Origin of the sequence: Streptomyces sp. BHT-5-2 (assembly GCF_019774615.1) — a bacterium.
GTDB lineage: Bacteria > Actinomycetota > Actinomycetes > Streptomycetales > Streptomycetaceae > Streptomyces.
This window is the reverse complement of the sequence record NZ_CP081496.1, coordinates 5,781,328-5,896,670: the sequence shown is the minus strand read 5'-3', so window position 1 is coordinate 5,896,670 and position 115,343 is coordinate 5,781,328. Positions and strand designations below refer to the sequence as shown.

Below are 115,343 nucleotides of genomic sequence, written 5' to 3'. Positions count from 1 at the left end.
GCGCCCGCCCGCTCATGCCGATCGCCCGTTTCGCCCGCTCATGCCGAGTCCCCGCTTCCTCCTGGGCCGCCGTCCCCGCCGCGATCCGGTGCCGCCCCGGCCGTGGCGGCCGGTGCCGCCCCCGCCCGGTCCGCGGCCTGCCACAGATCGGCCAGCGCGGCGCCGGGCGCCACCGGCAGCGCCGTCCAGCCGGCCTCGCGCAGCATCCGCACCCGCTCGCCGACCGGCGCCCCGCCGCGGGAGAGGCGGATCCCGCCGGGCCCCCGGGACCAGGCGTCGCCGTCCAGCACGAAGGCGACCGCGGTGGCGCTGCGCCGGCGGATCCGGCCGGCCAGCGCGGCCTGTTCCTCGTCCAGGTCGCCGAAGAAGGCGACCAGCAGTCCTTCCGGGCCGCCGCGCAGCGCGTCGTACACCGCGGCCAGGCCCTCCTCGGCGGAGTGCTCCACGACGGCGAGGGCGTCCAGCAGCAGGCCCCCGGCGTCGGCGGCCTCGCCGGCGCCCGCGAAACCGCCGCCCTCCGGACCGGGCACCGCGCGGCCGGTGTCCGTCAGCAGCCGCACCGAGAAGCCCCGCTCCAGCAGGTGCAGGGCGACCGACGCGGCGCCGGCCACCGCCCACTCGAAGCCCGAGTCGGGCCCCGCGCCCTCGTGGGCGACGGCCCGGGTGTCGAGCAGGACGGTGCAGCGCGCCTTCCGCGGCTGCTCCTCGCGACGGACCATCAGTTCGCCGTGGCGTGCGGTGGAGCGCCAGTGGACCCGGCGCAGATCGTCGCCGTGGCGGTAGCCGCGCGGGATGATGTCGTCCTCGCCGGCCAGCGCGAGCGAACGCCGGTGGCCGTCGCCGTACCCGGCGGCCTCGCCGGCCAGCCGGACCGGCGGCAGCGGCTCGACGCGGGGCACCACCGTCAGGGTGTCGAACGTGCTGAAGGACCGGGTCAGTTCGCACATCCCGAACGGGTCGGAGAGGCGCAGCTGCAACGGCCCCAGCGGATAGCGTCCGCGCAGGTCGGAGCGGACGCGGTAGGACACCTCGCGGTGCCCGCCGGGCTCGACGCGGTCCAGCACGAAGCGCGGCCGGGGCCCGAGGACGTAGGGGACCCGGTCCTGGAGCATCAGCACGCCGGTGGGCAGCCGGGCCACGTTCTCCACCCGGAGCCGGACCCGGGCCTCGGCCGCGGCCGGCACCCGGGCGGGCGAAAGCGTGCGGCTGCCCGCGACGCGGTAGCGGGTGCGGTACAGGACCAGGACGCAGACCAGCGGCAGCGCCGCCAGCAGCAGGCCGACCCGCAGCAGATCGGCCTGCCCCAGGAGATACGCGCAGGCCGCGGCGGCCACCCCGGCCGCCAGGAACGACCGGCCGCGCGTCGTCAGCCCCGCGAGCGCGGCGCGCGGCCCGCCCGGCTCGGGCGCCCCGGTGCTCCCCCCGCCGGACATCACAACCCCCGGGCGCCGGGCGGCTGCTGGCCGCGGGCGGGCTGCCGCCACTGCGGGGCGGACGGGTCGGGCACCGGTGTGCGCTGCACGATCTCCAGCACCACCTGCTCGGCCGTGCGGCGGTTCAACTGGGCCTGCGCGGTGGGCAGCAGACGGTGCGCGAGCACCGCCACCGCCAGCGACTGGACGTCGTCCGGGAGCGCGAACTCCCGCCCGGCCATGGCCGCCGCGGCCTTCGCCGCCCGCAGCAGATGCAGGGTGGCCCGGGGCGAGGCGCCGAGCCGCAGGTCGGGGTGGCTGCGGGTGGCCGCGACGAGGTCGACGGCGTACCGGCGGACGGCCTCGGCGACATGGACGGTGCGCACCGCCTCGGTCAGCCGCACGATCTCGTGGGCGTGCGCCACCGGGCGCAGGTCGTCCAACGGGGAGGTGCCGCCGTGCACGTCGAGCATCCGCAGCTCGGCCGCCGGGCTGGGGTAGCCGATCGACACCCGGGCCATGAAGCGGTCCCGCTGCGCCTCGGGGAGCGGGTAGGTGCCCTCCATCTCGACCGGGTTCTGCGTCGCGACGACCATGAAGGGGCGGGGGAGGTCGTAGGTCTGGCCGTCCATGGTGACCTGGTGCTCCTCCATGGACTCCAGCAGCGCGGACTGGGTCTTGGGGGAGGCGCGGTTGATCTCGTCGCCGATCACGATCTGGGCGAAGATCGCGCCGGGCTTGAACTCGAAGTCCTGGCGCTGCTGGTCGTAGACACTGACGCCGGTGATGTCGGACGGCAGCAGGTCGGGGGTGAACTGGATGCGCCGCACCGAGCAGTCGACGGAGCGGGCCAGCGCCTTGGCGAGCATCGTCTTGCCGACGCCGGGCACGTCCTCGATGAGCAGGTGTCCCTCTGCCAGCAGGACGGTGAGTGCGAGCCGTACGACCTCCGGCTTGCCCTCGATCACGCCCTCCACGGACCGGTGCACCCGCCCGGCGGTGGTGGTCAGATCGGCAAGGCTCGCTCGTTCGTCATACGTCGTCACTCGGCCCTCCTCGGCCCGTCACCGGGTGGCCGACGCCCCTTCGATGGACCCGGTCCTCCCCGCGCGCATCCCACCCGGCTCGGGCCGGGGCGATGTCACGTACGCATTCTGGCCGCCCGCGCGGCCTCGCGTCATGGCCTGTGGACAACTCACACCCTTCGAGTCCGGCCAATGGGACAAGCCCGGCGAACCGGGCGAGGGGGAGGAGAGGCGAACGGGACCCGCCGCCCTTCGCGACAGGTCCCGTCCCAGGTCAGTGCTGCGGGTCGATCTCCCGCAGCAGGCCCGTCGTCACGTCGAAGACAAAGCCACGGACGTCGTCGGTGTGCGGCAGGAACGGCGAGGTGCGCACCCGCTGCATGGACTGCCGGACGTCCTCGTCGAGGTCCTTGAACGCCTCGACCGCCCAGGTGGGCCGCTGGCCGACCTCGGCCGCCAGCTCGTGCCGGAAGTCCTCGGTCAGACCGAGCAGACCGCAACCGGTGTGGTGGATGAGGACCACCGACCGGGTGCCCAGGGCGCGCTGGCTGATCGTCAGGGAGCGGATGATGTCGTCGGTCACCACACCGCCGGCGTTGCGGATGGTGTGGCAGTCACCGAGCTGCAGCCCCAGCGCGGCGTGCAGGTCGATCCGGGCGTCCATGCAGGCCACGACGGCGACCTTGCGGACCGGCCGGGCGTCCATGCCCGGGTCGGTGAAGGCGGCGGCGTAGCGTCGGTTCGCCTCGACGAGCTGGTCGGTGACCGTGCCGTCGGAGGCCTCGGGCGTGCTGTCGGCGGACGGGGGCAGCGGCTGCGACGCAGGTATGGACATGGCTTCACGGTAAACGTTCAGGACTTTTTCGGCCCCTCCGGAAAGCAGGGCGTAGGGGGCAACATCACCGCTTGTGAGGTAATCCACAGGGACGGACGTCCCCATCCAAAGCCACCCGAAAACCTTCGGGCACACCCTGCGGGGGACGCGCGGAACCGGTTGATTGACCGGGACGGCAGGTGGACTAAAGTGGCGCGAAGTGGGAGGCGTGACGCTCTCCTTGGAACCCGGATCCCTCGCGTGCGTGACCGTACGTACGGTTCGGCCTCCTCCCGCTCCACCGGTCATCCGACGTCACTTCCCCGTCGCCGGAGGGCCACTTCCCCTTCAGAGCGGGCGGGGACCAAGCGGTACGTGCGGCATCCCCCAGCCAACGGCCGGGGACCCACCTGCCGCCCACCATCGGAAGGCGCATGAGCAGCAACACTCGCCACGTACCGGTCATGCTCCAGCGGTGTCTGGACATGCTCGCCCCCGCGCTCGCAGAGCCCGGCGCGGTCGTCGTCGACTGCACCCTCGGCCTCGGCGGGCACAGCGAGGCGCTGCTCGAGCGGTTCCCGGAGGCCCGGCTCGTCGCCCTCGACCGCGACCCGTCCGCGCTCCGGCTCGCCGGTGAGCGGCTGGCCCCCTACGGCGACCGCGCCACCCTGGTGCACGCGGTCTACGACGAGCTTCCCCAGGTGCTCGACCGGCTCGGGCTGCCCCGCGTCCAGGCCGTCCTGTTCGACCTTGGGGTCTCCTCCATGCAGCTCGACGAGGCCGACCGCGGCTTCGCCTACGCCCAGGACGCCCCGCTCGACATGCGGATGGACCAGACGACCGGCATCAGCGCCGCCGAGGTCCTCAACACCTACCCGCCCGGGGAGCTGGTCCGGATCCTGCGCTCCTACGGGGAGGAGAAGCAGGCCAAGCGGATCGTCGCGGCGGTGGTCCGGGAGCGGGAGAAAGAGCCGTTCAGCAACAGCGCCCGGCTGGTCGAGCTGATCCGCGACGCGCTGCCGCAGGCCGCCAAGCGCACCGGCGGCAATCCGGCCAAGCGCACCTTCCAGGCGCTGCGCATCGAGGTCAACGGCGAGCTGTCCTGCGTCGAGCGCGCGATCCCGGCCGCCGTCAAGGCGCTCGCGGTGGGCGGCCGGATCGCCGTGCTCTCCTACCACTCGCTGGAGGACCGGCTGGTCAAGCAGGTCTTCGCGGCCGGCGCGAGCAACACCGCGCCGCCCGGCCTGCCGGTCGTCCCCGAGCGCTACCAGCCGCGCCTGAAGCTGCTCACCCGGGGCGCCGAGCTGCCCACCGAGGACGAGGTCGCCGAGAACCGGCGGGCGGCCCCCGCCCGGCTGCGCGGTGCCGAGCGCATCCGCGAGGACATCGCGTGACAGGGCAGGGGAGCCGCCCGCGCGGCCGGCAGCGGCTGGCCGCGCTGCTGCCCTCCCCGCCCCGCGGCGGCACCGCCGCGCGCACCCCCTTCGTCCTGCTCGTCGTGGTGCTCCTGGGCTCCGGGCTGATCACCCTGCTGCTGCTCAACTCCGCGCTCAACCAAGGCTCGTTCGAGCTGAGCCGGCTGGAGCGGAAGACCGGCGAGCTGACGGACGAGCAGCAGGAGCTCCAGCAGGAGGTCAACGGCTACTCCGCGCCCGACGAGCTGGCGCGGCGGGCCCACAGACTGGGCATGGTGCCGGGCGGCAACCCGGCCTTCCTGATGCCGGACGGCACCATCCGCGGCGCGCCGGGCCCGGTCTCGTCCTCCGGCAGCCCGTCGGCCGCGTCCGACGCGGCGCTGCCGCTCGGCCCGGTCCTGCGGCCGACGCCCCAGGGGGCCCCGCCGGCGTCCGTCCTCCCGCCGCCGGCCCCGGCCGTCCGCGCCGCCTTCGGGCCGCTCGCCGCCAGCACCCCCGGCGTCCTGCCGTCCCCGGGCCCGCTGGCAGCCCCCGCGGCCCCGGCCTCCGTCCTCACGCCCGACGAGCCCACCCCGGCCGCCGCCCGCCTGTCCGAGCCGCCGGCCGAGTCCCCGGCCGGGTCGACCCCGTCGGCCTCCGGCAGGTGACCGCGTGACGCCCGCCGCCCGCCGCTGCCGCGGTCCCGCCGCCCCGGCCCCCGGGGCGCAGGGCGCCGCGCCGCTCCCCGCCACCCCCGTGCCCGACCCGGAGACCGCGGTATGACCGAGCCCAGGGACCCCCGTCGCGTTCCGCGCCCCGCCCGGACCGGCGGCCGCCCGTCCGCCGGCCGCTCCGGCGGGCCCCGGACGCCCGCCGCCCGCCGCCCCGCCGCGGGCCGCCCACGGCCGGCCGCCGGCCCGCTGCGGCCGGTCAGCCCGCGCCCCCGGCTGCGGCTGGTGGCCCTGGCCCTGACGCTGGTGATGCTGGCGTTCGTCTTCCGGCTCGTGCAGGTGCAGGCCGTGGACGCCGCGGCCTACGCCGCCAAGGCCAACGAGAACCGCTACGTCCCGGTCAAACTGGCCGCCGAGCGCGGCGCGATCACCGACCGCAACGGCGTGCCGCTGGCCACCACCGTGGACGCGTACGACATCACCGCCGACCCGAGCCTGCTGGCGCCCGCCAAGATCAAGGTCAAGGACGCCCCGCGGCAGGCCGCCGCGCTGCTCGCGCCGATCCTCGGCGAGTCCGAGAAGACCCTCGCCGCCAAGCTCGACCAGCCCGCCTCCCGCTACGTCCTGCTCGCCCGCCAGCGCACCCCCCAGGTCTGGAAGCGGATCAAGGACCTCCGCAAGGAGCTGGACGCCAGGGCGGCCGCGGCCCCCAAGCGCGCCCCCCGTCCCAACGTCCTGGTCGGCATCTTCGCCGACAAGCACAGCAAGCGGGTCTACCCGGGCGGCGACCTCGCGGCCGGCCTCCTGGGCTTCGTCAACGGCACGGGCAAGGGCGCCGGCGGCCTGGAGGCCCAGCTCGACAAGGAACTGGCCGGCAAGGACGGCAAGCTGGTCTACGCCCAGTCCGGCGGCCGCCGGGTGCCCACCGCCGACACCCAGGAGCACCCCGCCGTCCCCGGCACCGACGTCCAGCTGACGATCGACCGGGACATCCAGTGGGCGGCCCAGCAGGCCATCTCGCGGCAGGTGGAGAAGTCCGACGCCGACCGCGGCTACGTCGTCGTCCAGGACACCCGCACCGGCCAGATCCTGGCCCTCGCCAACGCCCCCGGCTTCGACCCCAACGACCTCTCCAAGGCCGGCCCCGACACGCTCGGCAACCCCGCTCTCACCGACGCCTACGAGCCCGGCTCCACCAGCAAGCTGATGTCGATGGCGGCCGTCCTGGAGGAGGGCGCCGCGACCCCGTACACCCGGGTCACCGTGCCCAACCGGCTGCACCGCGGCGACCGGCTCTTCTCCGACGACGTCGACCACGCCACCTGGAACCTGACGCTCAACGGCGTGCTCGCCAAGTCCAGCAACATCGGCACCATCCTGGCCACCGGCCAGCTCGGTGCCACCCAGCCCCAGGCCAACCAGGTCCTCTACTCCTACCTGCGGAAATTCGGCATCGGCCGGCCGACCGGCCTCGGCTTCCCGGGCGAGACCGACGGCATCCTGGCCAGGCCGCAGGACTGGAACACCTCGCAGCAGTACACCATCCCGTTCGGCCAGGGCCTCTCCCTCAACGCCGTCCAGGCCGCCTCCGTCTACTCCACCATCGCCAACGGCGGCGAGCGGATCGCCCCCACCCTCGTCCGCGGCACCACCGGGCCGGACGGCCGGTACGCCCCGATCCCCGCGCCCGCCCGGAGCCGGGTGGTCAGCCCGAAGACCGCCACCACCCTCTCCACGATGCTGGAGTCGGTGGTCGACGACGAGGAGGGCACCGGGGCGAAGGCGAAGATCGACGGGTACCGGGTCGGCGGCAAGACCGGCACGTCCAACCGGGTGGACCCGAAGACCGGCCGCTACCACGGCTACACCGCCTCCTTCGCCGGTTTCGCACCCGCCGACAAGCCCCGCCTCACCGTCTACTGCGCCGTACAGAACCCCAAGCGGGGCAGCTATTTCGGAGGCCAGGTCTGCGGCCCGATCTTCCAGCAGGTCATGGCGTTCGCACTGAAGACCCTCCAGGTCCCCCCGACCGGCGCGCAGCCGCCGCGGCTTCCGGTCACCTTCAAGCCAGGCGAATGAAATCGAGGCACAACCGCCGTGACGACGATCACCCCCGACGGCCCGCAGCTGCCCGGCGACGGCCCCCCGGAGAAGCCCTCACTTCGCCCCGGGCCCGTTCTGCCCGGTACGCTCACCGCCGTGTCACAAGCTGATCAGTCCCCGAAACCCCAGCACGCGGAGAAGGGCGGCCCCGGCAGATATCCGGGTGCGCCGCGCCCCGACGAGGTCCGCCCCACCCCCTTGGCCGACCTCGCCCAGCAGCTGGCGATCCCGCTCCCGGACGGAGCCCCCGGTGCGGGCACCGGCTCCACCGGAGCGGCTGACGCCGCGCAGCCCGTCGTGGTCACCGGCATCACCCACGACTCCCGGGCGGTGCGGCCCGGTGACGTCTACGCCGCGCTGCCCGGTGCCCGTCTGCACGGCGCCGACTTCGTCGCCCAGGCCGCCGACCTCGGCGCCGCCGCGATCCTGACCGACCCGTCGGGCGCCGAGCGGGCCGCCGCGACCGGCCTGCCGGTCCTCACCGTCGACGACCCGCGCGCCCGGATGGGCGCCCTGGCCGTCTCGATCTACGGGGCACCGGGCGACGACCTCCTCCAGATCGGCATCACCGGCACCTCCGGCAAGACCACCACCGCGTACCTCATCGAGGGCGGTCTGCGGGCCGCGGCCGCCAAGGAGAGCGAGGCCGGCGGGCGACGGGTGGGCGGACTGACCGGACTGATCGGCACGGTCGAGTCGCGGATCGGCGACGAGCGCCTGAAGTCCGAGCGGACCACCCCCGAGGCCACCGACCTTCAGGCGCTGTTCGCGGTGATGCGCGAGCGCGGCGTCGGCTCGGTCGCCATGGAGGTCTCCAGCCACGCGCTGGTCCTCGGCCGGGTCGACGGCTGCGTCTTCGACGTCGCGGTCTTCAACAACCTCAGCCCGGAGCACATGGAGTTCCACTCCGGCATGGAGGACTACTTCCAGGCCAAGGCGCAGCTGTTCACCAAGGCGCGCAGCCGGGCCGGCGTGGTCAACCTCGACGACGAGTACGGCCGCCGGCTGGCCGCCGGCGAGTCCGAGGTCCCGGTCACCACGTTCTCCGCCGAGGGCCACCCGGACGCGGACTGGCGCGCCGCCGACGTCGAGGTCGGCGCGCTCGGCTCGACCTTCACCGTGCACGGCCCCGGAGGCGTGACGCTGCGCGCCGCCTCACCGATCGCCGGCCCGTTCAACGTCTCCAACGCACTCGCCGCCATCACGGCCCTGGCCGTCGCGGGCGTGGACCCGCAGACCGCGGCCGACGGCGTCGCCGCGATCCCCGGCGTCCCCGGCCGCCTGGAGCGCGTGGACGCCGGCCAGCCCTATCTGGCGGTCGTCGACTACGCCCACAAGACCGACGCCGTCGAATCGGTTCTGCGCGCCCTGCGCAAGGTCACCACCGGCAAGGTGCACGCCGTCCTCGGGTGCGGCGGCGACCGGGACCGGCAGAAGCGGATGCCGATGGGCGCCGCGGTCGCCCGGCTGGCCGACACCGCCGTGCTGACCTCCGACAACCCCCGCTCCGAGGACCCGCTCGCGATCCTCGCCACCATGCTCGCGGGCGCCGCCGAGGTGCCCGTCCACGAGCGCGGCACCGTCCTGGTCGAGGAGGACCGGGCCGCCGCCATCGCCGCCGCCGTCGCCCGCGCCGAGCCCGGGGACACCGTGATCGTCGCGGGCAAGGGCCACGAACAGGGTCAGGACATCGCCGGAGTGGTACGCCCCTTCGACGACCGTCAGGTGCTGCGCGCCGCGATCGAGTCCGCCATGGCATCGCAGCCGTCGCAGCAGTCACAGCAGCCGAACCACCAGGGATGACACACCGCCATGCGCGCACAATCCTCTTGTTGGCACCTCCTGCACGGCCCCGGGGGTGACCTGTGATCTCCCTGTCCCTCGCCGAGATCGCGAGCATCGTCGGCGGGCAGCAGCACGACATACCGGACCCGGGCCGTGAGGTCGCCGGGCCGGTCGTCACGGACTCCCGGGCGGTCCGCCCGGGTGGCCTGTTCGTTGCGTTCGCCGGTGAGCGGGTGGACGGGCACGACTTCGCGGTCGGCGCCGTGGAAGCCGGCGCGGTGGCCGTCCTCGCGTCCCGCCCGGTCGGCGTCCCGGCGATCGTCGTCGACGACGTCGTCGCAGCTCTGGGCGCCCTCGCCCGGGCCGTCGTGGAGAAGCTGGGCGCCACCGTCGTCGGGCTGACCGGCTCGGCCGGCAAGACCAGCACCAAGGACCTGATCGCCCAGCTGCTCCAGCGGCACGGTCCGACGGTGTGGCCGGAAGGCAACCTCAACAACGAGATCGGCCTGCCGCTCACCGCGCTGCGCGCCGACGCCACCACCCGCCACCTCGTGCTGGAGATGGGTGCCCGCGGCGTCGGCCACATCCGCTACCTCGCCGGGCTGACCCCGCCCCGGATCGGGGTGGTCCTCAACGTCGGCACCGCGCACCTCGGCGAGTTCGGCGGCCGCGAGCAGATCGCCCGGGCCAAGGGCGAGCTGGTCGAGGCGCTGCCCGCGGCCGAGGACGGAGGGGTGGCGGTGCTCAACGCCGACGACCCGTACGTCCGGGCCATGGCGTCCCGCACGAAGGCTCGTACGATCCTCTACGGCGAGTCCGCGGAGGCCGCGGTGCGTGCCGAGAATGTCCGGCTCAACGGTCTCGGACAGCCCGCTTTCACGCTTCACACACCCTCCGGGTGCAGTGATGTGACCATGCGGCTGTACGGTGAGCACCACGTGTCGAACGCGCTCGCCGCGGCCGCCGTCGCCCATGAGTTGGGCATGCCCGTAGACGAGATCGCCGCCGCGCTCTCCGAAGCCGGCACGCTCTCCCGCTGGCGCATGGAGGTCACCGAGCGCGCGGACGGCGTGACGGTCGTCAACGACGCCTACAACGCGAACCCCGAGTCCATGCGAGCGGCGCTGCGTGCGCTGGTCGCCATGGGCACCGCCGCCAGGGCGAAGGGGGGCCGGACGTGGGCGGTGCTCGGTGAGATGGCCGAGCTGGGCGAGGAGTCGCTCGCCGAACACGACGCGGTCGGGCGGCTGGTCGTCCGGCTCAACGTCAGCAAGCTCGTGGCGGTCGGCGGCAGGGAAGCGGCCTGGCTCGACATGGGCGCCAAGAACGAGGGTTCGTGGGGTGAGGAGTCGGTGCACGTGTCCGACACGCGGGCGGCGGTGGACCTGTTGCGCAGCGAGCTGCGACCGGGAGACGTCGTACTGGTGAAGGCGTCCCGGTCGGTGGGCCTGGAGCGGGTGGCCGCGGCATTGCTGGACGACGAGGGCGTGTCCGGCGCTGAGGGCGGAGCCGCGTCCCGATGAACTCCATGAAGCAGATCCTCTTCTCCGGGACGATCGGGCTCTTCCTGACCCTGATCGGCACCCCCCTGCTGATCAAGCTGCTGGCCAAGAAGGGCTACGGGCAGTTCATCCGCGATGACGGCCCCCGCACCCACGGCAGCAAGAAGGGCACGCCCACCATGGGCGGCATCTCCTTCATCCTGGCCACGATCATCGCCTACGCCCTGACGAAGGTGATCACCTCCAGCGACCCGACCTTCTCGGGCGTGCTGGTGCTCTTCCTCTTCGCGGGCATGGGCCTGGTCGGCTTCCTCGACGACTACATCAAGATCGTCAAGCAGCGGTCGCTGGGCCTGCGGGCCAAGGCGAAGATGGCCGGCCAGCTGATCGTCGGCATCGCCTTCGCGGTGCTCTCGCTACAGTTCGCCGACCTGCGGGGCGCCACGCCGGCCTCCGACCGGCTCTCCTTCACCCAGGACTTCGGCTGGCAGATCGGCCCGGTGCTCTTCGTCCTCTGGGCGCTGTTCATGATCCTGGCGATGTCCAACGGCGTGAACCTCACCGACGGCCTCGACGGCCTGGCCACCGGCGCCTCGGTGATGGTCTTCGGTGCATACACCTTCATCGGCATCTGGCAGCACCAGGAGTCCTGCGCCAACCTGATCACCGCCGGACCCGGCTGCTACGAGGTCCGCGACCCGCTCGACCTGGCGGTGGTGGCCTCGGCCCTGATGGGCGCGTGCTTCGGCTTCCTTTGGTGGAACACCTCGCCCGCCAAGATCTTCATGGGCGACACCGGCTCACTGGCGCTGGGCGGCGCGCTCGCCGGCCTGGCGATCTGCTCCCGCACGGAGATGCTGCTGGCGGTCCTGGGCGGTCTGTTCGTCCTGATCACCATGTCCGTGGTCATCCAGGTCGGCTCGTTCCGGATGACCGGCAAGCGGGTCTTCCGGATGGCGCCACTACAGCACCACTTCGAACTCAAGGGGTGGTCCGAGGTCCTTGTGGTGGTCCGGTTCTGGATCATCCAGGGCATGTGCGTGATCGTCGGTCTGGGCATCTTCTACGGCGGCTGGCAGGCGGCGAAGTGACCGTGTACGACCCGAAGGCTCCCGAGGACTTCGCCGGCAGCCACGTCACCGTGGCCGGCCTCGGCGTGAGCGGCGTCCCCGCCGCCCGTGCCCTGGCCGGCCTCGGCGCCCGCGTCACCGTCGTCAACGGCAGCGACGGCGAACGCGAACGGGCCCAGGCGGCCGAACTGGAGAAGCTCGGGATCACCGTCCGGCTCGGCGACGGCGAGACCCTCCCCGAGGGCACCGAGGTGGTGGTGACCTCCCCCGGGTGGAAGCCCACCAGCCCGCTCTTCCTGGCGGCCGAGAAGGCCGGCGTCCCGGTCTGGGGCGACGTCGAGCTGGCCTGGCGGCTGCGTGGTCCCGACGCGGCGCCCTGGCTGGCGGTCACCGGCACCAACGGCAAGACCACCACCGTCCGGATGCTCGCCTCGATCCTCGCCGCGGCCGGTCTGCGCACCGCCGCGGTGGGCAACATCGGCGTCCCGCTGGTGGACGTGGTGCTCGGCGAGGGCCGCACCGACGAGACGGCCTACGACGTCCTGGCCGTCGAGCTCTCCAGCTACCAGCTGCACTGGGCGCCGTCGGTGCGGGCGCACTCCGCCGCCGTCCTCAACCTCGCCCCGGACCACCTCGACTGGCACGGCTCCATGGCCGCATACGCCGCCGACAAGGGCCGGATCTACGAGGGCAACACCGTCGCCTGCGTCTACAACGCCGCCGACCCCGCGACCGAGGAACTGGTCCGCGAGGCCGACGTGGTCGAGGGCTGCCGGGCCATCGGCTTCACCCTCGGCACCCCCGGCCCCTCCCAACTCGGCGTCGTCGACGGCATCCTCGTCGACCGCGCTTTCGTGGAGAACCGGCAGAAGCAGGCCCAGGAGCTCGCCGAGATCGCGGACATCGCCCCCGCCTCCGGCAAGGCCGCCCCGCACAACATCGCCAACGCGCTGGCCGCCGCGGCACTGGCCCGCGCCTTCGGCGTCCCGGCCACCGCGGTCCGCGACGGACTGCGGGCCTTCCACCCGGACGCCCACCGCATCCAGCACATCGCGGACGTCGCCGGGGTCTCCTACATCGACGACTCCAAGGCCACCAACACCCACGCCGCCGAGGCGTCGTTGGCGGCGTACGGGCACATCGTCTGGATCGCCGGCGGACTGGCGAAGGGCGCCACCTTCGACGACCTGGTGCGTACGGCCGCCGGGCGGCTGCGCGGGGTGGTCCTGATCGGTGCCGACCGGGCGCTGATCCGTGAAGCGCTGGCGCGACACGCCCCGGATGTCCCGGTTGTCGACCTCGACCGGACCGACACTGGGGCGATGTCCGAGGCGGTCCGGGAGGCGGCCCGGCTGGCCGAGCCGGGCGACACCGTGCTGCTGGCCCCGGCCTGTGCCTCGATGGACATGTTCGTCAATTACAACAAGCGGGGCGAGGCGTTCGCCGACGCGGTGGGCGAGCTGGCCGCCGCGAGTCACTAGCCCGGTTCTCCCCGCTGCCGTCGTCGCCGGCGGCGAGCGCACCCGTGGAGGGGACGAGGATGACCGCCCGATCGGCGAAGCCGGCGCCGCAGCGCCCGGCCCGCCGGACCCCCGCCAAGGTGCGCCCGCCGCGGGTCGTCCGGACGCCGCCCGGCCCGCGCGGGCTCTACCACCGGGCCCGGCGCGCCTGGGACCGTCCGCTCACGGCGTACTACCTCATCCTCGGTGCCCCCCTGCTGATCACCGTGCTGGGCCTGGTGATGGTCTACTCGGCCTCCCAGATCAAGGCCCTGCAGTCCGGTCTGGCGCCGTCGTACTTCTTCCGCAAGCAACTGCTGGCCGCCGCCATCGGCGGCGGGCTGCTGCTGCTCGCCTCCCGGATGCCGGTGCGCCGGCACCGGTCGCTGGCCTACCCGCTGCTCGCCGGCTCGGTCTTCCTGCTCGGCATGGTGCAGATCCCGGGCATCGGCGTCTCGGTCAACGGCAACCAGAACTGGCTCAGCCTGGGCGGCCCTTTCCAGGTGCAACCGAGCGAGTTCGCCAAGCTCGCGCTCGTCCTGTGGGCCGCCGACCTGCTGGCCCGCAAGGAGGAGAAGAGACTTCTGACGCAGTGGAAGCAGCTGCTGGTTCCACTGACGCCGGTGACATTTCTCGTACTCGGGCTGATCATGCTCGGCGGCGACATGGGCACCACGATCATCCTCACCGCGATCCTCTTCGGCCTGCTGTGGCTGGCCGGCGCCCCGACCCGGCTGTTCGCCGGGGTGCTGGGCGCCGCGACCGTGCTCGGCCTGCTGCTGATCAAGACCAGCGCCCACCGGATGTCCCGCCTCGCCTGCATCGGCGCGACCGATCCGGGCCCCGGCGACCAGTGCTGGCAGGCCGTGCACGGCATCTACGCGCTGGCCTCCGGCGGCCTCTTCGGTTCCGGCCTCGGGGCGAGTATGGAAAAATGGGGGGAACTCCCCGAACCGCACACCGACTTCATCTTCGCCATCACCGGGGAGGAACTGGGCCTGGCGGGGACGCTGTCGGTGCTCGCCCTCTTCGCGGCTCTAGGCTATGCGGGTATCCGCGTGGCCGGACGCACGGAGGACCCCTTCGTACGGTACGCAGCGGGTGGTGTGACCACCTGGATCATGGCCCAGGCCGTGATCAACATCGGTGCGGTGCTCGGCCTCCTGCCGATCGCCGGTGTCCCGCTCCCGCTGTTCTCCTACGGGGGCTCCGCCCTGCTGCCGACGATGTTCGCCGTCGGGCTGCTGATCGCCTTCGCGCGTGACGAGCCCGCCGCACGGGCGGCGTTGACGGCCCGGTCGGCGCGGAAGCCTGCTCCCGGCAGGAAATCGGCTGGGGTGAGATGGAAGACGATGAGACGGCGCGTTAAGAGGCGGCCGTCCGGAGAGCGGTGAATTTCGGTGCATGTCGTACTCGCCGGTGGGGGGACCGCCGGCCACATCGAGCCCGCGCTCGCCCTCGCGGACGCCCTGCGCAGGCAGGACCCGACCGTGGGGATCACGGCACTCGGCACGGAGCGCGGCCTGGAGACCCGGCTGGTCCCCGAGCGCGGCTACGAGCTGGGCCTGATCCCGGCGGTACCGCTGCCCCGCAAGCCCACCCCCGAACTCATCACCGTCCCCGGGCGGCTGCGCGGCACGATCAAGGCCGCCGAGCAGATCCTGGAGCGCACCAAGGCGGACTGCGTCGTCGGCTTCGGCGGCTATGTGGCGCTGCCCGGCTACCTGGCCGCCAAGCGACTCGGCGTGCCGATCGTCGTCCACGAGGCCAACGCCCGCCCCGGTCTGGCCAACAAGATCGGTTCGCGCTACGCCACGTACGTCGCCGTCAGCACCCCGGACAGCAAGCTGCGCGGCGCCCGCTATGTGGGCATTCCGCTGCGCCGCTCCATCGCCACCCTGGACCGCGCCGCGATGCGCCCCGAGGCGCGCGCCGCGTTCGGCCTCGACCCCAATCTGCCGACCCTGCTGGTGTCCGGCGGTTCCCAGGGCGCCCGCCGCCTGAACGAGGTCGTCCAGGCCGCGGTCCCGGCGTTGCAGCGCTCCGGCATCCAGGTGCTGCACGCGGTCGGCCCGAAGAACGAACTGCCGCACGTGGACAACATGCCGGGAATGCCCCCCTATGTCCCGGTACCGTACGTGGACCGGATGGATCTTGCGTACGCCGCGGCCGACATGATGCTCTGCCGCGCGGGCGCGATGACCGTCGCCGAGTTGTCCGCCGTCGGGCTCCCGGCCGCCTTCGTCCCGCTGCCGATCGGCAACGGCGAGCAGCGGCTCAACGCCCAGCCGCTGGTCAACGCCGGCGGTGGCCTGCTGGTCGACGACGCCCAGCTGACCCCGGACTGGGTGCAGGACAACGTGCTCCCGGTCCTGGGCGATCCGCACCGGCTGTACGAGATGTCCCGCGCGGCCGCCGAGTTCGGCCGCCGGGACGCCGACGAGCTGCTGGTCGGCATGGTCTACGACGCGATCGAGCAGCACCGCAAGTAGCGGACGAGAGAAGGCGGAGAGCGTGGCCGGACCGACCACCGCCAGGCGCGGAGCGAAGAAGTCGCGGTCCGGCCCGCGCCCTTCACCACGGCCCGGCGGCCCCCGCCTCCGGCTGCCGCGCCCGCGGCTCCGCCGTCCGGGCCGCCGCGGTGTGATCATCGCCGTGGTTCTCGCGGCGCTGCTGGGCGGGTTCGGCGCCTGGGCGCTCTACGGCTCGGACTGGCTCCGGCTGGAGGGCGTCCGGGTCACCGGCACCGACGTCCTCACGCCGGAGCAGGTGGTCGCCGCCGCGTCCGCCCCGACGGGCGCGCCGCTCGCCTCCGTGGACACCGACGCGGTGCGCCGCCGGCTGCTGGCCCGGCTCCCGCGCCTCAAGAGTGTTGACATCACCCGTTCCTGGCCGCACACCCTCGGACTGGAAGTGACCGAAAGGACGCCGGAACTGCTGCTGCGGGCGAACGGGAAGTTCGTGGAAGTGGACGGCGAGGGCGTCCGTTTCGCCACGGTGAGCCACGCGCCCCGCGGCATCCCGCTTCTGGAATTGACCGTTTCCGACTCCCCGAGCCTGCACCGTTTTGGAACCAGCCGCTTGCTGCGCGCCGCGGTCACCGTCGCCCGGGACCTCCCGGAGGCCGTCCGGAAGGACATCCGCACCCTCCGGATGCGCTCCTACGATTCCGTCACCCTCGAACTCCCAGGTGGCCGCACGGTGATGTGGGGCAGCAGCGAGCAGGGCGCCGAAAAGGCGAAGGTACTGGCCGAGCTGATGAAGGCCGCCCGTGACGCGCAGCACCTCGACATCTCGGTGCCCAGCGCGCCCGCGGTGTCCGGGAGTTGACGTACCGCGGCGCAGGCCAGCACCCTGGATGGCTACGACTATGGGTGATCACATAGGGTGAAAAGAAAAACGGGAGGTTCGGCGTGTTCGTTGAACGCGCGCACCTTGTCGACTTAGTGTCTCGTTCCAAAGGGACCGTGGAACCAGGAACACAGGCACAGTAACCCTAAACTTCAGCGTTAGGGTTCGGGTCGGCAGAGCGGACCATCCCTTCGGCATCAGTCGGCGTCCACACGCAATGTGCGGCGACGACACGTAAATCGAGGCGAGAGGCCTTCGACGTGGCAGCACCGCAGAACTACCTCGCAGTCATCAAGGTCGTCGGCATCGGCGGCGGTGGCGTGAACGCCATCAACCGGATGATCGAGGTCGGGCTCAAGGGCGTCGAGTTCATCGCGATCAACACCGATGCGCAGGCGTTGCTGATGAGCGACGCCGACGTCAAGCTCGACGTCGGCCGTGAGATGACCCGTGGCCTGGGCGCCGGCGCCAACCCGGACGTGGGCCGCAAGGCGGCCGAGGACCACCGCGAGGAGATCGAGGAGGTCCTCAAGGGGGCCGACATGGTCTTCGTGACCGCGGGTGAGGGCGGCGGGACGGGCACCGGCGGTGCACCGGTCGTCGCCAACATCGCCCGCTCGCTGGGGGCCCTGACGATCGGTGTGGTCACCCGGCCGTTCACCTTCGAGGGCCGGCGCCGCGCCAACCAGGCCGAGGACGGCATCGCGAGCCTTCGCGAAGAGGTCGACACCCTCATCGTGATCCCCAACGACCGTCTGCTGTCCATCTCGGACCGCCAGGTGAGCGTGCTCGACGCGTTCAAGTCCGCGGACCAGGTGCTGCTGTCGGGTGTCCAGGGCATCACCGACCTCATCACCACCCCGGGTCTGATCAACCTCGACTTCGCCGACGTCAAGTCCGTGATGTCCGAGGCCGGCTCGGCGCTCATGGGCATCGGTTCGGCGCGCGGTGACGACCGCGCGGTCGCCGCCGCGGAGATGGCGATCTCGTCGCCGCTCCTGGAGGCGTCGATCGACGGTGCCCGCGGGGTGCTGCTCTCCATCTCCGGCGGCTCCGACCTCGGCCTCTTCGAGATCAACGAGGCCGCGCAGCTGGTCAGCGAGGCCGCGCACCCCGAGGCCAACATCATCTTCGGTGCGGTCATCGACGACGCGCTGGGCGACGAGGTCCGCGTCACCGTCATCGCCGCGGGCTTCGACGGCGGTCAGCCGCCGGCCCGCCGCGATGCCCAGCAGGCCGGTATGCCCTCCCCGAAGCGCGACGAGCCCGTTCCGGCGCCGGTCCGCCCGACCGCGCCCCCGGTCGAGCCGCCCCGCCCCGCCCCGTCGTTCGGCGGCCTGGGCGCGGTCCCGCCGGTCCGGGACGAGGCCCCGGTGTCGTCCGAGTCCACGTCCCTGGGCGAGGTGTCCACCCCGCCGGCCGGAGGCCCCTCGGTTCCCCCGGCCCGTCCGTACTCGGACTCCGCGGCCGAGGAACTGGACGTTCCCGACTTCCTGAAGTGACGTAAACACCGACGTGATAGGGCAACAGCACCACGTGAGCGGCGCGCACTTCGCCTTCACCGACAGGTGGGGCGGGGTGAGCGCCGCTCCGTATGAGCAGCTCAACCTGGGCGGCGCGGTGGGCGACGACCCCGCCGCCGTCCGCACCAACCGCGACCTGGTGGCCCGGGACCTGGGCCTGGACCCGGCCGCGGTGGTCTGGATGAACCAGGTCCACGGCCGGGACGTGGCCGTGGTCGACGGCCCCTGGAGGGAGGGCGGGATCCCGTCCGTGGACGCGGTGGTGACCGCCCGTCGGGGCCTGGCGCTGGCCGTGCTCACCGCCGACTGCACCCCGGTCCTGCTCGCCGACCCGGTCGCCGGGGTGGCGGGTGCCGCGCACGCCGGGCGGCCGGGGCTGGTCGCCGGGGTCGTCCCGGCGGTCCTCGCCGCCATGGCCGAGCTGGGCGCGGAGCCGTCCCGGATCCTCGCGTACACCGGGCCCGCGGTCTGCGGACGCTGCTACGAGGTGCCCGAGGAGATGCGTGCCGAGGTCGCCACGGTGGTGCCGGAATCCTGGGCGACCACCTCCTGGGGCACCCCGTCGGTGGACGTCACCGCGGGGGTGCGCGCCCAACTCGCCGCGAAGGGTGTGCAGTTGCGGGAGCAATCGCCGATCTGCACCCGGGAGTCGGCGGACCACTACTCGTACCGGCGCGACCGCACGACCGGGCGGCTCGCGAGTTACGTATGGCTCGGGGGCGGCCCCGGAGAGGCTGAGCTGTGACCGACGACCGCAGAACGCAACTGGCCGACAACCTGGCGCGGGTGGAGGATCGTATCTCCACGGCCTGCGCCAAGGCCGGCCGGTCACGGGACGAGGTCACGCTGATCGTCGTCACCAAGACCTACCCTGCGAGCGATGTCCGGCTGCTCGCGGAGCTGGGGGTGCGCCAGGTCGCGGAGAACCGCGATCAGGAAGCGGCGCCCAAAGCGGCTGAATGTGCCGATTTGCCGCTGACTTGGCACTTCGTCGGTCAATTGCAGACCAACAAGGTGCGGTCGGTGGCCGACTACGCCGGGATCGTCCAGTCGGTCGACCGGCCCCGGCTCGTCACCGCGCTCTCCAAGGAGGCGGTCCGCGCCGGACGGGAGCTGGGCTGTCTGATCCAGGTGGCATTTGATGTCGAGTCAGGGCAGAACGGACGTATGACAGGGGATCGCGGCGGCGTGGCGCCCGAGGGCGTCGCGGAACTCGCCGCGGCGATCGCCGCCGCACAGGGGTTGCGCCTGGACGGTCTGATGACGGTCGCGCCGCTGGCCGGACCGTACGCCGGACGTCAACGGGCCGCTTTCGAGCGGCTCGTGGAAATCTCATCCGACCTGCGCGCGACCCATCCTGCTGCCACCATGGTGTCGGCAGGCATGAGTGCGGACCTCGAAGACGCGGTGGCGGCCGGGGCGACACATGTGCGCATCGGTACCGCGGTACTCGGAGTCCGACCACGGCTCGGGTAACGTCGCCAAGCAAGTCGGACCACAGCACAAAATATGGTCATTCCCGCAGGAGGCGGGCAGGCCGAGTGGATCCAAGGGCCCCGGTGACGGAGCCGATCCACCACAGAGCGGAGGACGCAGAGAATGGCCGGCGCGATGCGCAAGATGGCGGTCTACCTCGGCCTCGTGGAGGACGATGGGTACGACGGCCGGGGGTTCGACCCCGACGACGAGTTCGAGCCCGAGCTGGACCCGGAGCCCGATCGGGGACGGCGGCAACAGCACCAAGTCCCGGCCGAAACACGCCCGGAACGGGAGGAACCGGTCCGTGCCGTGACGCCTCCCGCGCCGCGTGAACCCGCCCCGCTCGCCGCGGAAAGCGGACGACCCGCGCGTATCGCCCCCGTGGCATCCATCACACCCGAACGCCCGAACCTAGAGAAGAACGCACCGGTGATCATGCCCAAAGTTGTGTCCGAGCGGGAGCCTTACCGCATCACCACACTGCACCCCCGGACCTACAACGAAGCCCGTACCATCGGGGAACACTTCCGTGAGGGCACTCCGGTGATCATGAATCTCACGGAGATGGACGACACCGACGCGAAGCGACTTGTCGACTTTGCGGCCGGTCTGGTCTTCGGACTGCACGGGAGCATTGAGCGGGTGACGCAGAAGGTGTTCCTGTTGTCGCCTGCTAACGTCGATGTCACGGCGGAGGACAAGGCCCGTATCGCAGAGGGCGGATTCTTCAACCAGAGCTGAGACGCAACACCGGGCACACCAGGGCCGTAAGGTCGGCACAGGAACAAGGGGAGAGGGAAGCGCGAGATGAGTGTCGCTGGTCAGGTGATCTACATCGCGCTGTACTGCTTCCTGATCCTGCTGATCTTCCGCCTGGTGATGGACTATGTCTTCCAGTTCGCCCGTTCATGGCAACCCGGCAAGGCGATGGTGGTGATTCTTGAGGCCACCTACACTGTCACCGATCCGCCACTCAAGCTTCTGCGGCGGGTCATCCCGCCGCTGCGTCTCGGGGGCGTGGCGCTCGACCTGTCCTTCTTCGTATTGATGATCATCGTCTACATCCTGATCACCGTCGTGAGGTCGGTGTTGTTGGTGTGAACGATACGGTCTTGCCGATTGCCGACGACTACGTTGAGGTGAAGTAGAGATGCCGTTGACCCCCGAGGATGTGCGGAACAAGCAGTTCACGACCGTCCGCCTCCGAGAAGGCTATGACGAGGACGAGGTCGATGCCTTTCTCGACGAGGTCGAGGCCGAACTGACCCGCCTGCTCCGGGAGAACGAGGACCTGCGCGCCAAGCTGGCCGCCGCCACTCGTGCCGCCGCGCAGAACCAGCAGCAGGGTCTGCGCAAGGGTCCCGACCAGCAGCAGGAGCAGCAGCAGCGGCCGGGGGCTCCGGTGCCCGCCGCCATATCCGGTCCGCAGCCGGTTCCGCCGCAGCAGCAGGGGATGGGTGGCCCGCCCCAACTGCCCGGTGGTGCACCGCAGCTGCCTCCCGGTCCCGGTGGCCACGGTCCCGGTCCGCAGGGCCCGCACGGTCCCGGCCCGATGGGCCAGGGCGGCCCGCTGGGCGGTCCGATGGGCGGTCCCGGACAGCAACTGCCGCAGCCGGCCCAGCAGCAGGGCGGCCCCGGCGGTGACAGCGCGGCCCGCGTGCTGTCGCTGGCACAGCAGACCGCCGACCAGGCGATCGCGGAGGCCCGTTCCGAGGCCAACAAGATCGTCGGCGAGGCGCGCAGCCGTGCCGAGGGCCTGGAGCGGGACGCCCGCGCCAAGGCCGACGCGCTGGAGCGGGACGCGCAGGAGAAGCACCGCGTGGCGATGGGCTCGCTGGAGTCGGCCCGCGCGACGCTGGAGCGCAAGGTCGAGGACCTGCGCGGCTTCGAGCGCGAGTACCGCACCCGTCTGAAGTCGTACCTGGAGAGCCAGCTGCGTCAGCTGGAGAACCAGTCCGACGACTCGCTGGCCCCGCCGCGAACCCCGGCTGCCGCCTCGCTGCCGCCGTCGCCGTCGATGGCGTCGGCCGGTGCGGGCACCATGGGCGGCAACCACACCATGGGTGGCGGCCAGTCGATGGGCGGCAACCACTCCATGAGCAGCCCGTCCAGCGGTGGTCCGTCCTACGGCGGCCAGCAGCAGATGTCGCCGGCGATGACCCAGCCGATGGCACCGGTGCGGCCGCAGGGTCCGTCGCCGATGCAGCAGACGCCGTCGCCGATGCGCGGCTTCCTCATCGACGAGGACGACAACTGAGGGACGGCTGACGCCGGTACGGCGCGCAGAGTCGGCAATCAGGGCCGGGCCCCGAGGGAGATCCCTCGGGGCCCGGCCCTGTTCGTGCCGCGGTGCGGGTGCCGGCTGCCCGTGTCGTCCGCGCGGGGGGCGCGGCGGTGGTACACGGGGGCGGACAAGAGCGAGGGCCCCGGCGCGCGATGCGCCGGGGCCCGGTCGTGCTCTGCCGTGCTTCCGCGCTCCGTTACGCCTTGCGGAGGTGGAAGGTCAGGGACAGTGCCTCGTCGGTGAAGGCCGGGCCGTAGGAACCGTCCGGCTCACCGGCGGCGAAGTCGGTGGCCAGCACCTCGTCGGCGATCAGCGTGGCGTGGTCGGCCAGCGCCGTGCGCACCTCGTCGTCGGCGGCGGCCCAGCGGAGGGCGATCCGGTCGGCGACGTCCAGGCCGCTGTTCTTGCGGGCCTCCTGGATCAGCCGGATCGCGTCGCGGGCGAGACCTGCGCGGCGCAGCTCCGGGGTGATCTCCAGGTCGAGGGCGACCGTCGCGCCCTGGTCGGAGGCGACCGACCAGCCCTCGCGCGGGGTTTCGGTGATGATGACCTCTTCGGGGGTGAGGGCGACCGTCTCGCCGTCCACCTCGACGCTCGCCGTGCCCTCGCGCAGTGCGAGCGAGAGCGCGGCGGCGTCCGCGCCGGCGACCGCCTTGGCGACCGCCTGGACGCCCTTGCCGAACCGCTTGCCCAGGGCCCGGAAGTTGGCCTTGGCGGTGGTGTCGACCAGCGAGCCGCCCACCTCGGACAGGGAGGCCAGCGAGCTGACGTTCAGCTCCTCGGCGATCTGGGCGCGCAGGTCCTCGGAGAGGTCCGCGAAGCCGTGGGCGCCGACCAGGGCGCGGGAGAGCGGCTGGCGGGTCTTGACGCCGGACTCGGCGCGGGTCGCGCGGCCCAGCTCGACCAGCCGGCGCACCAGCTGCATCTGCGCGGAGAGCGCCGGGTCGATCAGCGCCCGGTCGGCCTCCGGCCAGGTGGCGAGGTGGACGGAATCCGGGGCGTCCGGGGTGACCGGGACGACCAGGTCCTGCCAGACCCGCTCGGTGATGAACGGGACGAGCGGGGCCATCAGCCGGGTGACCGTCTCGACGACGTCGTGCAGGGTGCGCAGCGCGGCCGCGTCGCCCTGCCAGAAGCGGCGGCGGGAGCGCCGGACGTACCAGTTGGAGAGGTCGTCGACGAAGGCGGAGAGCAGCTTGCCGGCGCGCTGGGTGTCGTAGCTCTCCAGGGCCTCGGTCACGCCCTCGACCAGGGTGTTGAGCTCGCCGAGCAGCCAGCGGTCCAGCAGCGGGCGGTCGGCCGGGGCCGGGTCGGCGGCGGACGGCGCCCAGCCGGAGGTGCGGGCGTAGAGCGCCTGGAAGGCGACGGTGTTCCAGTACGTCAGCAGGGTCTTGCGGACGACTTCCTGGATGGTGCCGTGGCCGACGCGGCGGGCCGCCCAGGGGGAGCCGCCGGCCGCCATGAACCAGCGGACCGCGTCGGCGCCGTGCTGGTCCATGAGCGGGATCGGCTGGAGGGTGTTGCCCAGGTGCTTGGACATCTTCCGGCCGTCCTCGGCGAGGATGTGGCCGAGGCAGACCACGTTCTCGTACGACGACTTGTCGAAGACCAGGGTGCCGACGGCCATGAGGGTGTAGAACCAGCCGCGGGTCTGGTCGATGGCCTCGGAGATGAACTGCGCCGGGTACCGCTTCTCGAAGAGCTCCTTGTTGCGGTACGGGTAGCCCCACTGCGCGAAGGGCATCGAGCCGGAGTCGTACCAGGCGTCGATGACCTCCGGGACGCGGACCGCGGTCAGCGTGCAGCCCTTGTGGGTGCAGCCGAAGGTGACCGCGTCGATGAACGGGCGGTGCGGGTCCAGGCCGGACTGGTCGGTGCCGGTCAGCTTGGTCAGCTCGGCGAGCGAGCCGACGCAGGTCAGGTGGCCCTCCTCGCAGCGCCAGATGGGCAGCGGGGTGCCCCAGTAGCGGTTGCGGGAGAGCGCCCAGTCGATGTTGTTGTTCAGCCAGTCGCCGAACCGGCCGTGCTTGACCGACTCCGGGAACCAGTTGGTGTTCTCGTTCTCCCGCAGCAGGGCGTCCTTGACCGCGGTGGTGCGGATGTACCACGACGGCTGGGCGTAGTAGAGCAGCGCGGTGTGGCAGCGCCAGCAGTGCGGGTAGCTGTGCTCGTAGGCGACGTGGCGGAAGAGCAGACCGCGGGCGTCGAGGTCGGCGACGAGGGCTTCGTCGGCCTTCTTGAAGAACTGGCCGCCGACGAGCGGGAGTTGCTCCTCGAAGGTGCCGTCCGGGCGGACCGGGTTGACCACCGGGAGGCCGTAGGCGCGGCAGGTGCGGAGGTCGTCCTCACCGAAGGCGGGGGCTTGGTGGACGAGGCCGGTGCCGTCGTCGGTGGTGACGTACTCGGCGTTGACGACGAAGTTGGCGCCGTCGAGGTCGACGAGGTGGAACGGGCGCTCGTAGGCCCAGCGCTCCATCTCGCGGCCGGTGAAGGACTCGCCGGTGGCCGTCCAGCCTTCGCCCAGCGCCTTCTCCAGCAGCGGCTCGGCGACGACCAGCTGCTCGGTGCCGTCGGTGGCCACGACGTAGGTGACGTCGGGGTGGGCGGCGACCGCGGTGTTGGACACCAGGGTCCAGGGGGTGGTCGTCCAGACCAGGAGGGCGGCCCGCCCGGCCAGCGGGCCGGAGGTCAGCGGCAGGCGGACGAAGACCGAGGGGTCGACGACCGTCTCGTAGCCCTGCGCCAGCTCGTGGTCCGACAGGCCGGTGCCGCAGCGCGGGCACCAGGGGGCGACGCGGTGGTCCTGGACCAGCAGGCCCTTGGAGAAGATCTCCTTCAGCGACCACCAGACCGACTCGATGTAGTCGGGGTCCATGGTGCGGTACGGGGCGTCCAGGTCCGTCCAGTAGCCCATGCGCGTGGTGAGCGCGGCGAAGGCGTCGGTGTGCCGGGTCACCGACTCGCGGCACTTGGCGTTGAACTCGGCGATGCCGTACGCCTCGATGTCCTTCTTGCCGCTGAAGCCCAGCTCCTTCTCCACGGCCAGCTCGACCGGGAGGCCGTGGCAGTCCCAGCCGGCCTTGCGGTCGACGTGGTAGCCCCGCATGGTGCGGAACCGGGGGAAGACGTCCTTGAAGACGCGGGCCTCGATGTGGTGGGCGCCGGGCATACCGTTGGCCGTCGGGGGGCCCTCGTAGAAGACCCACTCGGGGCGGCCCTCGGACTGCTGGAGGGTGCGGGCGAAGATCTTCCGCTCCTGCCAGAAGTCGAGCACCGCGTGTTCCAGGGCGGGCAGGTCTACCTGGGCGGGTACCGGGCGGTACTGGGGTGTGGGACTCATCGGTTCCTCCGGCGGACACCTGGGTGCGTTCTCCGACCGGAGGGACGAGAGCGCTGGCTCCCGCGGTACCACCCTCCTTGGCGGTGCGCGCCGCACCGCCCCCTCATTGGGATCGCGCTGCCGGTTCTAGTCGCCGGTGGATCCGCGGCCCCTTGGCGGGGCCCGCTCTTCCGATGGCTTTCTTCCGGCGGCTCCGGGTGATCTTCACGTCATGCACGCCTCCGGGCTCGCACCGTCCCCGGATCGCTTCAGGCTGCGTATGACGCTACTCGTCCCATCGACGCCTTGCGCTGGTCCCCCAAGCTCTCGACTGCGCTCGAGCAGGGGGTGCCCCCACAGTGTAAAGGGCCGCGCCGACGCCGGCCGACCGGATTTCGGGGTGCCGGCCGCCGCCCGGTGGCTGACCCGAATGCCGGGCCCCGCGGAGCCGGTTGTTCCGGGGCGGATTACCGCGCGGACAGCGGGGCACAAACGAGGCAGACCGGACGTACGGTCCCGGTGGCGGGGCGGCCGGGCGGTGCGTCCCGTTGCCGCGTGCCGTGGGGCGATTTATCGTTCCGGTCACGATTCGCGAACAAGATCACATATGTGAAGGGGTCGCGGCCATGGTGGCGAAGAAGACCGCCGCGGAGAAGACCACGACGTCCGCCGGGCCCACTGACGAGGACGTCGCGCAGCAGTCCGTCCGCGAGGAGACGACCGGGGCCGCGCCGGAGCAGGCCGCCGCGAAGAAGGCGCCGGCCAAGAAGACGGCGGCGAAGAGGACCGCCACGAAGAAGGCGGCGGCGAAGAAGACCACTGCCGCGAAGAAGACGGCGGCCAAGAAGACGGCGGCGAGGAAGGCGACCGCCGCGAGGGCGGCGGCCGGGGAGACGGCCGGGCCGGCGGAGGAGACGGGAGCCAGGACGGTGGCGGCGAAGAGGACGGCGGCCGCGGCGGCCATGGGCGGCGCGGAATCCGGGGCGCCCCCGGCCCGTACGGCCGTGGCGCCCGGCGAACTCGCGGTACGGCCCGGTGAGGAGCCCTGGACGCCGGCGGAGGTGGCCGAGGCGCGGTCCGGCCTGATGGAGGAGGTGGGCCGGCTGCGGGCGGAGATCGTCTCCGCCGAGGACGCCATCGCCGGGCTGATGCGGGACTCCGGGGACGGCGCGGGCGACGACGAGGCCGACACCGGCACCAAGAACATCACCCGCGAGCACGAGCTGGCGCTGGCCTCCAACGCCCGCGAGATGCTGCACCAGACCGAGCGGGCGCTCGGCCGGCTGGACGCCGGCACCTACGGCCTGTGCGAGAACTGCGGCAAGGCGATCGGCAAGGCGCGGATGCAGGCGTTCCCGCGGGCGACGCTCTGCGTGGAGTGCAAGCAGAAGCAGGAGCGGCGCTGAGCCGTGCGCCGCCGCCGCGCCGGGTGAGCCGGCCGGCACCCGTCCGGCCCTTCCCCGCAGACGGGTGCCGTACTCTCGTGGGCAGCCGGGCTGGGCCTGGTGAAGGACACGACGGGCTGAGGGACGCACACGTGGCAGAGGCGGAACGCATCACCGGTACGCCGGAATCCGAACCGGGTTCCGGGGCGGGCACCGCGGCGGGATCCGAAGGGGGCCGGCCGGTGGAGGGCGAGCGGCCGACCGGGCGCGGCAGGCGGCGGATCGCCGCGCTGCTGCTGGTGGCCGCGGTCGTCTACCTCCTCGACCTGGGCAGCAAGCTCGCGGTGGTCGCCAAGCTGGAGCACCACGCGCCGGTCGAGGTCATCGGGACGCTGCTGCAGTTCAGTGTGATCCGCAACCGCGGGGCCGCCTTCGGGTTCGGCGAGGCGCTGACGGTGTTCCTGACCATCATCGCCGCGGTGGTGATCGTGGTGATCGCCCGGATCGCCCGCAAGCTCTACAGCCTGCCGTGGGCGATCGCGCTGGGGCTGCTGCTGGGCGGTGCGTTCGGCAACCTCACCGACCGGATCTTCCGCTCGCCGGGCGTCTTCCAGGGCGCGGTGGTGGACTTCATCGCCCCGGCGCACTTCGCGGTCTTCAACCTCGCGGACTCCGCGATCGTCTGCGGCGGCGTGCTGATCGTGCTGCTGTCCTTCCGGGGCCTGGACCCGGACGGGACCGTCCACAAGGACTGACGGCCCGCGTCCCGGCCCGGTGGTCGGGGTCCGCCGCCGGGCGGGGCAGTGTCGGGGGACTGCCATACTCGTGGGGTGAGCACCTTCCCCGAGATCCGCACCCTGCCCGTACCGGACGGCCTGGAGGGCGAGCGCGTGGACGCCGCGCTGGCCCGCATGTTCGGCTTCTCCCGGACGAAGGCCGCCGAGCTGGCGTCGGCCGGCAAGGTCCGGGTCGACGGCTCCGAGGTGATGAAGTCCGAGCGGGTGCACGGGGGTGCCTGGCTGGAGGTCGAGATGCCGCCGGCGGCCGCGCCGGTGGAGATCGTGGCCGAGCCCGTCGAGGGCATGGAGATCGTGCACGACGACGAGGACGTCGTGGTGATCGGCAAGCCGGTGGGGGTCGCCGCGCACCCCAGCCCCGGCTGGAGCGGCACCACCGTCATCGGCGGTCTGGCCGCGGCCGGGTACCGGATCTCCACCTCCGGGGCGGCCGAGCGGCAGGGCATCGTGCACCGCCTCGACGTCGGCACCTCCGGGCTGATGGTGGTCGCCAAGTCGGAGCGCGCGTACACCTCGCTGAAGCGGCAGTTCAAGGAGCGGGTGCCGGACAAGCGCTACCACGCGCTGGTGCAGGGCCACCCGGACCCGCTGAGCGGCACCATCGACGCACCCATCGGCCGGCACCCGAACCACGACTACAAGTGGGCGGTGACCGCCGACGGCAAGCCCTCGGTCACCCACTACGACCTGATCGAGGCGTTCCGGGCGGCCAGCCTGCTGGACATCAAGCTGGAGACCGGCCGGACGCACCAGATCCGGGTGCACATGTCCGCGCACCGGCACCCCTGCGTCGGCGACCTGACGTACGGCGCGGACCCCACCCTCGCCAAGCGGCTGGGCGTCGCCCGGCAGTGGCTGCACGCGGTGCGGCTGGGCTTCGAGCACCCGTCGGACGGGCGCTGGGTGGAGTTCGAGAGCGCGTACCCGGCGGATCTCCAGCATGCGCTGGACACCGTCCGGGAGGAGAGCCACTGACGTCCGGGGCGTGAAAGCGGGCGTCTGATCACTTCATGGCACGCTTGGGGCGGAATGTGATCGAAATCGACCGCCCCGGAGCGTAGCCACCGTGGATCAGTTGGCCCTGCTGTTCGTCCTCCTCCTCGGAGCGGTGGTGATGGTGCCGCTCGGCGACCGGCTGGGCCTGCCCTCGCCGGTGCTGATGACGCTCGCGGGCGCGGTGCTGGCACTGCTCCCGTTCGTGCCCAACGTCCAGGTGCCGCCGGAGTACATCCTGCCGATCGTGCTGCCGCCGCTGCTCTACGCGGCCGTCCAGCGCACCTCCTGGCGGCAGTTCACCGCCAACCTCCGGCCGATCTTCCTGCTCGCCGTGCTGCTGGTGTTCGCCACCACGGCGGCGGTCGCGGCGGTGGCCCAGGCGGTGGTGCCCGGGATGCCGGTGGCCGCCGCGGTGGTCCTGGGGGCGCTGGTCGCCCCGCCCGACCCGGTGGCCGCCACCGCGGTGGCCGGCAAGCTCGGGCTGCCCCGCCGCATGGTCTCCATCCTGGAGGGCGAGGGGCTGTTCAACGACGTCACCGCGATCGTGCTGTACCACGTCGCGCTGGCCGCGGTGATCAGCGGCAGCTTCTCGGTGTCCGGCGCGGTGGGCTCGCTGGTGCTCTCCGCCGTCGTCGCCATAGCGGTGGGTCTGGCGCTCGGCTGGGTCACCAACCAGCTGATGGGGCGGCTGGGCGATCCGACGCTGCAGATCGGGCTGACGCTGCTGGTGCCGTTCGTGTCGTACGTGCTGGCCGAGGAGTTCAAGGGGTCGGGCGTGCTCGCGGTGCTGACCAGCGGGCTGTTCCTGGCCGAGTACGCGGTGGACGCGGACGACGTGCTGGGCCGGCTGGCCGGCTACACCTTCTGGGAGGTGGTCGACACCCTCGTCACCGGTGTCGCCTTCGGGCTGATCGGCCTGGAACTGCACAACATCATCGGCGCCGCCTCCGGCCGCTGGGGCGCGATGCTGGGCGCCGGCGCCGCGGTGGTGGCGGTGGTCGTCGCGGTGCGGCTGGTGTGGCTGCTGCCCGCGGCCTGGCTCGCCAAGCGGATGCACAAGCGCCGGGACTACGACGAGGACATCCCGATGAGCTGGCGCGAGACGGTCATCATGTGGTGGTCGGGGATGCGCGGGGTGGCTTCGGTGGCACTGGCGCTGGCCATCCCCTTCGGGGTGGACGGCGGGCCCTTCCCGGCCCGCGACGAGATCCTCTTCATCGCCTTCGCGGTGGTGCTCTCCACCCTGGTCGTCCAGGGGCTGACGCTGCCGTGGCTGGTGCGCAGGCTGAGGGTGCGGGCCGACACCGACGCGGCGGACGCGCTGGAGCGGGAGCTGGCGCTGCGGGTGATCAAGGCGTCCAAGCGGCGGCTGAAGGAGGTCCTGGAGGTCGAGGAGGTGTCCGACGAGGTCGCCGACCAACTGGCCCGCCGGGCCTACGACATCGGGGCCCGGATCGCGCCGGACATCGTCGACGACGAGCGGCGCGAGCTGTTCGACAAGCGCATCACCCGGGTCAAGAAGGTCCAGCGGATCCAGAACGAGATGCTCTCGGCCGCCCGGCACGAGGTGCTGGCGGCGCGCAGCGAACCGGGCGCCGACCCGGAGATCGTCGACCGGGTGCTGCGCCATCTGGACATGCGGAGCCTGCGGGCGGCCCCGTAGGGCCGGCGGGCCCGGCGCGGCCCATGAGGCGGCGGCCGGTCAGCGGCCCCGGGTGGTGCCCGGGGCGTGCGGGTCGTCCGCCGGGCCGGGCGGCAGCGGGCGCCGGCCCTCCTCCGCGGACGCCGCCGGCGCGGTGGCGATCCGCGGCAGCGCGTAGGCGTGCTCGGTCCGCAGCCACTCGATCATCCGCTCGCGGACCTGGCAGCGCACCGTCCACAGCGCGTCCGAGTCGCGGGCGGTGACCAGGGCACGCACCACGATGGTGGACGGCGTGGTGTCGGTGACCACCAGGCTCCAGGACCGGGCGTCCCACTCCGGGCTCTCCTGGAGCAGCTCGTGCAGATGCTGCCGCATCTTCTCCACCGGGGCGGAGTGGTCGAGGTGGAAGAAGACCGCGCCGGTCATCTGGGCGCCGCCGCGCGACCAGTTCTCGAACGGCTTGCTGGTGAAGTACGACACCGGCATGGTGATCCGGCGCTCGTCCCAGGTGCGTACGCTCAGGAACGTCAGCGTGATCTCCTCGACGGTGCCCCACTGGCCGTCCACCACCACGGTGTCCCCGATGCGGACCATGTCGCCGAACGCGATCTGGAGTCCGGCGAAGAGATTGCCCAGCGTGGACTGGGCGGCGATACCGGCGACGATGCCCACCAGCCCGGCGGACGCCAGCACGGACGTGCCCACCGCCCTCATCTGCGGGAACGTCAGCAGCATCGAGGCCGCCGCGATCACGATCACGGCCGCGGTCACCACCCGCTGGATCAGCGTCACCTGCGTCCGCACCCGGCGCACCCGCGCCGCGTCCCGGGCGCCGGCCGCATAGCGGGTGTACGACGACTCCACGACGGCCGCCGCGACCCGCACCAGCAGCCAGGCGGTGGCGGCTATCAGCACCAGCGTCAGCGCCTGGCCGATGCCCACCGAGTGGTCCACCACGACCGGGATCTCGGTCTGCTCGAAGCTGCCGAGCAACAGGGCGGCGGCGAGCATGAGTTGGAGCGGTATCCGGCAGCGCCGCAGCAGACCCCACAGGGGGGTCTCCGGGTGCCGGGTGTCGATCCGCAGCAGGGTTCGGTCGATCAGCCAGACCAGGACGGTCGTGACCACGAGCGAGCCCCCGACGACGGCGATCGGGCGCAGCACGGCCTCCAGGGACACGGTCTCCTCCTCGGTGCGGTGTGCTCCTTCCGGTTCCCACGACGGTAGCTGGCACGATGGGGGCAAGCGATCCAACCCCAGGGAAGTGATGTCTGTGCCCGCCTCCGCCGAGCCCGCGACCAGCGGTTCCTCCACCATCGTGCTGTTTCATTCGGTGTGCGGGCTGCGCCCCGCGGTGCACGCCGGCGCGGACCGGCTGCGGGCCGCGGGCCACGAGGTGATCGTCCCCGACCTGTTCGGCGGCCGGACCGCCGACTCGGTCCCCGACGGCATCGCGATCAAGGACGAGATCGGCAAGGAGGAGCTGCTCCGCCGCGCCGTCGCGGCCGCCGCCCCGTATTCCGACCGCGGGCTGGTCTACGCCGGCTTCTCCTTCGGCGGCGCGGTCGCACAGAACCTCGCCCTCGCCGACGAGAAGGCCCGCGGGCTGCTCCTGCTGCACGGCACCTCCGACATCGCCGACGGCGCCGTCGCCGACGAGCTGCCGGTGCAGCTGCACGTCGCCGACCCCGACCCGTACGAACCGCACGACTGGCTGAACGCCTGGTACCTGCGGATGCGCCGGGCCGGTGCCGACGTCGAGGTGTTCCGCTACGCCGGCGCCGGCCACCTCTTCACCGACCCCGACCTGCCGGACTACGACGCACCGGCGGCGGAGAGCGCCTGGAAGGTGGCGCTGGGGTTCCTGGCCGATCTGCCCGAGCGGGGCTGAGCCGGGGCCGCGGCGGTCAGTTGCCGGTCGGGTCCTTCTCGCCCTTGGCGATGCCCTGGCCGCCGCCGGCCTTGCCGGTGTCCCCGCCCTGGTCCGCGCCGCCGCCCTTCGCCGGGCCGAACTCCGTGTCGATCATCTTGCGGAAGTTGGCCCGCGCCAGCTCGTCGTACTGCTCCTGCGTCATCCTCCGCTGCGGGATCTCCGCCATCGTCAGCTTCTTGTCGCCGTGCATGAAGGTGGGGGTGCCGCGCACGCCCTTGCGGCCGAAGAGCGCGGTCATCTCCATCGCCCAGCGGTCGTAGGTCCCGTCCTGGACCTGCTTCTGGAATGTCTTGTTCCCCTTCAGTTCCGGCACGTCGGCGGCGACCTTCAGCAGCTCGGAGTCCTTGGCGTAGAGGTCCTCGCGCTCGTCGGGGTGGAACTTGGTCGAGTACAGCGCCGACTTGTACTTCAAGAACGCCTCCGGGCTGACGTTCAGGGCCGCGCCGAGCGCGCTCAGCGCGTTCTTGGAGCCCTCGCCGCCCTGCGCGTCGTCGATGAAGGAGTACAGGGTGAAGCGGACCTTGAAGCGGCCGTCGTGGATGTCCTTGAGCAGCTCCCCGCCGGTGGTCTGCTCGAATGCCGCGCACGCCGGGCAGCGGACGTCCTCGAAGACCTCCAGCGTCTGCCCGGCCTTCTCGTCGCCGATGAGGATCTCGGTGCCGTTCTTCCCCTGGGTGTGTGCCGGGGTGACCAGCTTGGCCTCCTTGGCGGCCGCCCAGCCGGTCGGCTCGTTGGCCTTCATCACGGCGTAGCCGATGCCGCCGGCGACCGCCAGGACGCCGACCACCGAGACCGCCACGACGAGTTGGCGGCGCAGCCGCTCCTTCTTCTTCTCCTTCTCGCGCTGGGCGCGGATCCGTTCGCGGGCGGCCTGCTTGCTCGCCTGGGTGTTCCGGTTGCTCATGGGGGGTGTCCGATCCTTCGGTGCTGCCTGGCTGGTGCGGTACGGGCGTCAGACGGCGACCGGGACGGGCGGACCGCGGCGGCGTACGCACGCGGCGGGCGGCGGGAGCGGACGGCCGGCGCGCGCGCAGGCCGGGACACGGGCCCCCGCGCGGCCCCCGGGCGAGGCCCCGGGCCGGGCCGCCGGGCCAACTCCCCTCCCCTGCATGGCCGGGAGTCTGCCATGGGCACGGCGGAAAACCGGGTCAAGATTTGGCATCGGCCGGCGTGCGCGGAGCACGCCGGCCGATGCCGGTGCCGGGGGCGGAGCCCGGCGTCAGGACCAGGGGGTCACTTCTTGAGGTTCTTGTCCACCTGGGCGTTGAAGTCCGCGACCGAGGACGGCGCGACCGGGCCCTGCGCGGTCTGGGTGCCCAGCACCGCGCCGTTCATCTTCACCGTGGGGGTGCTGCGGACGTCCTTGTGCGAGTCGAACTCCTTGGACATCGCCATCGCCCAGGCGTCGAAGGTGCCGCTCTTGACGGCCTTCTGGAAGGCGGCGTTGCCCTTCAGCGCCGGGATGGTGTCGGCCACCTTGAGCAGGTAGCCGTCGTCGGCGAACTTGTCCGGCCCGGTCTCGTCCGGGTGGTACTGCTTGGAGTACAGCGCGTACTTGTACTTCAGGAAGGCGTCCGGGGAGACGTTCAGCGCGGCGCCCAGGGCGCTCAGCGCGTTCTTGGAGCCGGTGCCCTGGAGGTTGCCGTCCAGGAACGTGCCGATGTGGTACTCCGCCTTGTACTTGCCGTCGCTGATGTCCTTCTCGACGGTCGCGCCGACGGTCTCCTCGAAGACGGCGCAGCCGGGGCAGCGCGGGTCCTCGAAGAGCTGCAGGGTGTTCTTGGCGTCGGCCTTGCCGACGACGACGGTGGTGCCGTTGGGGCCGCTGGTGTGGGCGGGCGGGACCGGCTTGGCCTTGGCGGCCTTCGCCCAGACGTCGGCGCCGGAGCCGCTGCCGCCGCCGCTGTCGCCGGAGTTGGCGACCGCGAGGCCGATGCCGCCGGCCACCGCCAGCACCGCGACGACCGAGCCGGCGACGATCAACTGCCGGCGGGTGCGCTCCTTCTTGGCCTGCCGTTCGCGCTCGGCGCGCAGCCGCTCGCGGGCTGCCTGCTTGTTGGCCTGGCTGTTGCGGTTGCTCATGACTGTTCTGCTCCGTGGTTTCCGTGGTCCGTGGGACGGGAGGCGTGCTACCGGGGGCGTATGCGCCGTACCTGCTGTACGGGCGTACGCCGGCCGCCGGGCCCGGGGGCCGTCAGGCGGCGAGCGCGCAGGGCGGCCCGCGTCGCACCACGGAGTGCACGAGCAGGGGGAGGGACCGGGCGGTCGGCGCGGTCCGCACGGGGGCGGGCAGTGCGCGGCGCGGCGTCAGGGTCCGGCCCAGGACCGCGGCCGCCAGCAGCAGCGGGCGGAAGGCGAAGCCGGCCACCGCGCCCAGCAGCCGCACCAGCGCGGCCTCGCCGCGGCGCAGCCAGCCGGCCGCCAGCAGCCCGACGGCCAGGTGCCCGGCGAGCAGCAACAGCCAGGCCGGGGCCGGGGCGCCGCCCTCCCGGGCCAGCTGGGCCAGCGGTCCGCCGACCGGTCCGCCGCCGCACAGCAGCATCGTGCTCAGCGAGTGGACCGGCCCGGCCGGGGCGCCGTCCGTGCCGTAGCAGGTGTGCTGGCCGAGGCTGAAGGCCGCGTCGGCGGCCAGCTCCAGGGGGAGCAGCAGCCCGGCGATCCGCCAGTAGCCGCGCTCGCGGCCGGCCAGCGCGTAGGCCAGCGCGAACACCGCGACGCCGGTCCCGGCGACGGTGACCGGCGGCAGCGGCATACGGGAGAGCAGCACATGGGACGCCGAGGACAGCGCGACGCACAGCGCCGTGAAGAGCGCCGCGCGCAGTGCCCGCAGGTGTGCCGCCGAGATGTCCATCGCCAGCGAGTGTGCCATGGGGTCGACTAAAGCGGTACTAAGGGGGCACGCCCGCGTGCCCAGGTCCTGTCCGATGGGGTGGCGCCCCATGGGACAGGACCTAGGCGACCGGGAACCGGCCCTCCCGGAGCAGCTCGACGAAGATCCGGTGGTCGGCGCGGGCGCGGGCCGCGCCGGAGTGCGCGAAGTCCGCCAGCAGCGGACCAAAGCCGTCCTCGTCGGCCGCGAGGGCCGCGTCGACGGCCCGCTCGGGCCGGAACGGCACCAGCGGATGCCGCTCCTTGCCGTCGCCCGCGGCGTGCGCGGCCGCGGTGACCCTGCCGAGCCCGGCGACGGCCGCGGCGATCTCCTCCGGGTCGTCGAGCGCGGACCAGTCCAGCCCGGCGGTGTACGGCGCGACCTCGCCGACCAGGAGGCCCGTACCGTCCAGCGCGGTCCAGCCCAGCCACGGGTCGGCGTGCGCCTGGAGGGCCCGCCGGGCCAGCGCCGCCCGGTGCCCGTCGTGCCGGACGTGCTCCGCGACGTCCGGGACCGGGCGGTAGCGGGCGAGCGACGACGCCGGCGCCGGCCGCACGGTCAGCACCACATCGCTCTCCAGGACGTCGCTGGCGCCCTCCAGCAGCAGGTCGTAGGCGGCCGCGCCGTCCGTGCCGGGGCCGCGCCGGCCCACCACGTCCTTGACCCGGTACGCCTCGGGGCGGGCCGGGCCGGTCTCCGGCAGCGTCTCCAGATAGCCGTCGAACGCCGCCAGGACCGTGTAGCGGGCCGCCGCGTCCAGCTCGACGCCGCCGCGCCCGCCGGCGAACCGCCGCTCCCCGCCGGACAGCTCGGTCAGCGGCGCCAGCAGCCCGGCCCGGGTCCGGCCGCGGGCCGCCCGCAGCACGGCGAGCAGCGGGCCGTCGGCGGTGTCCAGGGTGCACGGCGGCCCCGCGTCCGCACCGGAGGCCAGCGCGTGGACGTGCTCCCGGTAGGACGCGGCGAAGGCCCGCACCAGTTCGGTGATCCGCGCATCGCTCAGCCCCCGGGCGTGGCCGAGCAGCGCCACCGAGGTCGCGCACCGCTTCAGGTCCCAGGTGAACGGGCCGACGTACGCCTCATCCGATCCGGTGACGCCGAACACCAGACGGCCCGTGGCGTCCAGGTAGGCGCCGAAGCTCCCGGCGTGCAGATCGCCGTGGATCCACACCCGGCTGGTCCGCTCGTCCAGATACGGCGCTCCCTGCGCGCCCGCGCCCGAGGCCGCCAGGTCGTGGTGGAACAGGGCCGCGGCGCCCCGGAAGAACGCGGCGGGTGAGCCGGCCATCCTGCGCAGGGCCGGTCCGGGGACCGCGTCGAGGGCGGCGAGGATCGCCCCGTCGCGACGGTCGGTGTCCTGACCTGGGTGCGTGCTGTGCCGTGCCGGGGCATGCGGGATGGGCATCGCTGGTGCCTCCTGGAGTGCCGGGAAAGCGGACGGAGATCAGACGGGAGAACGCGTGGGGACGCCCGGGAGTGCCCGGGAGCGCCCGCGCGTTCTCCCGGACGGGCACGTCGCGGGGAACGCCGCCCGCAGCGGGGGCCGCCGCCCCTCGGCGGGTCGCCGGGTCCCCCGGATCCGGGAGCCGTTGTCACTCCCGGGTCGTAGACTTCAACACCGTTCCACCCATCCCTCCCGACCTCTCCGCACGCCCCATCCGACCGCTCCCGACGACCCTGACGACTGTCACCACCGGAGGTTCAGCGCCGTGGCCAAGCCGCCCTTCACGCACCTGCATGTCCACACCCAGTACTCGCTGCTGGACGGTGCGGCGCGGCTGAAGGACATGTTCAACGCGTGCAACGAGATGGGCATGACGCACATCGCGATGTCCGACCACGGCAACCTCCACGGGGCGTACGACTTCTTCCACTCCGCGCAGAAGGCGGGCGTCACGCCGATCATCGGCATCGAGGCGTACGTCGCCCCCGAGTCGCGGCGCAACAAGCGGAAGATCCAGTGGGGCCAGCCGCACCAGAAGCGCGACGACGTGTCCGGTTCGGGTGGTTACACGCACAAGACGATCTGGGCGGCGAACAAGACGGGCCTGCACAACCTGTTCAAGCTGTCCTCGGACGCGTACGCCGAGGGCTGGCTGCAGAAGTGGCCGCGGATGGACAAGGAGACGATCTCCCAGTGGAGCGAGGGCCTGATCGCCTCCACCGGCTGCCCCTCGGGTGAGCTGCAGACGCGGCTGCGCCTCGGCCAGTTCGACGAGGCCCTGAAGTCGGCCGCCGAGTACCAGGAGATCTTCGGCAAGGACCGGTACTTCCTGGAGCTGATGGACCACGGCATCGAGATCGAGCGCCGGGTGCGCGACGGCCTCCTGGAGATCGGCAAGAAGCTCGGCATCCCCCCGCTGGTCACCAACGACTCGCACTACACCTACGCCCACGAGTCGACCGCGCACGACGCCCTGCTGTGCATCCAGACCGGCAAGAACCTCTCCGACCCGGACCGCTTCCGCTTCGACGGCACCGGCTACTACCTCAAGTCCACCGAGGAGATGTACGCCATCGACTCCTCGGACGCCTGGCAGGAGGGCTGCCGCAACACCCTCCTGGTCGCCGAGCAGGTCGACACCACCGGCATGTTCGAGAAGCGCGACCTCATGCCGAAGTTCGACATCCCGGAAGAGGGCTACACCAACACCACGTGGTTCAAGGAGGAAGTGCGCCGCGGCATGCTCCGCCGCTTCCCCGGCGGGGTGCCCGAGGACCGGCAGCGGCAGGCCGAGTACGAGATGGACGTCATCATCCAGATGGGGTTCCCGGGCTACTTCCTCGTCGTCGCCGACTTCATCATGTGGGCGAAGAACAACGGCATCGCGGTGGGCCCCGGCCGTGGCTCCGCGGCCGGTTCGATCGTCGCCTACGCCATGGGCATCACCGACCTCGACCCGATCGAGCACGGCCTGATCTTCGAGCGGTTCCTCAACCCCGAGCGCGTCTCCATGCCCGACGTCGACATCGACTTCGACGAGCGCAGGCGCGTCGAGGTGATCAGGTACGTCACGGAGAAGTACGGCGCCGACAAGGTCGCCATGATCGGCACCTACGGCAAGATCAAGGCGAAGAACGCCATCAAGGACTCCGCCCGCGTGCTGGGCTACCCGTACGCCATGGGCGACCGCCTCACCAAGGCCATGCCCGCCGACGTCCTCGGCAAGGGCATCGACCTCGACGGCATCACCAACCCCTCGCACCCGCGCTACAACGAAGCCGGCGAGATCCGGGGGATGTACGAGAACGAGCCGGACGTCAAGAAGGTCATCGACACCGCCAAGGGCGTCGAGGGCCTGGTCCGGCAGATGGGCGTGCACGCCGCCGGCGTCATCATGTCCAGCGAGCCGATCGTCGACCACGCCCCGCTGTGGACCCGGCACACCGACGGCGTGACCATCACGCAGTGGGACTACCCGCAGTGCGAGGCGCTCGGTCTGATCAAGATGGACTTCCTGGGCCTCAGGAACCTGACGATCATGGACGACGCCGTGAAGATGGTGGAGGCCAACAAGGGCAAGAAGCTGGAGCTCCTGTCCGTCCCGCTGGACGACCCGAAGACGTACGAGCTGCTCTGCCGCGGCGACACCCTCGGCGTCTTCCAGTTCGACGGCGGTCCGATGCGCTCGCTGCTGCGCCAGATGCAGCCCGACAACTTCGAGGACATCTCCGCCGTCTCGGCCCTGTACCGGCCGGGCCCGATGGGCATGAACTCGCACACGAACTACGCCGAGCGCAAGAACGGCCGGCAGGAGATCACGCCGATCCACCCGGAGCTCGAAGAGCCCCTGAAGGAGACGCTGGGCCTCACCTACGGCCTCATCGTGTACCAGGAGCAGGTGCAGAAGGCCGCCCAGATCATCGCCGGCTACTCGCTCGGCGAGGCCGACATCCTGCGCCGCGTGATGGGCAAGAAGAAGCCCGAGGAACTGGCCAAGAACTTCACCATCTTCCAGGCGGGCGCCCGGAAGAACGGCTTCTCCGACGCGGCGATCCAGGCCCTGTGGGACGTCCTGGTCCCGTTCGCCGGCTACGCCTTCAACAAGGCGCACTCCTCCGCGTACGGCCTGGTCACCTACTGGACCGCCTATCTCAAGGCCAACTACCCGGCCGAGTACATGTCCGCGCTGCTGACGTCCGTGCGCGACGACAAGGACAAGTCCGCGGTCTATCTGAACGAGTGCCGCAAGATGGGCATCAAGGTCCTCCCGCCCAACGTCAACGAGTCCGAGGCCAACTTCGCCGCCCAGGGCGACGACGTCATCCTCTTCGGCCTCACCGCCGTGCGGAACGTCGGCCAGAACGTCGTCGACTCGATCATCCGCTGCCGCAAGGCCAAGGGGAAGTACGCCTCCTTCCCCGACTACCTCGACAAGGTCGACGCGGTGGTCTGCAACAAGCGCACCACCGAATCGCTGATCAAGGCCGGCGCCTTCGACGAGATGGGCCACACCCGCAAGGGCCTGACGGCGCACTACGAGTCGATGATCGACAACGTCGTCCAGGTCAAGCGCAAGGAGGCCGAGGGCCAGTTCGACCTCTTCGGCGGGATGGGCGACTCCGCCGACGGCGCGGCCGACGGCCCCGGCTTCGGGCTGGACGTGGAGTTCTCCGAGGAGGAGTGGGAGAAGACCTATCTGCTCGCCCAGGAGCGCGAGATGCTCGGTCTCTACGTCTCCGACCACCCGCTCTTCGGCCTGGAGCACGTGCTGAGCGACAAGGCGGACGCCGCCATCGCCCAGTTGACCGGCGGCGACTACGCCGACGGCTCGATCGTCACCATCGGCGGCATCATCTCCGGCCTCCAGCGCAAGATGACCAAGCAGGGCAACGCCTGGGCCATCGCCACCGTCGAGGACCTCGCCGGTTCCCTCGACTGCATGTTCTTCCCGGCCACGTATCAGCTGGTGTCCACCCAACTCGTCGAGGACGCCGTGGTGTTCGTCAAGGGCCGGCTGGACAAGCGGGAGGACGTGCCGCGGCTGGTCGCCATGGAGATGATGGTCCCCGACCTCTCGGAGGCCGGTGCCAACGCCCCGGTGACGATCACCATTCCGGCGGTGAAGGTGACCCCGCCGATGGTCGAGAAGCTCGGCGAGGTGCTCAGCAGCCACCGCGGCTCCACCGAGGTCCGCATCCGGCTGCAGGGCGTGCGGAAGACCACGGTGCTCCGCCTGGACCGCCACCGGGTCACCGCCGACCCGTCGTTGTTCGGTGATCTGAAGGTGCTGCTCGGCCCGTCCTGCCTGGCCGGCTGAGGCATTCGGCCGGGGCGCCGCGCCGCCCCGGCCCCGCTGCGACGAGGGGCGCGCCCGCACGGTTCGGGCGCGCCCCTCTCAAGTCGTCGTCGGCGCACGTCGGTTGGGGGCGCGGGGCGGTGTTGCCGGACCGTCAGTTGTGGCCGAAGCGGCGCTGGTGCTTGCGCGCGACGTCCGCCGGGCTGCCCTGGGACTGCGAGTGCGAGATCGCTTCGAGGGTCGACTTCTCGGACTGCTGCTGGCCGCGCTCGGCCTCACTCGCCTTGGGCTGCTTCCGGTCCTTCTTGTTCTTGGCCATGATCGTGCCTCCTGAGGGGGATCTTGGGATCGGCCGGAATCAGACTTACACGACGGACACATCCGTGCATTTCGGGCAATTACCCTGGGTGATAACGGCAGTTACGCGCCGTGCGGGCGGCCGAACGTGAATCCGCCACGCCGAAGATCGAGTTCGCGCAGATAACCCCCGTTCGGTCGGGCAGACTCGAAGGAAGCCGAAGAGCACTCGTGCCACGGGCCGAGCCGGGGGGCGACCGGACTTCAGCACCTCAGGGAAGAGGGTGGAACGTGGACCGCTGCGTCGTCCTGGTGGACGCCGGGTATCTGCTCGGTGCGGCCGCCAGCCTGCTCGCCGGAGAACCCGCCCGTTCCCGGATCACCGTCGACCACGCCGCCCTCATCCAGGGACTGCGCCGGCGCGCCGAGGCGGACACCGAACGTCCGCTGCTGCGGATCTACTGGTTCGACGGTGCTCCCGACCGCGTCCCGCAGCCCGAGCACCGCCGGCTGCGGGTGATGTCCCGGGTCACCGTCCGGCTGGGTGCCCTGACCCGCAGCGACGGGCGCTGGGCGCAGAAGGGCGTGGACGCCGCCATGCACGCCGAGCTGACCGAACTCGCCCGCAACCGCGCCTGCTCCGACATCGTGCTGGTCACCGGCGACGGCGACCTGCTGCCCGGCCTGATGTCCGCCAAGGAGCACGGCGTCGCCGTCCACCTCTGGGCCGTCCAGGCCGCCGACGGCGACTACAACCAGTCCGAGGACCTGGTCGCCGAGGCCGACGAGCGGCGGGTGCTGGACCGGGCCTGGATCACCGGCGCGGTCCGCGCCAAGGAGCTGGGCGGCCCCTGCGCCCCGCCGCCCGCCCCGCGCCCCGAGATCGCCGCGATCCTCTCCGCCCCTCTCCCGGAGACCGCGGTCGCCGCCGCGGCGGCCGCCGCCTCCGGCCCCGACCAGGTCGACGGCCACGACGCTTCCGCCGGCCCGTCCTCCGCCGACGAATGCGGCGGGCCGGCCGGCGAGAGCGGCGCCGGCGGCTCCCGCGGCGTCCCCACCCCCAAGGACCTCGCCGGCCTCGGCCGACCCGCGCTGCAGAACTCCGCCCCCGGCCCCGCGCAGAACGGCAGCCAGCCCGCCGCCACCCTCCGCTGGTCCTCCGACAAGGGCTGGATCGAGCGCGGCGGCCCGCTCGGCGAACCGGCCGAGACCGCCTCGCTGCCCACCCTCGCCCAGCTCACCAGCGCCGAACAGCGCTGGGCCGACCGCGAGGAGGACATCACCGCCGTCGGCGGCGACCCCTTCGAGGTCGGCCAGGTCTTCGCCCGCCGCTGGACCGAGCGGCTCTCCGACGCCGTCCACCTCCAGCAGCTCTCCACGGAGTACCCCCGCATCCCGCACCGCATCGACGGGGAACTCCTCCGCTACGCCGCCCGCTTCGGCCTGCTCGCCCACAAGGACGACCAGATCGACGAGCACGACCGCTACGCCATCCGGGCCGGCTTCTGGCGCGAGGTCGACCTCCGCACCGCCGCCGAACACGCCCCGGCCGGCGACTGACCGCCCGGCCCGAAGCCGTGCGCCGACCGTGCCCGCCCGCCCCGGGCGGCCCCCGGGACCGGCGGCCGCCGCGGGCCGCGTACCCTCGTAGCTCGTGAAGACGGGCGCAAAACAGGTGGAGCGCGGCGCGCCGGTGTGCGTCGTGCGGGACCTGGTCAAGACCTATCCCGCGCCGCGCGGGCGGCGCGGGGCGGAGCGCGCGCCGGCGGTACGCGCCAGCGACGGCATCGGCCTCGACGTCCGCCGCGGCGAGATCTTCGGGCTGCTCGGCCCCAACGGCGCCGGCAAGTCCACCCTGGTCCGCCAGCTGACCGGACTGCTCCGGCCGGACGCCGGCAGCATCGTCGTCCTCGGCCACGACCTGGTGCGGCACCCGGAGCGGGCCGCGCGGCTGCTGGCCTATCTCGGCCAGGAGTCGACCGCGCTGGACGAGCTGACCGTCTCCCTGGCCGTGGAGACCACCGGCCGGCTGCGCGGCCTGGACGCCGCCGCGGCCCGCGCCGAGCGCGACGCGGTCCTCGACGAGTTGGACCTGGGCCCGCTCGCCGGCCGGGCGCTGAAGAAGCTCTCCGGCGGCCAGCGGCGGCTGGCCTGCTTCGCCACCGCGCTGATCGGCGAGCGCCCGCTGCTGGTGCTGGACGAGCCGACCACCGGCATGGACCCGGTCGCCCGGCGCGCGGTGTGGGCCGCGGTGGACCGCCGCCGTGCCGAGCGGGGCGTCACCGTCGTCCTGGTCACCCACAACGTCCTGGAGGCCGAGAGCGTGCTCGACCGGGTCGCGGTGATCGACCAGGGGCGGGTGATCGCCTGCGACACGCCCGGCCGGCTGAAGGAACTGGTGGGGGAGGAGGTCCGGCTGGAGCTGGTCTGGCGGGACCGGCCCCCGCTCGACGTCCCCGAGGTCGCCGCCCTGGCCGCCGGCGCCCGCGCCACCGGCCGCCGCTGGACCCTGCGGCTCCCCGCCGACCGGGCCCGCTCCGCGGTCGCCGCGGTCACCGCGGGCCCCGCCTTCGCGGCCCTGGACGACTTCACCCTGGCCACGCCGAGCCTGGAGGACGTCTACGTCTCCCTGGGCGGGCGCGCGGAGGGGCTGGTGAAGGCGTGAGCACGGCGGCGCCCCCGGCCGGGGGCCGGACGAGCAGGAACGCGGGCGGGCGGCCGCTCGCGCGCACGACGGACCGACCGCGGGTCGAGGAAAGCCGGGTGGCGGCGTGAGTGTGATGTCCGCGCGGACAGCGACCGGAACGGGCGGCGGAACGGGCGACGGCACCGGACCGGAGGACGGGGCCGGCGCCGCCCCGCTCGCCCCCCGGGCCCGACTGCTGCCCGCCCTCGGCGCCGTCTACCGCGCCCAGCTCTCCCGGGCCCGGGTCGCCCGGATACCGCTGCTGTTCGTCGCCACCTTCCAGTCCGTCGGGATCATGGTCCTGCTGCGCGGGGTGGTCAGCGGCGGCGACCCGGCCCGGTCGGTGGTCTCCGGCTCCGCCGTGCTGGTCGTCGCCTTCGTCGCGCTGAACCTCCTGGCCCAGTACTTCGGCCAGCTGCGGGCCGGCGGCGGCCTCGACCACTACGCGACGCTGCCGGTGCCGCCGGCCGCCGTGGTGCTCGGCGCGGCCGCCGCCTACGCCTCCTTCACCCTGCCGGGCACGGTGGTCACCGCGGTCGTCGGCTGTCTGCTCTTCCAGCTGCCGATGGCCCACCTGTGGGTGCTGGCCGCGGTGGTGCCGCTGGCCGGCGCGGCGCTCTCCGGGCTCGGCGCGGCCCTCGGGCTGCTCGCCCCGCGCCAGGAACTCGCCACCCTGGGCGGCCAGTTGGGCATGTCGGCGGCGCTGCTGCTGGGGGTGCTGCCGGCCGGGCGGATGCCCGAGCTGATCGGCTGGGCCCGGGACCTGCTGCCGTCCACCTACGGGGTGGAGGCGCTGGCGCGCACCTTCGCCCCGCATCCGGACTGGCCCGCGGTCGTCGGCGACCTCGGCATCTGCGCCGCCGTCGGGGTGCTCTCGCTGGCCCTGGCCACCTGGGCGTACCGCCGGGCGGCGGTCCGGTGACCGACGGCACCGACACAAGGGGCGCGGTCGGGGCGCGCGGGCGTCCTGCTGCCGGGACCGCGGCGCCGGCCTGGCACGATGACGGGGTGACCGCAGCGCAGACGCCCCACGAGAACCAACCGCCCGAAGAGCCCCACCGGCACCCGTCGGCCCCCGGCGGAGCACCCGGCGACTCCGCCGGTCCCGACTCCGGCGCATCCGCCGCATCCGAATCCACCGCACTCGGCGACTCCGCCGGCGGCCCGGAGTTCGCCCGCGAGCTGCGCGAAGGCGTGCTGATCGCGCTGGCCGTCGCGGTGAGCGGGGTGCTGCTGGGCGTGCTGTGGGCCTGGCTGGCGCCGCGCGTCCCGCTGATCGCGGACACCCACAACGTCTACCTCAAGAACACCGAGGGCGAGGAGGCGATCGGCGCCGACGGCACCTTCTTCCTGCTCGCGTTCGGCTTCGGCGTGGTCACCGCGGCCGTGGTCTTCCTCCTCCGGCGCCGCGGCGGCATCCCGCTCGTGGTGTCGCTGGCCGTCGGCGGGCTGCTGGGCGCGGTGCTGGGCTGGCTGACCGGCATGTGGCTGGGTCCCACCCCCGACGTGGTCGCGCACGCCAAGCAGGTCGGCGCCGGGGTGGTCTTCGACGGCCCGCTGCGGCTCCAGGCCAAGGGCGCCCTGCTGGCCTGGCCGATCGCCGGGATGATCATCCAGATCGCGCTGACCGGGCTCTTCGGGCCGCGCGATCCGGAGCCCGACACGCTGATGGTGCCGGACTGGTCCGGACACCACCAGCAGCCGCCGACGGGCGACTGAACCGTCCCGCCGGCCGCCCTCAGGACGGCCGGCGGCCGTGGTTGGCCCGCCCCTTCCGGACGCGCCACTTCCGCTTACGGGTCCTCTTCGACATGGCGTACCTCCTCCCCGGTCGTAACCGAGGACGGGTGCCCGAGGAAGCCCTGCCGTGGCGCGGTCGGTGACACCCGGGGGCGCGCGGCGGCACCGACGGGGCTCAGAGCCGCCCGGCGGACCAGCGGATCGGGTCCTGCACTCCGCCCGACACAGGCCCTAGCCCCGTGCGATCGGTGCGATCCGGGCGTCCGTCAGGGCGGCCAGGTCGCCGGGGGAGAGTTCGACCTCCAGGCCGCGTCGGCCCGCCGAGACGCACACCGTCGGCCGGCCCTCGGCCGAGGCGTCCAGCACCGTCCGCAGCCGCTTGCGCTGCCCCAGCGGCGAGATCCCGCCCAGCACATAGCCGGTGCTGCGCTCGGCCGCCGCCGGATCCGCCATCGTGGCCCGCTTGCCGCCCACCGCGGCGGCCAGCGCCTTCAGGTCCAGCGAGCCGGAGACCGGGACCACGGCCACCGTCAGGGCGCCGTCCACGTCCGCCAGCAGCGTCTTGAAGACCTGGTCGGGGGAGACCCCGAGCGCTTGCGCGGCCTCCTCGCCGTACGAGGCGGCCGCCGGGTCGTGGTCGTAGGCGTGCACCGTGAACGGGACGCCGGCCGCGGTCAGCGCCACCGTCGCGGGCGTGCCCCCGGACTGCGCGGCGCCCTTCTTCCCCTGCTTCGGCTTCTTCGCCAACGTCTCTCGCCTCGTTCGGACGCGGAGCCGGCGGCCCCGGGAACGTATCTCGTGCCGCCGGTGCGTCAGTTGGGACCGGTCGGCTGCCGGGTCAGGTCCACGGCCGGCAGCGACGGGAGCTTACCGATCACCGCCGCCTCCTGGCGAAGGAGTTTCAGCTCCTGCCGCAGCCGGGCCGCGGTGTCCGGTGCCGCCAGCAACCGCTGCTTGGCGGGGACGTCCAGCACGGCCGCCGCGGCCACCAGGTACGACAGCACCGACGGATCGGCGGGCAGCTCCTGGTCGCCGGTCAGGGTCCGCTCGTTCGCCCAGGCCAGCCGCTTCTGGTAGGTGCGGAAGGCCCGGACCACGCCGGACGCCAGGGCGCCCGCGCCCTCTCCTTGCTCCTCCTCCAGCGGTGCCAGCTCGCCCGTCAGATACGGGCCGGAGGCGTCCACCGACAGCAGCCGGAAGCGGGTGGTGCCGGTGGCCAGGACCTCGTAGCCGTCGCCCGCCTTCTGCTGGATGGTCGCCGCGTCCGCGATGCAGCCGACGGTGTGGAAGGCCCGGACCGGGTCGTCGCCGAAGCCCGCGGCCGGGCCGGTGGCGGTCGGCGCGGTGGCGTCCGGCAGCCCCGGCGCGGTGAACGCGACCTCCCGGCCGTCCCGGATGGCGACCACCGCGAACCGGCGGTCGTCCTCGGGCCGTTCCAGCAGATCGCCCATCATGGCCCGATACCGCGCCTCGAAGACGTTCAGCGGCAGCACCAGGCCCGGGAACAGCACCGAATTGAGCGGGAACAGGGGCAGACGCACGGAGGACACAGTCCGTAAGCCTACGGCCTGTCCGGTGCGGCCCGGCCGGGGCCGCCCCCGGGCGGCTCGCGGCCCGGCCCTACTGCCGTCGCAGCAGCCGGGACGCGCCCGTCGCGATCGTCGTCGCCAGGACCCACCCGGCCATGATCATCACCGCCGCCACCCACTGGGCGGCACCGCCCGGTTTCCACGCGCCGCCCTGGTAGAGGTCTATGACCGGCAGCAGCAGGTCCAGGGAGTAGAGGTACGGGTTCCACGGCGGCGCCTCGTCGTGCTTGAGGGGCGGCGGCGGGTACGAGGCGAAGTACGCGGTGCCGATCGCCCACAGGATCGCCATCCACACCGCGGCCCGCCCCGGGCGGTAGCCGTAGGCCACCGTCCAGTCCTGGAGGAAGCCCCACGCCTTCGCCGCCAGCGGCAGCGTCTCGCGCCGCCGCCGCTGCTTGGCCAGCAGCACCTCCCGGGCGTCCGCGTCCTCGCCCATCGCGCGCAGCGAGGCGGCCAGCATCTCGTACGGCTCGGGCGCGTACTCCGGGGTCGCCGCGGCCACCCACTGGAGCCGCAGCGCCAGCGGGAAGTGGCCGCGCGGGATCAGCGTCTCGTAGGCGAAGCCGGCCATCATCAGCCCGCCCAGCCCCGGCCAGCTCGCCGACTTGTCGACGAGGTTGACGACCCGGGCGCCGGAGAGGATCACCCGGCCGCGCTGCGGGCGCTCGCCCAGGAACCGCAGCTCCGGCGTCTGGATGCGGCGCAGCGACAGCTCCTGGTCGGACTCCATGATGAACCGCGCGTGCTCCAGGTCCACCGCGTCCCCGAACCGCCCGTCGTCCAGCCGCACCCCGCCCTCGCACTCGAAGCGCTGCATCCGGGTGCCCCGGGCCGGGGTGTGGGTGATGCCGTACGGGGGCGTGGCGCCGCTGGAGAACGGGGAGTTGGCCAGGCCCGCGGCGGTCAGGTAGAGGGTGCGCTCGACGGTCAGCTGAGGGGCGTTCAGCGCCCGGCGGCCGAAGGGGTTGCTCAGATGGCTGCCGCGCAGGCTCAGCGACACCCCGACGGTGGCGCCGCGCAGCGACAGCTCGCCGTAGGACTCCAGCATCTCGGCCTGGAGGTCCTGGGCGACGGTCATCCCGTCCGCCATGACCGAGCGGCCCTGCCGGTCCTTGTGCACCACGACCTGATTGAGCATGAGGTCGGTGCCGATGTGCGCGTCGGTCAGCCGGATGCCCGAGTGCACCACGCACCGCGGCAGATGGAGATCGCCCTCGGTGTGCAGCCGGGCCGCCTCCAGCCTGGGTATCGCGCAGTTCACCATCCGCAGGGTGGTGAACTTGCTCTCCGGCAGCAGCACCTCGGCCTCGAAGCGGCAGTCCCGCAGCTCCACGAATGGCTTGATCGTGCCGCCCGCAAGGTCGAGAGTGTCCGTGATGTACGCACCGGTGAGCTTCAACCCGGACACCCGGCCCGGTTGCGCCGGCGGCCCGTCGAGCAGCAGCAGCGCCACCACCCGGGCCCGGACCCGGCGCTCCGGGCCCCACAGGTGCTGCCCGTGCGGATCGTCCCGGGACGGGTCGCCGCTGTGGAGGTCGCAGGTGCTGCCGTTGCGGAACGCCTGCCACATGCTCCACTCCGCGGACGTCAGTCGCAGGTCGGCCGGCGCGTCGCCGTCCCTGGCTCCGGTCACTGTGGCTCCCCCTCGCTCTCGCGGTGCCTGCCGGCAGGCCGTCCGTGGTGGTCGCTCGCTCGTCGTCCGGTGTTCGCCGTGCCGTGGGCGGTGCGGCGGACGTCGGCCGAGGGCGCTGCCCCGACGGCCGGGACGCCGCCCCCGGTGGTGCGGTGTCCGGTCCCGATACCTGTTCGGACGCGTCCCGGCGGGCGCTGTTCCGCCCGCCCTGTGGGGCTCCCCGTGGGCCCGCACCGACCCCTTGCCCGCCCGGTGACGGGTTGAACACGTGTGGTCAGGGCCAACTCCGGTCAACTTCGCGGTCCGGTCCGGCGGTCGTCCGGCCCGTCCGCAGTACGTATCACTCGGTGATACGGCCGCTCGGGCCCGGCGGCGGGTCTGAGACACTGGGGGAGTGATCTCCCGAATCGATCTGCGTGGCGCCGCCCTCCCCGAGGGCGCCGCCCTGCGCGACCTGCTGCCCCGTGCCGAGTTCGACGTGGAAGCCGCCCTGGAGAAGGTTCGGCCGATCTGCGAGGACGTACGCCATCGCGGCACCGCGGCGCTGATCGAGTACGCGCGGCGGTTCGACGGCGTCGAGATCGAGCGGGTCCGGGTCCCGGCGGAGGCCCTCACCGAGGCCCTCGACGCGCTGGACCCGAAGGTCCGCGCCGCCCTGGAGGAGTCCGTCCGGCGCGCCCGGATCGTCCACCGCGAGCAGCGCCGCACCGACGTCACCACCGAGGTCGTGCCCGGCGGCACGGTCACCGAGCGCTGGGTCCCCGTCGAGCGGGTCGGCCTCTACGTCCCCGGCGGCCGGTCGGTCTACCCGTCCTCCGTCGTCATGAACGTCGTCCCCGCCCAGGAGGCCGGCGTCGGCTCGCTCGCCGTCGCCTCCCCGCCGCAGGCCGACTTCGGTGGCCTGCCGCACCCGACGATCCTCGCCGCCTGCGCCCTGCTCGGCGTCGACGAGGTGTACGCCGCGGGCGGCGCCCAGGCCGTCGCGATGTTCGCCTACGGCACCGACGAGTGCGCCCCGGTCAATCTGGTCACCGGCCCCGGCAACATCTACGTCGCCGCCGCCAAGCGCCTGCTCAAGGGCCGGATCGGCATCGACTCCGAGGCCGGACCCACCGAGATCGCGGTTCTCGCCGACCACACCGCCGACCCGGTCCACGTCGCCGCCGACCTGATCAGCCAGGCCGAGCACGACCCGATGGCCGCCGCCGTCCTGGTCACCGACTCCGAGGAGCTGGCCGACCGCACCGAGAAGGAGCTGGCCCCGCAGATCGAGGCCACCAGGCACGTCGAGGACCGCATCGTGCCGGCACTGTCCGGCCGGCAGTCCGCGATCGTCCTGGTCGACGGCCTCGACGAGGGCCTCGCGGTGGTGGACGCCTACGGCGCCGAGCACCTGGAGATCCAGACCGCGGACGCCGCCGCGGTCGCCGCCCGGGTCCGCAACGCCGGCGCGGTCTTCGTCGGCCCCTACGCCCCGGTCTCCCTCGGCGACTACTGCGCCGGTTCCAACCACGTCCTGCCCACCGGTGGCTGCGCCTGCCACTCCTCCGGACTGTCCGTCCAGTCGTTCCTGCGCGGCATCCACGTCGTGGACTACTCGCGGGAGGCGCTGGCCGAGGTCGCCCACCACGTGGTGACCCTCGCCGAGGCCGAGGACCTCCCGGCCCACGGAGCGGCAGTCATGGCGCGTTTCCCCGAGACGCGAGGACCGCAACCGCAGAACGGCAAGTGAGCACGCACGTGACCAAGAACACCCCCGTGTCCAGAATGGACGAACTCCCCATCCGGGACGAGCTGCGCGGCAAGTCCCCTTACGGCGCGCCGCAGTTGGACGTCCCGGTACGCCTCAACACCAACGAGAACCCCTACCCGCTCCCCGAGCCGCTGGTGCGGCGGATCGCCGAGCGGGTCACCGAGGCCGCCCGCCACCTCAACCGCTACCCCGACCGGGACGCGATCGAGCTGCGCACGGAACTGGCGGCCTACCTCACCCGCACCGCCGGCCACCCGGTGGCCGTCGGCCAGGTCTGGGCCGCCAACGGCTCCAACGAGGTCATCCAGCAGCTGCTGCAGACCTTCGGCGGCCCCGGCCGCACCGCCCTCGGCTTCGAGCCGTCGTACTCCATGCACGCGCTGATCTCGCGCGGCACCGGCACCGGCTGGATCTCCGGCCCGCGGAACGACGACTTCACCATCGACGTGGCGGCGGCCCGCGCCGCCATCGCCGAGCACCGGCCCGACGTGGTCTTCGTCTGCTCGCCGAACAACCCCACCGGCAGCGCCGTCGGGGCCGACACCGTCCTCGCGCTGTACGAGGCCGCGCAGGCCGCCCGCGCCGGCACCGGTGGCGCGCTGGTGGTGGTCGACGAGGCGTACGTCGAGTTCAGCCACCGCCCGTCGCTGCTGCCGCTGATCGAGGGCCGGCCGAACATGGTCCTCTCCCGGACGATGTCCAAGGCGTTCGGCGCCGCCGGGCTCCGGCTGGGCTACCTCGCCGCCGACCCCGCCGTGGTCGACGCCGTCCAGCTGGTCCGCCTGCCGTACCACCTCTCGGCCGTCACCCAGGCCACCGCGCTCGCCGCCCTGGAGCACACCGATACGCTGCTGTCGTACGTCGAGCAGCTCAAGGGCGAGCGGGACCGCCTGGTCACCGAACTGCGCGCGAGCGGCTGCCAGGTCGTCGACTCGGACGCCAACTTCGTCCAGTTCGGCCTCTTCGACGACGCGCACGCCGCCTGGCAGGCGATCCTCGACCACGGCGTGCTGGTCCGCGACAACGGAGTACCGGGCTGGCTGCGGGTCACCGCCGGCACCCCGACCGAGAACGACGCGTTCCTCGACGCGGTGCGCGCGGTGCTCAAAGAACGCAGCCTGAAGGAGAACAAGCGATGAGCGGGGCGACCGCCCGTGTGGGGCGCGTGGAGCGCACCACCAAGGAGACCACCGTGCTGGTCGAGATCGATCTCGACGGCACGGGCCAGGTCGACGTCTCGACCGGCGTCGGCTTCTACGACCACATGCTCGACCAGCTCGGCCGGCACGGCCTCTTCGACCTCAAGGTCAAGACCGACGGCGATCTGCACATCGACACCCACCACACGATCGAGGACACCGCCCTCGCGCTGGGCGCCGCCTTCAAGCAGGCGCTCGGCGACAAGGTCGGCATCTACCGCTTCGGCAACTGCACCGTCCCGCTGGACGAGTCGCTGGCCCAGGTGACCGTCGACCTCTCCGGCCGGCCGTACCTGGTGCACACCGAGCCGGAGAACATGGCGCCGATGATCGGCACCTACGACACCACGATGACCCGGCACATACTCGAGTCCTTCGTGGCCCAGGCCCAGATCGCGCTGCACGTCCACGTCCCGTACGGGCGCAACGCCCACCACATCGTGGAGTGCCAGTTCAAGGCGCTCGCCCGGGCCCTGCGGTACGCCAGCGAGCGCGACCCGCGGGCGGCCGGCATCCTCCCCTCCACGAAGGGCGCGCTCTAGTGAACGGCCTGTCCACCGTCTTCATCCTCGTGGGCCTCTTCCTGCTCGGCGGGGTCTACTCGTTCTGGAAGCAGCAGATCCCCAAGAGCGTGATCACCCTGATGGCCATCGCCTCCGCGATGTGCCTGGTGGCCGGGGTGCTGCGGCTGGAGGTGTGGAATTGAGCGCCGCGCAGCAGAACACGCCGCGATCGGTGGCGAAGGCCGCCAAGAAGGTCGTCGTCCTCGACTACGGCTTCGGCAACGTCCGGTCCGCCGAGCGGGCCCTGGCACACGTCGGCGCGGACGTCACGATCACCCGCGACTACGACGCCGCGATGAACGCCGACGGGCTGCTGGTGCCCGGTGTCGGCGCGTTCGCCGCGTGCATGCGCGGGCTGAAGGAGGTCCGCGGCGACTGGATCGTGGGGCGCCGGCTGTCCGGCGGCCGCCCGGTGATGGGCATCTGCGTCGGGATGCAGATCCTCTTCGGGCGCGGCATCGAGCACGGTGTGGAGACCGACGGCCTCGACGAGTGGCCCGGCACGGTCGGCCCGCTCAAGGCCGAGGTCGTCCCGCACATGGGCTGGAACACCGTCCGCGCCGCCGAGGGCTCGCGGCTCTTCGCCGGGATGCCCGCCGACGCCCGCTACTACTTCGTGCACTCCTACGCGGTCCACGACTGGGAGCTGGAGGTCGGCAACGTCCAGATAGCCGCGCCGAAGGTCACCTGGGCCACGCACGGCGAGCCGTTCGTCGCCGCGGTCGAGAACGGTCCCCTGTGGGCCACCCAGTTCCACCCCGAGAAGTCCGGCGACGCCGGTGCCCAGCTCCTCACCAACTGGATCGAAACGCTGTGAACGCTGTGAAGAAGCTTGAACTGCTGCCCGCCGTCGACGTCCGCGACGGTCAGGCCGTCCGCCTGGTGCACGGCGAGTCCGGCTCGGAGACCTCCTACGGCGACCCGCTCCAGGCCGCCCTGGCCTGGCAGTCGGCCGGCGCCGAGTGGCTGCACCTGGTCGACCTGGACGCCGCCTTCGGCACCGGCGACAACCGCGCGCAGATCGCCGAGGTCGCCCGCTCCATGGACATCAAGGTCGAGCTGTCCGGCGGCATCCGCGACGACGACTCGCTGGCCGCCGCCCTGGCCACCGGCTGCACCCGGGTCAACATCGGCACCGCGGCGCTGGAGGACCCCGAGTGGGTCGCCAAGATCATCGCCGAGCACGGCGAGAAGATCGCGGTGGGCCTGGACGTCCGCGGCACCACCCTGCGCGGCCGCGGCTGGACCCGCGACGGCGGCGACCTCTACGAGACGCTGGCCCGCCTGGACTCCGAGGGCTGCGCCCGCTACGTCGTCACCGACATCAACAAGGACGGCACCCTCCAGGGCCCCAACCTGGAGCTGCTGAAGAACGTCTGCGCGGCCACCGACCGCCCGGTCGTCGCCTCCGGCGGCGTCTCCTCCCTCGACGACCTGCGGGCGATCGCCGCGCTGGTGCCGGAGGGTGTCGAGGGCTCCATCGTCGGAAAGGCGCTCTACGCGAAGGCGTTCACCCTCGAAGAGGCGCTGGCGGCGGTGTCGTAGCCGCGGGTGCCGCAACCGGCCACTGAGGAAGGCGGCGTGATGAGCATCGAGCGGGTCCGGACCGACAGTCCCTGGGAAGAGTCCATCGGCTTCGCACGCGCGGTGGCCGCAGGTGACCGGGTCCTGGTCGCCGGCACCATGCCGCTGGTCGGCGGCGTCCTCCAGGGCGAGGGCGACCCCTACGTGCAGACCAAGGTGGCCTTCGGGAACGCGCTGGCGGCGCTCAAACCCTTCGGGCTGGGCGTCGCCGACGTGCTGCGCACCCGGATGTACCTGACCCACCTGCGGGACGCGGACGCCGCCGCCCGCGCCCACCGCGAGCTGTTCGAGGCCGCGCCGCCCGCCACGACCCTCGTGGTGGTCTCCGGCTTCGTCGACTCCCGCGTCCTGGTGGAAGTAGAACTGGAAGCGTTCCGGGACACCGCCCGGGACACCGAACGAGAGGGCTAACCCGTCATGACCCTGGCGGTCCGTGTCATCCCCTGCCTGGACGTCGACAACGGCCGCGTCGTCAAGGGCGTCAACTTCCAAAACCTCCGCGACGCCGGGGACCCGGTCGAGATGGCGAAGGTCTACGGCGCGGAGGGCGCCGACGAGCTGACCTTCCTCGACATCACCGCGTCCTCCGGCAACCGCGAGACCACCTACGACGTGGTCCGCCGCACCGCCGAGCAGGTCTTCATCCCGCTGACCGTCGGCGGCGGGGTGCGCACCGCGGAGGACGTCGACAGGCTGCTGCGGGCCGGCGCCGACAAGGTCGGGGTCAACACCGCGGCGATCGCCCGCCCGGAGCTGATCAAGGAGATCGCCGAACGCTTCGGCAGCCAGGTGCTGGTGCTGTCCGTGGACGCCCGCCGTACCGCGACCGGGACGTTCGAGGTCACCACGCACGGCGGCCGCCGCTCGGCCGGGATCGACGCCGTGGAGTGGGCGCACCGCGCCGCGGAGCTGGGCGCCGGGGAGATCCTGCTGAACTCCATGGACGCCGACGGCACCAAGGACGGCTACGACGTGGAGATGATCGAGGCGGTCCGCCGGCACGTCACCGTCCCGGTCATCGCCTCCGGTGGCGCCGGCCGGCTCGCCGACTTCGCGCCCGCGGTGGCCGCCGGCGCCGACGCCGTGCTGGCCGCCTCCGTCTTCCACTTCGGCGACCTGCGCATCGGCCAGGTCAAGGACGCGCTGCGGGAGGCCGGCCACCCGGTGCGGTGACCGGCCCGCCCGGTGGTCAGCGCTGCTTGCGCACCGCCCGGATGAACTCCCGGTTCATCCGGGTGATGCTGAACAGCGGGATGCCCTTGGGGCAGGCGGTGGCGCACTCGCCCGCCAGCGTGCAGCCGCCGAAGCCCTCGGTGTCCATCTGGGCCACCATGTCCAGCACCCGGGACTCGCGCTCCGGAGCGCCCTGCGGCAGCACGTTGAGGTGGTTGACCTTCGCGGACGTGAAGAGCATCGCCGCGCCGTTGGGGCAGGCCGCGACGCAGGCGCCGCACCCGATGCACTCGGCGTGCTCGAACGCGGCGTCGGCGTCCGGCTTCGGCACCGGCGTGGCGTGCGCCTCCGGCGCGGAGCCGGTCGGCGCGGTGATGTAGCCGCCGGCCTGGACGATCCGGTCGAAGGCCGAGCGGTCGACGACCAGGTCCTTCACGACCGGGAAGGCCGCCGCCCGCCACGGCTCGACGTCGATGGTGTCGCCGTCCTTGAAGGACCGCATGTGGAGCTGGCAGGTGGTGGTCCGCTCCGGGCCGTGCGCATCGCCGTTGATGACGAGCGAGCAGGCCCCGCAGATGCCCTCGCGGCAGTCGTGGTCGAAGGCGACCGGGTCCTCGTCCTTGAGGATCAGCTCCTCGTTGAGGGTGTCGAGCATCTCCAGGAAGGACATGTCCGGGGATATGCCGTCGACCTCGTAGGTGGACATGGCGCCGTCGGCATCGGCGTTCTGCTGCCGCCAGACGCGCAGGGTGAGCCTCATGCGTAGCTCCGCTGGGTGGGGTGGACGTACTCGAAGACCAGGTCTTCCTTGTGCAGGACGGGGGCCGCGCCGGTGCCGGTGAACTCCCAGGCCGCCGCGTAGCCGAACTCCCCGTCCCGGCGGGCCGCTTCGCCGTCCGGGGTCTGCGACTCCTCGCGGAAGTGGCCGCCGCAGGACTCGGCGCGGTGCAGCGCGTCCAGGCACATCAGCTCGGCGAGCTCCAGGTAGTCGACGACCCGGTTGGCCTTCTCCAGCGACTGGTTGAACTCCGCGCCGGTGCCGGGCACCTTGATCCGCCGCCAGAACTCCTCGCGGATCTGCGGGATGCGCGCAAGGGCCTTGCGCAGTCCCGCGTCGGTGCGGGCCATCCCGCAGTACTCCCACATGAGTTCGCCGAGTTCGCGGTGGAAGGAGTCGGGGGTGCGGTCGCCGTCGACGGCCAGCAGCAGGTTCAGCCGGTCCTCGGTTTCGGCCAGCACCTCCTGGACCACCGGATGGCCGGCGGCGACGGCCTCCTGGTGCGGGTTGCGCGCCAGGTAGTCGTTGATCGTGGCCGGCAGGACGAAGTAGCCGTCGGCCAGCCCCTGCATCAGGGCGCTGGCCCCCAGCCGGTTGGCGCCGTGGTCGGAGAAGTTGGCCTCGCCGATCGCGAACAGCCCCGGAACCGTGGTCTGCAGGTCGTAGTCGACCCACAGGCCGCCCATCGTGTAGTGCACGGCCGGGTAGATCCGCATCGGCACCCGGTACGGATCCTCGTCGGTGATCCGCTGGTACATGTCGAAGAGGTTGCCGTACTTCGCCTCGACGGCCGCGCGGCCCATCCGCCGGATCGCGTCGGCGAAGTCCAGGTAGACGCCCTGCCCGCCGGGGCCGACGCCGTGGCCCTCGTCGCAGACGTTCTTGGCGGCCCGGGAGGCGATGTCGCGCGGCACCAGGTTGCCGAAGGACGGGTAGATGCGCTCCAGGTAGTAGTCGCGCTCGTCCTCGGGGATCTCGTGCGGCGGGCGGGTGTCTCCCTTGGCCTTCGGCACCCAGATCCGGCCGTCGTTGCGCAGCGACTCGCTCATCAGCGTCAGCTTCGACTGGTGGTCGCCGGTGCGCGGGATGCAGGTCGGGTGGATCTGGGTGAAGCAGGGGTTGGCGAAGTGGGCGCCGCGGCGGTGGGCGCGCCACACCGCGGTGGCGTTGGAGTTCATGGCGTTCGTCGACAGGTAGAAGACGTTGCCGTAGCCGCCGGAGGCGAGCACCACCGCGTCCGCGAAGTGGGCGGAGACCTCCCCGGTCAGGAGGTCCCGCGCCACGATGCCGCGGGCCCGCCCGTCGACGACGATCAGGTCCAGCATCTCGGTGCGCGGATGCATCTCCACGTTCCCGGCGGCGATCTGCCGCGACAGCGCCTGGTAGGCACCGAGGAGGAGCTGCTGTCCCGTCTGGCCGCGGGCGTAGAAGGTGCGGGAGACCTGGACGCCGCCGAAGGACCGGGTGTCGAGCAGACCGCCGTACTCGCGGGCGAACGGCACGCCCTGTGCCACGCACTGGTCGATGATCTCGACCGAGATCTGCGCCAGCCGGTGGACGTTGGACTCCCGCGCCCGGAAGTCGCCGCCCTTGACGGTGTCGTAGAAGAGGCGGTGGACGGAGTCGCCGTCGTTGCGGTAGTTCTTCGCGGCGTTGATGCCGCCCTGCGCGGCGATCGAGTGGGCCCGGCGCGGGGAGTCCTGGTAGCAGAACTGGACGACGTGGTAGCCCTGTTCGGCGAGGGTGGCGCCGGCGGAGCCGCCGGCGAGACCGGTGCCGACGACGATGACCGTGTGCTTGCGCCGGTTGGCGGGGTTGACCAGCCTGGCCTCGAAGCGGCGCTTGTCCCAGCGCTCGTGGATCGGGCCGGCGGGGGCCTTGGTGTCGACGGCCGGTTCCCCGGCCGTGTAGTCGGTGTAGGGGGTCATCTCAGCTCACCACTCCGGTCATGACGCCCACGGGGACGGCGACGAAGCCGGCCGTGAGCAGCAGCGCGAGGACGTTGGCGACGGTCTTCAGGGCCCGGTCGTGGGCCCGGCTGCCGACGCCGAGGGTCTGGACGGCGCTCCAGAAGCCGTGCCGGATGTGCATGCCGAGGGCGAGCATCGCCACGATGTAGACGACGTTGCCGTACCAGGTGGAGAAGGTGTCCACGACGTTCTGGTACGGGTGGCCCTCCTGGAAGCCGCCCGGGTGCACGGTGCCGGTCGTCAGGTCGAGGACGTGCCAGACGATGAACAGGCCGAGGATGATCCCGCCCCACCGCATGGTGCGCGTCGCGTAGCTCGCCCGCGGCCCGAAGAGGTCCAGCGGCGCGAAGCGCCTCCGTGTGGGGCGGCGGCCGGGCGACGGGCGGGCGTAGTTGCTCGGCCGCGCCCTGATGCCGCGGCGGCTGAGCTGGTACGCGGCCGTGGCGTGGGCGACCACCGCGACGACGAGGACGACCCGGATCAGCCAGAGCGTCCACTCGTAGTGCATGAAGGGCTCGCCGACGGTGCGCAGCCAGTGGGCGTAGTGGTCGAACTCGCCCGCGCCGAAGTAGATCTTGAGGTTCCCGATCATGTGGGCGACCAGGTACAGCAGCATGATCAGGCCGCTGACGGCCATCACCGTCTTCTTGCCGACGGAGCTGTCCCACAGGGGGTGCCCGCCCGTCGCCCGGCCGCCGCCCCTCACGGAGCGCCGCCGCGCACTGCGCTGATCCGACGACCGTCGGTCCGTCCGCGTTGCCAATGCCATGGAGCCGACGGTAGGGAGGCATCCGGTCATCAGTCCAAGACATGGTGGAGCTGATCTCCATAGGCTGCTCCTATCGTTGATCTATATTCGCCCCATGCAGCTGCAGCAGCTCCGCTATTTCACGGCCGTGGCCGACACCCGCCACTTCACCCGCGCCGCCGAGCGCGAACACGTCGCCCAGCCCTCGCTCTCCCAGCAGATCCGGGCCCTGGAACGGGAGTTGGGCGCCGACCTCTTCCACCGCGCCCGCGGCCACATCACCCTCACCGACGCCGGCGAGACGCTGCTGCCGCTCGCCCGCCGGATCCTCGCCGACACCGAGACCGCCCGCCGCGAGGTCCAGGAGGTCGCCCAGCTGCGCCGCGGCCGGCTCCGCCTCGGCGCCCCGCCCAGCCTCTGCGCCAGCCTCGTCCCCGACGTGCTCAGCGCCTTCCACACCGGCTACCCGGGCGTCGAACTGATCGTCACCGAGGACGGCTCCCAGGACCTCGTCCGGGCCCTGGCCGACGGCGAGCTGGACCTGGCGCTGATCATCACCCCGCTGCCCGGCCAGGCCCCGGCGCTGGCCACCGCAGAGCTGCTGCGCGAGGAACTGGTGGTGGTCTCCGCCCCCGGCCGCCCGGCCCCGGTGACCGGCCGGCGCACCCGGATTCGTGTCGAGGACCTCCGCGGCCGCCCGCTGGCGATGTTCCGCCGCGGCTACGACCTGCGCGAATTCACCACCGCGGCCTGCCGCGCGGCGGGTTTTGAACCCACCTTCACCGTCGAGGGCGGTGAGATGGACGCCGTGCTCGGCTTCGTCCGGGCCGGGCTCGGTATCGCCGTCGTCCCCAGCATGGTCGCCGAACGCTCCGGCCTGCGCATCACCCCGTTCGCCACCCCCGGCATGCACCGGGTGGTCTCGGTCGCGCACCGCGGCGACGTCTCACCGCCGCGCGCCGCCCGCGAACTCGACCGCATCCTGCGGGCCCACCTGGCGAAGGGCACGGCGTGAGGCCCGCGGGCACCGGGCGCCGGTGCCGCCGGCCGGGCGCCGCGGTGCACCCCGGTCACACCCCCAGCTCCGCCTCCAGCACCCGCGCCACCGCGTCCTCGTCCCCGTCCAGTTCGACCCGCGCCGCCTCCTGCCGCCCGAAGGCGAACAGCGTCAGCTCGCCCGGCTCGCCGGTGACCGTCACCACCGGGGTGCCCCGATGCGCCACCGCCGTCTGCCCGTCCGGCCGCCGCAGCACCAGCCCCACCGGCGCCCGGCGGCCCAGCACCCGCGCCGCCCGCTCCAGCCGCGCCCACAGCGCGTCCGCGAAGACCGCGTCCGGCTCGCGCGGCGTCCAGTCCGGCCGGGCCCGCCGCACGTCCTCGGCGTGGACGTAGAACTCCACGGTGTTGGACGCCTCGTCGATCTGCTTGAGGGCGAACGGCGACATCCTCGGCGGGCCGGTCCTGATCAGCCGCAGCAGCTCCTCGTACGGCTTCGCCGCGAACTCGGCCTGCACCCGCGCGAGCCGCGCGGCCAGCGGCTTGACCACGATCCCCGCGGACGCGTCGGCACGGCGCTCGCGCACCACCACGTGCGCGGCCAGATCCCGCGTCGTCCAGCCCTCGCACAGCGTCGGCGCCTCGGGGCCCGCGCTCTCCAACAGGTCGGCCAGAAGGAGCCGTTCACGCTTCGCATGGGTCGACATACGGCCAGCCTACGACCGCCCCGCCCCACCTGCCACGGCGCATCGCCCCGGCCCCGCGCGCCCCGTCACCCGCGCAGCACCAGCACCCCCACCACCACCGCGGCCACCAGCGCCGCCACGAAGACCGCCGCCAGCACCCGCACCGCCATCTTCGCCACCCGGTCCGGGTCCGGCGGCGGTGGCGGGTCGGGGGAGGGCGACTGGTCCATGGCAGCAGGATGCCGCACGGCACAATGGACCCATGAGCAGCAGCCGTGTCACCGCCTCCTCGCTGGACCCCGCCGTCGCCGCCCGCCTCAAGCGCGGCGCGGACGGCCTGTTCCCGGCCATCGCCCAGCAGTACGACACCGGCGAGGTGCTGATGCTCGGCTGGATGGACGACGAGGCGCTGCACCGCACCCTCACCACCGGCCGCTGCACCTACTGGTCCCGCAGCCGACAGGAGTACTGGGTCAAGGGCGACACCTCCGGGCACTTCCAACACGTCCGGTCCGTCGCCCTGGACTGCGACGCCGACACCGTCCTGGTCAAGGTCGACCAGGTCGGCGCCGCCTGCCACACCGGAGCCCGCACCTGCTTCGATGCCGACGTTCTCACGAGCGCACCCGCCACCGACCAGTAGGCTCCGCTCCCATGACCACGGGAACCACCGGCACCGCCACACCCGACCTCGACACCTTCCGCACGCTCGCCGAGGACCGGCGGGTCATCCCCGTCACCCGGCGCCTCCTCGCGGACGGCGACACCCCGGTCGGCCTCTACCGCAAGCTCGCCGGCGAGCGCCCCGGCACCTTCCTCCTCGAATCGGCCGAGAACGGCCGTACGTGGTCGCGGTACTCGTTCATCGGAGTGCGCAGCGCCGCGACGCTCACCGCCCGCGACGGCCGGGCGCACTGGCTCGGCACCCCGCCGGTCGGCGTCCCCACCGGCGGCGACCCGCTCGCCGCGCTGCGCGCCACCGTCGAGGCCCTGCACACGCCCCGCGACCTCATCGAGGGCGAGGGACTGCCCCCGTTCACCGGCGGCATGGTCGGCTACCTCGGCTACGACATCGTGCGCCGCCTGGAGAAGGTCGGCGAGCACACCACCGACGACCTCGGCCTGCCCGAGCTCACCATGCTGCTCACCTCCGACCTCGCCGTCCTGGACCACTGGAGCGGCACGGTCCTGCTGATCGCCAACGCCATCAACCACAACGACCTGGCGACCGGCGTCGACGAGGCGTACGCGGACGCGGTGGCCCGCCTGGACGCCATGGCCGACGACCTCGCCCGCCCCGCGCCCGCGAGCGCCGCCGCGCTCCCGCCGACCGCGCTGCCCCCGTACACCGGCGAGTGGGGCGCCGACAACTTCAAGGCCGCCGTCGACGACGTCAAGGAGCGCATCCGGGCCGGCGAGGCGTTCCAGGTGGTGCCCTCGCAGCGGTTCGAAACCCCCTGCACGGCAAGCGCGTTGGACGTCTACCGCGTGCTGCGGGCCACCAACCCCAGCCCCTACATGTACCTCTTCCGCTTCGAGGGCAACGGAGACCCCGAGGGGGCGGCCTTCGACGTCGTCGGCTCCAGCCCCGAGGCGCTGGTCAAGGTCGAGAACGGCCGGGCCATGGTGCACCCGATCGCCGGCACCCGCCCGCGCGGCTCGTCCGTCCAGGAGGACCAGGCGCTCGCCGACGAGCTGATGGCCGACCCCAAGGAGCGCGCCGAGCACCTGATGCTGGTCGACCTCGGCCGCAACGACCTGGGCCGGGTCTGCGAGCCGGGCAGCGTCGAGGTCGTCGACTTCATGTCCGTCGAGCGCTACAGCCACGTCATGCACATCGTCTCCACCGTCACCGGCACGGTCGCCGCCGACCGCACCGCCTTCGACGTGCTCACCGCCTGCTTCCCCGCCGGCACCCTCTCCGGCGCCCCCAAGCCGCGCGCCCTGCAGATCATCGAGGAGCTGGAGCCGACCCGGCGCGGCCTCTACGGCGGCTGCGTGGGCTATCTGGACTTCGCCGGGGACTCCGACACCGCCATCGCCATCCGCACCGCCCTGCTGCGGGACGGCACGGCCTACGTCCAGGCCGGCGCCGGCATCGTCGCCGACTCCGACCCGGACGCCGAGGACACCGAGTGCCGCAACAAGGCCGCCGCCGTCCTCCGGGCCGTCCACACCGCCAACCACCTGGGCAAATGACCGGCCGCACCCCCGCACGGCGGCCCGCGAGGGCCGGTAGGCGATAGTGGTACGCGTGAGTGCCGTACCCCAGTCCCGTACCGACACCGAGCCGGCTCCCGCCCCGGCCCGGCCCCGCAGCAGCGCCCGGCGCTCGCTGGCCCTGGCGCTGCTGCTCGGCGCCGCCGGCGCGGGCCTGGCGCTGCTCGCCTCCGGCCGCACCTGGGCCCGGGGCACCGCGGCGCTCGCCCAGGGCGAGCTGCCGCGCACCGTGACCGGCGCCGACGTGACCGGCGTGCCCGGCGCGCTGGCGGTGGTCGGCCTGGCCGCCCTGGTCGCCGTCTTCGCGGTCCGTCGGGTCGGCCGGATCGTGGTCGCCGCCCTGCTGGCCCTCAGCGGCCTCGGCGTCACCGCCGCCGCCGCCCTCGGCTACGCCGACACCTCGGCGCTGCGCGAGAAGGCCGCCGACGCGGTCGGCCTGAACACCGCCGATGTGCATCACGTCACGCACACCGTCTGGCCCTGGGTGGCCGCCGCCGGCGGCCTGCTGCTGCTCCTCGCCGGGGTCCTGGCCCTGGTCTTCGGCCGCCTCTGGCCCGCGATGTCGGGCCGGTACGAGCGCACCCCCGGCGGCGCCCGCGGCCCGCGGCGCGCCGCGGCGCCGCCGGACCTGGAGCGCCCCGAGGAGATCTGGAAGTCCCTGGACCGCGGCGAGGACCCCACCCGGTAAAAGGGCCCCGCCCGGCATCGGTGACAATGGACGACGACATTCGCGCGCCCGGACCCCGGCGCGACTTCAGCAACGAGGAGCACTCCATGTCGAGCAGTGGCCACGGACACACCCCCGCCGCCTGGACCGGCGTCATCATCGCCTTCATCGGCTTCTGTGTGGCCGGTGCCTTCATCGTGGTGGGCAATGTCGCCGGCTTCTGGGCGGGCATGGTGCTGATCGGCGCCGGCGCCGTCGTGGGTGGCCTGATGCGCGCGGCCGGCCTCGGCCAGGAGCCCAAGCGCTCGGCCGAGCCCGCCGCGAAGGCCCGGCCGCAGGAGGGCTGAGCCCCGCTCCGCAGCACCCCGGAGGCGCCGCTTCCCGCCCCGTAGGGCCCGCGCCCCGTACGGCGGCGAAGAAGCTGCGCCTTCTTGCGTCCGGTAGCACCATCGGCACCGTGAGTGATCATGTGGTCCGGCCCCGGCCGGACACCTCCCGCGGGCCACTGCGCCGGCTCGCCGCACCGGCCGGCACCCTGGCGGCGGTGGTCGCCGCCTTCACCTGGGTCGGCACCGTCGACCCCAACGAACCGGGCCACTACCCGGTCTGTCCGCTGCGGCACCTCACCGGCCTGCTCTGTCCGGCCTGCGGCGGGCTGCGCAGCGCGCACGCCGTCGCGCACGGCGACCTCCTCGCGGCGCTCGGCGCCAACGCCCCCGCGGTGGCCGGCTACGCCGCGTTCGCGCTCTTCTGGCTGGTCTGGGCGGCCCGCGCGGTGCGCGGCCTGCCCACGCCGGGCCCGCGGCCCCGACCGGCCCACTGGTGGGCGCTGGGCGGCCTGCTGCTGGTCTTCACGCTCGTCCGCAACCTCCCCCTCGGCGCCGGACTGCGGCCGTGACGCACCCCCGTCCGCGGCCCGCCGCGGCCCCCGGGGCGTACCGCCGGGCACCCCGAAGTCGTCCAGTTCGTGGGACCGCGGTCAACCGGATGCGCTACCTGCCCCTCGCGGCGGATACCATCAAAGGACCGGCCGGGACGACGGTTCGCGTCCCACCGGCCGCTGTCCACCGCCACCCTTCAAGAAGGAGGCCGCTCGCGTGAGCGTGCTCGACGAGATCATCGACGGAGTCCGCGCCGACCTCGCAGAGCGGCAGGCGCGCGTCGGCCTCGACGAGCTCAAGGAGCGGGCCCGCAAGGCGCGCCCGGCCAAGGACGGCGTCGCCGCCCTGAAGGGCGAGGGCGTCCGGGTGATCTGCGAGGTCAAGCGCTCCAGCCCGTCCAAGGGCGCGCTCGCCGCGATCGCCGACCCCGCGGGCCTGGCCGCCGACTACGAGGCGGGCGGTGCCGCGGTGATCTCCGTCCTCACCGAGCAGCGCCGGTTCGGCGGCTCGCTGGCCGACCTGGAGGCCGTCCGCGCCAAGGTCGACATCCCCGTCCTGCGCAAGGACTTCATCGTCACCGCCTACCAGCTGTGGGAGGCCCGGGCCTACGGCGCGGACCTCGCGCTGCTGATCGTCGCCGCGCTGGAGCAGGAGGCCCTGGTCTCGCTGATCGAGCGGGCCGAGTCGATCGGGCTGACGCCGCTGGTCGAGGCGCACGACGAGGAGGAGGTCGCCCGCGCGGTGGCCGCCGGCGCGAAGATCATCGGGATCAACGCCCGCGACCTCAAGACCCTGGAGGTCGACCGCGGCACCTTCGCCCGGGTCGCCCCCGAGGTCCCCGACCACATCGTCAAGGTCGCCGAGTCCGGCGTGCGCGGCCCGCACGACCTGATCGCATACGCCAACGACGGCGCCGACGCCGTACTGGTCGGCGAGTCCCTGGTCACCGGCAAGGACCCCAAGGCCGCGGTCGCCGATCTGGTCGCCGCCGGCTCCCACCCGGCGATCCGGCACGGCCGGGACTGACCGGGCCCCGCAGGACAGGCACCCCGAGATGACCGCCGCCCCCCTCCGCCCCGAGGTCAAGTCCCGCCGCTCCCGGCTGCGTTCGGGCGGGCGGTGCCCCCTTGCGCTTCCCTCGTGGCACCGTGGCTGCCGGGCGCCCGCCCGCCGGGTCCGGGGGCGCCGGGTGCGGTACCACATCGGCTCCGAGCCGGGTCAGATCAACGGGCGGCGATGGCGTCCGGGGACCGCGCGCTGACGCGTCCGTCCCCGTAGCGGCGACGGAGCGGTGCGCGGAGCAGCCGTCACGCCATCCCGACATACCGGACCTCCGGGGCGCCGAGCCCCGGTCGAGGAGTGCTCAGATGTCCTCCGAAAGTTCCCGTTTCTTCCTTCCCGACCCGGAAGGCCAAGTCCCCAGCGCCGAGGGCTACTTCGGCGCCTTCGGCGGCAAGTTCATCCCCGAGGCGCTGGTCGCCGCGGTGGACGAGGTCGCCGCCGAGTACGAGAAGGCCAAGGCCGACCCGGCCTTCGCCGCCGAGCTCGACGACCTGATGGTCAACTACACCGGCCGGCCCAGCGCCCTCACCGAGGTGCCGCGGTTCGCCGAACACGCCGGCGGGGCCCGGGTGTTCCTCAAGCGCGAGGACCTCAACCACACCGGCTCGCACAAGATCAACAACGTGCTGGGCCAGGCCCTGCTCACCAAGCGCATGGGCAAGACCCGGGTCATCGCGGAGACCGGCGCCGGCCAGCACGGCGTCGCCACCGCCACCGCCTGCGCCCTCTTCGGCCTCGAATGCACCATCTACATGGGCGAGATCGACACCGAGCGGCAGGCCCTCAACGTCGCCCGGATGCGGATGCTCGGCGCCGAGGTCATCGCCGTGAAGTCCGGCAGCCGCACCCTCAAGGACGCCATCAACGAGGCGTTCCGCGACTGGGTCGCCAACGTCGACCGCACCCACTACCTCTTCGGCACGGTCGCCGGCCCGCACCCCTTCCCGGCCCTGGTCCGCGACTTCCACCGGGTCATCGGCGTCGAGGCCCGCCGCCAGATCCTCCAGCGCGCCGGCCGGCTGCCGGACGCCGCCCTGGCCTGCGTCGGCGGCGGCTCCAACGCCATCGGCCTGTTCCACGCCTTCCTGCCCGACACCGGCGTCCGCCTGATCGGCTGCGAGCCCGGCGGCCACGGCATCGAGACCGGCGAGCACGCCGCCACCCTCACCGAGGGCACTCCCGGCATCCTGCACGGCTCCCGCTCCTACGTCCTCCAGGACGAGGACGGCCAGATCACCGAGCCGTACTCGATCTCGGCCGGCCTGGACTACCCGGGCATCGGCCCCGAGCACGCCTACCTCAAGGACGTCGGCCGCGCCGAGTACCGCGCGGTCACCGACGACGCGGCGATGCAGGCCCTGCGCCTGCTGTCCCGCACCGAGGGCATCATCCCGGCCATCGAGAGCGCCCACGCGCTGGCCGGCGCCCTGGAGGTCGGCCGGGAGCTGGGCCCCGACGGCCTGCTGCTGATCAACCTCTCCGGCCGCGGCGACAAGGACATGGACACCGCCGCCCGCTACTTCGGGCTCTACGACAACGACAACGGCGCCGACCGCACCGGTGAGGGGGACAAGTGATGGCGGGCAACATCGAACTCCTGACGTCCGTCCTGGCGCAGGCCCGCGCCGAGGACCGGGCCGCGCTGGTCGGCTACCTCCCGGCCGGCTTCCCCACCGTCGACGGCGGCATCCGGGCGCTGACCGAGATGCTCGACGGCGGCTGCGACATCGTCGAGGTCGGGCTGCCGCACAGCGACCCGGTCCTGGACGGCCCGGTGATCCAGACCGCCGACGACATCGCGCTGCGCGCCGGCGTCCGGATCACCGACGTGCTCCGCACGGTCCGCGACGTGCACGCCGCCACCGGCGCGCCGGTGCTCTGCATGACGTACTGGAACCCTGTCGACCGCTACGGCGTCGAGCGGTTCGCCGCCGACCTCGCCGAGGCGGGCGGCGCCGGCTGCATCCTGCCGGACCTCCCGGTCGAGGAGTCCGAGGTCTGGCGCAAGGCCGCCGAACAGCACGGCCTGGCCACCGTCTTCGTGGTCGCCCCGAGCAGCCGGGACGAGCGGCTCGCCAAGATCACCGAGGCCGGCAGCGGCTTCGTCTACGCCGCGTCCCTGATGGGCGTCACCGGCACCCGCGAGTCCGTCGGCCGGGAGGCCGAGGACCTGGTGGCCCGCACCCGCGCCACGGCGGGCGCCCGTCGTGGGCTCCCCGTCTGCGTCGGCCTGGGCGTCTCCAACGCCGAGCAGGCCGCCGAGGTGGCCCGCTTCGCCGACGGTGTGATCGTCGGCTCGGCGTTCGTCAAGTGCCTGCTGGCGGCGGACGGCGACCTTGACGCCGGGCTGACCGCCGTCCGGGCCCTGGCCGGGCGGCTCGGCGACGGCGTGCGCCGGAACGGCGCGGCCCGGGACTGACCCCGGCAGATCGTCCGATCGGGCGAACCTCGGAGCGGAGGGGTGCGGCTGTGCCCCTCCGCTTCGTTGTCCACGGGCGTGAACCAGAAGAACCATGACGGCCCGAAGCGTGACGGAACGAGCAGCGCCCGCGAGCGGCTCCAGGCCCAGCGTGACAAGGAGAGGACGCGCGCCCGCCGGGTCCGCCAGTCGGCCGTCGCCGGCGCGGTGGTCGCGGTGCTCGCGGTGGCCGGCGGGATCGCCGTCTGGGTGTCCTCCGGCGGCGGCACCGGCAGCACCACCGACGACGCCTTCGCCCTCCCCAGAAAGGCCAGCGACGGCGACAAGCCCGCCGTCCAGGTGGGTCCGGCCGGCGCCCGTTCCACCCTCACCGTCTGGGAGGACTTCCGCTGCCCGGCCTGCCAGCAGTTCGAGACCGGCTTCCGCCCGGTGATCCACCAGCTCCAGGACTCCGGCCGGCTCAAGGTGGAGTACCACCTCGCCACCCTCATCGACGGCAACGCCGGCGGCACCGGCTCGCTGAACGCCGCCAACGCCGCCCTGTGCGCCCAGGACGCCGGAAAGTTCCGCGACTACCACGACGTCCTCTACTCCCACCAGCCGCCCGAGCAGCAGGACCGCTTCGGCGACAAGAAGTACCTGCTCCAGCTGGCCGGGAAGGTCCCGGGTCTGACGTCGGCCGCGTTCACCAAGTGCGTCCACGACGGCCGGTACGACGGCTTCGTCCGCAAGTCCAACGAGGCGTTCGCCAGTGGCGGCTTCCGCGGCACCCCGACCGTCCTGCTCAACGGCAAGGACCTCTCCCAGGTCAAGGGCGGCCGGGTCACCCCCGCGGACCTGAAGAAGATGGTCCTGGCGGCGGACAAGAGCAAGTAGCCCGGCCGCGGCCGTCCGGCCGGGCAGTCGGTACGGACCGCTGCGCCGCCGTGGCCGTTACGCAGCCGTTGCCGGGCGGGTTGTCGTCGACCCCGCCCGGCGCGGTAGCGTCGGTCCTGCCATGGACCTCGCATTCATTCCCAGCCCGTCGACCGGTGTCGTCCATCTCGGGCCGATCCCGCTGCGCGGCTACGCGTTCTGCATCATCATCGGCGTGTTCGTCGGCGTCTGGCTCGGCAACCGGCGCTGGGTGCAGCGCGGCGGCCGCTCCGGAACGGTCGCCGACATCGCCGTGTGGGCGGTGCCCTTCGGCCTGGTCGGCGGGCGTTTGTACCACGTCATCACGACGTACGAGCCGTACTTCGGCGAGAACGGCCACCCGCTCGACGCCTTCAAGGTGTGGCAGGGCGGCCTCGGCATCTGGGGCGCGGTCGCGCTGGGCGCGCTCGGTGCCTGGATCGGCTGCCGCCGCCGGGGCATCCCGATGCCCGCGTACGCCGACGCGCTGGCGCCGGGCCTCGCCATCGGCCAGGCGATCGGCCGCTGGGGCAACTGGTTCAACCAGGAGCTGTACGGCAAGCCGACCGACGTCCCGTGGGCGCTGAAGATCGACCCGGACCCGGCGATCGGCCGCATCGGCGGCACCTACCACCCGACGTTCCTCTACGAGTGCCTGTGGTGCCTGGGCGTCGCGGCGCTGGTGATCTGGGCGGACAAGCGCTTCCGCCTCGGCCACGGGCGGGTCTTCGCGCTCTACGTCGCCGCCTACTGCGCGGGCCGCGCCTGGATCGAGTACCTGCGGGTCGACGAGGCGCACCACATCCTGGGCCTGCGGCTGAACGTCTGGACCGCGTTGGTGGTCCTCGTCCTGGCCGTCGTCTACATGATCGTCTCCGCGAAGAAGGCCCCGGGCCGCGAGGAGATCGTCGAACCGGAGTGGCAGCTCGCCGAGGGCGGCCGGGAGGACGGCGGGAAGCCTGCCGACGGCTCGGCGTCCGGATCCGCCGCCGGGTCCGCCGAGGCCGCCGGAAGCCCGGGCGGCGCGAAGTCCTGAGGCCGGCCGGGAACGGCCCCCATCCGACCGGAGCGCCGGGCGGACCCGCTCGCACCGGGACCGCCCGGCGCTCCGCTGTGTCGGCCGGGTCCGGCGTGCCGTCCGGCGGCTGTCGGCCGCCGGCCCGTCACCGGCCGCTGGCCTCGGTCATCACCGTCCCTGCCACCAGGGCGCCGAAGGACTGCTCGTGGCGCAGACGGCGGGCCCGGTCGCGGGCGAAGACCTCGCGGGCGACACCGGCCAGCGCGACGGCCGGGGCGTGCAGGTCGAGCCGGCTGGCCCGGGCGACCTCGGCGCTCCACTCGGCGGGCACCGCCGCCGCGCCGTTCAGGGCGCCGGCGAGCGCACCGGTCATCGTGGCGATCGCGGCGCAGTCGCGCCCGTAGTTGACCGCGCCGAGCACACCGGCCCGGTAGTCGCCGTCGGCGACCAGCAGCATGCCCAGGGCGATGGGGAGTTCCTCGACGGCGTGCACGCGGGAGGGCCGGCGGGCGCCCAGGGACGGTTCGCGGTGGTTCGGGCCGACGGTGTCGTAGGGGGCGACCGCCGCCCGCAGCGGCACCAGCGCGGACTCGTAGTCGGTGTGCGGCGCGGCGACGTCGCAGACCGCCTCGATCGCCGCCCGGGTGCCGTCCTTCGCCAGCCGCAGGGCGTGTCCGACGACCGTGGCCGGGGTGGCGTCCGGCAGGAACGCGGCGGCCACCGCGGCGGCGAACACCCCGGCCGCCTCCCGCCCGTAGGAGGACTGGTGGGCGGCGGAGATGTCCAGCGCCTCGGTGTAGGCCCGGTCCGGATTACCGGCGTTGACGATGCCGACCGGCGTCATGTACATCGCCGCACCGGAGTTGACGATGTTTCCGACGCCGGCCTCGCGCGGATCGGCGTGGCCGTAGTGCAGCCGTGCCACGATCCACTTCTCGGCGAGGAAGATCCGCTGCAACGGCAGTGCCTCGGCCTCGAGTTCGGGGATCCAGCGGGGCGTGCCGATCAGGTCGGGGACGAGGTGGTCGGCGACGGCGTAGGCGTCGAGGTGGTCGCGGACCGTCTCGTAGACGCGGACCAGCGCATGGGTCATCAGGGTGTCGTCGGTGATGTGGCCGTCGCCCTTGTGGTACGGCGCGAGCGGTCGCGCGGTGCGCCAATCCGGGTGGAACGGCCCGACGATGCCCTCGATGCGGCCGCCGTGCCGGGCCACGATCTGTTCCGGCGTCAGGCCCTCGGCCGGCCCGCCGAGGGCGTCGCCGACCGCGGCCCCGACGAGGGCGCCGGCCGCCCGGTCCTCCAGCGGGGAGACCTCGGGCTCCGGGGCGCTGCCGCAGGGGGCCGGGGGCCCCTCGGGGTCCGGCGGCTCGGGGGCGGGCCGGGCCGGGGTGGCGGTGGTGGCGGCGTCCGTCATCGGGGTGTCCTTTCGCGGGCTGAGGGGGCCGTCGGGGCGGACGGCCGGAGGCGTCCGGAGTCCGTGTCCCGCCCGGTATCCGTCCCCCGCGGCGGCCCGGGTCTCCTGTCCGGGGCCGCAGGGTCACCCGGTCGACCGTCCCGGCGGGTGCCGCCGCCCGCAGACAGTCTTGTGATCCGGATCACAAGCTTGCCGTTTCGGTAAAGCCGCAGGTCAGCGAGGTAAGTTCGGCCTTCCTTGCTAGCGGAGCAGGGTAATCCGCGCATAACTTCGAGGGGTTGGAGGGGGAAGTGCCGCCATCGGCCCACGCCTCGCAAGGAGAGAGCAGGTCTGGATATGTCGGTCATGGAGATCATGGACGCCGCCGCGCCGACGCATGCGGCGCACCGCGACAACCACACCCACCGTGACGTGAACGGCGGCTGGTTGCGCCCCGCCGTCTTCGGTGCGATGGACGGCCTGGTGTCCAATCTCGCGCTGATGACGGGCGTGGCCGGTGGTGCGGTGTCGCAGCAGACGATCGTGATCACCGGCCTGGCGGGGCTGGCGGCCGGTGCGTTCTCGATGGCTGCGGGGGAGTACACCTCGGTGGCCTCGCAGCGTGAACTGGTGGTCGCGGAGCTGGACATCGAGCGGGCCGAGCTGCGCAAGCACCCCAAGGACGAACAGGAGGAGCTGGCGGCCCTCTACGAGTCCCGCGGGGTGGAGCCGGAGCTGGCCCGGAAGGTCGCCGAACAGCTCTCCCGCGACCCCGAGCAGGCGCTGGAGATCCACGCCCGCGAGGAATTGGGCATCGACCCGTCGGATCTTCCTTCTCCGACCGTTGCCGCCGTTTCTTCCTTCGGATCCTTTGCGTTGGGCGCGCTTCTGCCTCTCCTTCCTTATCTCTTGGGGGGCAGTGTGCTGTGGCCTGCGGTGCTGCTGGCGCTGCTCGGACTCTTCGGCTGCGGCGCGGTGGTGGCGCGGGTGACGGCCCGTTCGTGGTGGTTCAGCGGGCTGCGTCAGCTGGCGCTGGGCGGTGCCGCGGCGGCGGTCACGTACGGCCTCGGCGTGCTGTTCGGGACGGCGGTGGGTTGACGTCCCATTCGGGTGACCGCATGATGGCCGCGTTACCCAGCGGTTTCGGTTTGTTGACGACCGGGCATAAGGCCCTGGCGTCGCCGGGCAGTGTCGCTCGCCGAACGCCGCCGCAGAGGGCGGCTCCCAGTCCGAGAACGAAGCAGTCGTCCGCATCCCCGAAATTCCCCGAAATTCAGGCACACCGCCCGTGCGGCGTCCGGATGCTGGAAGGCATCTTTCGCTTTTCGAGAAGCGAGCCATCCTGTAACCTGCACGAAATTTCGCGGAGGGCCAACGTCGTCCCTCGGCAAAGCCTATTGCCACGACGACGTTGGGAGAGCCGATGCGCCACGCGTCCACGCACTCCGCGACCACCAGCAGCGCCGCCGCCGCTTGGTCGCCCCTGGACGGCCGCCCCGTCCAGCAGGGTATGTACGACCCGCGCAACGAGCACGACGCCTGCGGCGTCGGCTTCGTGGCCACCCTCACCGGCGAGGCCAGCCACGCCCTGGTCGAGCAGGCCCTGACCGTGCTGACCAATCTGGAGCACCGCGGTGCCACCGGCTCCGAGCCCGACTCGGGCGACGGCGCGGGCATCCTGCTCCAGATCCCGGACGCGTTCCTCCGCGCGGAGGCCACCTTCGAGCTCCCCGCGGCCGGCTCCTACGCCGTCGGCATCGCCTTCCTGCCCTCGGACGCCCACGAAGCGGCCGCGGCCGTCTCACGGATCGAGACGCTCGCCGACGAGGAGGGCCTCGCCGTCCTCGGCTGGCGGGTCGTCCCGGTCGCCCCGCAGCTGCTGGGCAACGGCGCCCGCGCCACCATGCCGGCCTTCTCCCAGCTCTTCGTCGCGGACCGGCGCAGCCCCGCCGACGGCGGGGACACCGGCCTGGCACTGGACCGCAAGGCGTTCGCGCTGCGCAAGCGCGCCGAGCGGGAGGCCGGGGTCTACTTCCCCTCGCTGTCCGCCCGCACCATCGTCTACAAGGGCATGCTGACCACCGGCCAGCTGGAGCCCTTCTTCCCGGACCTCTCCGACCGCCGCTTCGCCACCGCCATCGCCCTGGTCCACTCGCGGTTCTCCACCAACACCTTCCCGAGCTGGCCGCTGGCCCACCCGTACCGCTTCGTCGCGCACAACGGCGAGATCAACACGGTCCAGGGCAACCGCAACTGGATGCGGGCCCGCGAGTCCCAGCTGGCCTCGAAGCTCTTCGGCAACGAGGACCTGGAGCGGCTGTTCCCGGTCTGCACCCCGGACGCCTCCGACTCCGCCTCCTTCGACGAGGTCCTGGAGCTGCTCCATCTCGGCGGGCGCTCGCTGCCGCACGCGGTGCTGATGATGGTCCCCGAGGCGTGGGAGAACGCCACCGCCATGGACCCGGCCCGGCGGGCCTTCTACCAGTACCACTCCACGATGATGGAGCCCTGGGACGGCCCGGCCTGCGTCACCTTCACCGACGGCACCCAGGTCGGCGCGGTGCTGGACCGCAACGGTCTGCGCCCGGGCCGCTACTGGGTCACCGACGACGGCCTGGTCGTGCTCTCCTCCGAGGTCGGCGTCCTGGACATCGACCCGGCCAAGGTCGTCCGCAAGGGCCGCCTGCAGCCCGGCCGGATGTTCCTCGTCGACACCGCCGAGCACCGCATCATCGAGGACGACGAGATCAAGGCCCGGCTCGCCGCCGAGCAGCCCTACCAGGAGTGGCTGGACGCCGGTCTGATCGACCTGGCCGACCTGCCCGAGCGCGAGCACATCGTGCACACCCACGCCTCGGTCACCCGCCGGCAGCAGACCTTCGGCTACACCGAGGAGGAGCTGCGGGTCATCCTCGCCCCGATGGCCAAGGCCGGCGCCGAGCCGATCGGCTCGATGGGCACCGACTCGCCGATCGCCGCGCTCTCCGAGCGCCCCCGGCTGCTCTTCGACTACTTCACCCAGCTCTTCGCGCAGGTCACCAACCCGCCGCTGGACGCCATCCGGGAGGAGCTGGTCACCTCCCTGATCTCCTCCCTCGGCCCTCAGGGCAACCTCCTCACGCCCACCGCGGCCTCCTGTCGCAGCGTGACCCTGCCGTTCCCGGTGATCGACAACGACGAGCTGGCCAAGCTCGTCCACATCAACGCCGACGGCGACATGCCCGGCATGAAGTCCGTGACCCTCTCCGGTCTCTACCGCGTCTCCGGCGGCGGCGAGACGCTGGCCGCCCGGATCGAGGAGATCTGCGCCGAGGCCGACGCCGCCATCGCCGACGGCGCCCGGCTGATCGTGCTCTCCGACCGCCACTCGGACGCCGAGCACGCGCCGATCCCGTCGCTGCTGCTGACCGCCGCGGTCCACCACCACCTCATCGGCACCAAGACCCGCACCCAGGTCGGGCTGCTGGTCGAGGCCGGCGACGTCCGCGAGGTGCACCACGTCGCGCTGCTGATCGGCTACGGCGCCGCCGCGGTCAACCCCTACCTGGCGATGGAGTCCGTCGAGGACCTCGTCCGGGCCGGCACCTTCCTGCCGGGCGTGGAGTCCGAGACGGCCATCCGGAACCTCATCAAGGCGCTCGGCAAGGGCGTCCTGAAGGTCATGTCCAAGATGGGCATCTCCACCGTCGCCTCCTACCGTGGTGCGCAGGTCTTCGAGGCCGTCGGCCTGGACGAGGAGTTCGTCGCCAAGTACTTCCAGGGCACCACCACCAAGATCGGCGGCGCCGGTCTGGACGTCGTCGCCCGTGAGGTCGCGGCCCGGCACGCCAAGGCGTACCCGGCCTCCGGCATCACCGCCACCCACCGCGCCCTGGAGATCGGCGGCGAGTACCAGTGGCGCCGCGAGGGCGAGCCGCACCTCTTCGACCCGGAGACCGTCTTCCGGCTCCAGCACTCCACCCGCTCGCGCCGCTACGACATCTTCAAGCAGTACACGGAGCGGGTGAACGAGCAGTCGGAGCGGCTGATGACGCTGCGCGGCCTGTTCTCCTTCGCCTCCGGTCGCCCGTCGATCCCGCTGGACGAGGTCGAGCCGGCCTCCGAGATCGTCAAGCGGTTCTCCACCGGCGCGATGTCCTACGGCTCGATCTCCCGCGAGGCCCACGAGACCCTCGCCATCGCCATGAACCAGCTCGGCGGCAAGTCCAACACCGGCGAGGGCGGCGAGGACCCGGACCGGCTCTACGACCCGGCGCGCCGTTCGTCGATCAAGCAGGTCGCCTCCGGCCGCTTCGGCGTGACCTCCGAGTACCTCGTCAACGCCGACGACATCCAGATCAAGATGGCCCAGGGCGCCAAGCCCGGCGAGGGCGGCCAGCTGCCCGGCCACAAGGTCTACCCGTGGGTCGCCAAGACGCGTCACTCGACGCCCGGCGTCGGCCTGATCTCCCCGCCGCCGCACCACGACATCTACTCCATCGAGGACCTCGCCCAGCTCATCCACGACCTGAAGAACGCCAACCCGGCGGCCCGCATCCACGTGAAGCTGGTCTCCGAGGTCGGCGTCGGCACGGTCGCCGCGGGCGTCTCCAAGGCCCACGCGGACGTCGTCCTGATCTCCGGTCACGACGGTGGTACGGGTGCCTCGCCGCTCACCTCGCTGAAGCACGCCGGCGGCCCCTGGGAGCTGGGCCTGGCCGAGACCCAGCAGACCCTGCTGCTCAACGGCCTGCGCGACCGCATCGTGGTGCAGACCGACGGCCAGCTCAAGACCGGCCGCGACGTGGTCATCGCCGCGCTGCTGGGCGCCGAGGAGTTCGGTTTCGCGACCGCGCCGCTGGTCGTCTCCGGCTGCGTCATGATGCGCGTCTGCCACCTGGACACCTGCCCGGTCGGCATCGCCACCCAGAATCCGGTGCTGCGCGAGCGGTTCAGCGGCAAGGCCGAGTTCGTCGTCAACTTCTTCCAGTTCATCGCCGAGGAGGTCCGCGAGCTCCTCGCCGAGCTGGGCTTCCGCACCCTGGACGAGGCGGTCGGCCACGCCGAGGTCCTCGACGTGGCCCGGGCGGTGGACCACTGGAAGGCCCAGGGCCTGGACCTCGCCCCGCTGCTGCACGTCCCCGAACTGGCCGAGGGCGCGGTCCGCCACCAGATCACCACCCAGGACCACGGCCTGGAGAAGGCGCTGGACAACGAGCTGATCAGGCTCGCCACCGACGCGCTGGCCGCGGACACCGCCGAGGCCGCCCAGCCGGTCCGCGCCCAGGTCGCGATCCGCAACATCAACCGCACCGTCGGCACCATGCTCGGCCACGAGGTCACCAAGAAGTTCGGCGGCGCGGGCCTGCCCGACGACACCATCGACCTCACCTTCACCGGCTCCGCCGGCCAGTCGTTCGGCGCGTTCCTGCCCCGCGGCATCACCCTCCGCCTGGAGGGCGACGCCAACGACTACGTCGGCAAGGGCCTCTCCGGCGGCCGGATCGTCGTCCGCCCGGACCGCGGCGCGGACCACCTCGCCGAGTACTCCACCATCGCCGGCAACACCCTCGCCTACGGCGCCACCGGCGGCGAGCTGTTCCTGCGCGGCCGGGTCGGCGAGCGGTTCTGCGTCCGCAACTCCGGTGCCACGGTGGTCTCCGAGGGCGTCGGCGACCACGGCTGCGAGTACATGACCGGCGGCAACGCCGTCGTCCTGGGCGCGACCGGACGCAACTTCGCGGCCGGCATGTCCGGCGGCTTCGCCTACGTCGTCGACCTCGACCCGGCCAACGTCAACGCGGAACTGGCCGCCGCGGTCCGCCCGTTGGACGAGAACGACAAGCAGTGGCTGCACGACGTGGTGCGTCGCCACCAGGAGGAGACCGGCTCCACCGTGGCCGAGAAGCTCCTCGCCGACTGGGATGCCGCGGCCGCGCGCTTCAGCAAGGTCGTCCCGCCCACGTACCAGGCTGTGCTCGCCGCAAAGGAAGCCGCCGAGCAGGCCGGGCTCTCCGAGTCCGAGACCCACGAGAAGATGATGGAGGCGGCGACCAATGGCTGACCCCAAGGGCTTCCTGAACCACGAGCGCGAGCACGCCAAGACCCGCCCCGTCCAGGAGCGCGTCAAGGACTGGAACGAGGTCTACCAGCCCGGCTCCCTGCTGCCGATCATCACCAAGCAGGCGTCGCGCTGCATGGACTGCGGCATCCCGTTCTGCCACAACGGCTGTCCGCTCGGAAACCTCATCCCCGAGTGGAACGACTACGCCTACCGCGAGGACTGGACCGCGGCCAGCGAGCGGCTGCACGCCACCAACAACTTCCCGGAGTTCACCGGCCGGTTGTGCCCCGCGCCCTGCGAGGCGGCCTGCGTGCTGGGCATCAACCAGCAGCCGGTCACCATCAAGAACGTCGAGGTCTCCATCATCGACAAGGCGTGGGACAGCGGCGACGTCACCCCGCAGCCGCCCGAGCGGCTCTCCGGCAAGACCGTCGCCGTCATCGGCTCCGGCCCGGCCGGCCTGGCCGCCGCCCAGCAGCTGACCCGCGCCGGCCACACCGTCGCGGTGTACGAGCGCGCGGACCGCATCGGCGGCCTGCTGCGCTACGGCATCCCCGAGTTCAAGATGGAGAAGCGGCACATCAACCGCCGCATCGAGCAGATGCGCGCGGAGGGCACCAAGTTCCGCACGGAGGTGGAGATCGGCCGCGACATCGACGCGGCCAAGCTCCGCAAGCGCTACGACGCGGTGGTCATCGCCGCCGGCGCCACCACCTCCCGCGACCTGCCGGTGCCCGGCCGCGAGCTGAACGGCGTGCACTTCGCGATGGAGTACCTGCCGCTGGCCAACAAGGTGCAGGAGGGCGACCTGACGGTCTCCCCGATCACCGCCGAGGGCAAGCACGTGGTCGTCATCGGCGGCGGCGACACCGGCGCGGACTGCGTCGGCACCGCGCACCGCCAGGGCGCGGCCTCCGTCACCCAGCTGGAGATCATGCCCCGCCCCGGTGAGGAGCGGAACGCGAACCAGCCCTGGCCGACCTTCCCCATGCTCTACAAGGTCACCTCCGCGCACGAGGAGGGCGGCGAGCGGGTCTACTCCGTCTCCACCACCCACTTCGAGGGCGACGAGGACGGCAACGTCCAGTGGCTGCACCTGATCGAGGTGGAGTTCAAGGACGGCAAGCTGGAGCAGAAGCCCGGCACCGAGCGGAAGATCCCCGCCCAGCTGGTCACCCTCGCGATGGGCTTCACCGGCACCGACCAGCAGAACGGCCTGGTCGAGCAGTTCGGGCTGGAGCTCGACGCCCGCGGCAACGTCGCCCGCGACGCGGACTTCGCCACCAACGTCCCCGGTGTGTTCGTCGCCGGTGACGCCGGCCGGGGCCAGTCGCTGATCGTCTGGGCCATCGCCGAGGGCCGCTCCGCCGCCCGCGGTGTGGACCGCCACCTCACGGGAGCCAGCGCCCTGCCGGCCCCGATCAAGCCGACGGACCGCGCACTGACCGTGTGACGCACCGTCATCCGATGTCCCGTACAGCGTCGTACGGAGGCACGAGGACCGGGTGAGACCCCGGCTCTCGTACGGCGGCGCCTGTCCCCTCCCCCGACCGGAGGGCAGGCGCCGCGCTGTCTTTCCCGGCGGGTCCGCCGCCGGGCTTAGGGCGCTTCTGACGGATCTCCGCGGCGTCGCGACGCCTGGCACGCACTCCCCCACGCCTTGAGGGCGCGGCGGGACCCCCATGCGGCGTTGCCGAGATGTCTCCATGGCTCCGCCATGAAGCCATCCCGGCGCCGTGCGAGAGCACGCACCAGACGCCGCTCCTTCCTCCACGGAGATCCGTCAGAAGCGCCCTAGTGACCTGAGTCAGAGATTCGGTGGCAGTAGGCGGCGACTTTGTCGAGGATCTCGTCGGCTGTCTTCGTCCAGACGAACGGTCTGGGGTGCTCGTTCCAGTCGGCGAGCCAGGTTCGGATGTCGCGTTCGAGGGCTTGGACTGAGCGGTGGACGCCGCGCTTGAGCTTTTTCTGGGTCAGCTCGGCGAACCACCGCTCGACCAGGTTCAGCCAGGACGCGCTGGTCGGCGTGAAGTGCAGGTGGAACCGTGGGTGGGCAAGCAGCCACCGCTTGATGTCGGACGTCTTGTGGGTCGCGTAGTTGTCCAGGATCAGATGAACCTGCAGACCGGCCGGGACTTCCTTGTCCAGCTTCGCGAGGAATTTCTTGAACTCCGCTGCCCGGTGACGGCGGTGGAGGGAGCCGATGACCTTTCCGGTGGCGACCTCGAGAGCGGCGAAGAGGGTCGTGGTGCCGGCCCGGACGTAGTCGTGGCTGCGGCGTTCGGGAACGCCGGGCACCATCGGCAGGACCGGCTGGGACCGGTCCAGTGCCTGGATCTGCGACTTCTCGTCCACGCAGAGCACCAAGGCCTTCTCCGGCGGATCGAGATACAGACCGACGACATCGCGGACTTTGTCGATAAACAGCGGGTCGGTGGACAGCTTGAACGTCTGGGACCGGTGAGGGGCCAGGGCGAACGCCCGCCAGATCCGCGAGACCGTCGACTGCGACATTCCCGTAGCGGCGGCCATCGACCTCGTCGACCAGTGAGTCGCGTTCTTCGGGGTTTCCTCAAGCGTCTTGACGATGACCCGCTCGACGTCAGCATCGGTGATCTTCCGGGGGACACCGGGCCGCGGGTCGTCGCACAAACCGTCCAGCCCCCGCTCGATGAAGCGGCGCCGCCAGGTGCGGACCGTGTCCGGAGCGATCCGCAGCCGGCGGGACACCTCCATGATCGAGTGGCCCTCGGCGCACTCGAGCACGATCCGCGACCGCTGAGCCAGAGCCTGAGCCGTCGTACGCCGACGTAACCAGCCCTCCAGCACCGCCCGCTGGGCATCAGTGACCGACAACGGCGGAATCTTCGGACCCGGACGACTCATGCCCGACTAACGACGAATCTCTGACTCAGGTCACTAGCCGTCCCGCTGGGTGGGGAACCGCCGGCCCAACTGCCGGGCCAGTTCCCGGGCGGGCGCCGGGACGGGCTCCGGCGGGGGAGTGACCGGCGGCCGGAAGTCGTGCACCGGGGCACGCCAGGCGGACACGTCGATGCTGCCGTCGCCCAGCGGCAGCACCCAGCGCGGGTCCGCGTGCACCCGCAGCACCTGCGCCTCGATCTGGGTCCAGGCGCCGTCCGTCATCGTCCGCTCGCCGACCCGGCGCGCCTCCAACTGCACCGGGCAGTGCGCCAGTCGGGGCGGCCGGACCAGCTCGGACGGCTCCGTCCACGGCTCCTCCGGCTCGGTGCCGCAGTCCGCCCCTTCCTGCACCGCGTCCTCTTGGGGCGGCAGGTTGAAGACAACGTCGGGGCGTACCGCGAGATTCTGCGCGGTGCGCCCCCGGGAGGGCAGCCAGACGCTCACCACCGGCCCGAGGTCCCACCGGATCCGCAGCGCCACCAGCACGAACGTCCCGTCGTCGTTCTCCGTGGACAGCAGCGCCGGCACCACCGAACTGCTCTTCTCCAGCGCGGATTTCATGTTCCCGAGGATAGAAGCAGGACGATTCGGTGCTCACCGAAGTGTTATATGCGATTACGCTCTGCACATGATTCGATGGGACGCCGATCATGAAAACACCGCGGAAACCCCCGATCTGGCCGCCCTCGCGGCGCTGCTCGCGGACCGTACCCGCGCCGCCATCTGCATCGCCCTGCTCGACGGCGGCACCTGGACCGCCGGCGAACTGGCCGAGTACGCCGGGGTGGCGCCGTCCACCGCGACCGAGCACCTCAACCTCCTGGTCGCCGGCGGCCTGCTGGCCGAGGAGCGGCAGGGCCGGCGGCGCTACGTCAGGCTGGCCGGACCCGACACCGCCGAGACCCTGGAGAACCTCGCCGGCCTCGCCCCCTACCGCCAGGTGCGGATCCGCTCGCTGGCCGAGGCCAACCACCGCCGGGCCCTGCACCACGCCCGCACCTGCTACGACCACATCGCCGGGGCCCTCGGGGTGGCCCTCGCCGAGGCGATGACCGAACGCGGGCTGCTGGTGCGGGAGTACGGGCTGGAACTGACCGCCGCCGGCGCCGAGTGGCTGGTCGACCTCGGCATCCCGCACGCCGGCCACTCGCCGGCCCACCGCGCGCACGTGCGCACCTGCCTGGACTGGACCTCGCGCCGCCAGCACCTCTCCGGCGCGGTCGGCGCGGCCCTGTACCGGCACGCGCTGGAGCACCGCTGGATCATCAAGGCGCCCGCGAGTCGCATCCTCGCCGTCACCGAGGCCGGCCGGGCGGCCTTCCGCGGCCGGCTGGGGCTGCCCGACGAGGTGCTGACGCCCACGCCGCCGCCGCCGCGCGACCGGCCGGAGATCAGCCCTCGCCGACCTGGGTGATCCGGTCGTCGCCCAGGCGGCGTTGGACGTCCTGGAGGAGGATCCGCAGCAGCCCGGCCAGCTGCTCCTGCTCCTTCGGGCCGAGTACCTGGAGCAACTCCGCCTCACGGCCGAGGACTTGGTCCACCGTCGACTCCACCAGGTCGTGGCCCGCCGGGGTCAGCTCGACCAGGACGCTGCGCGGGCGTCCCTCGCCGGGCCGGCGGGTGACCAGGCCCTCGCGTTCGGCGCGGGCCACCCGCTGGGAGACCGCCCCGGCGGTGACCATCGAACGCCGGCCCAGCTCCCGGGTGCTCAGGGTGTACGGGGTGCCGCTGCGGCGCAGCACGCTCAGCAGGTCGAGGGTGGCGATGTCCACCCCGGCGCGGCCGAGCACCCGGCGGCGGTCGTCGCCCAGCAGCTTCGCCAGCCGCCAGAGGGGCGTGACGATCCCGATGGAGGAGACCGGTGTACCGGGGCGCTCGCGCTGCCAGGCGGCGGCGATCTCGTCCACCGGGTAGGGGGGCGGGCCGGCCGTCGTCCCGCCGTCGTCCCGCGCCTGGAAGTCGCTTGCCATCGGGCCTCCTGGAGGTGTTATGTTCAGGTCTAAATTTAGCACTGAACGACGGTCGCTCCGCGCGCCAGGAGTTTAGACCTGAAAATCAGGAGGGGTTCCGCACATGGCACGCAGCATCCTCATCACCGGCGGCGGCACCGGCATCGGCCGAGCCCTCACCGAACACTTCGCGAACCACGGCGACCGCGTCGTCATCACCGGCCGGCGCCCCGGCCCCCTCAAGGAGGCCGCGGCCGCGCTCCCCGGGACCACCGGCCTGGTCTGCGACCACACCGACCCCGACGCGCTCCTCCGGCTCGCCGCGGAACTGCCCGAGCGCCTGGACGTCCTGGTCAACAACGCCGGCGGGCAGACCGACTTCGACGCCGACGGCGCCACCGACCTGGCCTCCTACGCCCGGGACTTCCGCGCCAACCTCGACGCCAACCTGCTCGGCGCCGTGCTGACCACCCGCGCCGTGGACGACCGGCTGGCGGCCGGCGGCGCGGTGATCCACCTCGGCTCCATCGCCGCCGACCAGGGCTCCGGCTCCTACGGGGCGGCCAAGGCCGCACTGGCCTCCTGGAACATCGACCTGGCCCGGAACCTCGGCCCCCGCGGGATCACCGCCAACGTGGTCTCGCCCGGCTACATCACCGACACCGAGTTCTTCCGCGACAAGCTCGCCGACGAGCGCCGGGAGCGGCTGATCGCCGCCACCGCCACCGGCCGGGCCGGCACCCTGGACGACATCGCCGGTGCGGTGGCCTTCCTGGCCTCGCCGGGGGCCCGGCACATCACCGGCCAGGTGCTGAACGTCAACGGCGGCGCGCACACCACCCGTTGACGCCCGGGGCGGTGTGCCGGCCCGCTCGTCAGGTGGCGTCGCCCGCCACCGGCCGGGCCGGGAAGCCGCCGGTCGCGATCGGACCCCCGCGCCGTAGCCGGTGTCAGCCCTTCAGCAGCCGTTTGCCGGTGGCGGCGTCCACCACCTCGCGGCCCGCCAGCGGACTGCTCAGCCGCACCTTCGTCCGGTGCGTGGCCAGCTGCTCGGTGCAGACCCCCTTCGGGTTCTTCCGCTTTCCCCAACCGGACACCACCACCAGCTCCTTGGACTCCATGACCCGGGCGCCGTAGCCGACGTCGCAGGCGCTGTGGCCGACGGTCACCGTCAGCTCCCGGACGTCCTTGCTCGCGGGGCGGTCGGCGCCGGCCAGCGGCAGCAGCGCCTCGTGCCGGCCGGCGACGGGGGAGACCTTCGGCCAGTCATGGACGATCTGCGCGGCCCGCTGGGTGAAGGCGTCGCCGGTGCGGTGCGGCGGCGAACTGTGCACGGTCTGCGTGGCCCGGCCGCAGCCGGAGAGCGCGACGGCACCGGCCGCGGCGAGCGAGACGGCCCAGACGGTCGCACGGGCGTGCGGGCGGGTGCGGTGGACGGTGTTGTGCTGCATGGCGTGCCTCCTCGGTCGGTCGCGGATGGGACGTACCGCCGACGCGGCGGGTTCCAGGACGGGTGGGAGCCGGGGTCGGACCGGCTCGTGATCGACCAGGGCTATGCCTCGTACGGACCAATGCGCCGGGGAGGAAGGCCGGTTGAGGCTTCGGGGTAACGAGCGGATCCGTCCGGGCCGCGAGCGGGAGCAGGTGCCGGCCCGTAGCGGAAACGCCCGCGGAGGGCGCGTGAGCCCCCGCCGGCCGGGGCGCTGTCCGAGGGAACGGGGGCCCGCCGGGGCCCGCGCCTCAAGGGTGGTGCGAATCCCGCCCTTCGGGGCTGGGAGGATGCAGACGTTTGGCGTCCTCCCGGCGCGCGGCGCACCGGCGCGGGCGGGAGGCAAGCGGAAGTGAGGCACGCATGCAGCTGCACACCCACGAGTGGGGCGCCGGCGACCGGATCGCGGTGCTGATCCACGGGATCATGTCCGACCACCGCACCTGGCACCGGGTCGGCCCGGCCCTCGCCGCGCGGGGCTACCGCGTCATCGCCGTCGATCTGCGCGGCCACGGCCGCAGCCCGCGCGGCGAGTACGGCCCCGAACTCTTCGCCGACGACCTGGTGGACACCCTGCCGGCCGGTGTCGAGGTGGCCCTGGGGCACTCGCTGGGCGGGCTGGCGCTGTCGCTGGCCGTCGAGCGGCTGCGGCCGCGGCGCGCGGTCTACAGCGATCCGGCGTGGTCGACGGGGCCGCGGGACGTCGACCCGGCGGTGTTCCTGACGTTCAAGAAGGCCGACCCGGGCGTGGTGCGGTACTTCAACCCGCGCTGGGACGACACCGACGTCGAGATCGAGCTGGCCACCCTCGCGGACTGGGACACCGGGACGGCGCTGGCGCTGTCCGACGGCCGGCTGCGGGACCGGACGCCACAGCGGCCGGTGGTGCCGTCGCTGGTGCAGATCGCGGGGGAGGGGTTCCTCTTCACCGAGGAGACGGGGAAGGAGCTCGCCGGCCGGGGCTTCGAGGTCCGTACGGTGCACGGCGCCGGGCACACCATCCACCGGGACGATCCGGAGGGGTTCCTGGCCGGGTTGGAGGGCTGGGTCTGACCGAGGGTCCTTGAGTGACGTGCCGTCAGGTCTCGCAGTCCAGCAGGGTCCTGCACAGGCCGCAGCGGGCCTGGAGGCGGCCGCGCACCGGGACGCGGATCCGCTGCCAGCAGGTCGGGCAGGGGAAGGACACCCGCAGGGGCGCGTCGCCGGCGGCGGGTTCGAAGGCGTAGCCGGGGCCGGCGGGCGCGGGTGCGGAGCCGTGCCGGCCCTGGGCCGCGCGGCGGTCCTTGGCGTAGCGGAGCCGGGCGGCCCAGCCGGCGGCGGCGAGCGGCGGCCGCCGGGCGTCCTGGCGGGCCCGCGCCCGGCCGGCGGTGTACGCGTCGTACGCCTGGGGGCTGGTGAACCACGGCGCGGGGTCCTCGGCGAAGAAGGCGGCGCGCTTGGCCAGGACGTAGCCGAACTCCTCGGGTGTCAGATAGCCCAGCTTCTGGGAGAACGAGCCGTGCTCGCGGTAGGCGTCCAGCAGCAGCCAGCCCGCGCCGAGATAGGCGGCGGCGGTGTCGGTGAGGATCTCGTTGTCGCGGGTGCCGGGGAAGGACAGGTCCAGCCGGTGCAGCCAGACATGGGTCACCTCGTGGGCGAGGGCGGCGCCGATGTCCTTGCGGTGGCGCCGGAAGCGGTCGTTGAGTTCGACGAAGTACTCGGGCCCGGCGGTCAGTTCGACCGTCGCGGCGTGCTCCATCTCGCGGAAGGTGATCACGATCCGGGCGTCCGGCAGATGGAGTTGGCGGACCATGGCGCGGGCGACCCGTTGGGCGCCCAGATGGAGGTCCTCGTCGTCGTCGAAGGCGACGTCGACCGGCAGCACGCTGGTGGGAAAGGCGCTCACGGTGTCGTGGGACAGGCGCCGGAAGAGCGCCGTGAGGGCGGCGCGGACCGTGTCGAGATGGGGGAAGCCGTGCGCGATCGCGCTGCCGCCGGTGGTCATCCGCACACTGTACGGCCGGCGCGCGGGAAGTGGCGCATGGGCGTACGGGGCGTACGGGGTACGGGAGTTGGCCGGATGTTGACCCTTGTCACTCTTAACCCGCAGTCCACATAATCGCAGGGCGCTTTACGGGTTCATTGCCCAGATGCCCGGAGGCTTTGCGGTGTGCTGCCCTCGCTCACAGGAACTTTGCGGGCGGCATGCCCGGCTCTGGGATTGGCATGAGCCTGACATGACGCGCTCGACCCCCCACGAAAGGAAGCCCGTTGCGCAGCTCCCTGAAGCACCTCAAGAGATGCACCGCCGCCGGCGCCGTCGCCCTGGCCGCCCTCAGCCTCCAGCCGGCCGCCGCGCACGCCGCCCCCGCCCCCGGCGATCCCGTGCACCCCCACGTCGTCGGCGGCACCCGCGCCGACCAGGGTGAATTCCCCTTCATGGTCCGGCTGTCGATGGGCTGCGGCGGCGCCCTCTACGCCAAGGACATCGTGCTCACCGCCGCCCACTGCGTCGACGGCAGCGGGCCCGACACCTCCATCACCGCCACCGCCGGCGCCGTCGACCTGGAGGACGCGGCCGCCGTCAAGGTCAACTCCACCCAGGTCCTGCAGGCCCCCGGCTACAACGGCAAGGGCAAGGACTGGGCCCTGATCAAGCTCGCCAAGCCCATCGACCAGCCCACCCTGAAGATCGCCGAGAACGACACCTTCAACCAGGGCGACTTCACCATCGCCGGCTGGGGCGCCGACAAGGAAGGCGGCGACCAGCAGCGCTACCTCCTCAAGGCCACCGTCCCGTTCGTCGACGACGCCACCTGCCAGAAGGCGTACGGCGACTCCCTCACGCCCGGCGACGAGATATGCGCCGGCAAGCTCGACACCGGCGGCACCGACACCTGCCAGGGCGACTCCGGCGGCCCGATGTTCCGCAAGGACGACGGCGGCCAGTGGCTCCAGGTCGGCATCGTCTCCTGGGGCGAGGGCTGCGCCCGGCCCGGCAAGCCCGGCGTCTACACCGAGGTGAGCACCTTCGCGGCCGACATCAAGAAGGCCGCCGGCCAACTCGGCGGCTGACCCGGCCCGCAGCCGCGACGGCCGGGGCCCGGGGGTGTGCCCGGGCCCCGGCCCGTTCCGCCATCCGCCGCCGCGGCTTGCACGGCCCGCCCGCCGCGGTTCCGATGGAGCCATGCCGATCAGCGTGGTCATCGCCGACGACCAGGAGATGGTCCGGACGGGCTTCCGGATGATCCTGGAGAGCCAGCCCGACATCGAGGTCCTCGACGACGTCACCGACGGCGCCGCCGCCCTGGACGCCGTCGAACGGCTCCAGCCCGACGTGCTGCTGCTCGACATCCGGATGCCGGAAGTGGACGGCCTGGAGGTCACCCGCCGGCTCGCCGAGCGCGCCGCCGACCACCCCGAGTTCCACGACCGCCCCCGGATCGTCATCGTCACCACCTTCGACCGCGACGAGTACGTGCAGGCCGCCCTGCACGGCGGCGCCTACGGCTTCCTCCTCAAGGACGCCAGCCCCGCCCTGCTCGTCGAGGGGGTGCGCGCCGCGGCCGCCGGTGACGCCCTCGTCTCACCCGCCATCACGCTGCGGCTGCTGCGCACCATGGGCCCCGGCACCGGCCGCGCCCCCGCCAAGGCGCCCTTGGAACCGCTCACCGACCGCGAGGAGCAGGTCGTCCGCGCCCTGGCCACCGGCCGCACCAACGCCGAGATCGCCGACGAACTCTTCGTCTCGCTCTCCACCGTCAAGACCCACCTCGCCAACGTCCAGGCCAAACTCGCCGCCCGCAACCGCGTCGAGATCGCCGCCTGGGCCTGGGAATCCGGGCTGGCCACCGGCGAATGAGCCCGATGACCGGGTGGGCCCGCGCCCACCCCCACAAGGCCGCCGCCGCCAAGGCCGGCCTCGCCGCGGTCCTGCTCTTCCTCGTCGCCGTCGAGACCGTCGTCCTCGCCCGGCAGCCCACCCGGCCGCACGCCGTCGTCGTGGCCGCCGCCGTCGTGGTCTGCCTGTGCGCCGTCCCCTACCGCCGGCTCCCGCTCACCACCCGCGCCCGGATCGCCGTCGCGGTCTCCCTCACCGCCTCCGTCGTCCTGATCCCCGGCCGGCACGTCCTGCGCGTCTGGGGCCTGGGCGAGGGCATCGCCCTGCTCGTCCTGCTCACCGCCGTGGTGCGCGGCGCCCCCGGCCGCACCGCCGCCGTCCTCGGCCCCCTGCTCGGCCTGGCCTGCGTCCTGGCCCCCATGCGGGACATCCGGCTGGGCGTCTTCACCGTCCTCTACGGCGTCCTGACCGTCGTCGTCACCGCCTACTCGCTGATCCTGCGCTGGCAGGACGCCCAGCGGCTGCGCGACCTGGCCGCGGTCCGCGACGCCGAACGCCTGGAACTGGCCAGGGAACTGCACGACGTCATCGCCCACCACGTCACCGGCATCGTCGTCCAGGCCCGCGCCGCCCGCTTCACCGAACTCGACGGGCCGCGGGCCGGCGCGGCCTTCACCCGCATCGAGACCTCCGGCGGCGAGGCGCTCGCCGCCATGCGCCGCCTGGTGCGGGTGCTGCGCGAGGGCGAGGCCCGCACCACGCCGGTCGCCGGGCTCGCCGAGGTCCGCGCCCTCGCCGACGCGTTCGCCCGCACCGGCCCGCCGGTCACCCTCGACCTCGAACCCGGTCTGGACCGCACCCTGCCCCCCGAGGCATCCGCCGCCGTCCACCGCATCGTCCGCGAGGCCCTCACCAACGTCGGCAAGCACGCCGCCGACGCCACCGCCGTCCGGATCACCCTGCACACCGTCCCGCGCGGCGTCGAACTCCGCATCGCCAACGACGGCGGCGACCCCGCCCGCCTCTCCGAACAGGCCCGGGGCGGAGGCTTCGGCCTGGCCGGCCTCGCCGAACGCGCCGAGGCCCTCGGCGGCACCCTCACCGCCGGCCCCGCCCCCGAAGGCGGCTGGCAGGTCACCGCCGTCCTCCCCGTCACCGGCCCGGACGGCGACTGACCCGCGGCACCGCCGCCGCACATCCGTCCAACACCTCCCGCCCCGAGTCCATGGCCCCGCGCCCCACCCGCCCCGCACGCTGTCCGCCGACAGGCCGCACCGCCACCGAGGAGGACGCGCGTGACCGCACAGCCAGGGCCCAGCCGCAGACAGCTCGTCGCCACCACCGCGCTCGCCGGCGTCGCCACCGCCCTCCCGCCCGGCACTCGCACCGCCACCGCCGCACCCCGCACCGGGCCGGTGCGGCTGCGCTCCACCGCGCTGGACGTCCGCGTCGACCCCGCCTTCCCCCGCGTCCTCGACTACACCGACCGCACCACCGGCGCCGTCCTGCACGCCCAGCCCGACCCGGTGGCCACCCTCCTGATCGACGGCGTCCCCCACACCCCGGCGGTCACCGCGAAGTTCGCCGCCGACCGGGCCGACTACCGGCTCGAACTGGCCGCCGGCAGCACCATCGACGTGACGATCACCGTGGACGCGCACCGCGTCGACTGGCGCGTCACACGGATCGCCGACACCTCGGGACTGCGCGTCGGCACCCTGCAGATCCCCGGTCTCGCCCTGCTGTCCGTCCGCAGCGACCAGCCCGGCGCCGCACTGCTCGCCGCCACCGTCCAGCTCGACAAGGCCAGCAGCGGCGACACCCTCGTCACACCGCGGACCGACAGCCCCGCCGCCCGACCCACCGGCTGCGCCTACGCCGTCGTCGCCCACGACACGCTCGGCGGCGCCGTCGAGACCAACACCGTCTACGACAGACCGGACCCCGCCGCCGGCACCACCTGGGAGAACGGCCGCCTCTGGCACGAGACCGTGCGCGGCGACGGCCACACCGCCGCCCGCCTCGCCCCCGGCCAGTGGACCCACCGCGCCGCCACCTCCCCCCTCGACGCCACCGAACCCCTCCCGTACGCCACCGTGATCATCACCGGCGACCGCAACGGCGACGGCAAGGTCGACTGGCAGGACGCCGCGATCGCCTTCCGCGACATCGCCGTCACCCCGCGCGGCACCGACGAGCAGCATCTGCGCGTCGTCCCGCACATCCCCTTCAACTTCGCCTCGCAGGCCACCAATCCGTTCCTCGCCACCCTCGACGACGTCAAACGGATCGCACTGGCCACCGACGGGCTGCGCCAGTTCACCCTCCTCAAGGGCTACCAGTCCGAGGGCCACGACTCCGCGCACCCCGACTACGCGGGCAACTACAACGAACGCGCCGGCGGCCTCGCCGACCTCAACACACTCGTCAGCAAGGGAAAGTCGTGGCACAGCGACTTCGCCGTCCACGTCAACGCCACCGAGTCCTACCCCGTCGCCCACGCCTTCTCCGAGAAACTCGTCGACAGGACGAACAAGCAGTGGGACTGGCTCGACCAGAGCTACCGCATCGACCAGCGCCGCGACCTCGTCTCCGGCGACATCATCAAGCGCTTCGCCGACCTGCGCCGGGACACCGACCCCGCCCTCGACACCCTCTACATCGACGTCTTCCGCGAGTCCGGCTGGACCTCCGACCGCCTCCAGCGCACCTTCCGCGAACAGGGCTGGAACGTGACGAGCGAATGGGGCCACGGCTTCGAGCGCTCGTCGCTGTGGTCGCACTGGGCGACCGAGACCGACTACGGCCCGGACACCTCGCGCGGCATCAACTCCCGGCTGATCCGCTTCATCCGCAACCACCAGAAGGACGTTTTCGCCGACAAGTGGCCCACCCTCCTCGGCGTCCCCCGCATGGGCAACTTCGAGGGCTGGACCGGCAAGACCGACTGGACCGCCTTCTACCGCCTCATCTGGACGGACTCGCTGCCCGCCAAGTACCTCCAGGCGCAGCCCGTCAAGACCTGGGGCGAGCACGAGATCACGTTCTTCGGGGACCCGGCGACCTCGGTCAGCGACGCGTCCGGCAGCCGGCGCATCACCACCGACGGCCGCCTCGTCTACGACGCGGGCAGCTACCTCCTGCCGTGGGAACCGCGCCGCGCCGCCGACCCCGACCGCCTCTACCACTACAACCCCAAGGGCGGCAGCACCAGTTGGTCCCTGCCGCGCGGCTGGGCCGGTCGCAGCCGGATCGCCCTGTACCGCCTCACCGACCAGGGCCGCGTCTTCGTCTCCCACGTTCCTGTGGGCGGCGGCAAGGTGACGCTCCACGCCGAGGCCGACCAGCCGTACGTTCTCCACCGCGACCGCAGCGATCTCGACCGCGACCCGAAGTGGGGCGAGGGCACCCCGCTGTACGACCCCGGCTTCAACTCTGGCTCCCTGAAGGGAGCTTGGAAGGTGTCCGGGCCCGCATCCGTGGAGCGCAGCGACCTCGGCGACTACGAACTCGTCATCGCGGGCGGGGCCGCCGCCACCGTCTCCCAGCGCCTGTCCCGCCTCGCACCCGGCGGCTACGCGGCGTCCGTGCAGGTCGAGGTCGGCGCCACGGCGGGGGAGCGGCGCCGGGCATCCCTGGAGATACGCACCGGCGACGGCGTCACCGCCGCCAACTGGACGGACACCTCCACCGCCGTCAACCACGTCGCCGCCGACCGCAAGCACGGCACCCGCTTCCAGCGCATGTTCACGTACTTCACGGTGCCCGAGGGCGGCGGGCCCGTCACGCTCGCTCTGCGGGCGGCGGCCGGCCCGGCCCGCGTCCGCTTCGACAACATCCGGGTCGTCCCGGCCGGCCGGCCCGCCCTGCCCCGAGGCACCCTCGCCGCCGAGGACTTCGAGCACGTCCCGCAGGGCTGGGGCCCGTTCGTCAAGGGCGACGCCGGCGGCTCCACCGACCCCCGCACCCATATCGCCCGACGCCACGCCCCGTACACCCGGCGCGGCTGGAACGGCAAGGCGATCGACGACGTCGTCGACGGCGGCCAGTCCCTCAAGTCCCGGGGCGAGAACACCGGCCTCGTCCACCGCACCGTCCCGCACACCGTCCGCTTCGTCCCCGGCCGCCGCTATCGCGTCGCCTTCCGCTACGAGAACGAGAAGGCCGGGCAGTACGCCTGGATCACCGCCGTCGACGCGCCCGCCACCCGCGAACTCCTCCGGCAGCCGCTCCCGGTCGCCACCCAACCCGCCGTCCACGCCTACGAGTTCACCGCGCCCCGGCACGGCGACGCCTGGGTCGGCCTGCGCAAGACCGGCGACGACGGCACCGCGGAGTTCGTCCTCGACGCCTTCCGGGTGACCGAGATCTGAAGGCGGGCCCGCGGGCCAGGTGTCGGGGCCGTCGGCCCCCGGCACCCGGCCCGCGGCGTCCCGACCGCCCCGCCGCCCCCGTGCCCCCTCCCGAACGCCCCCATCCCGCCCTCTGGCGGCCCGCCGGTCCATGGACGAAGATCGGAAGCGATCGGACGGTTCGTCGACCCGACGGTGCCAGGGAGCGACACGGCGACGGGAGGCCCGCCGGCATGTACCACACCTGGATGCGCTACTTCACCCCCAGCCCCCTCCACCACCGCCTCGGCCTGGTCTGCCTCGGCGTCGGCCTCCAGCACGGCACCCTGCCGCCCGTCGGCCCCCGCACCCTCGACCACCACGTCGCCGTCGTCGTCCACGCCGGCCGCGGCTGGTGCACCACCCCCGACGGCCACCGCCGCACCGTCACCGCCCCCGCCCTGCTCTGGCTGCTCCCCGGCGTCCCCCACCACTACGGCGCCGACCCCGACACCGGCTGGGACGAGAGCTTCGTCGACTTCACCGGCCCCGCCACCGACACCTACACCGAGCTCGGCTGCATCGACCCGCACCAGACCCTCGTCCCCCTCGCCGACACCGGACCGGCCCGCGCCGCCATCGGCCGCATCGCCCGCGCCGCCCGCCGCGACAACCCCCTCCTGGACGTCGAGACCGCCGCCGCCGTCCACGAACTCCTCGTCGCCCTCCGCCGCGCCCGCGCCGACACCGCCCCCGACGGCCGGCCCGTCCTCGCCGCCCTCGCCCGCGACGCCTTCCTCCCCCTCTCCGTCGCCGAACACGCCGCCCGGCACGGCATGACCCCCGCCGAACTCCGCACCGCCGTCCGCCGCGGCGCCGGCTGCAGCCCCAAGGACTACCTCCTCGGCATCCGCCTCGGCCGCGCCAAGGAACTCCTCGTCGCCACCGAACTCCCCGTCGCCGCCGTCGCCCGCCGCGTCGGCTACGACGACCCCGCCTACTTCAGCCGCCTCTTCACCCGCCGCGTCGGCCTCGCCCCCGCCCGCTTCCGCGACCGCCAGACCCGCACCGTCCCCGGCGGCTGGTCCACCCGGATACCCGACCCCGCGGACCCGCCCAGAGTGGAGTGACCCCCGAAAACCCCTCCGCCCGGTTCCCGCGAAACCCCCCGTACCCCCGCCACCCCGCCGTGGCAAGCTGCACCACATGCCCGTACTGCAGCGTCCCGAAGCCGAAGCCCGCGCCCGCCGGATCCACGTCGACCGCTACGAGATCGCCCTCGACCTCACCCACGGCGACGAGGAGTTCACCTCCCGCACCGTCATCCACTTCACCGCCGTCGAACCCGGCGACACCTTCGTCGAGATCCGGCCCGTCACACTCCACACCGCGACCCTCGACGGCCGCCCCCTCGACCCCGCCGCCCTCGACGACAACCGCCTGCCCCTGACCGGCCTGACCGCCGGCCCCCACGAGCTCCGCCTCGACGCCACCATGCGCTACTCCCGCACCGGCGAGGGCATGCACCGCTTCACCGACCCCGCCGACGGCGAGAGCTACGTCTACACCCAGCTCTTCATGGACGACATCCAGCGGGTCTTCGGCGCCTTCGACCAACCCGACCTCAAGGCCGCCTTCGACCTGACCGTCACCGCCCCGCCCACCTGGACCGTCCTCGCCAACGGCCGCACCGGACAACTCCCCGACGGCACCTGGAAAGCCGCCACCACCCCCCGCATCAGCACCTACCTCGTCGCCGTCGCCGCCGGCCCCTGGCACTCCGTCCGCACCGAACACGCCGGCCTGCCCTTCGGCATCCACTGCCGCCGCAGCCTCGCCCCCCACCTCGACACCGACGCCGAGGAAATCCTCGACATCACCCGCCGCTGCTACGACCGCTACCACCAGATCTTCGAAGAGCCCTACCCCTTCGACTCCTACGACCAGGCGTTCGTCCCCGAATTCAACGCCGGCGCCATGGAGAACCCCGGCCTGGTCACGTTCCGCGACGACTTCGTCTTCCGCTCCGCCGTCACCGACACCGAACGCCAGACCCGCGGCGTGGTCATCGCCCACGAAATGGCCCACATGTGGTTCGGCGACCTCGTCACCCTCCGGTGGTGGGACGACATCTGGCTCAACGAGTCCTTCGCCGAATACATGGGCTACCAGGTCCTCTCCGAAGCCGGCCGCGGGGGGTCTGGGGGGACTCCCCCCAGAAAGTGGGGCACCGACACCTGGACCGACTTCGCCGTCGCCCGCAAGGGCTGGGGCTACGACGCCGACCAGCGCCCCTCCACCCACCCCGTCGCCCCCGCCCCCCACGACGTCCCCGACACCGCCTCCGCCCTCCTCAACTTCGACGGCATCTCCTACGCCAAGGGCGCCTCCGCCCTGCGCCAACTCGTCGCGTGGATGGGCGAGAAGGACTTCCTCGCCGGCATCAACGACCACTTCGCCCGCCACCGCTTCGGCAACGCCACCCTCGCCGACTTCCTCGACTCCCTCGCCCGCGCCACCGACCGCGACGTCCACACCTGGGCCGAACGCTGGCTGCGCACCACCGGTGTCGACACCCTCACCCCCGCCGTCACCGAGGAACCCGGCACCTGGCACCTCGACATCACCCACACCGGCAACCGCCCGCACCGCATCGCCGTCGGCACCTACGACGCCGACCCCCACCACCCCGACCGGCTCACCCCGCGCGACCGCTTCGACGTCGACATCCCCGCCGACGGCGACCCCACCCGCCACACCTTCCCCCGGGCCGCCCCCGCCCTCGTCCTCCTCAACGACGGCGACCTCGCCTACGCCAAGGTCCGCTTCGACCCCGCCTCCTGGCGGACCGCCGCCCGCAGCCTCTCCTCGCTGCCCGACCCGCTCACCCGCGCCGTCGTCTGGAACGCCGCCCGCGACCTCGTCCGCGACGGCCAACTCCCGCCCACCGCCTACCTCGACGCCGCCCGCGACCACCTCCCGCACGAGACCGACCTCGCCATCGTCCAGGGCGTCCTCGCCTTCGCCCGCACCCAGATCGCCGACCGCTACCTCACCCCCGCCGACCGCCACACCGCCCTGACCACCCTCACCGCCCTCGGCCGCGACCTCCTGCGCCGCACCGAAGGCCCCGGCCACGGCCCCGCCGCCGGCCTCCGCCTGACCGCCGTCCGCACCCTCATCGACAGCGCCACCACCCCCGAAGGCATCCAGGGCTGGCTCGACGACGGCAGCGTCCCCGGCGGCCCCGCCCTCGACCACGAACTGCGCTGGCGCATCCTCGGCCGACTCGCCACTCTCGGCGCCGCACCCACCGACGCACTCCACGCCGCCATCGACGCCGAACTCGCCCGCGACCAGAGCGCCACCGGCCGCGAAGGCGCCGCCCGCTGCCGCGCCGCCCTCCCCGACCCGGCCGCCAAACAGGCCGCCTGGGAAGCCCTGTTCACCACCGACGAGGACACCGCCCCCTCCAACTACCTCTTCACCGCCACCGCCAACGGCTTCTGGGCCCCCGAACAGCAGGACCTGCTCCGCCCCTACGTCACCCGCTACTTCACCGACGTCCCCGCCCTCGCCGCCCACCGCGGCCCCGCCCTCGCCCGGGCCGCCGGACGCAACGCCTTCCCCACCCCCTTCATCGAGGACACCACCCTCCGCCTCGGCGAGACCTGCCTGGCCGAGAGCGACCCGACACCGGCCCTGCGGCGCACCCTCGTCGACCAACTCGACGACCTGCGCAGGGCGTTGCACGTCCGCACCGCCGACGCCGCGCGGTAGCACGCCGGCGGCGCGGGGCGCGGGTGCCATCGGGCGGAAGCCGCCGGTGGCACCCGCGTCGCTTCCGCGCCACCCCGGCACCCGCTCCTCGACGGTGCGCAAGACCGCAGGCAACCGAACATCTGCGGGACACCCATCCCACGAAAGGGTGATACCGGCGCAACAGGTGGATACCCGCCGTACCGGACCAGTAACTTAGGTCGGCCTAAGACCCGGTACCCGGGCACCCAACTCCCTTTGAAGAAGAGCCTCTTGATGCCAGTCGCCCCTGCCGGCACCGCCCTCGCAGGCGGCGCCGACGGCCCCCGTGCGCTCCGCCCCCTCCTCGACACCGTCCTCGACGCCCTCACCACCGGCGCCCAGGACCGCTCCGGCCCCCTCCCGCCCGGCGGCCCCGACACCGTCGCCCGCGCCGTCCGCGACGCCTGCCTCCCCCTCCTCCCCGAAGAGGGCATCGGCCCGCACACCGCCCTGCGCACCCTCGTCCACACCCTCGCCGCCGGCGCCGCCGACCCCGCCGACCCGCACTGCGCCGCCCACCTGCACTGCCCCCCACTGGCCCTGGCCACCGCCGCCGACCTCGCCGCCAGCGCCCTCAACCCCTCCATGGACTCCTGGGACCAGGCCCCCGCCGCATCCGAACTCGAAACCCTCACCGCCCGCGCCCTCGCGGCCCTCGTGTACCCCGAGGCCGACGCACCCGACGCCCTCGTCACCACCGGCGGCACCGAGTCCAACCAACTCGCCCTCCTCCTCGCCCGCGAGGCCCACCGCACCACCGAACCCACCGGCTCCACCGGCCCCCTCCGCATCGTCTGCGGCGCCAACGCCCACCACAGCATCCACCGCGCCGCCTGGCTGCTCGGCCTCCCCGAACCCCTCACCCTCCCCACCCCCGACGGCACCCTCGACCCCGCCACCGTCCACACCTGCCTCGCCGAACTCACCGGCCGCAGCGGCTGCACCGGTCGGGTGCTGCTCACCGCAACCGCAGGCACCACCGACGCCGGCGCCATCGACCCCCTCCCGGCCCTCGCCGACCTCGCCGACCACCACGGCGCCCGCCTCCACATCGACGCCTCCTACGGCGGCCCCCTCCTCTTCAGCGCCACCCACCGCGCCACCCTCACCGGCCTCGCCCGCGCCCACACCGTCACCCTCGACCTGCACAAACTCGGCTGGCAACCGGTCGCCGCCGGCCTCCTCGCCGTCCCCGGCGCCGCCACCCTCACCCCCCTCGCCCACCAGGCCGACTACCTCAACCCCGACGACGACACCGAAGCCGGCCTCCCCGACCTCCTCGGCCGCTCCCTGCGCACCACCCGCCGCCCCGACATCCTCAAGATCGCCGTCACCCTCAAGGCCCTCGGCCGCCAGGGCCTCGGCGACCTCGTCGACCGCACCCTCGCCGCCGCCCGCACCCTCGCCGACCTCATCGACGCCCACCCCCGCTACGAACTCCACTCCCGCCCCACCCTCACCACCGTCCTCTTCCGCCCCACCGGAGCCGACGACACCACCCTCGCCACCATCCGCCGCTCCCTCCTCGCCGAAGGCCACGCCGTCCTCGGCCGCGCCACCACACCCACCGGCCTCTGGCTCAAAACCACCCTCCTCAACCCCCACACCCAACCCGGAGACCTCACCACCCTCCTCAAACTCGTGGAAGGCCACACCCCGCGATGAACACCCCGCCACACAACGAGCCCGACACCCCCACCGACACCCCCGGCCCCGAAGAGCCCCTCGACCTCATCGGCATCGGCATCGGCCCCTTCAACCTCTCCCTCGCCGCCCTCGCCCACCCCCTCACCCAACTCCGCACCGCCTTCTACGACCAGCGCCCCGCCTTCCACTGGCACCCCGGCCTCCTCATCGACGGCACCACCCTCCAAGTCCCCTTCCTCGCCGACCTCGTCACCCTCGCCGACCCCGCCAGCCCCTGGACCTTCCTCAACTACCTCAAAACCCGCGAACGCCTCTACCCCTTCTACTTCGCCGAGCGCCTCCACATCCACCGCGCCGAATACGACGCCTACTGCCGCTGGGTCAGCGAAAACCTCCCCACCCTCCACTTCGGCCACCACATCGACGCCGTCCGCTGGAACCACGAACGCCACCTCTTCGAAGTCGACTACACCCAACTCGACGCCGACGGCGAAGCCGAAGCCCTCGGCCGCACCCACGCCCGCAACCTCGTCCTCGGCATCGGCACCGCCCCCCACGTCCCCGTCCCCCTCCGCCCCCTCGCCGAGGCCCCCACCGTCCCCGTCATCCACTCCGCCGACTACCTCGACCACCGCGAACGCCTCCTCGCCGCCGACCACCTCACCGTCATCGGCGCCGGCCAATCAGGCGCCGAGATCTTCCTCGACCAGCTCCGCACCCGCCCCACCGGCCGCGAAAACCTCCACTGGCTCGCCCGCACCCCCGCCTTCGCCCCCATGGAATACAGCAAACTCGGCCTGGAACACTTCACCCCCGACTACACCCGCTACTTCCACGCCCTCCCCGAACGCACCCGCGACGAACTCCTCCCCGCCCAATGGCAGCTCTACAAGGGCATCGACCACGACACCCTCGCCGCCATCCACGACGAGCTCTACCGCCGCACCCTCGACGGCGGCTGGCCCAACGCCGTCCTCACCCCCGGCGTCCAGGTCCGCACCGCCGGCCGCGTCGGCACCACCAAAGTCGAACTCCACCTCGAACACGCCCAACAAGGCAGCCGCTCCCGCCTCACCACCGACGCCGTCGTCCTCGCCACCGGCTACCGCGAACGCCGCCTCGACACCCTCCTCGCCGCCCTCGACCCCTACCTCCGCCGCGACGCCTCCGAACGCCCCCGCATCGACGAACACCACCGCCTCGTCCTCGACCCCGCCATCACCGGCTCCGTCTACGTCCAGAACGCCGAACGCCACACCCACGGCGTGGGCGCCCCCGACCTCGGCCTCGCCGCCTGGCGCAGCGCCACCATCCTCAACTCCCTCACCTCCACCTCCACCTACCCCCTCCCCACCCGCACTTCCTTCACCACCTTCGGCCTCACCCAACAACCCCCGACCCGCCGCACCGGCACCGTCCCCCGCCAGGGCTCGAACCTCGTCCCGCGCCACTGAACGCCACCGCCCCTCCACCCCAACCCGCACGGACCGGGGGAGAGGGGCGGCGCCCGCACCGACACGGCGCGACCCGGGTCACCCGCCCTGGAACACCGGCACCCCCGCCCGCGTCAGCCGCCACCCGGCCGCCGCGAACACCGCCGGATCGATCACCTTCTTCGCCTTCACCCACGCGATGATCGTGTTCCGGATCTCGTCCGAGTTCGACCACACCGACGTCGCCTTCGCCACATGCGGGAAGCCACCACCGCCGTTCGCCCGGTAGTTGTTCACCGCCAGCACGAACTGCGCCTGGTCGTCCAACGGCTTGCCCTGATACCGCAGGTTCGTGATCCGCGAACCCGCCGACTTCGCGATGTCGATGTCATACGTCAGCCCACCGACCACGTCGTAGTTGAAGTCGGGCGTGTTGTTCGCGTTCGTCAGCTTCGCCGGATCCACCGGCGCACCCGGCGCCGTCTGCACGAAATACCGCGCCGAGAACTCCAGATAGTCCCGCAGCTGCGCACCCGTCAACAGCCGCGCATCCAGCGTGTTCTCGTACACATACAGCCCCGCCACATCACGCAGCGACACCTGGCCCGCCGGAATCGCCGCCGACCGCGAGAAACACGCCGCCTGCGACAGCACCGGCAGTGCGGCGTACTTCGTGCCGGCCAGCGCCGACTTCACCGTGTCCACCTGCACGAAATTGATGAAGTCGATGATCGGCGTGTCCTTGTACGGAGCCTCGGCCGCCGACATCGCCGCCTTGCACGTCCCCACCACCTGATTCACGTACTTCACCACCGCCTGATGCTCACCCCGCACCAGTCGCGCGATCTCCGGATCCTCCACCGCCGTATTGGCGTTGCGCACCTCCGCCTTGACCGACACCACCTCCCAGCGGCCCCGGCACCACTCCACCTCGAAATCGAAGACACTCAGCCGCATCCCCCACATCAGCGGCTCGGACAGCACCACGCTCCGGCCGGTCTCCTTGTTCACCACCGTCCGGGACGCCACCTCCTTGTGCGTATGACCCACCAGAATCGCGTCGATACCCGGCACCTGCTCGGCCACCAGCGACGACGCGTTCTCCGGATACGGCAGCGCATCCCCGTACGACGTCGCACCGTCCAGGCCCGAATGATCCGTACAGACCACCACGTCACAGCCGAGCGAGCGCAGCTTCGGCACATACACCTTCGCCTGCTCGACCAGCCCCGAAAACGTCAACTTCCCCTGCACATTGGCCTTGTCCCACACCGCGATACCAGGATTCGTCAGCCCCAGAATCCCCACCCGGACATCCCGGTGACCCGGCACCTTGATCCGCTTCACCACATACGGCGGAAACGCCGGCTTCGACGTCCGCGCATCCAGCGCGTTCGCCGCCAGCAACGGGAAATCACACTGCTCCTGGAACTTCCGCAGCACCGGAATCCCGTAATTGAACTCATGATTGCCGAGCGCCGCCGCGTCATACCGCATCCGGTTCATCGCCAGCGCCATCGGATGCTTCGGACCGTGCGGCGCCGTGATCGGATCGACCCGCGCGTAGTAGTACGACAGCTGAGTGCCCTGAATGATGTCACCCGCGTCGATCAGCAACGTACGATGCCGCCCCGCCTCCTTGCGGGCCTGCTCCACCAGCGTCGAGATCTTCGCCAGCCCGACATCGTTGTGCGCCGCGTCGTCATACTCCTTGTCGGTGAAATAGTCCCAGTTCAACACGTGCCCGTGCACGTCCGTCGTGCCCAGCACCCGGAACGGGACCCGCCCGCCCCGCCCACGCCCCGGCCGGGACTCCTGCGCCTGCGCACCCTGCGGCAGCGCCCCCGTGAGCGCCACCCCCGCACCGGCCGCGGCCGAACGCCCCAGAAACTTCCGGCGGTTGAACGACATATCGACGCCCCCAAGAGGTCAGATGGTCCCCATGCGCCCGGTGGCACGCCGCCCCGGAACAACGCGCGTAGATTGTGGCCCCGACCACCCCTGTCGCAACAGCCCCACAACGTTGCGAACAGGTGACTCCCAGGTGACCAGTTGACCGAAAGACCGGCACCGACTGGCAAGCTGACCCCATGACCGACCCCACCCTCCCCTACGGCACCCCCGAGGCCCCCCGCCTCGCCGTCCGCGGCGAAGCCCACCTCGAAGTCGACCCCGAAATCGCCCGCATCACCGTCACCGTCAGCGCCCGCGGCACCGACCGCACCACCGCCCTCACCGACCTCACCCGCCGCAACGAACACGCCCTCACCCTCATCAAGAGCTACGGCGACGCCGTCGAACAACTCGAAACCGGCAGCTTCACCCTCACCCCCCAACTCACCGACAAAGGCCGCCACGAACGCATCCGCGCCTACCACGGACGCGTCACCCTCACCGCCACCCTCAACGACTTCACCGCCCTCGGCGAACTCACCACCCGCCTCGCCGACCTCGAACTCACCCGCGTCGACGGCCCCTGGTGGGCCCTCCGCCCCGACTCGCCCGCCCACCGCAGCGCCCGCACCCAGGCCGTCCACGAAGCCGTCCAACGCGCCCGCGAATACGCCGAAGCCCTCGGCGCCACCCTCGACGCCGTCCTCGAAATCGCCGACATCGGCGCCGAAGGCCATCCCCAGCAACAGGGCTACGGCTTCGCCGCCCCCGGCGGCGCCCGCAGCGCCGCCCTCGAATCGGCCCCCGCCCTCGACCTCGAACCACGCCGCCAGACCGTCCACGCCAGCGTCAACGCCCGCTTCACCATGACCCGTCCCGCACTGTGAGACCAGCCTGCGCGAAGCCGTAATTCCGCTCATCGGAGCGGCTTCGCGCCCATTCCAAAACTTGTCAACAGGCTTTCACCAAGCGGTCGTTGAGCAGTCACGTCACCACACTTCCCTACCGCCCGGTAAGTCATAGGGTCGAAACATGCGCCGAGCAAAAATCGTCTGCACACTGGGCCCCGCCACCGACTCGTACGAGCAGATCAAAGCCCTCGTCGACGCCGGAATGGACATCGCCCGCTTCAACCTCAGCCACGGCACCTACGCCGACCACGAAGCCCGCTTCGACCGGGTCCGCAAAGCATCCGAGGAATCCCACCGCAGCATCGGAATCCTCGCCGACCTTCAAGGCCCGAAGATCCGCCTGGGCCGATTCCGCGAAGGTCCCGTACTCCTTGAACGCGACGACACCTTCACCATCACCGTGGAAGACGGCATCGAAGGCGACCGCCACCTCTGCGGCACCACCTACTCCGGCCTCGCCGACGACGTCACCCCCGGCGAACGCATCCTCGTCGACGACGGCAAGGTCACCCTCGAAGTGACCGCCGTCGAAGGACCCCGCGTCCACACCAAGGTCATCGAAGGCGGCATGGTCTCCGACCACAAGGGCCTCAACCTCCCCGGCGTCGCCGTCTCCGTCCCCGCCCTCTCCGAAAAGGACCAGGACGACCTCCGCTGGGCCCTGCGCTACGGCGCCGACGTCATCGCCCTCTCCTTCGTCCGCAGCGGCCACGACATCCGGGACGTCCACCGCATCATGCGCGAGGAGAAGCGCTTTCTCCCCGTCATCGCCAAGGTCGAAAAACCCCAGGCCGTCGAGAACATCGACGACATCGTCGCCGCCTTCGACGGCATCATGGTCGCCCGCGGCGACCTCGGCGTCGAAATGCCCCTGGAAACCGTCCCGATCGTCCAGAAGCGCGCCATCAAACTCGCCAAGCGCAACGCCAAACCGGTCATCGTCGCCACCCAGATGCTCGACTCGATGATCGACAACTCCCGCCCCACCAGGGCCGAGGCCAGCGACGTCGCCAACGCCGTCATCGACGGCACCGACGCCGTGATGCTCTCCGGCGAGACCAGCGTCGGCAAATACCCCACCGAGACCGTCCGCACCATGAGCCGCATCGTCGAGGCCGCCGAGGAGGACATCCTCGCCAAGGGCCTGCCACCCCTGACCGAACGCAGCAAGCCCCGCACCCAGGGCGGCGCCGTCGCCCGCGCCGCCGCCGAGATGGGCGACTTCCTCGGCGCCAAGTTCCTCGTCGCCTTCACCCAGTCCGGCGACACCGTCCGCCGCCTCTCCCGCTACCGCTCGCCCATCCCCCTCCTCGCCTTCACCCCCGACCCGGCCACCCGCTCCCAACTCAACCTCACCTGGGGCGTGGAGACCTTCCTCGGCCCCACCGTCAACTCCACCGACGAGATGGTCGCCCAGGTCGACGAGCAGCTCCTGAAGATCGGCCGCTGCAAGAAGGGCGACGTCGTCATCATCACCGCCGGCTCCCCGCCCGGAGTCCCCGGCTCCACCAACCTCGTCCGCGTCCACCACATCGGCGAGGACGAGATCCAGAAGTAGCCCCACCCGCACGCACCCGCTCCAACTCCGCTGGGCCGAGGTAACTGACTGCCGTCCCGTCAGTACTTCGGCCCGATGTGTTGGTCCATGAGCAAGACGGAGGCACGCTTGGCGACGGAGATGTTGTAGGTCTCGCTGCCGCGTCGGGTGGCTTTCCACTCGACGCCGACTCTGTCCAGCGTCTCCGAGCAGAGTCGGCGGATGTCCACGGACTTGTTCGTGAAGAAGTACCGCGGGTATTCGTAGCGCTTGCGCTCGCCGCTGACCATCCGCGTCGTCCAGTTGGTGATCCGGCACCCGTCGGAGTGGACGAGTCCCCGGATGAACTCCCAAGGGTGTGCGTCCACGATCCGCTGCTGCCACCCTTCGAGGACGATCGGCCGCTCGTGCTTCTTGCCCGGGCCGTGCTGAGGGAACATGCACCATAAGTGCTTGGAGTAGACCTTCACGTTGTGGCAGCCCTGCTTGCTGACGCGGCACACCGAGTTGTCGGGGAAAACCGCCCGCATTGCCGTCTCACAGTCGTCCATGAGACCGGGCCAGTTGTCGTCGCAGGTGATCATGAGGCTCGGTACGCGGTGCCCCGAATACTGGATGATGTGCCCGTCGCCGAGGTAGAGGGCCAGCAGGTAGGCGTAGGCCACTTCGTCGAGCTCGCAGCCGTCGCAGCGAGGGCACCGGGGCGCGTGCCGTCCCGGACACTCTCCGCGCTTGGCGCGGTCCATATGTCGCCAGTAGCTGATGGTTCCGAGGGGGATCCCCAAGGCTCGGGCGACGTCGGCGTTCTTCGCCCCCGCGCGGAGCCGGGCGACCGCCCGCTGTCGTACGTCTGTGTCATGAAAACGCATATCGTCACTGTGCGTGACGGAGCGTGCGGAGGGAGTGATTCGCGAGGAAGTTCACGAGAAGGTGAAATTCCGCTTGATCTGTGAGTGCCGGGTGCGGGATTCGAACCCGCAAGCCCTCTCGGGCAGATGTGTTTGAGACATCCGTGTATGCCATTCCACCAACCCGGCCGGCGGCACGAGACACCATACCGTGTAAGTAACGAGCACCGCCCCTAGGTAGGCTGCAATGGCACCACCTGCCTGGAACGAGGAGTCCCCTTGAGCGCCGCCGAGCCCCAGCAGCCTGTCGCCGATGGCGACCAGTCGCACGTACCGCCGCTGACCACGCGCGTCGTGATCGCCGAGGACGAGGCGCTGATCCGCCTCGACCTCAAGGAGATGCTGGAGGAGGAGGGCTACACCGTCGTCGGCGAGGCCGGAGACGGACAGAAAGCCGTGGAACTGGCCCGGGAGCACCGCCCCGATCTGGTCATTCTTGACGTGAAGATGCCGATCCTCGACGGGATCTCGGCGGCCGAGAAGATCGCCGAGGAGAGCATCGCGCCGGTCCTGATGCTGACCGCGTTCTCGCAGCGCGAACTCGTCGAGCGGGCCCGGGACGCGGGCGCCATGGCATACCTCGTGAAGCCGTTCAGCAAGAGCGACGTCGTGCCCGCGATCGAGATGGCGGTGTCGCGGTTCACCGAGCTGCGGGCGCTGGAGCAGGAGGTCGCGGACCTCACCCAGCGGCTGGAGACGCGGAAGCTGGTGGACCGGGCGAAGAGCATTCTGCAGACCCAGTACGGGCTGACGGAGCCGGCCGCGTTCCGGTGGATCCAGAAGACGTCGATGGACCGTCGGCTGTCGATGCACCAGGTGGCCGAGGCGGTCATCGAGGACGCGACGGAGCGTCAGCAGCAGAAGGAGCAGGCGAAGAAGAAGGAGCAGGGGAAGGACCAGTAGGGCTCTGGTCGCTCTGGTCCTGTTCCGGAATTGCCGGAATCGAACGCCGGCGGTGCCTGTGGGCGCCGCCGGCGTTTTCTGTTCTGTGAAGTGCGGACGGCCCCAAGTGCGGACGGCCCCGCCTCCGGAGGTCCGGGTGCGGGGCCGTGGTGCCGGGCGGTGGGGCGCCGGCCGGGTGGCCGGTGTGCGGACGTCAGGCGCGGTACATGTCGGGGTCGACGTCGCGCAGTACGCAGGTCAGGCGGGCGGTGCAGATCCGCTTGTCCTGCTCGTCGGTGATGACGATCTCGTAGGTGGCGGTGGTCCGGCCGCGGTGTACGGGGGTGGCGACGCCGGTGACGAGTCCGGAGCGGATGCCGCGGTGGTGGGTGCAGTTGAGGTCGACGCCGACGGCTGCCTTGGCGGGGCCGCCGTGGAGCATGGCGCCGACGGAGCCGAGGGTCTCGGCCAGTACGGCGGAGGCGCCGCCGTGCAGCAGTCCGTAGGGCTGGGTGTTGCCCTCGACGGGCATGGTGCCGACGACGCGCTCCGGGGCGGCCTCGGTGACCTGGACGCTCATCCGCTCGCCGAGGTGTCCGGCGGAGAAGAGGGCGGGCAGGTCGACGCCGATGCCGGCCCACTGGTCGAGGATCTCCTGCGGGAAGGTGGTCGTGCTCTGCTCACCCATGGGCTGCTCCGTTTCGCTCGCCGTTGGACGCGGCTGTGGATCCGCTGTTGATCGTCGCGGGTCGGTGCCTGTTCCTATCAGGCCGTCGTGCGGGCGTGTGCCGCGGGGTGGTGCCCCGTTGTCGGCGGTCAGTCGTTGTGCGTGGTCTCCAGCCGGATGACCAGGGATTTCGAGGCCGGGGTGTTGCTGGTGTCGGCGGTGTGGTCCAGGGGCACCAGGACGTTGGTCTCGGGGTAGTAGGCGGCGGCGCAGCCGCGGGCGGTGGGGTAGTGGACGACGCGGAAGCCGGGGGCGCGGCGTTCGCTGCCGTCGGTCCATTCGCTGACGAGGTCGGCGTAGTCGCCGTCGGCGAAGCCGAGTCGGTGGGCGTCGTCGGGGTGGACGAGGATGACGCGGCGGCCGTTGGTGATGCCGCGGTAGCGGTCGTCGAGGCCGTAGATGGTGGTGTTGTACTGGTCGTGGGAGCGGAGGGTCTGGAGGAGCAGGCGTCCTTCGGGGGCGGTGGGGTGTTCCACGGGGGCGGCGGTGAAGTTGGCTTTGCCGGTGGTGGTGGGGAAGCTGCGGCTGTCGCGGGGGGCGTGCGGGAGGGTGAAGCCTCCGGGGCGGGCGATTTTGGTGTTGAAGTCTTCGAATCCGGGGATGACGCGGGCGATCCGGTCGCGGATCGTGGCGTAGTCCTTTTCGAACGCGGCCCAGGGGGTGTTGCTGCGGTCGCCGAGGGTGCGGTGGGCGAGGCGGGCGACGATGGCGGGTTCGGAGAGCAGGTGGGGGCTTGCGGGTTCCAGGCGGCCGCGGGAGGCGTGCACCATGCCCATGGAGTCCTCGACGGTGACGAACTGGTCGGCGCTGGTCCCGTCCGGGCGGACTTGGCGGTCGCGTTCGGTGCGGCCGAGGGTCGGCAGGATCAGGGCGCGGGCGCCGGTGACGACGTGGGAGCGGTTGAGTTTGGTGGAGACGTGCACGGTGAGGCGGGCGCGTCGGACGGCGGCTTCGGTGACGTCGGTGTCGGGGGTGGCGGAGACGAAGTTGCCGCCCATGGCGAAGAAGACCTTGGCGTCGCCGTCGCGGAGGGCGCGGATGGCGCGGACGACGTCGTAGCCGTGTTCGCGGGGCGGGGTGAAGCCGAATTCCTTTTCCAGGGCGTCGAGGAAGGCGGGTGCGGGCCGTTCGAAGATGCCCATGGTGCGGTCGCCCTGGACGTTGCTGTGGCCGCGTACGGGGCAGACGCCGGCTCCGGGGCGGCCGATGTTGCCGCGCAGCAGGAGGAAGTTGACGACTTCCTTGATGGTGGGGACGGAGTGCTTGTGTTGGGTGAGGCCCATTGCCCAGCACACGATGGTGCGTTGTGAGGCGAGGACCATGGTGAGGGCGTGTTCGATCTCGTCGCGGGTCAGGCCGGTGGCGCGCAGGGTTTCGTCCCAGTCGTCGTCGGCGCCGGCGAGGGCGGCGAATTCCTCGAAGCCGTGGGTGTGGTCGCGGATGAAGTCGTCGTCGAGGGTGCCGGGGGTGGTTTTGGCCTCTTCGAGGATGCGGCGGTTGAGGGCGCGGAAGAGGGCCTGGTCGCCGCCGAGGCGTACCTGGAGGAAGAGGTCGGTGAGGGCGGTGCCGCCGCCGGCCAGGCCGCGGGGGGTCTGGGGGTTCTTGAAGCGTTCGAGGCCGGCTTCGGGCAGCGGGTTGATCGAGATGATCTTGGCGCCGTTGGTTTTGGCCTTTTCCAGGGCGCTGAGCATCCGGGGGTGGTTGGTGCCGGGGTTCTGGCCGGCGACGATGATCAGGTCGGCTTTGTAGAGGTCTTCCAACAGGACGCTGCCCTTGCCGACGCCGAGGGTTTCGGTGAGGGCCGAGCCGGAGGACTCGTGGCACATGTTGGAGCAGTCGGGGAGGTTGTTGGTGCCGAGTTCGCGGGCGAAGAGCTGGTAGAGGAAGGCGGCCTCGTTGCTCGTCCGGCCGGAGGTGTAGAAGACGGCTTCGTCGGGGGAGGCGAGGGCGGTGAGTTCTTCGGCGACGAGGTCGAAGGCGCGGTCCCAGGTGATGGGTTCGTAGTGGTCGGCGCCTTCGGGGAGGTACATGGGGTGGGTGAGGCGGCCTTGTTGGCCGAGCCAGTAGCCGCTGCGGGTGGCGAGGTCGGTGACGGGGTGGGTGGCGAAGAAGTCGGGGGTGACGCGGCGGAGGGTGGCTTCTTCGGCGACGGCTTTGGCGCCGTTCTCGCAGAATTCGGCGGTGTGCCGTTTGTCGTCCTCGGGCCAGGCGCAGCCGGGGCAGTCGAAGCCGTTCTTCTGGTTGACCCGGAGCAGGGTGAGGGCGGTGCGGCGGACGCCCATCTGTTGCTGGGAGATCTTCAGGGCGTGGGTGATGGCCGGGATGCCGACCGCGGAGTGCTGGGGCGCGCCGACCTCGGGCGCGTCCTGGACGGGGTCCGACGCGGGCGGCTTGGCTGCCATGGCGCTCTCCCTGGGGTCGTGTGCCGGGTCGCGGCGGGTCGTTGCCGTGCACATCTGAGTGGTGCGTTGTCGATCCTGTCATGGACGTGTGGCGGGCAGTAAGGGGATGGCGGGCGGTCGGGTGTCGGCGGGCGCGGCGGGGATTGTCAGTGGGCCGTGGCAGGATCGGGGGCGTGGCAGGAAAGGCAGTGAAGATGAGCGAAGCGACCGGCGGCGAGGCGGCGGGTGGCCGTCCGCGCCTGCTCCTGATGGACGGGCATTCCATGGCGTACCGGGCGTTCTTCGCCCTGCCCGTGGAGAATTTCACCACCGCGACCGGGCAACCGACCAATGCGATCTACGGCTTCGCGTCGATGCTCGCGAACACGCTGCGTGATGAGGCTCCCACGCATTTCGCGGTGGCGTTCGACGTCTCGCGCAAGACGTGGCGGTCGGAGGAGTTCCCCGACTACAAGGCGAACCGTTCCAAGACGCCCGACGAGTTCAAGGGGCAGGTGGAGCTGATCGGGGAGCTGCTGGACGCGATGCACGTCAAGCGCTTCGCGGTGGACGGTTTCGAGGCCGACGACGTCATCGCCACGCTCGCCACCCAGGCCACCGCCCAGGGCTTCGAGGTGTCGATCGTCACCGGTGACCGGGATTCCTTCCAGCTGGTCTCCGATGACGTCACGGTCCTCTATCCGACCAAGGGCGTCTCGGAGCTGACGCGTTTCACGCCGGAGAAGGTCGCCGAGAAGTACGGTCTGACGCCGGCCCAGTATCCGGATTTCGCCGCCCTGCGCGGTGATCCGTCGGACAACCTCCCGGGCATTCCGGGTGTCGGTGAGAAGACCGCCACGAAGTGGATCAATCAGTTCGGTTCGTTCGCCGAGCTGGTGGAGCGTGCCGACGAGGTGAAGGGCAAGGCGGGGCAGAATCTCCGCGATCACCTGGAGTCGGTGAAGCTCAACCGCCGTCTGACGGAGATGGTCCGCGACGTCGAGCTGCCCTGTGGCCCTGCGGAGCTGACCCGCCTGCCTTATGACCGCGAGGCCCTCAAGGTCTTCCTGAATGCCCTGGAGATCCGTAATCAGGGTCTGCGGGACCGCCTGCTGGCCGTGGATCCGGGGGCTGCCGAGAGTGCGGAGCCGGCCGAGCCGGCTGCCGGCGTCGAGGTGGACGGCACGGTTCTGGGCACCGGTGAGCTGGCCCCGTGGCTGGTCGAGCACGGTGCCGGGCCGCTGGGTGTGGCCACCGTCGATGTGTGGACGCTGGGCAGTGGCAGTGTGGCCGAGGTGGCGCTGGCCACGGCGCACGGCCCGGCTGCCTGGTTCGATCCGGCGCAGCTGGACGAGGCCGACGAGCGGGCCTTCGCCGCCTGGAGTGCCGATGCCGCCCGCCCCAAGGTGATGCACAACGCCAAGGGTCTGATGCGGGTCTTCGGCGAGCACGGCTGGCGTATCGACGGTGTCGCCATGGACACGGCGCTGGCCGCCTATCTGGTCAAGCCCGGTCGTCGGTCCTTCGCGCTGGACGCGCTGTCGATCGAGTATCTGGGCCGTGATCTCGCCCCGGCTGCCGCGGGGGACGGCCAGCTGGCGTTCGGTGCGGACGAGCAGGCCGAGGCGGAGGCCCTGATGGCGCAGGCCCGCACGGTTCTGGATCTGGGGACGGCGTTCGGTGCCAGGCTGGCCGAGGTCGGTGCCGCCGATCTGCTGCGCGAGGTGGAGCTGCCGACCAGTGAGCTGCTGGCCCGGATGGAGCGGGCCGGTATCGCCGCCGACCGGGGTTGGCTGGAGCGGATGGAGCAGCAGTTCGCCGGCGCCGTCCAGCAGGCGGTCAAGGAGGCGCATGCGGCGGCCGGCCATGAGTTCAACCTCGGCTCGCCCAAGCAGCTCCAGGAGGTCCTTTTCGGCGAGCTGGGTCTGCCCAGGACCAAGAAGACCAAGACCGGCTACACCACCGATGCCGACGCCCTGGCGTGGCTGGCAGCCCAGACCGACAACGAGCTCCCGGTGATCATGCTCCGCCACCGGGAGCAGGCCAAGCTGCGGACCACGGTCGAGGGTCTGATCAAGACCATCGCGGCGGACGGCCGGATCCACACCACGTTCAACCAGACCGTCGCGGCCACCGGCCGGCTGTCCTCCACCGATCCGAATCTGCAGAACATCCCGGTGCGGACGGACGAGGGTCGGGCGATCCGTCGCGGTTTCGTCGTCGGCGAGGGTTTCGAGTCGCTGCTGACCGCCGACTACAGCCAGATCGAGCTGCGGGTGATGGCGCACCTCTCCGAGGACGAGGGCCTGATCGAGGCGTTCACCTCGGGTGAGGATCTGCACACCACCGTTGCCTCCCAGGTGTTCTCGGTGGCCAAGGCCGAGGTCGATCCGGAGATGCGCCGCAAGATCAAGGCGATGTCCTACGGCCTGGCCTACGGGCTGTCCGCGTTCGGTCTCTCCCAGCAGCTGGGCATCCAGCCGGACGAGGCCCGCAAGCTGATGGACACCTTCTTCGAGCGGTTCGGCGGGGTGCGGGACTACCTCCAGCGCGTCGTCGAGGAGGCCCGTGCCACCGGTTACACCGAGACGATCCTCGGCCGCCGCCGTTATCTGCCCGACCTCAACAGCGACAATCGCCAGCGTCGTGAGATGGCCGAGCGGATGGCGCTGAACGCCCCGATCCAGGGCACCGCCGCCGACATCGTCAAGATCGCGATGTTGCGGGTGGATGCTGCGCTGCGTGCGGCGGAGCTGTCCTCCCGGATGCTGCTCCAGGTCCATGACGAAATCGTGGTCGAGGTGGCTCCCGGTGAGCGGGCCCGGCTGGAGGAGCTGGTCCGGAAGGAGATGGCCGCCGCCGTCGAGCTCCGTGCCCCGCTGGATGTCTCGGTCGGTTCGGGCGGGGACTGGGAGTCGGCGGCGCACTGACGCCGCTCCGGGGTGCGTTCGGTGGTCGCGCCGTCCGCACCCCGGCTGTTCCGTTGCGGTCGTCCCGTCGGTCCGTGTCAGGCGGGGCCGGCCTCGGCGCCCGCCGGGCTTCCCGGTGCGTTCCCGTCCGTCGCGGCCGCGTCGCGCCGTGCCCGCCGGCCCCGTAGCCGTAGTGCCGCCGTGCAGACCAGCAGTGCCGGTACGAGCCCGGCGCCTGCCCCGAAGAGCAGGTCCGGCAGGTAGTCGAACCACCCCACCGTCGTCCCGTGGACGGTGTATGCCCGCAGCGTGCGGTATCCGCCGCCGAGCAGTGCCCCGAGGGCCACCACGGCGGTGAGCGACAGCCGCAGGCGCAGCGGCAGTTCGGGTATCGCGGGCCCGGTCCCACTCGTTCCGGCCGTGGGGCGGGGCCGTGGCGCCGTCCACAGGAACCATCCGACCACCGCCAGGCCCAGCGCCGAGGTGGTGTACTGCAGATACATGGCCAGTGGCCGGCCGGCCACCACGGTGTCGAGCACCGGCAGCAGCCGGGCGCCCCAGCGTCCGGGGTGGGTGAAGGCATCCCAGCCGACGTGCGTCGCGGCGCCGAGCACCGCCGACACCACGAACCAGGCGGCTGCCAGGGCCCGTTCGCGGGTCGTGTGTGGCCGCCGGGGCGGGTTCGGGGTGCCGGGCGCCGGCCGCTCGCGTCCGGTCCGCGGCAAGAGTGCGCGCAGCGGCTCGCGCACCAGGAGCCAGCCGCCGACCAGCAGCGCGCTGAGCAGTACGTCCACCGTCACCACGCCGGCCGGGGAGTGGGTGAACGTGCCGAATTCCATGCCGCCGGGAACGAAGGTGGCCGCGTAGTACGTCGTATCCGGTGCGAACGCCCCGGCGACCAGCGCGGGGGCGATCAGGGGGCCGCGGGCCGTGCCGGTGCGGCGGAGAAACGGCAGGACGGCGGCGGCATGGCTCAGAGTGAACGGCATCGGCCCCTCCTTGATCGATTCGGATCATTATGTGGCCGATGGGAGTGGTGACGGTGCGGCCCGAGTTGTCGTAGTGTCGCCGGAGTTGGGCGCTGGGGAGTGCGGCACGGCGCCACACCTCGGAAGCCGGACAGCGGCGACCGGTGCGCGCGGCAGGTCGACACGGAGGGGACACCACGTATGGCAGCCACATTCCGGCGGCGGCTCCAAAGGGGAGTGGCTTCCACGGCCGTGGCGGCGGCCGCGCTGGCCGCGCTCACCGCCTCCCAGGCGCCCGGTGTCGCCGAGCGCGCGGCCCGCGCCGACCGCAGCCCGGTGCCGCCCGCCGACACCCCCATCGACGGCGGCTCGTCCTACTTCACCGACCTGCCGCCTCTCAAGTCCCCCGCCCCACCGAAGGGTTCCGGCCACTCCGGCGACAGCGGCGGCGTGTTCCACGGGCCCTCCCAGGCGGGTATTCCGGCCACCGTCCTGGCCGCCTACAAGAAGGCCGAGGACCAACTCCGCGCCTCCGAACCGGGTTGCCGGCTGCCCTGGCAACTGCTCGCCGGGATCGGCGAGGTGGAGTCCGGTCACGCCCGCGGCGGCGCGGTCGACGCCGCGGGCACCACCCTCTCGCCGATCCTCGGGCCCCGGCTCGACGGCCACGGCTTCGCCCTGATATCCGACACCGACGGCGGCCGCTACGACGGCGACACCACCCTCGACCGCGCCGTCGGCCCGATGCAGTTCATCCCCTCCACCTGGTCCCGGGGCGGCCCGCGCGGCGAGGGCTGGGGCGCCGACGGCAACGGCGACGGCGTCAAGGACCCCAACAACGTCTTCGACGCCACCCTCGCCGCGGGGCGTTACCTCTGTGCCGACGGACGCGACCTGTCCGATCAGGCCGACCTCGACCGGGCCGTCCTCGGTTACAACGACTCCGCCGAGTATCTGCGTGTGGTGCTGTCCTGGTACACGTTCTACCGGAAGGGCACGTTCGAGGTACCGGACGGCAGCGGCGCGCTCCCCGTCCACCGCGGCGGCGGCACGTCCGCCACCCACACCGGTCCCGGCAAGCGCCCCGGTGGCGAGCAGGCCGCGCCTTCGGCCCCCGGTGGCACCTCGGGCCGGACGAAGCCCAACACCCCGGCGGTTCCGGGCGGTTCGCCGCGCCCCGGTCGTTCCACCGGCCCGACCCACGGCGACGGCACGCCGACGCCCGCCCCGTCCCCGAAGCCCAGGCCGGTCCCGCACCCCACGCCCACCCCGAAGCCGCCCACGAAGCCCGCCCCGCCCGCCGCCCTCGAAGCGGTCGCCGACAAGGACGGCAAGGCCCTGACGGCCACCGTGGGCACCGACTTCGCCACCGCGCCCCGGGTGCGCGCCGAGGACGCCGACGGCAAGCCGGTGGCCGGCGCCGCCGTCCGCTTCACCCTCGGCGCCGGCGCCACCGGCACGCGGTTCCCCGGCGGTGCCACGACGGTCACCGTGACCACCGGCAAGGACGGCCTGGCGACCGCCCCGACGCTGCACGCCGGTGACACCGCCGGCCCGTTCACCGTCCGCGCCACCTCTGCCGCCACCGGCCGCACCGTGCCGCCCGTCGACTTCGCCGGCACCGTCACCGCCAGGCCCGCGCCGAAGGTCGACGCGCTCGCCCGGACCTCCGACAAGCAGCTGACGACGGCGGCCGGCGGGGCGTACGCCGACGACGCCGTCCAGATCAAGGCGACCTTCCACGGCAAGGCCGCCGCCGGAGTGCCGGTCACCGCCACCCTGGTCACCGACGACCCCAAGAAGCCCGTCGAGAACGACCGCGGCCCCTACTTCAAGGACCCCAAGGCCACCGGTGCCGACAAGGACAAGCCCGTCCGCACCCTCACGGGCCTCACCACCGGCGCCGACGGCCTGCTCACCCTCCCGAAGCTCTACACCGACGCCCACCCGGGCACCTACCGGCTCCGGCTGACCACCGCCGACGGCGCCGTGCTGACCGTCACCCTCACCGTGACGGGGCCGGCCGCCGCCTCCTGACCGCCCGGCCCTCGGGCCGTACCGCCACCGTCACCGCCGTGCCGCCCGTCCACCGGGACGGCACGGCGGTGAAACGTGTTCTCATCTCCGCCGCCCGTTGCTACCGTGCCCCCGCCCTGACACCGCGTCGGGCAGTTCTCCGGGAGGACGGCCATGCGCGCCCTGACAGCAGCCGCGATCGGACTGGCCGCGGCGCTCGCCCTCGTCTTCACCATCACGGCGATCGGCGCCCCCGAGGGCCGGACGTCCCCCGAGCCGCTGCTGACCACCGTCCCCGCACACCCCTGAGGGAGGGACGCCCGCCATGCGCCGAACCTCGCCCGGCACCGGGGCGCACCCGGCGAAGCCGCCACGAGGGATGCGCCGCCCCGCGAGCCTCGTCCTGCTCGGCCTCGCCGCCTTCTTCACCGCCCTGTCCCCGCTGATGCGGTGGTACGCCTTCCCCCGCCTCGCCAAGATCCCGCCCAGCCAGTACCAGGACATGGTCCTGGAGGCCCGGCCGGCCACCCTCCTCGACTACGGCACCATGAAGGCCCGGCAGGTACCCGAGGTCACCATCGTGCAGACCCTCAAGGGCAACGTCGCCGAGGCCCACCGGGTCGAGCGGACCACCGGCCGCGACGTCGTGGTCTGGGACACCCTCTCGTTCGTCGCCGGACCCGACGGCAAGATGGTCTCCGAGATCCCCGAGCGCTACGTCTTCGACGCGCACTCCCAGGAACCCGTCCACGCCGCCGGCGAGATGGTCGACGGCGACCCCGTCCGCCGCTCCGGCATCGAGTACAAGTGGCCGTTCCTCACCGAGAAGCGGGACTACGCCTACTTCGACGCCCAGACCCGCACCTCCGCCCCCATCCACTACGAGGGGACCCGCACCTTCCACGGCCTGGAGGTCTACTACTTCGAGCAGACCGTCCCCTGGACCAGGGTCCCGCTCCCCAGGAAGATGCCGGTCCAGGGCGTCACCCCGGAGACCGTCGCGAAGGCGGGCACCACCCGCTGGTACTCCACCAGGCGGATGTTCTGGGTCGACCCGGTCACCGGCGCCCCGGTCAACGGCGAGGAGATCCACAAGGAAGAACTGCGCGGCGGCCAACTGGTGCCCGGCGGCGGCAAGGTGACCGCCTTCGCCGGCCATGTGAGGATGCGCGCCGACTACGTCGCCTCCACCCTCGCCCTCGTCAAGTCCCAGCGCACCCTGGTCCTGCTGCTCACCAGCTACCTTCCCTGGGGCTTCCCGGCCCTCGGCGCCGTCCTCCTCGCCGCCGGCCTGCTGCTCGAAGCCCGCGGCCGCCGCCCCCGCCCGCGACCGGCGTCCGAGGGCGTTGTCAGTGGCGGGTCGTAGCGTGGAGGCATGACATCGACGAAGCGAACGACGAAGCCGACGGCGAGGCGGACACAGCGACCGTGCGGCCCTCGAAACGCCTGCCGGGCAAGGGAGTTGACGTCGCCCGGTGCTCCGGGGGAGCGGGGCGCGCGGCGCCGTCCGCCCCGCGGTGGGACGGCCCCGCCCGGCGGGCTCTCACCCCCGCCGCAGCCGCGCCGTGGTGTGCCGGGTTGGCTCGGCTGTCGAAGGGTCCTCCGGCCAGGGGTGCTTGGGGTAGCGGCCGCGCAGCTCCGCCCGGACGGCCCGGTAGCCGTCCCGCCAGAAGGACGCCAGATCCGCCGTGACCGCCGCCGGCCGCCCGGCGGGCGAGAGCAGATGCACCAGCACCGGCACCCGCCCGTCCGCCACCCGCGGCGACTCCCGCAGGCCGAACAACTCCTGGAGTTTGACGGCCAGTACGGGCTGCTCGCCCCCGTAGTCCACGCGCACCCGGGAGCCGCTCGGCACCTCGATCCGCTCCGGCGCCAGCTCCTCGAAGCGCACCGCCGCACCGGTCGCCCACGGCAGCAGTCGGGTCAGCGCCTGTCCCGCGTCCACCCGCGCCAGATCGGCCCGCCGCCGGGCCCGCCCCAGCTCGGTCCCCAGCCACTCCTCGACGCGCTCCAGCAGTGCCGCGTCGGAGACGTCGGGCCACGGTGCGCCCAACTCCCGGTGCAGAAAGGCCATCCGCTGCCGCACCGCGGTCGCCCCGGCGGTCCACCGCAGCAGTCCGAGGCCCTCCCGCCGCAGACCGTCCACGACGGCGGCGCGCAGCAGTCCGGCATCCGGTGCGGTCAGGGGGCGGGCCGCCAGCTCGATCGCGCCCAGCCGGGTCACCCGCCGGGCCACCACCTCGCCGTCCGACCATCGCACCTCCTCCCCGGAGGAGTACAGCGCCTCGGCCGCGGCCACGGCGGTCTCCTCGTCGATCACCGCCGCGAGCCGGATCCGCGCGGACGCCGCGGTCACCGGCCGGTCCGCCACTGCGACCGCCAGCCAGGCCGCGTCCCGCAGCCGGGACCCGTCCCCGGCCCGGCTCCCGGCCCCCGCCCCGGCCAGTTCGGCGCCGGTCCCGGACGCCATCAGGTAGCTGCCGGCCGTGCGCGCCCGGGCCACCCGCTCCGGGAAGGCCAGCGCCGCGACCAGCCCGGCCGCCGCGTCCTCCGGGGCCGGGCCCGTGCCCGCCTCCGGCCGTTCCTCCGTGGCCCGCTCGGGCTCACCGGCCGCCGAGGCCAGCCGCCGCGCCTCCTGCCGCCATCGCGCGGCGTAGGCGTCGCCGCCCCGGCGCGCGGTGCGCCAGGCGGCCGCCAGGTCGTCCCCGTAGGACCGCGGCGGTTCCTCGCTCAG

General features: G+C 72.5%; 98 protein-coding genes and 1 tRNA gene (2 of these 99 only partly in view). 67 read left to right on the top strand and 32 right to left on the bottom strand.

Going from position 1 to position 115,343, the window contains the following annotated elements; translation table 11 throughout:
- The 4 genes from K2224_RS26110 to K2224_RS26095 all read right to left on the bottom strand — a co-directional run.
- A protein-coding gene (locus tag K2224_RS26110; RefSeq protein WP_221908937.1) for a DUF3488 and transglutaminase-like domain-containing protein crosses the window boundary here: on the bottom strand, nt 1-16 show its beginning. 2,411 nt of this gene lie to the left of the window's left edge; only the first 16 of its 2,427 coding nucleotides appear in the window; the start codon lies at nt 14-16; the stop codon falls past the left edge of the window.
- Between the two features lie 22 nt (nt 17-38).
- Entirely contained in the window at nt 39-1,433 is a 1,395-nt protein-coding gene (locus K2224_RS26105) for a DUF58 domain-containing protein (RefSeq protein WP_221908936.1), read from the bottom strand.
- Nucleotides 1,433-2,458 carry a MoxR family ATPase gene (locus K2224_RS26100; RefSeq protein WP_221908935.1) on the bottom strand — a complete coding sequence of 342 codons (1,026 nt, stop codon included), beginning with the start codon at nt 2,456-2,458 and terminating at the stop codon, nt 1,433-1,435. Before K2224_RS26100 ends, K2224_RS26105 begins: the two co-directional genes overlap by 1 nt.
- A gap of 253 nt (nt 2,459-2,711) precedes the next feature.
- On the bottom strand, nt 2,712-3,272 hold the full coding sequence (locus K2224_RS26095; RefSeq protein WP_221908934.1) for a carbonic anhydrase: 561 nt from the start codon (nt 3,270-3,272) through the stop codon (nt 2,712-2,714).
- 413 nt (nt 3,273-3,685) lie between these two features.
- Between K2224_RS26095 and rsmH the strand changes: the two genes are divergently transcribed.
- From rsmH to K2224_RS26015, 16 genes are all read left to right on the top strand, one after another.
- Nucleotides 3,686-4,645: a 16S rRNA (cytosine(1402)-N(4))-methyltransferase RsmH gene (gene rsmH / locus K2224_RS26090; RefSeq protein ID WP_221908933.1), complete on the top strand. Its 960-nt coding sequence runs from the start codon at nt 3,686-3,688 to the stop codon at nt 4,643-4,645.
- On the top strand, nt 4,642-5,313 hold the full coding sequence (locus tag K2224_RS26085) for a septum formation initiator family protein (protein WP_221908932.1): 672 nt from the start codon (nt 4,642-4,644) through the stop codon (nt 5,311-5,313). Before rsmH ends, K2224_RS26085 begins: the two co-directional genes overlap by 4 nt.
- Nucleotides 5,314-5,424: 111 nt before the next feature.
- Entirely contained in the window at nt 5,425-7,395 is a 1,971-nt protein-coding gene (locus K2224_RS26080; protein ID WP_221908931.1) for a penicillin-binding protein 2, read from the top strand.
- An 18-nt stretch (nt 7,396-7,413) separates the two neighbouring features.
- Nucleotides 7,414-9,222 carry a UDP-N-acetylmuramoyl-L-alanyl-D-glutamate--2,6-diaminopimelate ligase gene (locus tag K2224_RS26075; RefSeq protein WP_221908930.1) on the top strand — a complete coding sequence of 603 codons (1,809 nt, stop codon included), beginning with the start codon at nt 7,414-7,416 and terminating at the stop codon, nt 9,220-9,222.
- 62 nt (nt 9,223-9,284) lie between these two features.
- Nucleotides 9,285-10,727: a UDP-N-acetylmuramoyl-tripeptide--D-alanyl-D-alanine ligase gene (gene murF / locus K2224_RS26070; RefSeq protein WP_221908929.1), complete on the top strand. Its 1,443-nt coding sequence runs from the start codon at nt 9,285-9,287 to the stop codon at nt 10,725-10,727.
- Between the two features lie 5 nt (nt 10,728-10,732).
- Complete coding sequence (gene mraY, locus K2224_RS26065; RefSeq protein ID WP_221909930.1) at nt 10,733-11,797, top strand: phospho-N-acetylmuramoyl-pentapeptide-transferase; 1,065 nt, start codon at nt 10,733-10,735, stop codon at nt 11,795-11,797.
- The gene (murD, locus tag K2224_RS26060) at nt 11,794-13,257 is read left to right on the top strand and encodes a UDP-N-acetylmuramoyl-L-alanine--D-glutamate ligase (RefSeq protein ID WP_221908928.1); all 1,464 of its coding nucleotides are present in this window, start codon (nt 11,794-11,796) and stop codon (nt 13,255-13,257) included. The genes mraY and murD overlap by 4 nt, the downstream gene beginning before the upstream one ends.
- Nucleotides 13,258-13,316: 59 nt before the next feature.
- A complete protein-coding gene (gene ftsW, locus K2224_RS26055; RefSeq protein WP_221908927.1) occupies nt 13,317-14,669 on the top strand; it encodes a putative lipid II flippase FtsW in 1,353 nt (450 codons plus the stop codon).
- Nucleotides 14,670-14,675: 6 nt separating this feature from the next.
- Nucleotides 14,676-15,767: an undecaprenyldiphospho-muramoylpentapeptide beta-N-acetylglucosaminyltransferase gene (murG, locus tag K2224_RS26050; RefSeq protein WP_221908926.1), complete on the top strand. Its 1,092-nt coding sequence runs from the start codon at nt 14,676-14,678 to the stop codon at nt 15,765-15,767.
- A gap of 22 nt (nt 15,768-15,789) precedes the next feature.
- Nucleotides 15,790-16,605: a cell division protein FtsQ/DivIB gene (locus K2224_RS26045; protein WP_221908925.1), complete on the top strand. Its 816-nt coding sequence runs from the start codon at nt 15,790-15,792 to the stop codon at nt 16,603-16,605.
- A 281-nt stretch (nt 16,606-16,886) separates the two neighbouring features.
- On the top strand, nt 16,887-18,128 hold the full coding sequence (gene ftsZ, locus K2224_RS26040; RefSeq protein WP_221908924.1) for a cell division protein FtsZ: 1,242 nt from the start codon (nt 16,887-16,889) through the stop codon (nt 18,126-18,128).
- 13 nt (nt 18,129-18,141) lie between these two features.
- Nucleotides 18,142-18,894: a peptidoglycan editing factor PgeF gene (pgeF, locus tag K2224_RS26035; RefSeq protein WP_221908923.1), complete on the top strand. Its 753-nt coding sequence runs from the start codon at nt 18,142-18,144 to the stop codon at nt 18,892-18,894.
- Nucleotides 18,891-19,625, top strand: a complete 735-nt coding sequence (locus tag K2224_RS26030; RefSeq protein WP_221908922.1) for a YggS family pyridoxal phosphate-dependent enzyme — start codon at nt 18,891-18,893, stop codon at nt 19,623-19,625. Before pgeF ends, K2224_RS26030 begins: the two co-directional genes overlap by 4 nt.
- A gap of 123 nt (nt 19,626-19,748) precedes the next feature.
- Nucleotides 19,749-20,369, top strand: a complete 621-nt coding sequence (locus K2224_RS26025; protein WP_018536706.1) for a cell division protein SepF — start codon at nt 19,749-19,751, stop codon at nt 20,367-20,369.
- A gap of 66 nt (nt 20,370-20,435) precedes the next feature.
- Nucleotides 20,436-20,729, top strand: a complete 294-nt coding sequence (locus tag K2224_RS26020; protein ID WP_039637383.1) for a YggT family protein — start codon at nt 20,436-20,438, stop codon at nt 20,727-20,729.
- 49 nt (nt 20,730-20,778) lie between these two features.
- Nucleotides 20,779-21,885, top strand: coding sequence for a DivIVA domain-containing protein (locus tag K2224_RS26015; RefSeq protein ID WP_221908921.1), 1,107 nt, complete (start codon nt 20,779-20,781; stop codon nt 21,883-21,885).
- Between the two features lie 223 nt (nt 21,886-22,108).
- Here the strand turns inward: K2224_RS26015 and ileS are convergent, their stop codons facing one another.
- Nucleotides 22,109-25,252, bottom strand: a complete 3,144-nt coding sequence (gene ileS, locus K2224_RS26010) for an isoleucine--tRNA ligase (protein WP_221908920.1) — start codon at nt 25,250-25,252, stop codon at nt 22,109-22,111.
- A gap of 605 nt (nt 25,253-25,857) precedes the next feature.
- On the opposite strand from ileS, the gene K2224_RS26005 reads away from it, so the two are divergent.
- The 4 genes from K2224_RS26005 to K2224_RS25990 all read left to right on the top strand — a co-directional run bounded on the left by K2224_RS26005 (nt 25,858) and on the right by K2224_RS25990 (nt 30,072).
- Complete coding sequence (locus K2224_RS26005) at nt 25,858-26,637, top strand: TraR/DksA C4-type zinc finger protein (RefSeq protein ID WP_221908919.1); 780 nt, start codon at nt 25,858-25,860, stop codon at nt 26,635-26,637.
- Nucleotides 26,638-26,768: 131 nt separating this feature from the next.
- Nucleotides 26,769-27,371, top strand: a complete 603-nt coding sequence (gene lspA / locus K2224_RS26000) for a signal peptidase II (protein WP_221908918.1) — start codon at nt 26,769-26,771, stop codon at nt 27,369-27,371.
- A 75-nt stretch (nt 27,372-27,446) separates the two neighbouring features.
- Nucleotides 27,447-28,388, top strand: coding sequence for an RluA family pseudouridine synthase (locus K2224_RS25995; RefSeq protein ID WP_018536714.1), 942 nt, complete (start codon nt 27,447-27,449; stop codon nt 28,386-28,388).
- Between the two features lie 91 nt (nt 28,389-28,479).
- A complete protein-coding gene (locus tag K2224_RS25990) occupies nt 28,480-30,072 on the top strand; it encodes a Na+/H+ antiporter (RefSeq protein WP_221908917.1) in 1,593 nt (530 codons plus the stop codon).
- Nucleotides 30,073-30,111: 39 nt separating this feature from the next.
- Here K2224_RS25990 and K2224_RS25985 read toward each other — a convergent pair whose 3' ends face one another.
- Nucleotides 30,112-31,224 carry a mechanosensitive ion channel family protein gene (locus K2224_RS25985; RefSeq protein WP_260693507.1) on the bottom strand — a complete coding sequence of 371 codons (1,113 nt, stop codon included), beginning with the start codon at nt 31,222-31,224 and terminating at the stop codon, nt 30,112-30,114.
- A gap of 94 nt (nt 31,225-31,318) precedes the next feature.
- On the opposite strand from K2224_RS25985, the gene K2224_RS25980 reads away from it, so the two are divergent.
- Complete coding sequence (locus K2224_RS25980; RefSeq protein ID WP_221908916.1) at nt 31,319-31,942, top strand: dienelactone hydrolase family protein; 624 nt, start codon at nt 31,319-31,321, stop codon at nt 31,940-31,942.
- Nucleotides 31,943-31,958: 16 nt separating this feature from the next.
- Here the strand turns inward: K2224_RS25980 and K2224_RS25975 are convergent, their stop codons facing one another.
- The 4 genes from K2224_RS25975 to K2224_RS25960 form a co-directional block, all read right to left on the bottom strand.
- Nucleotides 31,959-32,888 carry a thioredoxin domain-containing protein gene (locus tag K2224_RS25975; RefSeq protein WP_221908915.1) on the bottom strand — a complete coding sequence of 310 codons (930 nt, stop codon included), beginning with the start codon at nt 32,886-32,888 and terminating at the stop codon, nt 31,959-31,961.
- A 329-nt stretch (nt 32,889-33,217) separates the two neighbouring features.
- Nucleotides 33,218-34,066, bottom strand: coding sequence for a thioredoxin domain-containing protein (locus tag K2224_RS25970; protein WP_221908914.1), 849 nt, complete (start codon nt 34,064-34,066; stop codon nt 33,218-33,220).
- Nucleotides 34,067-34,178: 112 nt separating this feature from the next.
- Nucleotides 34,179-34,853 (bottom strand): hypothetical protein, encoded by a 675-nt coding sequence (locus tag K2224_RS25965; protein WP_398197940.1) that lies wholly within the window; start codon nt 34,851-34,853, stop codon nt 34,179-34,181.
- An 82-nt stretch (nt 34,854-34,935) separates the two neighbouring features.
- The gene (locus K2224_RS25960) at nt 34,936-36,255 is read right to left on the bottom strand and encodes a DUF2252 family protein (RefSeq protein WP_221908913.1); all 1,320 of its coding nucleotides are present in this window, start codon (nt 36,253-36,255) and stop codon (nt 34,936-34,938) included.
- Nucleotides 36,256-36,559: 304 nt separating this feature from the next.
- Between K2224_RS25960 and dnaE the strand changes: the two genes are divergently transcribed.
- Nucleotides 36,560-40,111, top strand: coding sequence for a DNA polymerase III subunit alpha (gene dnaE / locus K2224_RS25955; RefSeq protein ID WP_221908912.1), 3,552 nt, complete (start codon nt 36,560-36,562; stop codon nt 40,109-40,111).
- Between the two features lie 133 nt (nt 40,112-40,244).
- Here dnaE and K2224_RS25950 read toward each other — a convergent pair whose 3' ends face one another.
- Nucleotides 40,245-40,409, bottom strand: coding sequence for a hypothetical protein (locus tag K2224_RS25950; protein ID WP_221908911.1), 165 nt, complete (start codon nt 40,407-40,409; stop codon nt 40,245-40,247).
- A 269-nt stretch (nt 40,410-40,678) separates the two neighbouring features.
- On the opposite strand from K2224_RS25950, the gene K2224_RS25945 reads away from it, so the two are divergent.
- The 4 genes from K2224_RS25945 to K2224_RS25930 all read left to right on the top strand — a co-directional run bounded on the left by K2224_RS25945 (nt 40,679) and on the right by K2224_RS25930 (nt 44,792).
- Complete coding sequence (locus tag K2224_RS25945) at nt 40,679-41,947, top strand: NYN domain-containing protein (protein ID WP_221908910.1); 1,269 nt, start codon at nt 40,679-40,681, stop codon at nt 41,945-41,947.
- Between the two features lie 115 nt (nt 41,948-42,062).
- Entirely contained in the window at nt 42,063-43,052 is a 990-nt protein-coding gene (locus K2224_RS25940; RefSeq protein ID WP_221909927.1) for an ABC transporter ATP-binding protein, read from the top strand.
- 115 nt (nt 43,053-43,167) lie between these two features.
- A complete protein-coding gene (locus K2224_RS25935; protein ID WP_260693506.1) occupies nt 43,168-43,995 on the top strand; it encodes an ABC transporter permease in 828 nt (275 codons plus the stop codon).
- 86 nt (nt 43,996-44,081) lie between these two features.
- Complete coding sequence (locus K2224_RS25930) at nt 44,082-44,792, top strand: DUF2567 domain-containing protein (protein WP_221908908.1); 711 nt, start codon at nt 44,082-44,084, stop codon at nt 44,790-44,792.
- A 252-nt stretch (nt 44,793-45,044) separates the two neighbouring features.
- Here K2224_RS25930 and ybaK read toward each other — a convergent pair whose 3' ends face one another.
- The 3 genes from ybaK to K2224_RS25915 form a co-directional block, all read right to left on the bottom strand.
- Complete coding sequence (gene ybaK / locus K2224_RS25925; protein ID WP_221908907.1) at nt 45,045-45,560, bottom strand: Cys-tRNA(Pro) deacylase; 516 nt, start codon at nt 45,558-45,560, stop codon at nt 45,045-45,047.
- 65 nt (nt 45,561-45,625) lie between these two features.
- The gene (locus K2224_RS25920) at nt 45,626-46,363 is read right to left on the bottom strand and encodes an LON peptidase substrate-binding domain-containing protein (protein WP_221908906.1); all 738 of its coding nucleotides are present in this window, start codon (nt 46,361-46,363) and stop codon (nt 45,626-45,628) included.
- Between the two features lie 70 nt (nt 46,364-46,433).
- Nucleotides 46,434-48,035 (bottom strand): oxidoreductase, encoded by a 1,602-nt coding sequence (locus K2224_RS25915; RefSeq protein ID WP_221908905.1) that lies wholly within the window; start codon nt 48,033-48,035, stop codon nt 46,434-46,436.
- A gap of 394 nt (nt 48,036-48,429) precedes the next feature.
- Between K2224_RS25915 and hisD the strand changes: the two genes are divergently transcribed.
- Genes hisD through hisF form a run of 8 tightly spaced genes read left to right on the top strand, consistent with a single transcriptional unit; the run spans nt 48,430 to nt 54,307 of the window.
- Complete coding sequence (gene hisD, locus K2224_RS25910; RefSeq protein ID WP_221908904.1) at nt 48,430-49,767, top strand: histidinol dehydrogenase; 1,338 nt, start codon at nt 48,430-48,432, stop codon at nt 49,765-49,767.
- Nucleotides 49,768-49,793: 26 nt separating this feature from the next.
- Nucleotides 49,794-50,927: a histidinol-phosphate transaminase gene (locus K2224_RS25905; RefSeq protein WP_221909926.1), complete on the top strand. Its 1,134-nt coding sequence runs from the start codon at nt 49,794-49,796 to the stop codon at nt 50,925-50,927.
- Entirely contained in the window at nt 50,924-51,529 is a 606-nt protein-coding gene (gene hisB, locus K2224_RS25900; protein ID WP_018536733.1) for an imidazoleglycerol-phosphate dehydratase HisB, read from the top strand. The genes K2224_RS25905 and hisB overlap by 4 nt, the downstream gene beginning before the upstream one ends.
- Entirely contained in the window at nt 51,529-51,693 is a 165-nt protein-coding gene (locus K2224_RS25895) for a hypothetical protein (RefSeq protein ID WP_167739075.1), read from the top strand. The genes hisB and K2224_RS25895 overlap by 1 nt, the downstream gene beginning before the upstream one ends.
- Entirely contained in the window at nt 51,690-52,367 is a 678-nt protein-coding gene (gene hisH / locus K2224_RS25890; RefSeq protein WP_398197949.1) for an imidazole glycerol phosphate synthase subunit HisH, read from the top strand. Before K2224_RS25895 ends, hisH begins: the two co-directional genes overlap by 4 nt.
- Before the next feature lie 5 nt (nt 52,368-52,372).
- Nucleotides 52,373-53,095: a bifunctional 1-(5-phosphoribosyl)-5-((5-phosphoribosylamino)methylideneamino)imidazole-4-carboxamide isomerase/phosphoribosylanthranilate isomerase PriA gene (gene priA / locus K2224_RS25885; RefSeq protein WP_221908903.1), complete on the top strand. Its 723-nt coding sequence runs from the start codon at nt 52,373-52,375 to the stop codon at nt 53,093-53,095.
- A gap of 39 nt (nt 53,096-53,134) precedes the next feature.
- Complete coding sequence (locus K2224_RS25880) at nt 53,135-53,545, top strand: Rid family hydrolase (protein ID WP_221908902.1); 411 nt, start codon at nt 53,135-53,137, stop codon at nt 53,543-53,545.
- A 6-nt stretch (nt 53,546-53,551) separates the two neighbouring features.
- Complete coding sequence (gene hisF / locus K2224_RS25875) at nt 53,552-54,307, top strand: imidazole glycerol phosphate synthase subunit HisF (RefSeq protein ID WP_221908901.1); 756 nt, start codon at nt 53,552-53,554, stop codon at nt 54,305-54,307.
- 16 nt (nt 54,308-54,323) lie between these two features.
- Here hisF and K2224_RS25870 read toward each other — a convergent pair whose 3' ends face one another.
- The 3 genes from K2224_RS25870 to K2224_RS25860 are packed head-to-tail and all read right to left on the bottom strand — an operon-like array spanning nt 54,324 to nt 57,692.
- The gene (locus K2224_RS25870) at nt 54,324-55,067 is read right to left on the bottom strand and encodes a succinate dehydrogenase/fumarate reductase iron-sulfur subunit (protein ID WP_221908900.1); all 744 of its coding nucleotides are present in this window, start codon (nt 55,065-55,067) and stop codon (nt 54,324-54,326) included.
- A complete protein-coding gene (locus K2224_RS25865) occupies nt 55,064-57,013 on the bottom strand; it encodes a fumarate reductase/succinate dehydrogenase flavoprotein subunit (RefSeq protein WP_221908899.1) in 1,950 nt (649 codons plus the stop codon). The genes K2224_RS25870 and K2224_RS25865 overlap by 4 nt, the downstream gene beginning before the upstream one ends.
- A gap of 1 nt (nt 57,014) precedes the next feature.
- Nucleotides 57,015-57,692 (bottom strand): succinate dehydrogenase, encoded by a 678-nt coding sequence (locus tag K2224_RS25860; RefSeq protein WP_399020135.1) that lies wholly within the window; start codon nt 57,690-57,692, stop codon nt 57,015-57,017.
- A gap of 226 nt (nt 57,693-57,918) precedes the next feature.
- Between K2224_RS25860 and K2224_RS25855 the strand changes: the two genes are divergently transcribed.
- Nucleotides 57,919-58,818: a LysR family transcriptional regulator gene (locus tag K2224_RS25855; protein ID WP_221908897.1), complete on the top strand. Its 900-nt coding sequence runs from the start codon at nt 57,919-57,921 to the stop codon at nt 58,816-58,818.
- A 55-nt stretch (nt 58,819-58,873) separates the two neighbouring features.
- Here K2224_RS25855 and K2224_RS25850 read toward each other — a convergent pair whose 3' ends face one another.
- On the bottom strand, nt 58,874-59,506 hold the full coding sequence (locus K2224_RS25850; RefSeq protein WP_221908896.1) for a TIGR03085 family metal-binding protein: 633 nt from the start codon (nt 59,504-59,506) through the stop codon (nt 58,874-58,876).
- Nucleotides 59,507-59,571: 65 nt separating this feature from the next.
- A complete protein-coding gene (locus K2224_RS25845; RefSeq protein WP_221908895.1) occupies nt 59,572-59,715 on the bottom strand; it encodes a hypothetical protein in 144 nt (47 codons plus the stop codon).
- Nucleotides 59,716-59,747: 32 nt separating this feature from the next.
- Here K2224_RS25845 and hisI point away from each other — a divergent pair, with 32 nt between their 5' ends.
- The 11 genes from hisI to lgt all read left to right on the top strand — a co-directional run bounded on the left by hisI (nt 59,748) and on the right by lgt (nt 68,664).
- A complete protein-coding gene (hisI, locus tag K2224_RS25840) occupies nt 59,748-60,128 on the top strand; it encodes a phosphoribosyl-AMP cyclohydrolase (RefSeq protein ID WP_221908894.1) in 381 nt (126 codons plus the stop codon).
- An 11-nt stretch (nt 60,129-60,139) separates the two neighbouring features.
- Entirely contained in the window at nt 60,140-61,684 is a 1,545-nt protein-coding gene (locus tag K2224_RS25835) for an anthranilate synthase component I (protein WP_221908893.1), read from the top strand.
- Nucleotides 61,685-61,739: 55 nt separating this feature from the next.
- Nucleotides 61,740-62,393: a TIGR02234 family membrane protein gene (locus K2224_RS25830; protein WP_221908892.1), complete on the top strand. Its 654-nt coding sequence runs from the start codon at nt 61,740-61,742 to the stop codon at nt 62,391-62,393.
- A gap of 86 nt (nt 62,394-62,479) precedes the next feature.
- On the top strand, nt 62,480-62,719 hold the full coding sequence (locus K2224_RS25825; protein WP_221908891.1) for an HGxxPAAW family protein: 240 nt from the start codon (nt 62,480-62,482) through the stop codon (nt 62,717-62,719).
- A 110-nt stretch (nt 62,720-62,829) separates the two neighbouring features.
- Nucleotides 62,830-63,270 carry a DUF2752 domain-containing protein gene (locus K2224_RS25820; RefSeq protein WP_260693233.1) on the top strand — a complete coding sequence of 147 codons (441 nt, stop codon included), beginning with the start codon at nt 62,830-62,832 and terminating at the stop codon, nt 63,268-63,270.
- 199 nt (nt 63,271-63,469) lie between these two features.
- Entirely contained in the window at nt 63,470-64,279 is an 810-nt protein-coding gene (gene trpC, locus K2224_RS25815) for an indole-3-glycerol phosphate synthase TrpC (protein ID WP_221908890.1), read from the top strand.
- Between the two features lie 28 nt (nt 64,280-64,307).
- Nucleotides 64,308-64,514 (top strand): tryptophan biosynthesis modulator TrpM, encoded by a 207-nt coding sequence (trpM, locus tag K2224_RS40810; RefSeq protein WP_260693230.1) that lies wholly within the window; start codon nt 64,308-64,310, stop codon nt 64,512-64,514.
- A 106-nt stretch (nt 64,515-64,620) separates the two neighbouring features.
- The gene (gene trpB, locus K2224_RS25810; RefSeq protein WP_221908889.1) at nt 64,621-65,892 is read left to right on the top strand and encodes a tryptophan synthase subunit beta; all 1,272 of its coding nucleotides are present in this window, start codon (nt 64,621-64,623) and stop codon (nt 65,890-65,892) included.
- Nucleotides 65,892-66,734, top strand: a complete 843-nt coding sequence (gene trpA, locus K2224_RS25805; RefSeq protein WP_221908888.1) for a tryptophan synthase subunit alpha — start codon at nt 65,892-65,894, stop codon at nt 66,732-66,734. Before trpB ends, trpA begins: the two co-directional genes overlap by 1 nt.
- 78 nt (nt 66,735-66,812) lie before the next feature.
- Nucleotides 66,813-67,610, top strand: coding sequence for a thioredoxin domain-containing protein (locus K2224_RS25800; protein WP_221908887.1), 798 nt, complete (start codon nt 66,813-66,815; stop codon nt 67,608-67,610).
- Nucleotides 67,611-67,731: 121 nt separating this feature from the next.
- Entirely contained in the window at nt 67,732-68,664 is a 933-nt protein-coding gene (gene lgt / locus K2224_RS25795; RefSeq protein ID WP_221908886.1) for a prolipoprotein diacylglyceryl transferase, read from the top strand.
- A gap of 127 nt (nt 68,665-68,791) precedes the next feature.
- On the opposite strand, the gene K2224_RS25790 is transcribed toward lgt, so the two are convergent.
- Entirely contained in the window at nt 68,792-70,060 is a 1,269-nt protein-coding gene (locus tag K2224_RS25790; RefSeq protein ID WP_221908885.1) for an ADP-ribosylglycohydrolase family protein, read from the bottom strand.
- A gap of 345 nt (nt 70,061-70,405) precedes the next feature.
- Here K2224_RS25790 and K2224_RS25785 point away from each other — a divergent pair, with 345 nt between their 5' ends.
- From K2224_RS25785 to K2224_RS25775, 3 genes are all read left to right on the top strand, one after another.
- Nucleotides 70,406-71,137, top strand: coding sequence for a VIT1/CCC1 transporter family protein (locus K2224_RS25785; protein ID WP_221908884.1), 732 nt, complete (start codon nt 70,406-70,408; stop codon nt 71,135-71,137).
- A 325-nt stretch (nt 71,138-71,462) separates the two neighbouring features.
- Complete coding sequence (gltB, locus tag K2224_RS25780) at nt 71,463-76,082, top strand: glutamate synthase large subunit (protein WP_221908883.1); 4,620 nt, start codon at nt 71,463-71,465, stop codon at nt 76,080-76,082.
- On the top strand, nt 76,075-77,535 hold the full coding sequence (locus tag K2224_RS25775; RefSeq protein WP_221908882.1) for a glutamate synthase subunit beta: 1,461 nt from the start codon (nt 76,075-76,077) through the stop codon (nt 77,533-77,535). Before gltB ends, K2224_RS25775 begins: the two co-directional genes overlap by 8 nt.
- 341 nt (nt 77,536-77,876) lie before the next feature.
- Here the strand turns inward: K2224_RS25775 and K2224_RS25770 are convergent, their stop codons facing one another.
- Nucleotides 77,877-78,968 (bottom strand): IS630 family transposase, encoded by a 1,092-nt coding sequence (locus K2224_RS25770; protein WP_221908881.1) that lies wholly within the window; start codon nt 78,966-78,968, stop codon nt 77,877-77,879.
- A 33-nt stretch (nt 78,969-79,001) separates the two neighbouring features.
- Nucleotides 79,002-79,568, bottom strand: coding sequence for a hypothetical protein (locus K2224_RS25765; protein ID WP_221908880.1), 567 nt, complete (start codon nt 79,566-79,568; stop codon nt 79,002-79,004).
- Nucleotides 79,569-79,635: 67 nt separating this feature from the next.
- On the opposite strand from K2224_RS25765, the gene K2224_RS25760 reads away from it, so the two are divergent.
- A complete protein-coding gene (locus tag K2224_RS25760) occupies nt 79,636-80,421 on the top strand; it encodes a helix-turn-helix transcriptional regulator (protein ID WP_221908879.1) in 786 nt (261 codons plus the stop codon).
- On the opposite strand, the gene K2224_RS25755 is transcribed toward K2224_RS25760, so the two are convergent.
- Nucleotides 80,399-80,977: a MarR family winged helix-turn-helix transcriptional regulator gene (locus tag K2224_RS25755; RefSeq protein WP_221908878.1), complete on the bottom strand. Its 579-nt coding sequence runs from the start codon at nt 80,975-80,977 to the stop codon at nt 80,399-80,401. The genes K2224_RS25760 and K2224_RS25755 overlap by 23 nt on opposite strands.
- Before the next feature lie 103 nt (nt 80,978-81,080).
- On the opposite strand from K2224_RS25755, the gene K2224_RS25750 reads away from it, so the two are divergent.
- On the top strand, nt 81,081-81,803 hold the full coding sequence (locus K2224_RS25750; protein WP_221908877.1) for an SDR family NAD(P)-dependent oxidoreductase: 723 nt from the start codon (nt 81,081-81,083) through the stop codon (nt 81,801-81,803).
- A gap of 103 nt (nt 81,804-81,906) precedes the next feature.
- Here K2224_RS25750 and K2224_RS25745 read toward each other — a convergent pair whose 3' ends face one another.
- Nucleotides 81,907-82,407 carry a hypothetical protein gene (locus K2224_RS25745; protein WP_221908876.1) on the bottom strand — a complete coding sequence of 167 codons (501 nt, stop codon included), beginning with the start codon at nt 82,405-82,407 and terminating at the stop codon, nt 81,907-81,909.
- A 401-nt stretch (nt 82,408-82,808) separates the two neighbouring features.
- On the opposite strand from K2224_RS25745, the gene K2224_RS25740 reads away from it, so the two are divergent.
- Entirely contained in the window at nt 82,809-83,498 is a 690-nt protein-coding gene (locus K2224_RS25740) for an alpha/beta fold hydrolase (protein WP_221908875.1), read from the top strand.
- A 25-nt stretch (nt 83,499-83,523) separates the two neighbouring features.
- On the opposite strand, the gene K2224_RS25735 is transcribed toward K2224_RS25740, so the two are convergent.
- Nucleotides 83,524-84,429 (bottom strand): hypothetical protein, encoded by a 906-nt coding sequence (locus K2224_RS25735; RefSeq protein ID WP_221908874.1) that lies wholly within the window; start codon nt 84,427-84,429, stop codon nt 83,524-83,526.
- Nucleotides 84,430-84,695: 266 nt separating this feature from the next.
- Here K2224_RS25735 and K2224_RS25730 point away from each other — a divergent pair, with 266 nt between their 5' ends.
- The 8 genes from K2224_RS25730 to K2224_RS25695 all read left to right on the top strand — a co-directional run bounded on the left by K2224_RS25730 (nt 84,696) and on the right by K2224_RS25695 (nt 97,498).
- Nucleotides 84,696-85,499: a trypsin-like serine protease gene (locus tag K2224_RS25730; protein WP_221908873.1), complete on the top strand. Its 804-nt coding sequence runs from the start codon at nt 84,696-84,698 to the stop codon at nt 85,497-85,499.
- 112 nt (nt 85,500-85,611) lie between these two features.
- The gene (locus K2224_RS25725; protein ID WP_221908872.1) at nt 85,612-86,286 is read left to right on the top strand and encodes a response regulator transcription factor; all 675 of its coding nucleotides are present in this window, start codon (nt 85,612-85,614) and stop codon (nt 86,284-86,286) included.
- A 5-nt stretch (nt 86,287-86,291) separates the two neighbouring features.
- Nucleotides 86,292-87,440 (top strand): sensor histidine kinase, encoded by a 1,149-nt coding sequence (locus K2224_RS25720; protein ID WP_221908871.1) that lies wholly within the window; start codon nt 86,292-86,294, stop codon nt 87,438-87,440.
- Between the two features lie 120 nt (nt 87,441-87,560).
- Nucleotides 87,561-90,638, top strand: coding sequence for an endo-alpha-N-acetylgalactosaminidase family protein (locus K2224_RS25715; protein ID WP_221908870.1), 3,078 nt, complete (start codon nt 87,561-87,563; stop codon nt 90,636-90,638).
- A 212-nt stretch (nt 90,639-90,850) separates the two neighbouring features.
- Nucleotides 90,851-91,726 (top strand): AraC family transcriptional regulator, encoded by an 876-nt coding sequence (locus K2224_RS25710; RefSeq protein WP_221908869.1) that lies wholly within the window; start codon nt 90,851-90,853, stop codon nt 91,724-91,726.
- Between the two features lie 76 nt (nt 91,727-91,802).
- Nucleotides 91,803-94,376 carry an aminopeptidase N gene (pepN, locus tag K2224_RS25705; protein ID WP_221908868.1) on the top strand — a complete coding sequence of 858 codons (2,574 nt, stop codon included), beginning with the start codon at nt 91,803-91,805 and terminating at the stop codon, nt 94,374-94,376.
- Between the two features lie 255 nt (nt 94,377-94,631).
- A complete protein-coding gene (locus K2224_RS25700; RefSeq protein WP_221908867.1) occupies nt 94,632-96,062 on the top strand; it encodes a pyridoxal-dependent decarboxylase in 1,431 nt (476 codons plus the stop codon).
- A complete protein-coding gene (locus K2224_RS25695; RefSeq protein WP_221908866.1) occupies nt 96,059-97,498 on the top strand; it encodes a lysine N(6)-hydroxylase/L-ornithine N(5)-oxygenase family protein in 1,440 nt (479 codons plus the stop codon). The genes K2224_RS25700 and K2224_RS25695 overlap by 4 nt, the downstream gene beginning before the upstream one ends.
- Nucleotides 97,499-97,576: 78 nt before the next feature.
- Here K2224_RS25695 and K2224_RS25690 read toward each other — a convergent pair whose 3' ends face one another.
- Complete coding sequence (locus tag K2224_RS25690) at nt 97,577-99,388, bottom strand: bifunctional UDP-sugar hydrolase/5'-nucleotidase (RefSeq protein WP_221908865.1); 1,812 nt, start codon at nt 99,386-99,388, stop codon at nt 97,577-97,579.
- A 179-nt stretch (nt 99,389-99,567) separates the two neighbouring features.
- On the opposite strand from K2224_RS25690, the gene K2224_RS25685 reads away from it, so the two are divergent.
- Together K2224_RS25685 and pyk are read left to right on the top strand one after the other, a co-directional pair.
- Nucleotides 99,568-100,257 (top strand): SIMPL domain-containing protein, encoded by a 690-nt coding sequence (locus K2224_RS25685; protein ID WP_221908864.1) that lies wholly within the window; start codon nt 99,568-99,570, stop codon nt 100,255-100,257.
- 145 nt (nt 100,258-100,402) lie between these two features.
- Complete coding sequence (pyk, locus tag K2224_RS25680; protein ID WP_221908863.1) at nt 100,403-101,839, top strand: pyruvate kinase; 1,437 nt, start codon at nt 100,403-100,405, stop codon at nt 101,837-101,839.
- A gap of 59 nt (nt 101,840-101,898) precedes the next feature.
- On the opposite strand, the gene K2224_RS25675 is transcribed toward pyk, so the two are convergent.
- On the bottom strand, nt 101,899-102,687 hold the full coding sequence (locus tag K2224_RS25675; protein ID WP_221908862.1) for a helix-turn-helix domain-containing protein: 789 nt from the start codon (nt 102,685-102,687) through the stop codon (nt 101,899-101,901).
- Nucleotides 102,688-102,772: 85 nt separating this feature from the next.
- Nucleotides 102,773-102,855 (bottom strand) — tRNA-Leu (locus tag K2224_RS25670).
- Nucleotides 102,856-102,945: 90 nt separating this feature from the next.
- Between K2224_RS25670 and K2224_RS25665 the strand changes: the two genes are divergently transcribed.
- Entirely contained in the window at nt 102,946-103,629 is a 684-nt protein-coding gene (locus K2224_RS25665; RefSeq protein ID WP_221908861.1) for an ANTAR domain-containing response regulator, read from the top strand.
- A 193-nt stretch (nt 103,630-103,822) separates the two neighbouring features.
- Here K2224_RS25665 and K2224_RS25660 read toward each other — a convergent pair whose 3' ends face one another.
- On the bottom strand, nt 103,823-104,296 hold the full coding sequence (locus K2224_RS25660; protein WP_221908860.1) for a PaaI family thioesterase: 474 nt from the start codon (nt 104,294-104,296) through the stop codon (nt 103,823-103,825).
- Nucleotides 104,297-104,424: 128 nt separating this feature from the next.
- Nucleotides 104,425-106,737: an FdhF/YdeP family oxidoreductase gene (locus tag K2224_RS25655; protein WP_221908859.1), complete on the bottom strand. Its 2,313-nt coding sequence runs from the start codon at nt 106,735-106,737 to the stop codon at nt 104,425-104,427.
- A 194-nt stretch (nt 106,738-106,931) separates the two neighbouring features.
- On the opposite strand from K2224_RS25655, the gene polA reads away from it, so the two are divergent.
- A complete protein-coding gene (polA, locus tag K2224_RS25650; RefSeq protein ID WP_221908858.1) occupies nt 106,932-109,646 on the top strand; it encodes a DNA polymerase I in 2,715 nt (904 codons plus the stop codon).
- 77 nt (nt 109,647-109,723) lie between these two features.
- Here the strand turns inward: polA and K2224_RS25645 are convergent, their stop codons facing one another.
- Nucleotides 109,724-110,614, bottom strand: coding sequence for a DUF4184 family protein (locus tag K2224_RS25645; RefSeq protein WP_221908857.1), 891 nt, complete (start codon nt 110,612-110,614; stop codon nt 109,724-109,726).
- Nucleotides 110,615-110,794: 180 nt separating this feature from the next.
- Here K2224_RS25645 and K2224_RS25640 point away from each other — a divergent pair, with 180 nt between their 5' ends.
- The 3 genes from K2224_RS25640 (at nt 110,795) to K2224_RS25630 (ending at nt 113,975) form a co-directional block, all read left to right on the top strand.
- A complete protein-coding gene (locus K2224_RS25640; protein WP_221908856.1) occupies nt 110,795-112,630 on the top strand; it encodes a lytic transglycosylase domain-containing protein in 1,836 nt (611 codons plus the stop codon).
- A 153-nt stretch (nt 112,631-112,783) separates the two neighbouring features.
- Nucleotides 112,784-112,918, top strand: coding sequence for an SPW_0924 family protein (locus K2224_RS25635; protein ID WP_221908855.1), 135 nt, complete (start codon nt 112,784-112,786; stop codon nt 112,916-112,918).
- A gap of 70 nt (nt 112,919-112,988) precedes the next feature.
- Entirely contained in the window at nt 112,989-113,975 is a 987-nt protein-coding gene (locus tag K2224_RS25630; protein ID WP_221909923.1) for a DUF3068 domain-containing protein, read from the top strand.
- A 177-nt stretch (nt 113,976-114,152) separates the two neighbouring features.
- Here K2224_RS25630 and hrpB read toward each other — a convergent pair whose 3' ends face one another.
- On the bottom strand, nt 114,153-115,343 hold the 3' end of the coding sequence (gene hrpB, locus K2224_RS25625) for an ATP-dependent helicase HrpB (protein WP_221908854.1). 1,413 nt of this gene lie beyond the right edge of the window; the window shows 1,191 of its 2,604 coding nt (coding positions 1,414-2,604); the start codon falls outside the window, past its right edge; the stop codon is at nt 114,153-114,155.

Bases quoted from the DNA above. Each gene is read 5' to 3' on its own strand.
- K2224_RS26105 (WP_221908936.1), bottom strand. From the start codon at position 1,433: ATGTCCGGCGGGGGGAGCACCGGGGCGCCCGAGCCGGGCGGGCCGCGC.
- K2224_RS26095 (WP_221908934.1), bottom strand. From the start codon at position 3,272: ATGTCCATACCTGCGTCGCAGCCGCTGCCCCCGTCCGCCGACAGCACG.
- rsmH (WP_221908933.1), top strand. From the start codon at position 3,686: ATGAGCAGCAACACTCGCCACGTACCGGTCATGCTCCAGCGGTGTCTG.
- K2224_RS26080 (WP_221908931.1), top strand. From the start codon at position 5,425: ATGACCGAGCCCAGGGACCCCCGTCGCGTTCCGCGCCCCGCCCGGACC.
- mraY (WP_221909930.1), top strand. From the start codon at position 10,733: ATGAAGCAGATCCTCTTCTCCGGGACGATCGGGCTCTTCCTGACCCTG.
- ftsW (WP_221908927.1), top strand. From the start codon at position 13,317: ATGACCGCCCGATCGGCGAAGCCGGCGCCGCAGCGCCCGGCCCGCCGG.
- K2224_RS26025 (WP_018536706.1), top strand. From the start codon at position 19,749: ATGGCCGGCGCGATGCGCAAGATGGCGGTCTACCTCGGCCTCGTGGAG.
- K2224_RS26020 (WP_039637383.1), top strand. From the start codon at position 20,436: ATGAGTGTCGCTGGTCAGGTGATCTACATCGCGCTGTACTGCTTCCTG.
- K2224_RS26015 (WP_221908921.1), top strand. From the start codon at position 20,779: ATGCCGTTGACCCCCGAGGATGTGCGGAACAAGCAGTTCACGACCGTC.
- ileS (WP_221908920.1), bottom strand. From the start codon at position 25,252: ATGAGTCCCACACCCCAGTACCGCCCGGTACCCGCCCAGGTAGACCTG.
- K2224_RS26005 (WP_221908919.1), top strand. From the start codon at position 25,858: ATGGTGGCGAAGAAGACCGCCGCGGAGAAGACCACGACGTCCGCCGGG.
- K2224_RS25980 (WP_221908916.1), top strand. From the start codon at position 31,319: ATGTCTGTGCCCGCCTCCGCCGAGCCCGCGACCAGCGGTTCCTCCACC.
- K2224_RS25975 (WP_221908915.1), bottom strand. From the start codon at position 32,888: ATGAGCAACCGGAACACCCAGGCGAGCAAGCAGGCCGCCCGCGAACGG.
- K2224_RS25970 (WP_221908914.1), bottom strand. From the start codon at position 34,066: ATGAGCAACCGCAACAGCCAGGCCAACAAGCAGGCAGCCCGCGAGCGG.
- K2224_RS25965 (WP_398197940.1), bottom strand. From the start codon at position 34,853: ATGGCACACTCGCTGGCGATGGACATCTCGGCGGCACACCTGCGGGCA.
- K2224_RS25960 (WP_221908913.1), bottom strand. From the start codon at position 36,255: ATGCCCATCCCGCATGCCCCGGCACGGCACAGCACGCACCCAGGTCAG.
- K2224_RS25950 (WP_221908911.1), bottom strand. From the start codon at position 40,409: ATGGCCAAGAACAAGAAGGACCGGAAGCAGCCCAAGGCGAGTGAGGCC.
- K2224_RS25935 (WP_260693506.1), top strand. From the start codon at position 43,168: ATGTCCGCGCGGACAGCGACCGGAACGGGCGGCGGAACGGGCGACGGC.
- hisB (WP_018536733.1), top strand. From the start codon at position 50,924: ATGAGCGGGGCGACCGCCCGTGTGGGGCGCGTGGAGCGCACCACCAAG.
- K2224_RS25880 (WP_221908902.1), top strand. From the start codon at position 53,135: ATGAGCATCGAGCGGGTCCGGACCGACAGTCCCTGGGAAGAGTCCATC.
- hisF (WP_221908901.1), top strand. From the start codon at position 53,552: ATGACCCTGGCGGTCCGTGTCATCCCCTGCCTGGACGTCGACAACGGC.
- K2224_RS25870 (WP_221908900.1), bottom strand. From the start codon at position 55,067: ATGAGGCTCACCCTGCGCGTCTGGCGGCAGCAGAACGCCGATGCCGAC.
- K2224_RS25865 (WP_221908899.1), bottom strand. From the start codon at position 57,013: ATGACCCCCTACACCGACTACACGGCCGGGGAACCGGCCGTCGACACC.
- K2224_RS25860 (WP_399020135.1), bottom strand. From the start codon at position 57,692: ATGGCCGTCAGCGGCCTGATCATGCTGCTGTACCTGGTCGCCCACATG.
- K2224_RS25855 (WP_221908897.1), top strand. From the start codon at position 57,919: ATGCAGCTGCAGCAGCTCCGCTATTTCACGGCCGTGGCCGACACCCGC.
- K2224_RS25850 (WP_221908896.1), bottom strand. From the start codon at position 59,506: ATGTCGACCCATGCGAAGCGTGAACGGCTCCTTCTGGCCGACCTGTTG.
- K2224_RS25845 (WP_221908895.1), bottom strand. From the start codon at position 59,715: ATGGACCAGTCGCCCTCCCCCGACCCGCCACCGCCGCCGGACCCGGAC.
- hisI (WP_221908894.1), top strand. From the start codon at position 59,748: ATGAGCAGCAGCCGTGTCACCGCCTCCTCGCTGGACCCCGCCGTCGCC.
- K2224_RS25835 (WP_221908893.1), top strand. From the start codon at position 60,140: ATGACCACGGGAACCACCGGCACCGCCACACCCGACCTCGACACCTTC.
- K2224_RS25825 (WP_221908891.1), top strand. From the start codon at position 62,480: ATGTCGAGCAGTGGCCACGGACACACCCCCGCCGCCTGGACCGGCGTC.
- trpM (WP_260693230.1), top strand. From the start codon at position 64,308: ATGACCGCCGCCCCCCTCCGCCCCGAGGTCAAGTCCCGCCGCTCCCGG.
- trpB (WP_221908889.1), top strand. From the start codon at position 64,621: ATGTCCTCCGAAAGTTCCCGTTTCTTCCTTCCCGACCCGGAAGGCCAA.
- trpA (WP_221908888.1), top strand. From the start codon at position 65,892: ATGGCGGGCAACATCGAACTCCTGACGTCCGTCCTGGCGCAGGCCCGC.
- lgt (WP_221908886.1), top strand. From the start codon at position 67,732: ATGGACCTCGCATTCATTCCCAGCCCGTCGACCGGTGTCGTCCATCTC.
- K2224_RS25790 (WP_221908885.1), bottom strand. From the start codon at position 70,060: ATGACGGACGCCGCCACCACCGCCACCCCGGCCCGGCCCGCCCCCGAG.
- K2224_RS25785 (WP_221908884.1), top strand. From the start codon at position 70,406: ATGGAGATCATGGACGCCGCCGCGCCGACGCATGCGGCGCACCGCGAC.
- gltB (WP_221908883.1), top strand. From the start codon at position 71,463: ATGCGCCACGCGTCCACGCACTCCGCGACCACCAGCAGCGCCGCCGCC.
- K2224_RS25775 (WP_221908882.1), top strand. From the start codon at position 76,075: ATGGCTGACCCCAAGGGCTTCCTGAACCACGAGCGCGAGCACGCCAAG.
- K2224_RS25770 (WP_221908881.1), bottom strand. From the start codon at position 78,968: ATGAGTCGTCCGGGTCCGAAGATTCCGCCGTTGTCGGTCACTGATGCC.
- K2224_RS25765 (WP_221908880.1), bottom strand. From the start codon at position 79,568: ATGAAATCCGCGCTGGAGAAGAGCAGTTCGGTGGTGCCGGCGCTGCTG.
- K2224_RS25760 (WP_221908879.1), top strand. From the start codon at position 79,636: ATGATTCGATGGGACGCCGATCATGAAAACACCGCGGAAACCCCCGAT.
- K2224_RS25755 (WP_221908878.1), bottom strand. From the start codon at position 80,977: ATGGCAAGCGACTTCCAGGCGCGGGACGACGGCGGGACGACGGCCGGC.
- K2224_RS25750 (WP_221908877.1), top strand. From the start codon at position 81,081: ATGGCACGCAGCATCCTCATCACCGGCGGCGGCACCGGCATCGGCCGA.
- K2224_RS25745 (WP_221908876.1), bottom strand. From the start codon at position 82,407: ATGCAGCACAACACCGTCCACCGCACCCGCCCGCACGCCCGTGCGACC.
- K2224_RS25740 (WP_221908875.1), top strand. From the start codon at position 82,809: ATGCAGCTGCACACCCACGAGTGGGGCGCCGGCGACCGGATCGCGGTG.
- K2224_RS25735 (WP_221908874.1), bottom strand. From the start codon at position 84,429: ATGACCACCGGCGGCAGCGCGATCGCGCACGGCTTCCCCCATCTCGAC.
- K2224_RS25725 (WP_221908872.1), top strand. From the start codon at position 85,612: ATGCCGATCAGCGTGGTCATCGCCGACGACCAGGAGATGGTCCGGACG.
- K2224_RS25720 (WP_221908871.1), top strand. From the start codon at position 86,292: ATGACCGGGTGGGCCCGCGCCCACCCCCACAAGGCCGCCGCCGCCAAG.
- K2224_RS25710 (WP_221908869.1), top strand. From the start codon at position 90,851: ATGTACCACACCTGGATGCGCTACTTCACCCCCAGCCCCCTCCACCAC.
- pepN (WP_221908868.1), top strand. From the start codon at position 91,803: ATGCCCGTACTGCAGCGTCCCGAAGCCGAAGCCCGCGCCCGCCGGATC.
- K2224_RS25700 (WP_221908867.1), top strand. From the start codon at position 94,632: ATGCCAGTCGCCCCTGCCGGCACCGCCCTCGCAGGCGGCGCCGACGGC.
- K2224_RS25695 (WP_221908866.1), top strand. From the start codon at position 96,059: ATGAACACCCCGCCACACAACGAGCCCGACACCCCCACCGACACCCCC.
- K2224_RS25690 (WP_221908865.1), bottom strand. From the start codon at position 99,388: ATGTCGTTCAACCGCCGGAAGTTTCTGGGGCGTTCGGCCGCGGCCGGT.
- K2224_RS25685 (WP_221908864.1), top strand. From the start codon at position 99,568: ATGACCGACCCCACCCTCCCCTACGGCACCCCCGAGGCCCCCCGCCTC.
- pyk (WP_221908863.1), top strand. From the start codon at position 100,403: ATGCGCCGAGCAAAAATCGTCTGCACACTGGGCCCCGCCACCGACTCG.
- K2224_RS25675 (WP_221908862.1), bottom strand. From the start codon at position 102,687: ATGCGTTTTCATGACACAGACGTACGACAGCGGGCGGTCGCCCGGCTC.
- K2224_RS25660 (WP_221908860.1), bottom strand. From the start codon at position 104,296: ATGGGTGAGCAGAGCACGACCACCTTCCCGCAGGAGATCCTCGACCAG.
- K2224_RS25655 (WP_221908859.1), bottom strand. From the start codon at position 106,737: ATGGCAGCCAAGCCGCCCGCGTCGGACCCCGTCCAGGACGCGCCCGAG.
- polA (WP_221908858.1), top strand. From the start codon at position 106,932: ATGAGCGAAGCGACCGGCGGCGAGGCGGCGGGTGGCCGTCCGCGCCTG.
- K2224_RS25645 (WP_221908857.1), bottom strand. From the start codon at position 110,614: ATGCCGTTCACTCTGAGCCATGCCGCCGCCGTCCTGCCGTTTCTCCGC.
- K2224_RS25640 (WP_221908856.1), top strand. From the start codon at position 110,795: ATGGCAGCCACATTCCGGCGGCGGCTCCAAAGGGGAGTGGCTTCCACG.
- K2224_RS25635 (WP_221908855.1), top strand. From the start codon at position 112,784: ATGCGCGCCCTGACAGCAGCCGCGATCGGACTGGCCGCGGCGCTCGCC.
- K2224_RS25630 (WP_221909923.1), top strand. From the start codon at position 112,989: ATGCGCCGCCCCGCGAGCCTCGTCCTGCTCGGCCTCGCCGCCTTCTTC.